We start from the raw sequence: 115,343 nt of genomic DNA on the forward strand, positions 1-115,343 counted from the left end.
CGCATGTGATTGGCGGCGCCCTCGTCGCCGAAGATCGAGGGCACGGCGGCGTGGACGGCAAACTCCGGGCCAGCGAAGGCGACGCGGAGCTGCGCCTCGGTGGCGCGCGCCTCGATGCTGCGGTGGGTCATCCGCGACAGGTTGGCGGTGACGATGTGGCAGCGCCCGTCCGCGGTGTCGGAAGCGGGCGCGACGGTGGCGGCATTGGCGGTCCACATGCTCGATGCCGACATCGCCTGTGCGAACAGGGCCGGGTCAGCGTCGTGGGCAGCCGCGCAGACCGCGTCGTCGTCCCCGGAGAAGCCGAGACTGCGGAGCCAGCCGGTCGCGGGACGCTCGGGCGGCACGAACAGGCCTTGCACCAGCCCGATGTCGAGGCAGGCGCGCATCTTGCCGAGGCCTTGCAGCGCGGCGGCGCGGGGCTGCGACACGCCCCCGGCATTGGCGGCGCTGGCGACGTTCCCAAGGCTGAGCCCGGCGTAATTGTGGGTCGGGCCGATCAGCCCGTCGAAGTTGATCTCGCGGATCACGCGTCGCGCAGCCCCGTCGCGATGTGAGCCTCGGCGACGTCCGCCTCCAGCGACGCGACCGGGAAGGCGACGTAATCCGCGGCATAGTAGGCGCTCGGGCGGTGGTTGCCGCTCAGGCCGACGCCGCCAAACGGGGCGTTCGAGGCGGCACCGTTGGTCGGGCGGTTCCAGTTGACGATGCCGGCGCGGGTGCCGGCCCAGAAGCGCTCGTACAGCGCCTCGTCGCCGCCGATCAGGCCTGCCGAAAGTCCGAAATTGGTCGCGTTGGCCTCGGCGAGCGCTGCGTCGAAGTCGGCGACGCGGATCAGCTGCAGCAGCGGCCCGAAGAACTCGGAGTCGGCACGGTTGGCGACGGCGGTGACGTCGACCAGCGCGGGCGTCAGAAACGGCCGCTCGTCCTGCCGCAGCATCGGGCGCAGCGACTCGCCGCCGCGCGCGACTAGGTCGGCGAACCCGGCCTGCAGGCGGTCCGCGGCGCGGCCGTCGATGACCGGGCCCATGAACGGCTGCGGGTCGTCGAACGGGCTGCCGACGATGATGCGGTCGATCAGCGCCGTGACGCGCTCGAGCAAGGGCTCGGCACCCGGCCCGACGATAAGGCGACGCGCGCAGGTGCAGCGCTGCCCCGCCGACAGATAGGCCGACTGCACGATCAGCGCGGCGGTGGCGTCCACGTCGTGCTCGCCCCAGATGACCAGCGGATTGTTGCCGCCCATCTCGAGCGCGAGGATGCGGCCCGGCGTCTCGGCGAACTGGCGCGCCAGCGCGGCGCCGGTCCCGGGCGAGCCGGTGAACAACAGCCCGTCGAGGCCCGGGTCGCCGGCGAGCGCGCGCCCGGTCTCGCCGCCGCCCTGCACCAGCTCGAGGACGCCGTGCGGCAGACCCGCCAGCGCCCAGCATTTGGCCATGAATTCGCCGACCGCCGGGGTCAGCTCGGACGGCTTGAAGACTACGGTGTTGCCGGCCAGCAGCGCCGGCACGATGTGGCCGTTGGGCAGGTGTGCGGGAAAGTTGTACGGCCCGAGCACGCCGAGCACGCCGTGCGGCTTGTGCCGGAGCGACTGGCGGATGCCTGCGACCTCGCCGCTGCGGTGGCCGGCGCGTTCGGCCTGCGCCTCGATCGAGATGTCGACCTTGGCGGCGACGCTGGCGACCTCGGTCTTGGTTTCCCAGAACGGCTTGCCGGTCTCGCGCGCGATCAACCGGGCGAAGGCGTCGGCGTGCTCGCGGACGACGGCCTGGAAGGTGCGGACGACGTCGATGCGCTGGGCCAGCGGCAGGCGCGCCCAGCCCGGGAAGGCAGCGCGGGCCGCGGCGACCGCGGCGGCGGGGTCGCCGGCGGGGCCGGACCAGACGGTCTCTCCGGTGCAGGGGTCGGTGGAAACGAGGTCAGAACCCGACATGCCGCACCTCGTCACCCAGTTTCACGCCCATAAGCTCGGCCTCGCCGCTCGGCAGCGTCAGTCCGTCCGCGGTGTCGGCGTGCCCGATCCAGGCGCGGAAGTCGCGCAGCCGCCCGATCGCAAGGAGCGCGCGGGTCAGTTCGTGCGGCCCCTTTGCCAGCGCTGTGACCGCGAGTGCCCGGCTGTCGCGGATCGTGCGGACCTGGTCGGTGCGTGCGGTCAGGGTCGGGCCGCCGTCGAAGATGTCGACATAGCCGTCGTAGCCGAAGCCCTCGGCCTCGAGCATGCGCAGCGCCGGGCGGCCGGTAGCGTGGCACTCGCCGATAACGGCGCGCGCCGCTTCGCTGAGCAGCGCGGTGTAGATCGGGTGCTTGGGCATCAGGTCGGCGATGAACTGGTTGCCGTGGAGCGCATTGAACGCGTCCGCCTGTTGGAAGCTCATTCCGAAGAACTTGGCGGCCAACCCATCCCAGAACGGCGAGCCGCCGTCGTCGCCGAGGACGCCGCGCAGCTCGGCCAGCAACTTCGCACCGAAGCGGGCGCGGTGCGCGGCGATGAACAGGTAGCGGCTGCGCGCCAGCAGGCGCCCGAGGCCGCCGGTGCGCAGGTCGGGGTGGAGGAACAGCCCGCCGACCTCGCTGGCACCGTCGTGGTCGGTGGTCAGGTTGAGCATCTGGATCGACAATGTACGTCCAAGCTCGCGCGACGATTGCTGCAGGATTCCGAGCTTGTACGAATAGAACGGCCATTCGACGCCGATGCGGCTGAAGACCAATGCGGTGCCGCCGACGCGCCCGGTCGAGGCCTGTTCGAGAACCAGCACGTAGACCTCGTTCGCCGGGGCCTCGATCGGCGTCGCGAAGGCGTGGTCGGAGCGCTCGAGGCGCACCGCCAGCGCATCCCGGTCCTGCGGCAACGACGTGAAGCCGCCACCCGTCATCATCGCCAGCTCGGTGAAGGCATCGAGGTCGGCGATGCCGGCGGGACGAACGCGCCAGCCCATCAGCGTACCCATCCGGTCTGGGCGAGGCGCATCAACAGGAGCGCCGAAAGCCGCGCCCGCTCGACAAGGCTGTCGGTGCACAGGAACTCATCCGCCGAGTGGATCGCGCCGCCGCGGGGGCCGAGCGTGTCGACCACCGCGAGGCCGGTCGCAGCGAGGTTGTTGCCGTCGCAGACCCCGCCGGTATCGCGCCACGCGAGGCTCAGCCCGACGTCGCGCCCGCAGTCGCGGACCAGCTCGAACAGGCGGAGCTGGTTGGCGTCGAGGGGTTTCGGTGGCCGCGCGAAGCTGCCGTCGAGGGTGATTTCAACCTCGTGCGCGGCGGCAACCTCGACCAGCAGGCGGTCGATCGCGGCGGTGATGGCGGTCTGCTCGGCGGGCGTCGTCGGCCGCACGTTGAAGCGCAGCACGGCGAGGTCGGGGACGATGTTGTTGGGACCGCCGCCGTCGATCTTCGCCGGGTTGACGTTGACGCCGGGGTGCTCGATCATCAATGCGGCGAGGCGCAGCGCGAGGTCGGCGGCGGCGAGCACGGCGTTGCGGCCGTTCTCGATCTCGCGCCCGGCGTGGGCGGCGCGGCCCCGGACCACCGCAGCGAAATTGCCGCTGCCCTTGCGGCCGCCCGCCAGCGTGCCGTCGGGGAGTGCCGGCTCGTAGGTCAGGCCGAGGTGGCAGCGTTTCGCAGCTTCGGCCAGTAATGCGGCCGAGCCGAGCGAAGACACTTCCTCGTCGCTGTTGATGACGATCTCCCACCCCAGCCGGTCGGCGAACGCGGAGCCCTCGAACGCCGCCAAGGCTGCCAGCATGACCGCGATGCCGCCCTTCATGTCGGCGGTGCCCGGGCCGTTGAGCGTCGTCACGTCGAGCCAGCGGCACGACTGGAACGGCGAGTCGACGGCGAACACGGTGTCCATGTGCCCGGTCAGCAGGACCCGCACGGGAGCCTCCGGGCGCTTGACGACGTGCAGGTTCCGGCCATGCGGCAGGGGCAACTTGCGCCCGTCCGCGGCCACCGCATCGACCGGCGTCGGATCGGCCAGCCGGGCCTCGCCACCGAGCGGAGCGACCGCCGTCAGCAGTTCCTGCGCCATCGCGGCAAGACCAGCCAGGTTGCGACTGCCGCTGTTGATCGGAGCCCACGCCTCGACGCGCGCAAGCATTTCGGAAGAAACGATCGTCGCAAGCGCGGCGGCTTCATCGGGGCGGAGACACGACATCGGGGCAGCCCTACAGGAGCCGCGACATTCCTGCTAGACGGGTGTCCAAGTCGTGCTGGGAATACCGGGTTTGGGAACGGGACACACGCTGCGAATACACTGCCAAGACGTGCGGCCCGTCCCCGGATACTTCTACCCGGTCCCTGCGGTCCGGCCTCTCCGCGAAGCGGCGGCCATCGCGTGGGACGGAGTCTATACGTTCGCAACCGCACAAAGGTTTCGAAGCTAAAACGAAATGCGGCGAACCGAGTGTGACGATTTGGTTAATTACGCATTGCGGCGCGTAGCCGATCGATCGCAAAAAGCTTGTCGTTGAGCATTGTCCAGTCGTCCGCCTCGGCGATCCGCGACCAGATCGCCTCGATCTCGCCGATCAGCAAACCGCACGGCGCTGCCTCGGCCCAATAGGCATGATCGGTCGAAACCGCGGGCGCGTAGGCGGTGACCTGTTCGACGAACGGCGTGAACGCAGGCAGCGCATAGCTCGCGTCGGCCTCGCTCGGCGCGCGCAACCGGCCGCCGCGCCAGTCGAACCAGAAGCGGTCGAGCGGCATCGCGGTGCCGCGCAGGCCCGCCACGATCGCCGCCGCCAGCGCGGTATCGCGGGCGTGGCCGAGCGGCTTGACCCCGAGCCGCTTGAGCAGCGCCGTCGTCAGCGCCGCCTCGTAGCGCGCCGAATACGCCTCGAGCGCCGAGCGCAGCGCCTCGGTCGGGGCGACCAGACGCAGCGCCAGCGCGAGCTGGAAGACGTTCCACTGCAGCGCCTCCGGCTGGCGCCCGAACGAATACAGGCCCTGATGGTCGAAATAGGCAGCGGTGAAATGCTCGTCCCAGGTCGGCGCGAAGCGGTAGGGGCCGTAGTCGAAGACCTCTCCGGTAATGTTGATGTTGTCGGTGTTGAGCACGCCGTGGACGAAGCCCGCCGCCATCATCTGCGCGGCCTGGCGGGCGGCGTTGGTGACCGCGTGGTCGATCAGGGCGGCGTAGGGATCGGCCGACGGTTCGAAATAGTGGCGCAGCACGTAGTCGACCAGCCGCGCCATGCCGCCCTCGTCCTGGATCGCCGCGAGCCGCTGGAAGCTGCCGTAGCGGACGTGGCTGTGGTTGAGCCGGACCATGACGGCGGAGCGCGTCGGCGAGGGCTCGTCACCGCGCTGGAGTTCCTCGCCGGTCTCGACCAGCGACAGGGTGCGCGACGTATCAAGCCCGAGCGCGCCGAGCTGTGCCGTCGCCAATACCTCGCGGACGCCACCCTTGAGGGTCAGGCGACCATCGCCGAAGCGGCTGTACGGCGTCTGGCCCGAACCCTTGGTGCCAAGGTCGAGCAGTCGGCCGCGCTCGTCGCGGCACTGCGCGAACAGGAAGCCGCGGCCGTCGCCGATCTCGGGATTGTAGTTCCGGAACTGGTGGCCGTGGTAGCGCAGCGCCAGCGGTTGCTCGAGGCTTCCGGGCATCGGCTCGAAGCGCCCGAAATGCTCGAGCCACGCCGCGTCCGTCAGCCCGTCGAGGCCGATCTCGGCAGCGGCACGGTCGTTGCGGAAGCGCAGCGTGTGATCCGGGAAGTCGACGGCCCGAACGGCGTCGTAGAAGTCCGGACCGAGTTCGAGGATAGCGCGCGACGGCTGCCAGTCGCTCACGAGCCGGTGGTGTACCCGCAGGCGGCGCGGACGAAGCGCACCGTCTCGGCGACGACCGCATCGCGCGCCGCATCGTCGGACGCGGTCAGGTACAGCTCGATCGCATCGCCGACGACGTGGTGCAGGAAGGATGCCGCCATCGGGACGTTGATGCCGGTGACGCCGCGGTGCGCCAGGCTGACCTCCATCTGGTGCTGGATCCAGACCGCGGTGGTGTCCTTCGACGCCTTGTAGAAGGGCTCGCCCTCGGGGTTCTTGACCACCGCGAGCACGCCGACCTCGCAGGCCGAGCCGGTGATCGATTCCCACATGTTGTTGTTGGCGCAGAATTCGAAGACGCGGGGGACGATGACGCCGGGTTCGAGATCCTCGAGGCGGTCCTCCTGCTGCATGGCGGCGATCATCGCCTCGCCGTAGCGGCGGCCGAGCTCGCCGAGCAGGTTCTGCTTCGACCCGAAGTGATAGAAGATGGAGCCTTCCGAGACATCCGCCTCGCGCGCGATGTCGGCGGTGCCGGTGGCGGCGAAGCCCTTCGTGCTGAACAGCATGTTCGCTGCGGCGAGGACCCGGCTGCGCGTTTCGGCGGGATCGTACCGGCGGCTGCGGGTATCGACCCGCGGCGGATTTGTATCCAGCGCACGTGTTGCCACTTTGGTTCTACTCACCTACCCCAAAGACCGGTCCTACGCCGGAACTGAGTCGCAGTCAAAATAAAGCGTACCAGTTTAACGGAATATGACCGGGGCGAGTTCCACGGGGAGATCGAGATGGCATCGCGCAACAGCCTGGCTACACGCAACGTCTGGCGCCTGAAACACCGGCCCGAGGGCGACATCGCCGACGGCGACCTGGTCTACGCAGCGGAGGACCTGCCGCCGATCGCCGAGGGCCAGTTCCTGCTGCGCGTCATCTATTTGTCGCTCGATCCGACCAACCGCATCTGGATGAGCGACGACGAGCAGTACATGCCCCCGGTCGAGATGGGCGCCCCGATGCGCGGCGGCATCGCCGGCGAGGTCGTCGAGAGCCGCAAGCCCGGCGTCGCGGTCGGCGACCGCTTCCTCGGCCTCGGCGAGTGGACCGACCTGGTCGTCACCGACGGCACCGGGCTGTCGCCGTTCCCGGCGATCCCCGGCATCGACTTCGCCCATCAGGTCGGCACCCTCGGGCTGGTCGGGCCGACCGCCTACTTCGGCCTCCTCGACATCGGCCAGCCCAAGCCGGGCGAGACACTGGTGGTGTCGTCGGCGGCGGGCGGCGTCGGGCAGATCGTCGGCCAGATCGGCAAGATCATGGGCTGCCGCGTCATCGGCATCGCCGGCGGCAAGGCCAAGTGCGACTACGTCGTGAATGAGCTCGGCTTCGACGCCTGCATCGACTATAAATCGCAGGACGTCGGCACCGAACTCGACCGCCTCGCGCCCGACGGCGTCGACATCAACTTCGAGCAGGTCGGCGGGCATATCATGGCAGCGGTCCTGCAGCGCATGAAGCTGTTCGGGCGGGTGCCGCTGTGCGGACTGATCTCGCAGTACAACGGCCACGAGGACGACCCCGCCAGCATCTGGACGATGATGCTGATGCGCCGGATCACTGTCCGCGGCTTCATCGTGCTCGACTTCGCGCACCGCTTCGGGGAGGCCGCGCAGGCGCTGGCGGGCTGGATGCTCGCGGGCAAGCTCAAGACTCGCCAGGACGTCCGCCCCGGCCTCGAGAACGCCGCCACCGTGGTCCGCGAACTCTACACCGGCGGCAACTTCGGCAAGCTGCTGATCGAGGTGTCGAAACCTTGAGCCGCCGCGACCTGCTGACCCGCGACGGCGAACGGCGGTTCCTGCAGATCACGATCGCGTTCCTGTGCCTGTCGCCGCTCGGCTTCGGGCTGATCGGCATGATCAAGGGGACCGCGGGCTTCGGCGGCCTCGCTACACCCGGGGTCGACAGTCACTTCCGCTACCTGTCGGGCCTCTTCTTCGGCATCGGCGTGATGGCGGTGACCTGCATCCCCCGCATTGAGGCGATGACCGAGCGCTTCCGCTGGGTGATCCTGTTCGTCGTCATCGGCGGGCTGGCGCGGCTGTTCGGGTTCGCGGTCGCGGGCCCACCCCACGGCGCGCAGTTCGACGCGGTGTTCGTCGAGCTGGTGGCGACGCCGCTGCTGGGCCTGTGGCAGCGGCGGGTGGCGCGCCGCTATCGCTGAGGGGGCAGCCCGCACGCCCAACCTGTCATCCCGGCGAACGCCGGGACCCAGCTACCGCGCGCGCACTGAACCTTCAGCGTGTGGCGCAACTGGGTCCCGGCGTTCGCCGGGATGACAACTTCGCTTGATGATGATCCGCATTGCGGCGGCACCGACGCGGATCAGGGGCGCGGTGGCCCCTCCTTCGCCTGCCGCTTCGCCTCGCCGTCGGCGATGCGCTTGATCGCATAGCCGCCGAGCGCGACGCCGATCATGCCCGCCGGCCCGAATCGCTTCAGCACGAACGGAATGACTGCAGCCACAGCCATGCCGAGCGGGCCGCCGCCGACGCCGCCAAGCTGGCGCCCGGCGGCGCGTCCCGCCGCCATGCCGAGTATCCTGGTCAACAACCCCATCGCCGCTCGCTCCTCGTACCGCTTCGCTTACAGCCTTAAACCTTGGCGCCGCGTTTGGCTCCGGCACACCGCCGAACGTGCATCGACACGCCGGCTCCTGTCGAGCAACTATGGCGCCGACGAGGGAGCGAGTATGGCGACACAGGTTGCGGCATCGCCGGGCATCGCGTGGCACGAACGGCTGCTCCCCGACCGGGCGCTTGCCGCCGCAGCCGCGGTGCTGCTGGCGTTCGTGGTCGCGGCGCTGCTGCGCGGGCGCGCCGACTGGCCGGGGGTGCCGAGGCTGGTATGGGCGCACCTCGCGACGATCATGCTGGCGCTGGCCTTGACGCCGGTGATGCTGCTGCGGCGCAAGGCGACGACCTCGCACCGGGTGCTCGGTTATGTCTGGGTGGTCGCGCTGTTCGGCACCGCGCTGCTCAGTTTCTGGATGCGCTATTCGAACAATGGCTCGTTCAGCTTCATTCACCTGATCTCGGTGTTCGTCGTCATCCAGGTGCCGCGGATCGTCGTGCGCGCCCGCCAGCACGCCGTCGTGAAGCATCGCCGCGCCGTCCGTGCGATGGTCATCGGGGCGCTGCTGATCGCGGGCTTCTTCACCTTCCCGTTCAACCGGCTGCTCGGCCACTGGCTGTTCACCGGGCCCACTCCCGGCGGCTATAGCCTTGTGCCCATAGCAGGGCACTGAGGTCGCCGTTGCGGACGTGCGCGTCCGCCGCCGCCGCCGCCTTGGGCTTGGCGTGGAAGGCGATGCCCAGTCCCGCCGCCTCCAGCATCGGGATGTCGTTCGCCCCGTCGCCGACCGCGAGACACGCCTCCAGTGGCACGTTCGCCGCGATCAGCTCCGCACGCTTGGTCGCGGCATCGACGACGGGCCGCGCGACGGTGCCGGTCAGCCTGCCGTCCGCAATCCCCAGCCGGTTGGCGACGACGCGCTCGAAGCCGATTTCCGCCCCGACCGGATCGGCGAAGGCCGTGAAGCCGCCCGACACGAGGATGGTCCGCGCACCCGCCGCCCGCATCGTCCTCACCAATGTCACCGCACCGGGCGTCAGCCGCACCCGCTCGGCCCGGCAGCGCTCGATCACGCTCGCATCCATGCCTTTCAGCAGCGCCACCCGCGCATCGAGCGCCGCGACGAAATCGAGTTCGCCGCGCATCGCCGCCTCGGTCACCGCCGCAACCTCGGCCTTGAGTCCGGCATAGTCCGCCAGCTCGTCGATGCACTCGCACTGGATCATCGTCGAATCCATGTCGGCAATCAGCAGCCGCTTGCGGCGCGGGCGATGGGCGTCCTGCACGACGACGTCGACGTGCGGCAGCGCCGCCTCCAGCACCGCGCGCGCATCCCCGGCCCGCAGGTCCTTGCAGCCGAGGTCGGCCGCCTCGCCGTCGTCGAGCCAGACCGGCGCACCGGGTTCGCCGCCGGGGCCGCGCAAGGCGTCGCTTGCCACGCGGAGGTCCGCCGCCGACAAGCCGGGCTCGATGAGCGTGACGAGCAGCATGAACTCTCCCGGGAAACGGCCTCTGATGGGAGGCGGGGCGGTCGCGGTTATCGCGGGCGCGACCGCGACCGGCAAGTCGGCGGTCGCGCTGGCACTGGCCGAGGCGCTGGCGGCGACGGGCGGCGGCACCATCATCAACGCCGACGCGAGCCAGCTCTACGCCGACCTCCGCATCCTGACGGCGCGCCCGAGCGATGCCGATCTCGCCCGCGCCCCGCACCGGCTCTACGGCGTCATCGACGGGGCGGAGGCGTGCTCGGCAGCAGCATGGGCGGTCCTGGCGCGCGCCGAGGTCGACGCCGCACTCGCGGCGGGCCGCCTGCCGATCCTCGTCGGCGGGACCGGGCTCTATCTCCGCACCCTGCTCGAGGGCATCGCCACGGTACCGCCGATCCCCACCGAGGTCCGCGACGCTGTGCGCGCCCTCGCTCCCGACGAGGCCCGCGCTGCACTTGAAGCCGAGGACCCCGCCGCCGCCGCGCGCCTCCACGCCGCCGATCGCCAGCGCACGCTGCGCGCTCTCGAGGTCGTCCGCGCCACCGGGCGCACGCTCGCTGAGTGGCAGGGTGCAGTGACCGGCGGGCTGGCTGCAACGCATCGCATCGTGCCGGTGATCGTCTCGCGCGACCGCGAAGAACTCTACCGACGTTGCGATGCGCGGGTCGATGCGATGCTCGCGAACGGAGCCGTCGCCGAGGTCGCCGCTCTCCTCGACCGTCGCCTGCCCTCAGACTCGCCGGTGCTGCGCGCCATCGGCGTCGGGCCGCTCGCCGAGCATCTGGCCGGCCGCGCCACCGTTGCCGAAGCGCGCGCCCGCATCGCGCTCGATACCCGTCGCTACGCCAAGCGGCAGTCGACGTGGTGGCGCAACCAAACTCCGGAGTGGCCGCAACGCGATGGCGGCTTAGGAGACATTAACGAAATAGTGTCGGAATTGTTTACAAATAACGAACTGATGCTGCCGTAACCCCTTGAAACCCCGTCTTGGCACAAACCTTGCTAAAGGGTTAATCGCGGGGCTGTCCCGTTGTGTTAGTTTGCATCGGGTCGGGTCATATGAACTACGTCAACCGGGTCGCCCTCGCGGCCCTGCTGGTCTCTGCCGCAATGCCGGCGGGTGCCGTTACCGGCAACGCGCGCGACGCGCTCAAATCGATGCAGGCACTGAACCTGATCGTCCTCCAGGATTACAACGCGTCGGCCGATGTCGAGGGCAAGACCTACGTCGGTGGCAATCTGAACGGCAACGCATCGCTCGGCATCGGCGCGTCGGCGAACCCCGGCCAGACCAACATCGACAACGGCTTCCACTCGACGATCGCGGTCGGCGGCTCGGTCAACGGCCAGATCAACCTCAACAATGGTGTCGGCGTCGGCAACAACTACGGCGCCTATGTCGCCGGCAGCATCAACGCGATCAACCTCAACGCCAGCGGCGCGACGATCCACGCCGGCAGCCTGTCGAACAACATCAACATCGGCAACAACAACAAGATTTACGTCGCCGGCGACGTCCACGGCATCAGCGCCGGGACCGGCAACACCATCCGCATCGGCGGCAATGCGACCAGCGGCAACTACAATTTCAACAGCGGCTCCAGCCTGGAGATCGTCGGCAGCATCGCCAACCTGGGCCTCGGCGCGGGCACGACCAACAAGGTCGGCGGCAGCGTCAGCAACGTCAACGGCACGAGCGGCGCAGCGCTGTACGTCCACGGCGGCATCAGCGGCAACGCCAACACCAACGGCGCGACCTTCGCCCAGAACTACGCCTTCAGCGCCGGCAATCCGGCCCCCGCCGCGCCGGTCGTCGCCTCGCTGAGCGCCACCACCGCGCAGATGACCGCCGACGTCGGCGCGCTGTCGGTATCGCTCGCCGCGCTGGCCAGCGGCGCGACGCTGAGCACCATCACCTACGGCTCGCAGGGCCCGACCTTCCACGCCGTCGACGGCGGCAACGGCTATGCGGTGTTCAACGTCAGCGAGGCGATCTTCGGCTACGGCGAGCTCAACTACGACTTCGCCAACGCGGCGCTGCCGGTGATCATCAACGTCATCAACTCGAACGCCGCGGTCCATGCCGCGATGACCGCGACCTACAACTGGAACCTGAACCCGGTCGGCGGCGCCAACGGCAGCGCCAGCCAGCAGGTGATCTGGAATTTCACCGACGCGAGCAACCTGAACCTCAACACCGCGGTCTACGGCTCGATCCTCGCGCCGCACGCGACGGTCGCCAACAACGGCCCGATCAACGGCTCGGTCGTCGCCAAGATCTTCAACCAGTCGGGCGAGGTCCACCTCGGCACCTATGCGCGCGACGTCCGCATCATTCCCGACGGTGCCGACGAGGTCCCGGAGCCTGCCGTGTGGGCACAGATGATCGTCGGCTTCGGCCTCGCCGGTGCCGTCCTGCGTCGCCGCCGTAATTATTCAGCTATCATAACCAATCCTTAACGATCGGCTGTTAGCGTCCCCTTAATTCGATAGGGGGAGCGTCATCATGAAGTGGGTCCGTTCGGTACTGGTCGCGGCTATGCTCGGCGGGGCCGCCGCACCTGCGGCTGCGATCGACAAGCTCGTCGTGTTCGGCGATTCGCTGGTCGATGCCGGCAACGCCTACCTCGGCACCGGTGGCCTGACCGCCCAGCCCGGCTACGGCTATTTCGACGGCCGCTATTCGAACGGGCCGGAGTGGACCGACATCATCCAGAAGCGGCTGACCGGCAATTATACCGTACCGTTCCTGCTCGGCGGCGAGAACTTCGCGGTCGGCGGCGCGCAGGCGGCGATGGACCGCCCCCTGCTCGGCTTCACCGTCCCCGGCCTCGCCAGTCAGCTCGGCCTGTTCGCACTGAGCGGCCAGTCGATCGACCCGAACGCACTGTATGTCCTGAATTTCGGCAATAACGACGTGTCTGCGCTGCTCGCCGGGCTGGCCGCTGCACCAAATGCGACTGCCGCCGACATCTTCAGGGCGCAATACACCGCGGCCTTCGTCGGCAATTATCTCGGCGCGATCAACTACCTCAACGCCGCCGGCGCGAACCACTTCCTGATCGGCGGCGTGCCGAACCCGGATCAGCCGGAGGGCGTCGCACTGGAAGCGGCGCTGCAGGCAGGCTTCACGACCCTCAACCTGAAGTCCGGCACCTCGTTCACCCAGATCGATTATTTCGGCTTCTTCAGCGCGCTGCGCAACGACCCGACCGCTTTCGGCCTGCCCGCCGATCTCGACACCAATCTCGCCCACGCCTGCGTCGACATCAGCGCACCGCAGTCGAACCCCAACCCCGATTGCAGCCACTATTTCAGCTTCGACGGCATCCATCCGACCGCGCCGATCCATGCCGCCCTGGCAAGCTACATCGGCAGCTTGCTGGCCGTCCCCGAGCCTGCGGTGTGGCTCCAGATGATCGCCGGATTTGGCCTCGTTGGTGTTGTGATCCGTCAGCGCAAAGCCGCCGTCGCGTAAGTTAATTGCCGCAACACGGCTTGACCCGGTAATATTCATGCCGTAGCTCGCCCCTCGTCGCAACGAGAGACGTGTTATGCCTACCCTGTTTACCGGAGCCGAAATCGTCGTCCAGGCGCTGAACGATCTCGGTGTCGAGATCGTCTTCGGCTATCCGGGCGGTGCCGTCCTGCCGATCTACGATGCGCTGTTCAAGCAGAACCGCATTCGCCACATCCTCGTGCGCCACGAGCAGGCGGCGGTCCACGCCGCCGAGGGCTACGCGCGCAGCACCGGCAAGCCCGGCGTCGTGCTGGTCACCAGCGGCCCCGGCGCAACGAACGCCGTCACCGGCATCACCGACGCGCTGATGGACTCGATCCCGCTGGTCGTGCTGACCGGCCAGGTCCCGACCCACCTGATCGGCTCCGACGCCTTCCAGGAGTGCGACACGGTCGGCATCACGCGCCACTGTTCCAAGCACAATTACCTGGTCAAGGACGTCACGCGCCTCGGCGACATCATCCACGAAGCCTTCTACATCGCCACCTCGGGCCGCCCCGGGCCGGTCGTCGTCGACCTGCCCAAGGACGTCCAGGTCGCCAGCGCGCGCTACGAGAAGCCCGGCGTCATCCGCCACAAGACCTACCAGCCGCAAGTCAAGGGCGACCTCGCCTCCATCGAAGCCGCGGTCGAGATGCTGGCGGCCGCCGAGCGCCCGATCCTGTACACCGGCGGCGGCATCATCAACTCCGGCCCGGGCGCGTCGCAGCTGCTGCGCGAGCTGGCGCGGATCACCGGCGCGCCGGTCACCTCGACCCTGATGGGCCTCGGCACCATGCCCGACCAGCACCCGCAGTTCCTCGGGATGCTCGGCATGCACGGCAGCTACCAGGCCAACCTGGCGATGAACCAGTGCGACCTGATGGTCTGCCTCGGCGCCCGCTTCGACGACCGCGTCACCGGTCGGCTCGACGCGTTCTCGCCGAACAGCCGAAAGATCCACGTCGATATCGACCGTTCGTCGATCAACAAGATCGTTCGCGTCGACCTCGGCATCGTGGGCGACGTCGGCCATGTGCTGGAGGACATGCTCAAGGTCTGGAAGGCGCGCGGCCACCGCGCCCAGGACCTCAAGGCGTGGTGGGCGAAGATCGAGGGCTGGCGCGCCAAGGACAGCTTCGGCTTCGAGCAGAAGGGTTCGGACATCCTGCCCCAGCACGCCGTCAAGCGGCTGTGGGAAGCGACCCATCACCTCAAGCCGATCATCACCACCGAAGTCGGCCAGCACCAGATGTGGGCGGCGCAGCACTTCGGCTTCGACCTGCCGAACAAGTGGCTGACCTCGGGCGGCCTCGGCACGATGGGCTACGGGCTCCCGGCGGCGATCGGCGCGCAGCTCGGCAACCCCGGCGCCCTGGTCATCGACATCGCCGGCGAGGCGAGCATCCAGATGAACATCCAGGAGCTCGGCACCGCAACGCAGTACCATTTGCCGGTCAATGTGTTCGTCTTGAACAACGAATACATGGGCATGGTCCGCCAGTGGCAGGAGCTCAACCACGGCAGTCGCTACTCCGAGAGCTACTCGGATTCTCTCCCCGACTTCGTCAAGCTGGCGGAGGCGTACGGCTGGACCGGCATCCGCATCGAGACGGCGGACCAGCTCGATGCCGGCATCGCGGCGATGCTCGCGGCTGATGGCCCGGTGTTCGTCGACTGCATGGTGTCGAAGACAGCGAACTGCTTCCCGATGATCCCGAGCGGTGCGAGCCACGTCGAGATGATGCTGCACGCGGGCGAGACGGTCGGCGAAGCGGACGAAGATTCGAAGGCTTTGGTTTGATGACGATGCACCCACTTCCCTCCCCCCGCTGGGGGGAGGGCGAAAGACGCGCTTGCGCGGCCCGGGGAGAGAGGACTTCGCTTCGGCGCGCCCCCTCCCCTCTCCCTGGTTGCCAAGCGGCAACCGGTCCCTCCCCCCAGCGGGTGGAGGGAGCATGAAATCCGCCCCCTCCGAACGCCACACACTGTCCATCCTCGTCGACAACGAGGCGGGTGTCCTGGCGCGCATCGTCGGGCTGTTCTCGGCGCGCGGCTACAACATCGAGAGCCTGACTGTCGCCGACGTGTCCAGTGATCACGCGGTCAGCCGGATCACCGTCGTCACCTCCGGACCACCCGCGGTGATCGAGCAGATCATGGCGCAGCTCGACCGGCTGGTGCCTGTCCACCGCGTCCTCGACCTGACCGCGCTCGGGCCGCACGTCGAGCGCGAGATGGCGCTGGTCAAGGTCGCCGGCACCGGCGACAAGCGCCTCGAGGCGCTGCGGCTGGCGGACATCTTCCGGGCCCGGGCGGTCGACACGACGACGAGCAGCTTCGTCTTCGAGATCAGCGGATCGACCGACAAGGTCCAGGGCTTCGTCGACCTGATGCGCGAGGTCGGCCTCGTCGAGGTCGCACGCACCGGCGTCGTCGCGATCGCGCGCGGCGCGGAGGCGGTGTGAGCGTGACCGACGCCGGCCGTTCGTGCTGTTGTGTCATTCCGGCGAACGCCGGAACCCAGCTACATCAAAAGCTCGAAATCTAGGGCGCCGGGGGCAACTGGGTTCCGACCTTCGCCGGAATGACAACTCTGAATGAGCCTTGACAAAAACAACCATATCGGTTATTATACCATCGGTAAAATTCCATCGACATTCACACATCGGACGAACTGGTAGGGCGAAAATAGCAAATAAGCGTCCCGGTCCTACCATTCGGCCCCCTACACCATCGACGACCAAGACATCTAAGGAAGCGAAATGAAGGTCTACTACGACGCCGACGCCGATATCGGCCTGATAAAGGCCAAGAAAGTCGCGATCGTCGGCTACGGCAGCCAGGGTCACGCCCATGCACAGAACCTCCGCGATTCGGGCGTCGCCGACGTCGCCGTCGCGCTCCGTCCCGGCTCCGCCACCGCCGCCAAGGCCGAGGGCGCTGGCTTCAAGGTAATGAGCAACGCCGAGGCCGCCGCCTGGGCCGACGTCGTCATGGTCCTCGCCCCCGACGAGCATCAGGCGGGCATCTACGCCGACGACCTCGCCGCCAATCTGAAGCCCGGCGCAGCGCTCGCCTTCGCCCACGGCCTGAACATCCACTTCCAGCTGATCGAGCCGCGCGCCGACATCGACGTCTTCATGATCGCACCGAAAGGCCCCGGCCACACCGTGCGGTCCGAGTACCAGCGCGGCGGCGGCGTGCCCTGCCTCGTCGCCATCCACCAGGATTCGAGCGGCAACGCGCATGACGTGGCGCTGAGCTATGCCTCGGCGATCGGTGGCGGCCGGTCGGGCATCATCGAGACGAGCTTCCGCGAGGAGTGCGAGACCGACCTGTTCGGCGAGCAGGCGGTCCTGTGCGGCGGCCTCACTCACCTGATCCAGGCGGGCTTCGAGACGCTGACCGAGGCCGGCTATGCGCCCGAGATGGCCTATTTCGAGTGCCTCCACGAAGTGAAGCTGATCGTCGACCTGATGTACGAGGGCGGCATCGCCAACATGCGCTACTCGATCTCGAACACCGCCGAATACGGTGACATCACCACCGGGCCGCGCATCATCACCGACGCCACCAAGGCCGAGATGAAGCGCGTCCTAGCGGACATCCAGGGCGGCCGGTTCGTGAAGAACTTCATCCTCGACAACCGCGCCGGCCAGCCGGAACTCAAGGCCGCCCGCAAGGCCGCCGCCGCCCACCCGATCGAGGAAGTCGGTGCCAAGCTGCGCGCGATGATGCCGTGGATCGCCAAGAACCAGCTCGTCGACAAGGCGAAGAACTAGGGGCCTGCGTCCGGGGGTGGCGCTCGCTACCCCCGGAAGTCCTCGAGCGCGCCGCCCCGGATACGCACCGATCGCATCGCGATCTGAACCTCGGTCAGGAACGCCAGCAGGCCGGCGATCAGCAGCACCATCACCAGGATGAACATCGGTGCGACGGCCGCCGACGCCCGCATCGGGATGACGTCGCCGACGAACAGGATCGCGACGACGACGCAGACCATCAGCGCCGAAAGCGTGCACAAGCCGATCGCCCAGTGCGCTGCCGCCATCCGCTTGCCGAGGATGCCGAGCTCGCGCAAGGCCCGCTCGCGGGTCACGGGATCGAAGGCGGCGAGTTCGGCCTCGAGCTTGCGAGCCCGGTCGATGACCCGGCCCAGCCGGTTGGTCAGGACGTTGAGAATCGAGGCGATGCCGGTGAGCAGGAACACCGGCGCCACCGCAAGCTGGATGTTGTGCGCAATGGCATCGATGGCGACCGCGGGCATGGCAGCATCACTGGGGCACCACGGTCGCCGGCGCAACCGTCAGGCGGCGACGACGCTCCGCCGGCGCTTGCGGAAGACGGTGCCGACGAGCCCGAAGCCGACGACCAGCAGCGCCCAGCTGGCGGGCTCCGGCACTTCGCCACCGAACGCGCCCGCCTCGCTGGCCGGGCCGAGGCGGCTCAGTATCGCTGGGTCGGACGCGGGAGCGGTGCCCGGTGCGTTCGTGAACACGGTGTCGGCCAGCGCCAGATCGGCCTTCGCGGCGTCGAAGCCACCGGGGACCAGCAGGCCCGGCGAGAGCGAGGCGCGCACGAACGGCGCGACGCTGTTGTTCGCGATGCGGTTGTTGGAGCCACCGATGATGCTCATCCGGGCCGACCATTGCGCTCCGGGCTGGGTGCTGATGACGTTGCCGGTAAAGATGCTGTCGACGCACTGGTAGCACGCGATCGCCTGGGTGTAGGTGATGTCGGCCTGGTTGTTGAGTATGTAGATTCGCAGGCCGCCGCCCTGCGCATGGTCGAACAGCGAGAAGCCTTGCGTATTGCCGACCGCGGTGTTGCCCCGGATGGTGATATCGGAGGTCGGGGGCTGGCCCGGGATACTCCACAACTGGACGCAGTCCGGATGCGCACCTGCCGAGATCACGGTGCCGGAGCAACTGTTGCCGGTGACGCTGATCCGGTGACTGGCGGCAATGTCGAAGCCGTCGCTGGTCGATGCGAGCGACTTGTTGTTCGAAAGCGTGCCGCCGGTCACCGATGTGAGGGATATACCCGAGCGCAGGCCGGTAAAGGTGCCGCCAGTCACCGTCACACTGGTCGTGCGGGAGAAATCGATGCCGTGCGAACTGGTGCGATTGCCGACGACGACCGGCGACGTAAAAGTGATGCGGCCGCCCCCTAGTACGTTGACACCATTGACCGCGGCTGTTGCACTGCCAAAATGTCCCCCCAGTACCGTCAGGCCGGTAACACTGTATATCTTCAGAGTGTTCGTGAAGACTGCAGCCTTTGCATCCAGAATAACCGGCTTGGTGAATGATCTATTTTGTAGCACCGCCCCCGGGATGTTTCCGGTCAAGACGATTGTGTCTCCCGATTTCACAATCGCAAAGACCGCTTTGAGTGTCGATGCTGTTGCGGAATAGGTACGTGCTTCGGCAGACCAACTAGAGAACAACAGGCACGCGCCCAGCGCGCGCCTAGACAGGCGACTCATCAAAACCCTTTCATCGGCGGTATTCACCACCGTTTCCCTAAGATGACGATCGTCCAAACCAGCGTCGACACGCTGACTTTCAGAATTCCAGAACCCCCCGGCCGCTGATCTGCTTATACTTGGGCGTTATTAAGTTACAATTTCGACAGCAGCGCAACGACCTCGGTTTTCACTCCATTCGCCGCGATGACCGGAACTAAGGTGGCTGGACAAGCGCCACCCATTTCCTTTAGTGTCCTGATCATGACCCGAGTGAGCCCCGCGACGACGCTGCGACTTACGCGCCCCTAGGCGCGGTCGGCCGGTGTAGACCGGCGTCGCGTCGAGGGGGACCAGCCGCCCAGCCCGCGACCGACACTCGAAAGTCAGACCAATGACAGACCCCATGCCTATCTCCGCCGTGACGCCGAGCCGCGCGTTCGACACCGGCCACATCCGCATCTTCGACACGACGCTTCGCGACGGCGAGCAATCGCCCGGGTGCTCGATGAACCTCGAGGAGAAGCTGCGCGTCGCCGCCCAGCTCGAAGCGCTCGGCGTCGATGTAATCGAGGCCGGTTTCGCGATCGCCAGCGACGGCGACTTCGAAGCGGTTACCGAAGTCTCCAAGCAGTGCGAGCGCGCCATCGTCGCGTCACTGGCTCGCGCCGCGATTGGCGACATCGACCGCGCCTGGGCTGCCGTCCGCCATGCCCGCCAGCCGCGCATCCATACCTTCCTCGCGACCTCGCCGCTGCACATGCGGGTCAAGCTCGGCAAGACCCCCGAGGAGGTCATCGAATTGATCCGCACGTCGGTCAGTCATGCGCGTAACCTGTGCGATGACGTCGAGTGGTCGGCGGAGGACGCGACCCGCTCCGACCCCGACTTCCTGTGCCGCGCCGTCGAGGTCGCGATCCGCGCCGGTGCGACGACGATCAACCTGCCCGACACCGTGGGCTATGCGACGCCCGAGACCTACGGGGCGATATTCCGCAACGTGATGGGTCGCGTGCCCGACGCGGACAAGGCGATCTTCTCGACCCATTGCCACAACGACCTCGGCCTCGCCGTCGCCAACACGCTGGCGGCGATCATGGCCGGCGCGCGCCAGTGCGAGGCCACCGTCAACGGCATCGGCGAGCGCGCCGGCAACGCCGCGGTCGAGGAGATCGCAATGGCGATCCACGTCCGCCACGACGTGATCCCGGTCCGCACCGGCATCGTCGCCACCGAGATCACGCGGGCCAGCCGGCTGGTCAGCGGCATCACCGGCATGGCGGTCCAGCCCAACAAGGCGATCGTCGGCGCCAACGCCTTCGCGCACGAGAGCGGCATCCACCAGGATGGCATGCTCAAGGACTCGAGCACCTACGAGATCATGACCCCGGACAGCGTTGGCCAGGGCGCAACCAACCTCGTGCTCGGCAAGCATTCTGGGCGCGCCGCCTTCCGCCAGAAGCTCGGCGAGCTGGGCTACGACCTCAGCGACAACGAGTTCGGCGACGCCTTCAAGCGCTTCAAGGACCTGGCGGACGCCAAGAAGACCATCTGGGACGAGGACATCGTCGCGCTGGTCGACGACGAAGTCCTGCGCGGCCACGACCGCATCCAGGTCGTCGAAGTCGAGATCCACTGCGGCACCGGCCCCGCCCGCGCCATCGTCACACTCGACATCGACGGCGTCGAGGCAACCGCGGCGGTGCGCGGCAACGGCCCGGTCGACGCGCTGTTCAACGCGGTTCGCAAGCTCGTCCCCCACGACAACACCACGCTCCAGCTGTACCAGGTCCATGCCGTGACCCAGGGCACCGACGCGCAGGCCGAGGTCTCGGTGATGCTGGCCGAAGACGGCCGCACCGTGCGCGGCACCGGTGCCCACAACGACACACTTGTCGCCAGCGTCCGCGCCTACGTCAACGCGCTGAACAAGCTGGCGGTCAAGCGCGGCCGGTCGGCGCTCGGTGAGCTTCGCGCGACGGCTTAGCACAACCGGGCAAACACGCGAGAGTTGTCAGAGTTGAGACCCTCGCGTGTTTTTCGGGTTCGGCCGGCTTGCTAGCCCTGTGACGACTTAACAATGACTTGTGTTGATTTATTCAGATCGGCGATGAGAAAGAGCGCACGCCAGTGATCTCGCCGGGACCGCAGTGTACCAAAGGGGTGATGTGTAGGACAGCTGGCGATAGCTGTGCTGCGCGCCGTCAGGCCGGCTTGAACGCGATACCCAGTCGGTCGGCCACCACCTCCAGGCGCTTGTCGTTGGTCCATAGAGTGCCCGACGCGGTCAGGAGGACCGAGGCAATAAGGTGCGCATCGACGTAACCGACGCCGATGCCGTGCAGCGGCGCACTTTCGATCAGGCTCATGACCTCGCGCTGCTCGGCCACCGGAGCCGGTGGCATAAGATGCATTTCGGCGAGCAGGGCGGCGCGGTGCGGCAGGTTACCGAGCGACAGTCCGCCCTGCACAAAGGGATGCATCGTGGTTTTGCGATCAGCCGGCAACGCCTTCAGGAGGCCGCCGCCGCGACCAAAAAAGTCGGCCCAGATCATAGTGTCGACAGGGATCACTCAGGGTTGAAATAGCGTTTACGCGGCCCGGGCTCGAAAACCGGGCATCGTCCCGCCAAGCTGCGCAAGCCGCCTGCCAGCTTCGCGCTCGACGAGTTCGCGGACCGCACACTGAATCAGCGTCGACCGTTCGACGATACCGGTATAGCGCGCTGCCGTCGCCATCATGTCGTCGTCGAGGGTTTACCGTAGTCCGCATCACACGTCTCCACACTGCACGCATCACACGTCTCCACACTGCACGATAGATAGCGTCAACTGATGCTCATATTCATGCCTCAGCGTCGCCCGAACAGCTTCTCGAGGTCGCCCTTGGCCAGTTTCACCCACGTCGGGCGGCCGTGGTTGCACTGGCCGGAGTGCGGCGTGACCTCCATCTCGCGGAGCAGCGCGTTCATCTCGGCAACGCTCAGCGTTCGCCCGGCCCGCACGCTGCCGTGGCACGCCATCGTCGCGGCGACGGCGTCGAGCTTCTCCTTGAGGCCGAGCGCACTGCCCCAACTGGCGAGGTCGTCGGCGAGGTCGCGGATCAGGCCCTGGACGTCGGTGGTGCCGAGCAGCGCGGGCACGGCGCGCACCAGGATCGCGGTGCGCCCGAACAGCTCGACCTCGAGGCCGAGCTCGGCGAACTCGGCGGCGCGCTCGGCGACGGCGCCGGCGGCCGTCTCGTCGAGCTCGACGACCTCGGGGAGCAGCAGCGCCTGGGACTGGACACCGCCGTTCGCCAGCGCGCGGTTGAGGCGCTCGAGAGTCAGGCGCTCGTGGGCCGCATGCTGGTCGACGAGGACAAGGCCGTCCTCGGCTTCGGCGACGATGTAGGTCGCGGCGATCTGCGCGCGGGCGACGCCCATCGGGAAGCTGTTGAGGGGCGCGGGGGCTTCGGTGCGGGCGAAGGGGGCGGCGGTGTCGGCGAACATGCCGCCCGCATAAGTCCCATCCCTAACCCTTCCCGTACCGGAAAGGGAATCCGTATGTGGGGAGTACTCCCCCCAAGCGGGTCCCCCTCCCGGTACGGGAGGGGTTAGGGGTGGGCCTTCTTCTGTCCGAAACGCCCCGAGCGCGAATGCCGCCCCTGTCGTCGACGCCCGGTGCCCCGCCGCATCCAGCGCCCGCCGTAACCCGCCAACGATCATGCCGCGCACCAGCCCGGCATCGCGGAACCGCACCTCGGTCTTCGCCGGGTGGACGTTGACGTCGACGAAGTCGCCGGGGACGTCGAGGAACAGCGCCACCACCGGGTGCCGGTCGCGCGCTAGCAGGTCCATGTAAGCCCCGCGCACCGCGCCGACGAGCAGGCGGTCGCGCACCGGACGGCCGTTGACGAACAGGAACTGGTGGTCGGCGACGCCGCGGTTGTAGGTCGGCAACCCCGCCAGCCCGCCGAGCCTCAGCCCCTCGCGGTCGAGATCGAGCGGCACCGCATTATCGGCGAAATCGAGCCCGAGCAGCGCCGCTAGTCGCGCCGGCAACCCGGCATCGCCGGCCTCCCCGGCTTCCGCGGCCAGCAGGCGCCGGCCATCGTGGCGCAGCTCGAACGCCACCTCGGGGCGCGCCATCGCGAGGCGGCGGACGACGTCGAGGCAGGCACCAAGTTCGGACCTTTCGGTCTTCAGGAACTTGGCGCGGGCGGGCACGCGGGCGAACAGCCCCTCGACGGTGACGCGGGTCCCGACGGCGAGCGCGGCGGGGCCGTCGGCGGTCGTCGTGCCGTTATCGATGGTCACCGCCCAGCCCTCGTGACCCGCCGGGCGGCTGGCGATGGTCAGCCGCGCGACGCTGGCGATCGACGGCAGCGCCTCGCCGCGAAAGCCGAGCGTCACGATCGCTGCCAAGTCGTCGCCGGGCAGCTTGGAGGTCGCGTGGCGCTGCACCGCGAGCCGGATCTCGTCGGGCGGCATGCCGTGGCCGTCGTCGGTGACCGACAGATGCGCGATGCCGCCGGCACTCAACTCGATGACAACGCGGCGCGCACCGGCGTCGAGCGCGTTCTCGACCAGCTCCTTCAGCGCCGCCGCCGGGCGCTCGACGACCTCGCCCGCCGCGATCTGGTTGACGAGGTGGTCCGGCAGTCGGCGGATCGGCATGGCGGGGACTTAGCGCGTTCCGTCGCGGACCGCACCCCCAACAGTGGTGCACCGCACCCCCGCTCCTGCTATCGTCCTTGCAAATGCGCAGCTTGCGCGCATACACGCCTTGATCCCGCCGCACCCTCCGTCCCCCAGGTCAGCCCTACCCCATGTCCATTTTCAGCCGGATGTTCTCGTTCCTCAGCCAGGACATGGCGATCGACCTCGGAACCGCCAATACGCTGGTCTACGTCCGGGGCCGCGGTATCGTCCTCAACGAGCCGTCGGTGGTCGCGATCGAAACGATCAAGGGCCACCGCACGGTCAAGGCCGTCGGCAACGACGCCAAGCTGATGATGGGCAAGACGCCGGGCAACGTGGAGACCATCCGGCCCTTGCGCGACGGCGTCATCGCCGACATCGACGTCGCCGAGCAGATGATCAAATACTTCATCGGCAAGGTCCACACCTCCAAGTTCCCGCGCTTCCCGGAGATCGTCATCTGCGTGCCGTCGGGCAGCACCTCGGTCGAGAAGCGCGCCATCCGCGACGCCGCCAACAACGCCGGCGCGAGCGCGGTGTACCTGATCGAGGAGCCGATGGCGGCGGCGATCGGCGCGGGCATGCCGGTGACCGAGCCGATCGGATCGATGGTCGTCGACATCGGCGGCGGCACCACCGAAGTCGCGGTGCTCAGCCTGCGCGGCCTTGCCTACACCACCAGCGTCCGCGTCGGCGGCGACAAGATGGACGAGGCGATCGTCAACTACGTGCGGCGCAACCACAATCTGCTGATCGGCGAGACCACCGCCGAGCGCATCAAGAAGGACATCGGCACCGCGATGCCGCCCGCCGACGGTATCGGGCGGACGCTCGAGATCAAGGGCCGCGACCTAATGAACGGCGTGCCCAAGGAAATCACCATCAACCAGGCGCAGATCGCCGACGCGCTGTCGGAGCCGGTCAGCTCGATCGTCGAGGGCGTCCGGCTGGCGCTGGAGAACACCCAGCCCGAACTCGCTGCCGACATCGTCGACCAGGGAATCGTCCTGACCGGCGGCGGCGCGCTGCTGCATGCGCTCGACGAGGTGATCCGGCAGGCCACCGGGCTGCCGGTCACCGTCGCCGACGATCCGTTGACTTGCGTCGCTCTCGGCACGGGCCGCGCGCTCGAAGACCCGATGTATCGCGGCGTCCTGACCACCGCATAGGCCGCACAGCAGGAGCCCGGGGCGTTGGACTGGTCGCCCCCTTCACGACGATCGGCCAGCCGGCGCGAGCAGAACCTCGCGCTGATCGGTGCCGTCGTGTCCGGCGCGGTTGTCGCCTTCGGGCTGTTGCTGCTGCTCGTCGGGCGGGTCAATCCGGAACAGGGCAGCCGACTGCGCGGCGCGGCGCTCGACGTCGTCACCCCGATCTGGAGCGTCGTCCGGGCCCCGTTCGACGGTCTCGCGCGGCTGAACGGCGATGCAGCGGACTATTTCGACGCGGTCGATAAGTCTCGTGCGCTCGCCGCCGAACTCCAGGCCAATCGCGCCCCGGCCCAGCGCGCCGCTGCCTTGATCATCGAGAACCGCCAGTTGCGCGCGTTGCTCAGGGTCGTCGAGCCACGCATCGCCCTCGTCGTCACGGCGCGACTGGCGGGCGCGTCGAGCGGCGGCGCGATCCGCTCGGCGGTGATCTCGGCCGGCACCAACGACGGGGTCCGGGCCGGGCAGCCGGTGCGCGCCGCCACCGGCCTGATCGGGCGGACGCTGGAGACCGGCAGCCATGCGGCGCGCGTGCTCCTGCTCACCGACCCCGCCAGCCGCGTGCCGGTGGTCATCGAGCGCACCGGCGAACCGGCGCTGGCGACCGGCGCCAACGTGCCGATGCTCGAAGTCCGGGACCGCGTCGGTTCGGAGGTCCCGCTGCGCCTCGGCGACCGGCTCGTGACCTCGGGCGACGGCGGCATCTTCCCGCCCGGCATCCCCGTCGCGGTCGTCGTCCGGGTCGCCGAGCCACCGCTCGCCCGGCCGCTCGCAGACCCCCACGGCATCGGCCTGATCAGCGTCGAGACGGCCTATCTGCCGGTCCCGCCACCCCCTGCCGACGCAGCGGCGGTCCCGGTCCCGCGCGAGGCCGGAGGCGGTCGCGTCAAGCCAGCGACACCGACCACCGGAGCAGTCGCGGCCGTGGTCGGTGCGGGCAAGCCGGCGAGCGCCACACCCAAGCCCGTGGTCCCCGCATCGAAGCCCGCGGCAGCGCCCGCCGCTGCCGCTCGCGCCTCCGCGGCACCACGGTGAACAGCGTCTATCGCCTGCGGACTCCCGCCGACCGGCTGCGCTGGCTGGTCGCGTCGTGGCGCGGGCTGGTGCCGGCGACGAGCATCCTGTTCCTGCTGTTCCTGATGACCGCGCCGATCATCCTGCCGTGGCCGGCGCTGCCCGAACTTGGACTGCTCGGCGTGTTCGTCTGGGCGACGTTCCAGCCCGGGCTGATGCCGCCGTGGCTGGCGTTCGTGCTCGGCCTCGTCGCCGACCTTTTGTTCGGGCTGCCGTTCGGCGTCGAGGCGACATTGTTCGCACTGACCGCCCTGTTCGTGCGCATCTTCGAGAGCCGCTTCGGGCGTCACCGCTTCGGCTTCGACTGGATGATCCTCGCGCTCATCACCGTCGTCAACGCCGGGCTTGGCTGCCTGCTGCTCGGCTTCGCCGGTGTCGAGACGCCGCTTCGCCCGCTGATGATCCAGGCTGCGACGACGACCGCGACCTACCCTCTCGTCGTGCTGTTCTGCGCCCGCCTGCAGCGCCGGTGGCTGCGATGACGCCCGCGACCCACCGGGCCGTTTCGCAGCCGTGAGCGGCGGGATAAGCAGCGCGAGCGCCGCGAACGATCCGCTGTTCACCCGGCGCGCGATGTTGATCGGCGGCGGCATGGCGGCGGTCGGCGGCACACTACTCGCGCGGATGACCTATCTCGCGGTCTTCGAGGGCGAGAAGTACCGGCTCGCGTCGGAGGACAACCGGGTTTCGCTGCGGCTGATCCCGCCGCGCCGCGGCTGGATCGTCGACCGCGCCGGGTTGCCGCTTGCCTCGAACGCCCCCGACTACCGCGTCGAGCTGATTCCCGAGCAGGTCACCGACCTCGACGCGACCCTCCGCGCCGTCGGGCAGGTGCTGTCGCTGAGCCCGGAGGAACTCGCCCGTATCCACGCCGAGGTCGCGCGCCAGCCGAAATACATGCCCGTGGAACTTGCGCACGGCCTTGCCTGGCGCGACTTCGCGACGCTCAACATCCGCCTGCCCGACCTGCCCGGGTTGGTGCCGGTGGCGGGCTTCAGCCGCACCTATCCCGGCGGCGAGGCCTTCGCGCACCTGCTCGGCTACGTCGGCTCACCGACCCCCGCCCAGTATCAGGTCGAGCACGACCCGCTGCTGATCTTCCCCGGCTTCAAGCTCGGCAAGGACGGCATCGAGCGCACCCAGGACGCACCGCTCCGGGGTATCGCCGGTGCCCGCCGGGTCGAGGTCAACGCGCGCGGCCGCGTCATCCGCGACCTCGACACCCGCAGCGACACGCCCGGCAAGACCGTGCGCCTGACCATCGACAAGGGACTGCAGGCCTATGCAGCGCGGCGCATCGGCGACGATTCCGCGAGCGTCGTCGTCATGGACTGCCAGACCGGCGATGTGCTTTGCATGGTGTCGATGCCGGCCTACGACCCCAACGTCTTCTCGACCCGCGTGCCTGCCGACCTGTGGAAGGCGCTGCAGGCGAGCGACCACCACCCGCTGCTCAACAAGAGCGCACAGGGGCTGTACCCGCCCGGCTCGACCTTCAAGATGATGACGTCGCTGGCGATCCTCGGCTCCGGGATATCGCCCGATGCGACCTGCAACTGCGGCGGGACGTACCGTCTCGGCAATGCAATCTGGCACTGCTGGTCGCGGCGCGGTCACGGTACCACCAATCTGCGCAACGGCCTCCCCCGCAGCTGCGACGTCTATTTCTACACCTTCGGTCGGGCTGCGGGTATCGAGGCGATCGCCACGATGGCGCGCAAGTTCGGACTTGGCGAAAAGTTCGACCTGCCGCTCGCGGCGCAGTCCGCCGGACTCGTGCCCGACAGCGCGTGGAAGGAGCGCCGCTACAAAAAGCCGTGGGGCATCGGCGAAACGCTCAACACCTCGATCGGCCAGGGCTATCTCGCGCTCAGCCCGCTGCAACTGGCCGTAATGGCGTCGCGGCTCGCCTCGGGTCGGGTGATCGTGCCGCGTCTGCTGGCCGACGAGCCGAAGGTGCCGATCCCGCTCCTCGACATTCCGCCTGAGCATCTCGCCATCGTCCGCCACGGCATGGACGACGTCGTCAACGGCCCCGGCGGCACGGCGCACTCGGCCAAGCTGCAGGTCGAGGGCGTCGGCATGGCCGGCAAGACCGGCTCCGCCCAGGTCCGCCGCATCAGCATGGCCGACCGCAAGGCTGGCCGCGCCAACACCAAGTTCCAGCCGTGGAAATACCGCGACCACGGCTTGTTCGTAGCGTTCACCCCGATCGAGGCGCCGCGCTACGCGATCAGCGTCGTCATCGAGCACGGCGCCCACGGTGCCGCCGCTGCGGTCATCGCCCGCGACGTCCTGACCTACCTGCTCGAGCCCGAGCGCGCCTACCAGGTGCTGGGCGTCATCGAAGCCGACGTCGCCAAGCGCAAGGCCGCCGCCGAGAAAGCCGCTACGGCCGCCGATGCGGAGGCGATCGTCACCGCACCCCAAACCGCCGTCGCCGGCGAAGCGACCCCGGACTGACCCGCGATGCTCAACGGCCTCTGGACCCTCCGCCTGCGCCAGATTCCCTGGGGCATCGTCCTCGTCATCATGGCGCTCGGCTGTTTCGGGCTGGTCGTGCTGTTCTCGGCGGCTGGCGGCCACCTCGACCCATGGGCGTCGCGGCAGGGCATCCGCTTCGGCGTGCTGCTGGTCGGCATGCTGGTGCTGGCGCAGGTGCCGTCCGAGTTCTGGCTGCGCTACGCCTATGTGCTCTACGGCGCGGTGCTACTCGGACTGGTCGGTGTCGAGGTACTCGGCGCGGTTCGCGGCGGCGGGCAGCGCTGGCTCGACCTCGGCATCATCCAGCTCCAGCCATCGGAATTTATGAAGCTGGCGATCATCCTCGCCCTCGCCCGCTTTTACCACTTCGTGCCGCGCGCCTTCGCGACCAGCCTGACCGGCCTGTGGCCACCGCTGCTGATGATCGCGGTGCCCGGCGCTCTGGTCATGCTCCAGCCCGACCTCGGCACCGCGCTGTCGATCGGCTTCGGCGGGGTCGCGGTGATGTTCCTCGCAGGTGTACGGATCTGGCTGTTCCTCAGCGCCGGCGGCGCAATTCTGGCGGCGCTCCCGGTCGCCTGGACGATGCTCCACGACTATCAGCGCAAGCGCGTGCTGATCTTCATGGACCCGGCCAGTGACCCGCTCGGCGCCGGCTACCACATCACCCAGTCGAAGATCGCCATCGGCAGCGGCGGCCTGACCGGCAAAGGCTTCCTCGAGGGCACCCAGAGCCACCTCGACTACCTGCCCGAACTCCACACCGACTTCGTCTTCGCCACCATGGCCGAGGAGTGGGGCGTGCTCGGTGGCCTCGCGATCATCGCGGGCTTCGGCATCATCCTGGCGTGGGCGGTCGGCGTCGCGCTGCGCACCCCGACCCAGTTCGGCCGTCTGGCCGCGATGGGGCTGGCCTGCACATTGTTCTTCTACCTCGCGATCAACATGATGATGGTGATGGGTCTCGCCCCCGTCGTCGGCATCCCGCTGCCGCTGATCAGCTTCGGCGGCTCGGCGATGATGACGGTGCTGATCCTGCTCGGCATCGTCATGGGCATCGCCCGCGCTGGCCGTACCGAGCGCCTGTGATCTGCGCCCGTGTCTTGCGGCTGTGCACAGCTTTCTCGCTGCCCGCCCGCACAAGCGCTTGTGTTCCCCCCCCACCCTTGCTAACAGCCCGCCTCCGCTTCGGCGCGGACGTATAGCTCAGTTGGTAGAGCAGCTGACTCTTAATCAGCGGGTCCCAGGTTCGAACCCTGGTGCGTCCACCATTTCTTTTCAATGACTGAGACGGCGCGGCTGCTGTCGGTTGCGGACTGCCAGTGTGAGCTGGCAATCACCGGCAAGCACGCTCGGCCGCTCAAGCCACGCGGCTGATCGGCGCCACTTGGTGGGGGCCGGTCAAGGCTTGGTCGTTTCTCTGAACCGGACGCGTGCTCATCTCGGTCCTACGGCTAGTTTCGGGCGCTCCAATGTGCCGGCTGAATGGCACTGAGTGGTGCTAACGTTCCGACCGCTTTCAGGTAGCGTCTCGGCCCAACCGGACGATGTTGCGCCCGTGTCGGACACAAACGTTACCGCGCCCTCATCAGCCAAAGCAGGCCGCAAGCGGGATCACAGCTCGTCGACAGAGCCCAGATTAACAGTTAGAAAGCGCAGGACCTTGGGCCATGCGTCCGCGCGGGCGGCCTGGTTGCCTGCCGCTGTTCCACCAAGCGCTCCCAGCGAAGCGTAACCGGGCGATGTGGCGAGCAGTGGGGGGCCGAACACGGCGTGGCCCGCATCGGAATAGGCGAGGACCGTGGCCCTCCCCCCCATCGCCCGTGCGACCATCTCCGACATCGAACACGACGGCCAGAGCGCATCGGACCGACCGCAAACGAGCATGACCCTAGCCTTGATGTGCGCCACCGGAATGGCTGCACCGGGATGCGATGCTAATGTATTCAAGCCTGCCTCATACGCCCCGAGCATTGTCGTAGCGCCGTCGCCGTAGCTGAGATGCTCGAGCGGCCTGCCATTAAGCGACCACGAGGACTGCACCTTTTGACCACTAAAATCGATGCCCTGCCAGGCGACCGCCGAGGGTGCGCCGACGATGACGGCGCGGACATCTGGATTGTGTGAAGCAATAAGCAGCGCGGCTTCGGCACCCTTCGACGCCCCCATAATCCCGATCCGGTCAGCCTTTACGCTGGGTTGCCGACGCAGCCACGACAAGGCTTTATCAAAATAGTCGAGAGGAACCATGTCCAGTTGGGGTGGCAGGCCCGGCACGCCAAAATACGCAAGCTGCAGGACTGCATAGCCATGGGCCGCCAGGTCCGAGGCTTGTCGTGCCGTCCCCGGACCTAAGCCACCCTCTGAACCTCCCAGCAGAAGGATCGCGGCATGTTTTCGCGCGCCTGTGCCAGGGTACCAGTTCGCCACCAATCCGTGATCCGTCAGGCGCGACCCGCCGGGCCCCGGCGCCGCAACCACAATCGGAGGCATGACTAGACTCGGCTGGACACTGTTGCTCGGCTGCGCAAGGCCTGACGCGGAAAGCAGCGCTGCCAAAATCAGCGGCCGCAGAAGTCGATTGAACATACCCCTCATCTCCGGTCCGTCGACGAAGATCGAACGTCCGCCTTGAGGTTAGGCCTGTCAAACCCGGATCTTCCGCTATCGGGAGGCCTGCCGACCGGGAGCCTCATGACAGCGACGACGACCCATAATCCGCCCCGCGTCGACACCTACGCTCGTGCGAAAACCCGCCGTTCGTTCATCTTTGTCGAGCGACCGCTCCGGAGGTGCCGTGGTGCCCGGAAACGGTCCTGCGTGGCTACATCAGGGCGTTGTGAGTAGGCTCGTAACCGGACGACAGCCTGTAAACTGACACCTTTGATTTATCGAGAGCGCGAGCATGCCAGCGAGTCGTGATAAAAACCTGCCGCCTTCCTACCCTCCCCCGATATCGCGCTGGCTGGGCCCGGCGATACTCGCTGCCGCGTTGTTAAATGGAACCGGACCCGCGGCGAGCGAGGATAGCGAATGAAACGGATATGGCGGTTAGCGGCGTTGGCCGGCGGATTGATCGCGGCACCGGCGCTCACGCAGCAAGCGACGGTATCAGAAGGCAAATTGCGTGGCATCGCGGTCGCCGGACACGCGCCGGTTACTGCCTTTCTGGGCATTCCCTACGCCGCGCCGCCGGTGGGGCGACTGCGCTGGATGCCTCCGCAGTCTGCCGCGCGGTGGAGAGGTGTTCGCGCCGCCGAGGGGTTTGGTGCGCGCTGCATGCAGCAGCCGCTCTTTGACGACATGATGTTCCGCTCGCCGGCACCGAGCGAGGACTGCCTGATGCTGAATGTCTGGACACCCGCCGGCGCGCCCAAGGGGGCGAAACTGCCGGTGCTGTTTTACATTCATGGCGGCGACGCGATTGCGGGCGACGGATCAGAGAAGCGCTACGACGGCGCGAGCATGGCGCGGCGTGGCATGGTGGTGGTGACGGTCAACTATCGGCTCGGCGTGTTTGGCTTCCTGGCGACACCCGAGCTGGCGGCCGAGTCACCACGGCACGCGGCCGGAAATTACGGGCTGCTGGATCAGGCCGCGGCGCTCGATTGGGTGCGGCACAATGTCGAGGCGTTCGGGGGCGATCCGAGCCGGATCACGATCGGCGGCGAAAGCGCGGGATCGATGTCGGTCAGCGTGCTGATGACCTCGCCGTTGACGCGTGCGCACTTTGCCCATGCGATTGGCGAGAGCGGCGGCGTGCTGCCGCCGACCTTCCATCCGAGGCCGCTGGCCGAGGCCGCGCAGGCCGGCGCTGCGTTCGCGCAAGCCGCGGGCGCGCCGACGCTGGCAGCGCTGCGCGCTATGCCGGCCGAACATCTGCTGGCGGCACAGGGACAGCAGAATTTTCATGCCGACTTCATCGTGGACGGCCTGTTCCTGACCGAAACACCTGCCGCGAGCTATGCCGCCGGACGCGCTGCCAAGGTGCCGCTGCTGGTCGGATCGAATTCGCAGGAAGGTGACTGGAATTCGATCCTGGGCGATGCCGTGCCGACGGTGTCGAATTACCGCGCGGCGCTGGAGCGGCTGTTCCCGGGCCGGGGCGCGGCGCTGTTCGCATTGTATCCGGCGGCGAGCGATGCCGATGTGCCCACGACGGCGATGCGGCTGGCGAGCGACCGTTTCCTGGGCGCCTCGACGTGGCAGTGGTTTGACCTGCACCGGCGTAGTGGCGAGCCGACTTACTATTACTATTATGCCCGCGTCCGTCCGGCCGCGCTGCCGCCGCTGGCCGAGGAAACACCCGTGCCACTCGGCGCGGTGCACAGCGCGGAAATCGAGTATGCGCTCGGTAATCTCGATGTGAACCCGCTCTACGCCTGGACAAGCGAGGACCGCGCCATCTCGAGCACGATGCAGGGCTATTTCGCAGCCTTCGTGAAGGCGGGTGATCCCAATGCCGCCGGGCTGCGTCGCTGGAACGCCGCGCCGTCGAGCAGCAACGCGGTAACGCGGCAGGTGATCGACGTGAATACGCACAACGAGCCGTTCGGCTTTCAAAAGAGCTATCCGCAGGCGGTGACGCTGCTGGATGGTTTGCGGTAGGGCCTCCCGAACTCCTCGAAACATCCTGGATAACGAACAGGCCAGGGCGAGGTTCGGACAGCGGCCGGGCGAGTGATCAGTGCCATACGGCTGGCCCGTTCCGAGCTTCGACAGCATGGTAGCGGAACTGCAGCTGCTTGAAGCCCTGCCCCGCATGGCCGACTCGGTTCAAAGCTGCATCAGGCTGTTCGTCGGCTTGGTGAACGTCAGCGACGCTACCCGATCACGACCAACGCTACCCCGAACAGCAAACAGCCTCGCGCAACCAGCAATGCCTCGAACCCCGGACGCTTCCGCCCGTCGCTGAAGGAGGTCGAGTTGAGCGCGACCGCGTTAGCAAGATGCTTGTCCTCGACCAGTTGCGCGACGGAGACCTGCCGCACCGGCGCGTCGAACGCCGTCGGGTGCCGAATGCGAAGGCAAAGACATAGACGTGCCACAACCGGACGATGCCGGTGACGGTGAGAACCCCGAGCGTCAGACTGAACGCTTTGGCGTCAGTGGAGCGGTGACGCCAAACCCGGCAACTAGTTGCCAGCGAAGCGGTTCAAAAGGCCGGCGTAAAGAGCGGCACCGACAGCCGGCTCATGACGAGGCTCGACGATCTCGTAAGGCGCCTGCTGCCTGAGATGGAGCAGGAATGCGGCGCGGACCGCCTGCTGCCTGGTCAGGACCCCGCCGGACCACGATAGCAGAACAGTCTCGTCTGGCGCAAAATCGAGTTGCCTTCGTAGAGCCTGCGCCATCTGCGCAAGGTGCCACCCGGCCATGTCCAGTATCGCTGTAGCGGACGGATCGCCATCTTCGGCAGCTTGTGAGACGATCGGGGCAAGGCCGGCGATCTCATCACGGGTCATTCCGTTCTGACCCATGATCAGGGCGCAGATGTCGAGGTCCGCTCGCAGGTCGAGTGATTTGCTGAAGCCTGCCTTGAGCGCGCCTGTAGGAAGTCGGCCGTCGCTCATCCTGGTGAACGCGTTCAAGCCCTGAACGGCGATCCAATAGGCGGAGCCTTCGTCGCTGAAGATCTCACCCCAGCCGCCGACACGCGCCTTGCGGCCATCTCGCTCGCCGTAACCGATCGACCCGGTGCCGGCGACGAGGTTGATGCCGTCGGCGCAACCCAGCGACCCGGCCCAGCCGCAGACCATGTCGTTGTCGCAGCGGTAGCGGTCATGATCCAGGATGCGCCCGCAGGCAGCGTCGAGTTGCGGGTCGATCGCAGCGTCTTCGCCGAAGGCGGGCAAGCCGAAGAAACTGTAGTCCAGATCCTGGGGCGAGATCGACAGCTGGCTGCAGACAGCGGCGACGCCTTGGGCAAGCCGTGCAACGGCTTCGTCGAGGCCAACCTGAAGGTGGTAAGTGGTGCCGGTGACGGTGCGGGCGATAGTGCGACCGGATTGGTCGATGCATACGAACTCGGTCTTGGTGCCGCCGCCGTCGACCCCGAGGAAGATCGTCATGGATTGGGCATATGGATATGGACACCCTGGACGACCCGATTGACGGTGCCGCTGGCGTTGGGCTGGTCGGGTGTGCGCCCGAGGTGGAGGGCGTAGTAGAGGCCAAATAGCTGGGCTGGCACGATAAACGGGAAGAGCAGATCGACGTCGGAGACTGCGGCGGCGCCTGGCACCACCAGTTCGGCGCCGCCGGTCGGCTGGGTCGTAACCGCGATCACGGTGCCGCGGCGGGCGTCGGTGCGGAGCTCCTCGATTATGTCGAGATCATAGAGGCGGGTCAGCGGATCGTTGGAGACGAACACCATGATCAGGGTTCCGGGGGTCACGATAGTCTTGGGACCGTGGCGAAAGCCGAGCGAGCTGTCGAACATCGTGGGCACCGCGCCATCTGTCAGTTCGAGCAGCTTGAGCGCAGCTTCGCGCGCCAGACCCTGGAATATCCCGCTGCCGAGATAGACGACGCGCTCGAAACCACGTGCCGCCAGCCCGGCGACCACATCCTCCGACTGCGCCAGCACCGCAGCGACGGCGTCGGCGATCGCCTCGACCCGGTCGTGCATCGCGCCGATCCCGGTGAAGATCGACAGCGCTGCCAGCATCATCGCGCTGAAGCTGGAGGTCATGGCGAAGGCGCGGTCGTGTGTCTCCTCCGGCAGGACCACGATATGGCTGTTGCCCGACGCGCGGCGGGACAATGCGCCCTCGGCGTTGCAGGTGATCAGCAGGTGATAGACGGCCGCCCCGGACTTGTCGGCCAGCTCCACCGCCGCGATGCTCTCCGGACTGTTGCCCGAGCGCCCGAACGATACCATCAGCGTCGGTCGCGTGGCGCTGAGATAGAGGTGCGGCGCGCCGACGATATCGGTCGTCGCGACGGCCTCGACCGGGCGGCCGAGCGATGCCGTCAGCCACGGCGCCAGGCATTCGCCGATGAAGGCCGAGGTTCCCGCGCCGCACAGCATGATCCGCAGGTCCGGCATCGCGAGCAACGGAGCGACGAACGCCTCGATCGCTGTCCGCTCCGCCTCGAGCACGGCCCGGGTGGCGCGCAGCGTCGCTGGCTGCTGCAGGATTTCCCTGCGGGTCCAGCTGTCCGGCTGCGTGTCCGAGCTCTCGGCCGCGACAAGGGTCTCAGTCATCGGGGTTGCAAGCTCCATGATAGGCATCGAGCGTCGCGCCGATGTGGGCGACGATCAGGTCGACGGGATCCAGGGTCGCAGTGCCGGCTCGCACGGCGGCATAAGTGATCGGCAGATACTGGCTGAGCAGCGGCAGCGGCGGCGCCTGCTTGCGCAGGTTGTCGAAAAGCCGCGCCTGTGCCGCCGCGATCTCGGCGTCGGGCCAGTAATAGCGGATGCGGTCGCTCAGGCTGTACTGCAGCTGCAGGTCGAGCGCCGCGCCGGTGTCGTGATAATAGCGCTGCCAGTTGCCGGGCGCGGCTTTCATGCAGGCAATCGCGACATCCCGGAGGCCGGCGCGCTGGCCAGCCTCGACGGTCTCGGCCTCGATCGCGTCGAGCGCCCATAAAGCCTCGCGCAGGGCGAAAGTTACGCCCGGGCCCACTTTCAGGATGGCGAAGTGATCGCGGACCAGTTCGCTCAGCGCCGTCGCAGTCTGGTAGTCGGTGGAGTGCGCCTCGAAGACGATATGCTCGACCGGCTCGATCGCCGCGACCAGCGCGGTAGCGGCCGCTGGATCATAGTCGACGACCTTCATGTGATCGAACTCGACGCCGGGCTGGACGACGGCGGCGATGACGCGGTGCCAGGCGCTGTGCAGCCCCGCCTCGGCGAACAGCGTGCGGTGCATGTCGAGCGTCGCCAACACGGCCTCGGGCGATGTGACCGCCAGCGCGTCGAGGTCCTCGGCGGCACCGCCCGGCACCGGGACCTCGGTACCGATGACATAGACTGGGGCATCGGCGGGATCGCCGGCATAGGCGTCCTCGGCGGCCCGGCACAGGCGCGCAGCGCGCTCGGCGATAGTCCGCTCCGGCAGCGGCGTCGGGTCGTCGGCGCAGCTCATCGAGCAGTCGAGGTGAATCTTTGAAAAGCCGGCACGGACATAGTCGGCAACCATGATCGCGGCGTTCTGCATTGCCTGTTCGGCCGGCAGGCCCGTCCAAGCATTGGGTCCGAGATGATCGCCGCCCAAGGCCAGTCGATCGAGCGGAAAACCCAGGCGGCCGGCGATGGCTTCGACGAAGACGCGAAAATCGGCGGGGACCATGCCGGTGTAGCCGCCGTCCTGGTTGACCTGGTTCGAGGTCGCCTCGATCAGCACCAGCGGCGCATCGTTGCGCAGCGCATGCGCGAAGGTCGCTTCGATCACCAGTGGATGCGCCGAGCAGACCGACGTCAGGCCGATCCGCTCGCCACGCTTGTGACGGGCCACGAGATTCTGAATTAGCTCCATCACGCTACCCTAGCACCGACCGTCAATGAAACAAAACGAAACTGCTGTTGCTTGTCAGGTTTCGCTGGTGACGTCCGCATCCTCTGCGTCGGGCGCGATCGCCAGCAGCAGCGAAGCCGCCAGCGCCAGTACGATCCCAATCGACTTGAGCGAGCTTGGTACGACGCCCAGCGCGACCATCGAGATGATCGCCGTGGCCAGCGGCGCGCCGGCGTTGGTCAATGGCGCGACGATGATCGCCTTGCCGTAGCGAAAGGCGAACACCAGGGTCAGCGCTCCGATAGCGTTCAGCACCTGGATGCCTGCCGCGAGCAATGGACCGTCGAGACCGTAGTTGATCGGCCGGCTGAAGTCGGTCATCGCCCAGGCGATCGGGATCAGCGCCAGCCCCGTCACCGTCATGTAGAAAAAGATGCTCTCGCCGGACATGACGTTGTTGGCCGACTTCATGAAATAGGCCTGCAGCCCCCAGCAGGCCATGACAACCAACGCCATCCATAGCCAACCGCCGCCCTGCCCGTCCCCGCCCGGCGCGAAGTCGAACGTCGGCAGCGCCAGCAATGCCAGCAAGATACCGAGTGCGCCGAGCTTGCCGGTCCGCTCGCCGATCAGCAGGAACGACAGTGCGATGGTGACCACCGGCGACAGCGAGATCACCGGGAAGATCAGATAGGCCGGCCCGCGCGTTACCGCATAGAACAGCACCATCTGCCCGCCCGCGCCGAGCAGGCCGACGGTCAGGCCATAGGCAATGGCGCGGCGATCGGTGTCGAGCTTCCAGCCCGCCTGCGACAGCACCACCAGCGCCGGCGGAATCATCGTCAGCGCCCAGACGCAATAGACCAGGGTCTCAGGGAAATGATGCTGCGGCGACAGGCCCGAATAGGCGCCCCAGATGCCCCACAGCACCACCGTCGCCAGCGCGTTCCACAGCCAGGCCCGGCCGGTCGCAGACGGACTGATGCTCATGCGGAAATCGTCTCCTGAACGGGTGACGCCTCGACGATCAGGAAGTGTTCGAAGCTGACGGGGATGCTGGCGGCAGGGCCGGAGACGATCCCGAGCGGCTGGCCGGTGAAGCTGTCGGTCAACCTATGCCGGCCGGGCGGCAGGCCGCGCAAAACCACCGGCCCCGACCATTTATCCGCGTAAAAGGCATAGTGCATGCTGGTCCCGGCGCGGATCGCATGGCCCTCCGGCTTGTCGAAGCCGATGTCGTAGAGATGCCCCTGATACTCGCCCTTGGGGAGCATCTTGGCGCGGTACAGCGCAATCCACTTGCGCCACAGCGCCTCGCGCTCGGGGTTGAGCGCGATGCCGCCGGGGGGCAGCGGATCGGTGGTATCGACGGGGTCGTTCGGCCAGGTGAACTTGGTCGAGAGGATCGCGCCGATGCCGTAGTGCGTGGCGAAGTCATTGTGCCGGTCGCTGAGCTCGACATGGTCGCCGGCGAAAGGCGCCGACGGCCCCATCATCGCCTTGAAGCTCTTGCCCTTCGAACGGATTTGCCACGACGAGGTCGGATCGGACGCCGGCGTGTGGTTCATCCCGGCGATGTTGTGGAAGGCGAAGCTGTCGCCGCACGGGCAGATCTCCATCACCGCGTTCGGGTTGATCGACATCGCCTCCTGGTACAGCGCCTTCCAGAAATCCTGCAGCTTCTCATAGGATTCCTCGGGCCGCGCGTGATTGTGCGCAGGGTTGTAGCAGGGCGCGACGCCGTTGAGGTGCTGGCCGTCGAGCTTCAATCCTTCATAGCCCCAGTCGCTCAGGATGCGTCGGACCTGGCCGCGGAAATAATCGACCGTCGGCGCATAAGCGGGGCACAGGGTGAAGGCATTCCAGAAGCTGACGTTCTGTGCCGCGCCGTTGCGGTCGAGCAGCAGCATGTCGGAATGGTCGCGCAGCAGGTCGGTGCCCGGGTCGGCGGCCAGCGGTGCGAGCCACAGGCGGGGACGCATTCCGGCTGCCTTGATCTGGTCGGCGAAGGCCTTCATGTCGGCGTCGCCGCGCGGGAACTTGGTGCGGTTGAGCTTCCAGTCCCCTTCCGACGTCTGCCAGCCATCGTCGAGCACTGCCCATTCGAGGCCGATCGCCTTGGCTTTGGTCATCGCAGTCAGCACCTCGGCCTTGGTGAAGTCGCGGCCATAGCCCCAGGCGCACCACACCGGCGCGTAGCTGGTGTCGGGGATCGCCGGTGCCGCGATCCCGCGCTCGGCCATCAGGCGGCGATAGGCGTCGAGCGGGCGAAAATGATCGCCCTCGTGCGCCATCAGGAAGACTGGGGGCAGCGCGAGGGTTGCGCCGGGTGTGAGCAAGGTCGGAGTGTCGCCGACGATCGAGACGCGTGTGCCACCGGGCTGGCCCGAAACCGGCAGCGAGACGAGGCGCGGCACGGTGTCGATGTGGCCGACTGCAAGCCCGACATCGCGGCGCCAGACGACCGCAACCGGGGTGCCCCCGCCGTAATCGGAGGCGTTCATGCCCATGAAGTTGCGCTGGCCGAAGCCGGGCTCGACCTTCTGCACCCAGTCGCGGCGGTCGGGGTAGGAGGCGCCGGAGAAGCTCCACGCCCCATCTGGATGGGGCAGCAGATCATGGGTCGCTGCTTGCCAGCCAGTGACGGCGAGCGGTGACTTGCCGGTGTTGCGATAGCGGACCTCGATCAGCGCGAGGCCCGGATAGTGGTCGAGGAAGGTGACGGAAACAAGCTTCTCGAGCTTGCCGGCAGTACCGCGCAGATGGTGGACACGGCCGGGTCCGTGCGCGCCGGCGACGGTCTCGCTGGTCTGCTCGGCCAGGGCGAACCGATCGATGGCGCGGTTGTCCTGGAGGCCGATTGCTTCGCCGGGTTCCATCGCAGTGAGGACCTTGCCCTTGTACGAAATGCGCGAATGGAGGTCGGAGTCGAACTCGATGGTCAGGACGCCGTCGCCGACATTGGCCGCGGCCTTGCTGGTCAGGGCGCGGGCAAGCGCGGGCTGACCGGCGGCGATTGCGGCTCCGGCGCCTGACAGGCCAGCGATCGCGCTGCGCCGGGATAGTGTGAACTCTGACACGATCGGCTTCCTCGAAGGACGGATGGCTTACCACGACCAAGGGCGCAGGCTTCGGCGAGTTGCGCCCGATCATTATGACTTGCGTAAAGCTGAACGCAACATAAGATTATTTCGTTACGTTTCCTTTGGAGATTTTCATGCGGCCGCGCCGGGCTTTGATGCCATTGACCACAATCCTGGCGCTGACCGGCGCCGCTGCCAAGCCCGCGACGTATGGCGAGGCTGATTTCGCCCGGGTGCCCAAGCTCGACGCGCATGTCCACGCCAATCGCGACGCACCCGATTTCCTGCAGATCGCGCGCAAGGATGGCTTCGAGTTGCTGTCGATCAACGTCGACTACCCCGACTTCCCGCCGCTCCCGAAGCAGGCGGAGATCGCGTACAAGATGCACGCCGCGGACCCGAAGCACTTCCACTTCGCGACGACGTTCTCGATGGACGGCTTCGGCACGCGGGGCTGGACCGCACAGGCGCAGCGCCTCGTCGACGACGGCTTTGCGCATGGCGCGGTTGCTGTAAAAGTGTGGAAAAACATCGGCATGATCGCCAAGGATGCAGCGGGCAAGCGCGTCTTCCTCGACGATCCGCGCTTCGATCCGATCATGGCGCACATCCAGGCGCGCGGGGTTCCGCTGATCGCGCACCAGGGCGAGCCCAAGAACTGCTGGCTGCCGCTCGACCAGATGACGACCGACAACGACCGCAGCTATTTCACCGAGCATCCCGAGTATTACATGTTCAAGCACCCGGAGGAGCCGAGCTACGAGGCACTGATGGCGGCGCGCGACCGCTTCGTGGCGCGGCACCCCAAGCTGGCGTTCGACGGCGCGCACATGGCGAGCCTCGAGTGGAGTGTCGACGAACTGGCCAAGTTCCTCGACCGCTACCCCAATGCGGTGGTCGATCTCGCCGCGCGGATGAGCCAGGTGCAGGTCCAGTCGAACGCCGACCACGCCAAGGTCCGCGCTTTCTTCGTAAAGTACCAGGACCAGCTGATGTACGGCACCGACCTGACCGACAGCCCACCTGACCCCAAGGCGCGGGCGCAGAACCCGCCGACGACGGGCAATTTTGGCAAGGAGGCGGACGATACGTGGCGCTCTGACTGGCGCTATTTGGCGACGCCGCTGTCGCAACCGGTCGCGGCAATCAAGGCCAAGGCACCGGGGCTGGCCCTACCGCGCTCGGTAATCGACAAGATCTATTACTTGAACGCGCGCAGGATCTTCCACCTCAAGGGCTAGGCGCCACTCAGGTCTTGTGGACCTGGAAGCCGAGCCGCTCGGAGGCTGAGCGGATGGTGTCGGGGACCGCGTCGTCGGTAACGAGGTGGTGGATCTTGTCGAGATTGATGATGCGGTGCAGGCAGACCCGCCCGAACTTGGAGACGTCGGTCACCGCGATTACCTGCCGCGCCGCCTCGACCATCTTGCGGTTGAGCATTGCCTCGGGCTCGTAATGGGTAGTGATGCCGAACTCGACGTCGAAGCCGTCGACCCCCAGGAACAGCTTGTCGACGCGCAGGTCCTCCAGCGCCGCGACGGTCTGCGCGCCGTAGAAAGCACGGTTCTTGCGGCGCAACATGCCGCCCAGCATGACGATGTTGAGACGCTCCCTGGTTGCCAGCACCGACAGGATGTCGAGGTCGTTGGTCAGGACCGTGATGTCCTCGTCGTCGGGCAGAAACGTCGCGATCTGCAGCGTCGTGGTGCCGGAATCGAGCACGATCGACTCTCCCGGCCGGACCATCGAGGCTGCTAGCCGGCCAATGCGGATCTTCTCGTCGGCGTGGCTGGAGCGCTTTGCCTCGACCGGCGGCTCGGCTGTGACGTTGACCGCGTCAGCACTGATACCGCCGCCATAGGATCGCTCCATGACGCCCTTGGTCGCCAGGAAACGCAGGTCCTTGCGAATGGTCTGCACCGAAACACTGAAACGCTCGGAAAGAGGTGCGACCTGGACGCTGCCGCGTTCACGCACCATCGTGCTGATCCGCTGCCGTCGTTCACTGGTGTCCCGAACCATCGCGTTATTCCCGTGCCCGCCGCCGTGATGCAACGGAATAGCATCAATCAAAGCGTTGCTTCGTTATATTCACATTCCGGATCAGCGCCGGAAGCTTGCGCTGCTCCACGCGATCATCGGCGGCCGGCCCTCCCCGCTGCCCTTGTCGGCGACCAGCTCAACGATGCGCGCGGCCCTGATGTCGATGTTGAACTGGCGCGACGGGACCTTGCTCGAAGCCGAGGCGGTCAGCACCAGCTTGCGGTCGGCATAGACGCGAAATCGGACCGGTTGACCGTTGCCGACTACCCGGGGGGTCGCGACAAACCGGCGGAACTGGCCGTCGGTGCGAATCTCGAGCCGCGAGTTGGCGTAGAGACCAATGCCCCGACCGAAGGCTTGGCCTTTCGTTCCCAAGGACTTCCCGTCCGGGGTGACGCCGAGACGGGCGGGAAAACTGCCCATCGGCAGGGCGGTGGCGGGTGTCAGGCCGTCGGCGGCGACGTGGATCCTGCCCGGCATCTCGTCGAGGAACGTCGCTGCGGGATCGGCGGGGGTGCCCTTCAACCGGAGCAGTACCGAGCCATGTGCGGGAAGCCTGATCCGGATATTATCGGCCGCCGTTATCCCGCCACGCCGGGCCCAGAGGTCGCGCACCGCAGCCCGACTTCCGGGCGCAAAGCCAAGTTGCGCCCATGAGACGACTGCCTCAGCCGACGCTGTGCCGCGGTTGACGAAGGCCACGGCACGGGTGCCCGCGCCCGCCAGCGTGCGGACTATGACCATGGTTTCCCCACTGCGATAGGGCACGCCCTGATTGCCCGCTGGGTCCTGATCGACGGCGATCACTTCGGGGTTGCCGATGATGTCGAGCAGCGCCGGCGGTGACTGGCGCAGGTCGTAGCCAAGCAGCAGCGGCGAGGCCATGATCGCCCATAAAGTGAAATGGGATTGCGCCTCGACCAGGTGTTTCTCGTCGAAGTCGCCATGGCCGATCGCCAGCATGTCCGGGTCGTTCCAATGTCCCGGACCAGCGTAGAGCGCACCGTCGATGACGCTGTCGACGTTGACGAGCATGCTGGCCCAGGTGAACTCGATGTCAGGGCTAGTCCGCCACAGATTGCCCCGCGCCGGTCCCCAGAGCGGGGAAAGCGCCTCCCCCCAGGCACAGATCGAAAGTATCGCGTCCTTCCCGCCCCAGCGATGGACGGCGTTACCGAGCGTGGCATAGAGGTTCTCGACCGCCCCTGGATCGGACTTCGGGATATCGCCGCGCACGATCAGCGGCGCAAACGCCTGGTAGGAGCCCGACCGCACCGGCGCGACCTCGGGCGTGTAGTCGGCGACCCCGCAAGCATCGATCTTGACGTAGTCGAACCGCCAGTCGGCGAACATCATCCGTATGTCCTGCTCGGCATGGCCAAAGCTGCCGACCTGGCGCTCAGGAATCGTGCCAACCGGCAGGTTGGGGCTCTCCGCATCCCAGCGCTGGGCACACGTGTTGCGACCGATGTCGGTGTACAGGCCGGCTTTCAATCCAAGACCGTGGATGAAGTCGGTGAACGGCTTCAGCGATCCGGTCGGACTGCCTGCGACTGCCGCCGAGGGGAACATGCTGCCCCGAATGCGAAGCCGTCCGTCGGGCAGCCGCTGTAAGGCCCAGCCGTCGTCGACGTTGATGAAGCGATAGCCTTTTCGCGCGAGGCCGGTATCGACGATGGCTTTCGCCACACCCCGGATCTTGGCTTCGTCGACGTTCGTACGAAAGGCATTCCACGGATTCCAGCCCATCGGCGGCGTCGCCGCTACGGTGGACGAATAGACCGAGAAACGCCCGGTCGGTGTCAATGGATCGATCTGTGCCTGCGCCGGAACGACCGACAACGCCGCGACGATCGCCACGAGCGGGCAACACGAGTTGTGATACGACCATCGGCGAGTATCGCGCATCGATGGCATGATCACTTGGCTCCCGTTACAGATCATCAGGTCTTGCGGCAGAGATTGGAGATGGATGCCGAAGGCCGGCAAAGTCTCCAACATCCGCGGGCCGAACTCTGGGCGCGAGATCAGCTTGGCACGACGCCTGCGATCACGTTAGGCGTGCTAAATCCGAAAGCAAAACGAAACCAGCGAACGTTGAGCTGTCGGTTGCTTGACCAGGCAGGCGCTCTCGAGGTTCAACCCGCTTGTCGGCCTTGCCGCGGGGCCGCTACCCTCTACGGCAGCGCCACGAACCCGCCGAACTGTGCCTCTTTAGCAAGGCTCACGAGTAAAGGCAGCGTTTCGTTTTAAAGCGTTTGACAATTTAAATATGGCCACGTTAGAAATGCGCAACAAATCGCTCGTATGCCGTAGGGTGGCTACAGAGTGGAACCGTCCGAGAGTTCTAAAGGGAGTTAGCACCATGGTCGATGCGAAACATTGGCGGAAACTCATCCGCTCCGGCATCAGCGTGACCGCCCTCCTGGCCGGTTCCGGCGTCCTGGCCCAGACCGCGGTTTCGCCGACCGAACAACCCAATCCCGGCACGCCGGTCCAGTCCGGCCCCGGCCAGAGCGGCGACCCGTCCGATCTCGCAGTTACCGACCCTGACGAGATCGTCGTCCGCGGTGTCCGCGGCAGCCTGTTGCGTTCGATCGACACCAAGCGCGACGCATCGACCATCGTCGACGCGATCTCGGCCGAAGAACTCGGCAAGTTTCCCAACCGCAACGTCGCCGAAGCGCTGTCGAACATCCCCGGCGTCACGGTCGGCCGCGACGGTCGCGGTGAAGGCCGCAGCGTCACCGTCCGCGGCCTCGGCGAAGACTTCGCCCTGACCACGCTCAACGGCCGCATCCTGCCGACCGACGGGCCCGACCGCTCCTTCGCCTTCGACGTACTGCCGTCCGAAGTCATCTCCGGCGCCGAGATCCAGAAGGCCGCGCAGGCAACTCAGCTCGAAGGCAGCATCGGCGGCAACATCGACCTTCGCACCGCGCGCCCCTTCGACCATATGGGCAACCACGCCGCCGGGTCGATCGAGGGCCAGTACAACGAGTTCGCCAAGAAGGGCGGCTTCAAGGCCTCGGGCGTCGTCAGCACAACCTTCGCCGACGGCACCATGGGTATCCTGGTGTCCGGAACCTACAACAAGTACAAGTCGCGGACCGACAATCTCGGCGAATACTCGAGCACCGACACGTTCGATATCGCCACCGACCCGAGCGGTCAGCGCAGCATTGTCCAGGTGCCAAGCGGCGGTGTCATCGTTCCCTATTTCTACAGCACCGGCTATGTCGAGACCGAGCGCCAGCGCTGGGGCGGTTCCGCGGCCTATCAGTGGAAGCCTTCCGATCGCTTCGAATTCCGCCTAGACGGCATCTACAGCAACTACACCGACATCGAACACAATCACCGCATCGCCGTCGGCCTGACGCCGCTCGCCGACGACGGCAGCGTGCGGTGGGATCTCAACAACATCACGGTCGATTCCAACAAGGTCGTAACCAACTATACGGTTCAGCCGGCGACCATCGATATCGTCAACACCGACGAGCCGCGCAAGTCGATCACCTATCAGATCGGCGGCCATATCGACTGGGAGCCGGTGGACCGGCTCAGCGTCGCGGCCGACGCATCGTACGGCAAGGCGACAAACGACACCGGTGGCCAGAACCGCTTTGTCGTCGCGGGCATCCCGGGCTCCAAGGCCGTGATCTCGACCCGCGCTGGTGGCTTGCCCGACTTGGTGCTGACCATCCCGAACGCCGATGGAACGGTCACCGACCGGCCCCTGTCCTCGGCTACCGATGCCGACGTCCGTGCGCACTATATCGGCATCCAGGGCGAGAACATCTCTGACAAGAGCATCCAGGCCAAGCTTGACCTGAAATACGATCTCGACCTCGGCTTCCTTAAGTCGTTCAGCTTTGGCGGCGCCTTTTCGGATCGCCGTAAGGACGTCGAGACTATCGACAATCAGTATACCACCGCCGAGAACTTCGCCGGCTATCCGTTTCCATTATCCGCAGTCGGCGGTGGCGTGCTGCAGCAGCCGAAATACACCAACATCCTGCCGAACCTGACGGGCAATTTTCCACGCGCCGTCCCGACGTTCGACATCGATACCTACCTGGCGTCACTGTCGAAGGCCGAGAACAATCCCAATATCCTGAATCCCAATACCGGCCTGCCCTACCCCACCGGCTACGCGACCCAACAGGTCGTTCCCGATCAGCTGGCTTCCTACCTGATCAAGGAACGGACGTGGAACGCCTATGGCCAGGTCAACTTCCAAGGTGAGAAGTGGCGGGGCGACATCGGCCTGCGCTACGTCAACACGACGGTCGACTCGCTCGGCTACGGCGCTTCGGTCGCCAGCTATGTCGTCGTCGGCGCGGGTACGGCGAACGTCCAGTTCAATCCGATCGAGCCGATCGTCGGCGGCGGCAGCTATTCCCGCCTGCTGCCATCGGCCAACTTCGCTTACGACCTCGCCGATGGGCTGCGGGTCCGTCTTGCCGCCTCGCAGGCGATCTCGCGGCCGACCTTCGGCCAGCTTTCCTCGGCCAAGGACTATTCGGCAGCCCAGTCCAATACGCCGGTCGTCAGCGATGCGGGCAATCCGAACCTGAAGCCGGTTTCGGCCGACCAGGGTGACATCTCGCTGGAATACTACCCGAACAAGAGCCTCGCACTCACCGCGGCGGTTTTCTACAAGCACCTGACCAACTTCGTGACGACACGGGCAGTGCCGTTCACCTTGACGCCAACCAACCAAGTTCCCGGCGCCCCGGCCAGCTTCCCGTTCACCGAAGTACAGTTCGTCAACGGCGATAGTGCCAAGGTCTATGGCCTCGAGGTCGGCGGCCAGTATTTCCTGAAGAACGGCTTCGGCATCCAGGTCAACGCCACCTACAACCACTCGCGGGCGGTGCGCGAAGGCGCGCCGACCACCGACTTGCAGGACGCCGTGCCGTTCTCGGCGAATGCCAAGATCTTCTACGAGGCCCACGGCATCGATGCCTCGGTGTCGTACCAGTACCAGTCGCGTTTCGTGTCGTCACTGGCCAGTTACATCGACAGTCTGGCGATCAAGCAGTCGCCGTATCACGAGCTCGCGGCGAGCATCTCCTATGATATCCTGCCGTCGTTGACTGTCTATGCTCAGGGGTCGAACCTGCTCGACTCCGCGACCAAGCGCTACTCCACCTATAGCAACGTCCCGGCGTTCTACGAATATACGGGGCGTGCGCTATTCTTCGGGGTCCGCGCAAGGCTTTAGCGGCGCCCCAGTTGCTTATGGCAAACATAGCCGAGGGCGCAGCCCGGTAAGCGTTGTCGGCTGCGTTCTCGTGGCAACCGATGAAGACGCTGCCGGGCTGCTGAGAACAGCGACCACCGGGCCTCAAGCTGGTCTCGGCCAATCCCGTCGTGCGCAGCTGCCGCATGATCAAGACGCCGGCTGAGGTCGCGCTGATGACGAAGGCGACCGAGGTGACGATCGCCGCCTATCGCTGGGTCTGGGCGCGCATCAGGGTCGGAATGGTGCCATACGAAGTCAGCGCCCCGCAGACCAGGTCGATGATACCGTCCGCGCTTACTACGAGAAGCAGGGGTTCGGCCCGCGATATCATCTTCCCGACGTCACGCGCCGCACGGTCATGGCATCGGGCTTGATGGACACGAGCCGGTCAACCTCGTCCATAACGAGACGACGCCGCTGCAGCCCGGCAAGTGCTTTTCGGACGAGCCTTGGCTCTACCTGCCCGGCAGGCTCGGCGTGGGGCTGGAGGATTGCTCCACATGACCGAAAGCAGCCCGCCCTGGTTTTCGACCCCGCCAGCTTCGCTAGAGAAGCCGGTCTAAGCCGGAGGCTGGTGTACGCCGGTGATCGTCGATCGCAGTATGGCGCCTTCGGCCATTAGGACCCAAACCCGGTCCTCCAGCGATCCGCGGCCGCTTCTCGAAGCTGACGCTGGTTCATCTCGCCTGTACGGCTGGTTTGAAGCGCTGCATGCATCGGCTGTGTGCGCGCTGTGCCAGACCCCATCCGCTCGGGGCTGGGACCGAAAGAGCTATGATGGCAGGAGCTCAACGGCACGAAAGTTGTCGATCAGCGTATCGAACAGAGCGATGTCCGACCGGCTTCTGGCCATAAGCTGCGCTCCGGAGACAGCCGCGAAAATAGCGCGCGCCCGATCCTTGCTTTTCGCGGGACCGACAATGCTCGCCTCGACCAGGCGCCGATCGAGCCACGCCACATTGACATCTGCGAAAGCTTGAACTTCCGTCTTCACCAACTCCGGAATGTCGTCATATTCAGCGGACATGAAGCTGCCCAGGCAAAGCCGATTCTCGCGCTCCAGGGACCGGCGGAAACTATCGGGATATCTACGCAGGGCCGCTTTCGGACCAGATGTTTCCGCCAGCAGGGCGTCGAGATCAGCGACGCTGGTTTCCCAGTAGCGTCTTGCTACTGCCGCACCGAGGTCAGCTTTGCTCGGGAAGTGGTGGTAGATGCTCGCCGCCTTGATGCCGACGTTAGCGGCGAGATCGCGGAAGTTCAGACCGCCATATCCGTGCGCTTGTACGCTGTTCCGTGCTGCCAGCAAGATCGCCTCACTCGTGCTCATAGCCGAACCCTCATATACCTAATTCGATCCCCTACCATCTGTTAGGTAGAGCTTGACCGCCCGAAATGAAAGGCTCATCTGCAACCTACCAAGTGTTAGGTAGGAGAGTCGATCATGGCCAACGACATCACCTTTTACGACGCGACGAAGCTGGCCGAGTTAGTGCGCACCAAGGACATTTCCCCAGTCGAAATAGTCCAAGCCCATCTGGATCGAATTGCGGATGCAGATCCCAGGATCAACGCGATCGTCACTGTCGCCGAGGGTGTTCTCAAAGCCGCAAAGGTGGCCGAAGCGGCAGTGCTGGCGGGTGAAGAGCTCGGCCCGCTGCACGGTGTCCCGTTCACAGCGAAGGACTCGATCGACACGGCCGGCGTGCTGACCCAGCGTGGCTCTCCGATCTTCAAGGGCCGTCGCCCCGATGTCGACGCGACCAGCGTAGCGCGCCTGAAGAAGGCTGGCGGCATCCTGCTCGCGAAGACGAACCTTCCGGAATTTTCCTACTGGATCGAGAGTGATAATTTGCTCTCCGGTCGCTCGAACAACCCTTGGGATCTGACCCGCACGCCGGGCGGTTCGAGCGGAGGTGAATCAGCCGCGATCGCCGCTGGCATGTCTCCACTCGGGCTTGGCACCGATCTTGCCATTTCCGTGCGCGGCCCGGCGGCCCAGACGGGCATCACGTCGATGAAGGCGACCCATGGCCGCGTCCCCATGACCGGCATCTGGCCGCGTGCGCCGCGTCGCTTCTGGCATGTCGGGCCGATGGCCCGCTCGGTGAGGGATATCGCTCTCGCTTTCTCTCAATTGGTCGGGCCGGACGGCAAGGATGCGTTTGCAACCAGTACCGTCCCGTTCGACGCCGGCATCGGCCGCCAACCTTCCCGCCCCCTCCGGGTGGGTTGGATGGTCGGACCCGGGTTCGGACCGGTCGATCCCGAGGTCGCGGCGACTGTGAAAGCGGCGGCGGACGCACTCGCGAACATCGGCGTGCACGAGCAAGGAAGGGTTGCCGATCAGCGTGCAGATCACCGGCAGCTGGCAGGCGGAATCGACGATCCTCCATGTCGCATCGCTGCTGGAGGGCGTCAGCCAGGTCCGCGACCTTCGTCCCACGCTGTAGCAGCCGGTCTGCTCTGGACTGCTGTTTGCAGGTCCAAGGCGGCGCGTCGGCGTGATTGAGTATCTGGAGAAGAACATGGGTATCGCCATACGCCTCGAAAAACCGGGGGACCGGAGGTCCTTCAGGTGCAGTCGATCAAGACAATCGAGCCCGGTGCTGGCGAAGTCTGGATCGAGCCGGAAGCGATCGGCGTCAACTATCTGGATGTCACCCAGCGCAACGGCGCCGTCCCGATCCCGCTGCCCGGCGGTCTTGGCCTGGCAGGCGCGGGCCGAGTGGCCGCCATCGGATCCGGCGTCGCTCTACCGATTTCAAGATTCGGACGTCCGTTTCGGTATCAACGCAGCTTCAGCTGGCCGCTAAACGACCGACCGCTTATGGGCGACGAACGGTAAGAAGCGGGCTGTATGCACGCTCACTCGACGGTTGTTGCAGTTCCCGCAAGCAGACATCCGTTCAGGTCGTCGGGCGAACGGATTCGACGCCCGGGACATATAACCCAACGGCAAGGCCCCGGTGGCTGACAGGGCACGGCTGCTCGACACATGTCGCAGGCGCTAGCTAATCAGGACGACGCCGCCCGGCAGATGATGCAGGCGCAGCGCGAGCAGTTGCTGGAGCTGGTTAAGGGCCGCTTCGAGCTGGTCGGTATAAAACACGCCGCTGACCGGTCGTTGCGACAAGGCCGCGTCCGTCAGCAGGATCGGGGTCGCGCGGTACCGATTGATCTGCGCGACGACCTCGGCCAGCGGCGTCGCCTCGAACGCCAGATAGCCCTGTCGCCAGCCGACGGCTCGGGCCGACACGACCGCCGCGCGCGCGCTACGGCCATCGGCGGTCAAGGTGAGCTGTTGGTCCGGCCTCACCGCCGAGGTGACCCCGTCGTGCCGGCACAGGACCCCACCGGAGATACAGGTTACGCGCACATCAGCCCCCAGAAACTGCACGTCGAACGCGGCTCGGGTCGCCAGCAGTCGGGCGCGCCCGGCGGTCACGCCGAACGGCGTGGCCCGGTCGATCGCTACGAAGGCCTCGCCGTCGATCAGACCGAGCGTGCCTCCCGCGTCGTGCAGCGACACGCTGGTCCGCGTGTTCAATTCGATGTTGACGCCGACGCCTGGAGCAAAGGCCAGGCGCTCGCCGACGCCGGTGCGGCGATCGGCCATCAGTTCGGCGTAGGATGGCCAGAGGCCGAGCGGCGGTCGCGCCATGCCAAACGCGATGCCGCCGGCGACCATGGCACCGCCTGCCGCGAGCACGCCGCGGCGGTCGACAACAGGGGCTCGCTTGAGGGCGCGCGCCACCGGGCGCATCCCCGCCAGTTGCCGAAAGGCCAGGTCGTGCGTCGGATCTGCGGTGCGCCACGCTTCAAGCGCTTCGGCATCGGCTTCGGTAGCGTCGCCCGACGACAGGTTCACCAGCCAGTCGATAGCCTCGACGACCGCGGCATCGAGGTCGCCGTCAGGCGGTCGCGCCGGCGGTGCAGCGCTGGTCATCTGGTGCCTGGCGTCGGCTGCGGCATTGGTATCGGGATCCCTGTCACTTCCTAGATACTCTGAGAGTCCCAATCGCGAAGCGATCATTCCCGGCCATGCCGCGCGCGACGTGAATTAGCGCCTGACGCAAATCACTTTGTACCGTCCGTATCGTAACTCCGTACCGGTCAGCGAGTTCGGCATGAGTGGCGTCGCCGGTAAAACTTTCTAGGAAAATCTCGCGCTGACGCCGAGTCAGGCCATGCAAGGTCCGGCGCAGATGAGCGATTTCGTTGCGGGCGATGGCGATACGCTCCGGCCCCGGCGCGTCGTCGGCGATCGACAGAAGATCATCGATGTCGCCAGTACCGAGCACGCGACGCTGGGCGGCACCGAGTTTCGAGGCGTTGTTCAGCGCGGCTCGAAAAAGATAAGCCTGCTGATTGTCGACCGGTGCCAAGGCCGGGCCATCCTGCAGCCGCAACCAGGTCTCGTGCAGTGCCTCGCCCGCCAGATCGATCGAACCGAGCCGCGCGGTCAGCCGTTTGCGCAGCTGATCGTATCCGTCGACCAGCGTATTGCGCAGGACCGCCCGCACCGTCGGGCGTTCGGCCCCGGCCGGTGCAGCGTCGGGCTCGTCGTCGGCGGGTGCGGCAGCGTTCAACCGAAGCTGCCGAGGCTGCCGGTCGTGACGTCGAAGCGCATCGGCTGTTCGAGCTCCGGTGGTGGCGGCGTGGACAGCTGCCGCCCGGTGAGCGCCTCGGGCAGGTCGTCGACTGGCGCTGTATCAGCGCTTTTCCGAATGACGTCGACGTGCTCGATGCGTCCCGCAGGGTCGATCCCGATGGCGATGCGGAGCTGCACACTGCGGCGACTGAACGCCGGATCGGTATTCAACATGGTTCGAATTTCGCCCTGTGCGCGCCGCGCATAGTCGAGAGCAGCATGCCGGACCGGGGTGCCGATCGTCAGCGGCGCGCGGACCTCGGCCAGATCGAGCCGCAGCGAAGGCAGCCGGCCCGGCAAGGTCGTCGGGGGCGGTGCGCTGCCGCCCGGATAGACAATGGCGGAGGCCGGACCCGTGAAGCGTGCGTCGAGGCCGGTCCCGGCAAGCAGCGCCCGCAGCGCGATCTGCACGGTATAGCGACCCCGGATCGCGACCGACCGCCGACGCACGGCCAACTCGCTTTCGTAGGCGATGCTGACCCGCGCCTTCCTGGCGAAATTCGCCAGCGCCAGATTGAGCGGCTGGGCAGCGATATCGAAGGAGTACTCGACGATCGGCGCGCTGGCCTGCGCTGCGACCGGCGATACGCCCGGCGCGATCTGGCTAGCGAGCAGCACCGCGCCGGCCGCCACGACGCCCCAGCCCCGGTCGTTCGTGGACACGTGGACTGCCATCAACCGAGGTTGAACGCCACCGGCAGGCTGATATCGATCCTGGCCGGCCAGTCGACCGGTAGCCGCGGCAACGGCTGCGCCCGCGCCACGGCGTCCAGCGCCTCGCGATCGATGGCGACGGCACCGGAGCTCGATTCGATCCACGGCTCCGTCACCCGTCCCTCACGATCGAGGACGAAGTGCAGCACCACAACGCCCTGATCGCCGGCATGTTGGGCCGCAACGGGATAGATCCGGTAATGGGCAAGATGCGCCTGCAGCAGGAGGCGAAAGGCGGCGGTCTCGGCGCTTGGGATGTCGGCAATCTCGCGCACGGTCGGGGTGACCGCTGTCACGATTGTGCCACGATCGCCGATCGTGCCGGGAGCCGAGTGGTCGCTGGTCGCGGTCTGCAGCGGCGCGGCGGATGCGACCTGCAGACGCTCGCGAGACTGCGTTTTCTCCACCACAGGGTCGAGGGCTGCGGCGGCCGCGGTTTCGCCAGGCGTCTGCTCCACGATGGGCAGCAGCGCGAAGACCTTGAGCGAACCGGCGGCGGCCGGGTGGCTGACGATCGGTTGGGAGCGCTCGATGGCGGTCAGCAGCGCATAACCGAGCGCCAGATGTGCCGACACCGACAGGAAGAGCACAGCGAGCCGGGACGGGTCCCACTGGCTAATCATGGTCCCACTGTCCGATCACTAAAGAAGGGCTTGGTAGAGGGCGTTTGTCACATATTGATGACGTAGGCCGAGATTCCGTCTCGCGGCGGCCGCCGAACCGCCGGCCGAAAATAAGTGCTTCGCATTTCTGCCCGGCGCGGATCCTTCAAACGAGGGGGATCGAGCATGTTTGCCGGACGATCGACTTTGCATGGGAACGCGCCTTCCGACCGGGTCGGCGCGATGGGGTGTTGATGATTCATAGAATAAGCCTGCTCGCGCCGGTCGCTCGCGCCGTCTTGCTGGTGACGGCCGGGCTGGCAGCGCCGGTGCTTGCGCAGTCAGCGGCGCCGGTGCCGCCGGCGCCGCCGGCTGCGGTTGCGGCAGCGACGTTCGACGTGTTGGCGATTGCTGTGAGTGGCAACACGGTGTTGCCCCCGGCGGAGGTCGAGGCGCTGGTCTATCCATCGATGGGTCCGGGCAAGACCGCGACGGACATCGAGGTAGCGCGCGCGGCGTTGCAGGCGGCGTTCGAGAAGCGCGGCTATGCGACGGTATCGGTGATAATTCCCGAGCAGTCGGTGGACAGCGGCACCATCCAGCTCGAGGTGCAGGCGCAGGCGATCGGCACCGTGACCGTGGCCGGGGGCAAGCGGACGACCGCGGACTGGGTGCTGAAGCGGGCGCCCTCGCTGGCGGCGGGGACGGTGCCCGACTTCACCGCGGTGCAGCGCGATATCGTCGGGTTGAACCGCTCGGCGGACCGCAAGGTCAGCCCGGCGGTCACGGCGGGCGTGGCGCCGGGCACGGTCGACGTGGTGCTGAACGTCGCGGACAAATTGCCCCTGCACGGCACCCTTGAGGTCAACAACTTCAGCTCGGTAGCGACCAGTGACCTGCGGGTCGCGGCGTCGCTGCGCTACGACGACCTATGGGGGCGCGGCGACAGCATCTCCGTCTCGGCGCAGACCGCGCCGCGCCGTTCCAAGGACGGCACCGTGGTGTCGGGCAATTACCTGGCGCGGGTCGGCGGCATCCAGCTGATGGCCTACGGGGTCTATTCGGACAGCGATATCGCGGTCGTCGGCGGCACCAGCGTCATCGGCCGAGGCACCATCTTCGGCGGCCGTGCCATCGTGCCGCTGAGCCAGAGCGCGGGCTTCTACCAGAGCCTGACCGCGGGCCTCGACTGGAAGAAATTCAAGGAAGACGTCCGGCTCGGCGCCGACCGCGATTCCGCGCCGATCGAGTATTTCCCGGTGACGGTCGGCTGGCGCGGCGACTGGACCGGCGACCGGGTGCAGTCGAACGCCGGCCTGACGACGGTCTTCGGCGTGCGCGGGGCCGGCGACGATGCGGTGCGGTTCGACTACAAGCGCTACGGCGCCAAGCCCAATTTCTTCATCGTCAAGGCTGAACTCGGGCAGACCCGGACGCTGGGCGACTTCGAGGTCTACGCCCACGCCGGCGCGCAATGGTCTCCCGACCCGCTGATCTCCAACGAGGGCTTTTCGCTCGGCGGCATGGAAAGCGTGCGCGGGCTGTACGAGTCCGAGGCACTCGGCGACTGGGGGATCGCGGCGCAGTCCGAGCTTCGCCTGCCCGAGCTGTCGTCGCTGTTCGGGACCGCGGGCGGCGCCGGCAAGCCGGTCGGGTCGCTGCGGGTCGTGCTGTTCGCCGACGGCGGTACGGCGGGCATCCACCGGCCACTCGCCGGGCAGGAGCGGCGCTGGACACTTGGCTCCACCGGGGTCGGCGTCCGCTTCAAGGTCTTCAACTATCTCAACGGCGCCGGCGACTTCGGCACGCCGCTGGTCGACGGCCCGGACTCCCGGTCCGGCTCGCTTTTTGCTCGATTCCGTATCTGGGGGGAATTTTAAATGTCTTTGTCCGAACGCCTTAAGCGGGGCCTCCTGACGGGGGCGCTGGCCGCCACGACGGCGCTGAGTTTTGCCGCGCCCGCACACGCCTGGTGGCAGGGCGACTATGCCTATCGCACCCGGATCAACCTCGATGCAACGGCGGCCGGCGTCGCCACCGAGGTCGTGCGCGCGCCGATCCTCGTCCGGCTGCACCAGGGCAACTTCAGCTTCGCGGACGTGAAGCCGGACGGCTCCGACCTGCGCTTCGTCGGCGGTGACGACCGCACGCCGCTCAAGTTCAGCATCGAGCGCTGGGACCCACAGGCGCAGCAGGCGCTGGTCTGGGTCGACGTGACCGCGATCAAGTCCGGCGCGCGGTCGGCGATCTATGCCTATTACGGCAACAAGACCGCCAAGCCCGGCCAGGACCCGGCCGGGACCTTCAACGGCTACCGCGCGGTCTATCACTTCGACGGCAGCGAGTTGCACGACGCGACCGTCAACAACGTCGCCGCCGGCGGTGGTGCGGGGACCACGCCCGGGCTGATCGGCCAGGGGCTGAAGCTCGATGGCACGACCCCGGCGACGATCGCCGCTGCTGCCTTCCCGGGCGGTCCGCTCGGCGTTTCGCTGTGGGTCAAGCCAGGAGCCGCCGCCGGCCACCTGCTCGACGTGCCGGGCAGCGCCGCGCTGGTGCTGGAGGGCGGCCGCCTGTTCCTCGAGGCGAACGGAAAGCGCAGCGCCGGGGCACCGCTCCCGGCCGGCACCTGGGCGCATGTCGCGCTGTCGAACGACGGCGCGAAGACCCTGCTCTATGTCAACGGCCAGCCCGCCGGCGAGGTCGCGGGCGCATTGCCGGCCGCGACCGGACCCGCCGCCATCGGCACCGGCTTCACCGGGACCGTCGACGAACTGCGGGTCTCGGCCGGTGCGCTGTCACAAGGCGCCACTCAGCTCGCCACCGCCAGCGAGGGGCAGACGTCGAAGCTTCTGAGCTTCGACACCGCCGAGCAGACTGAAGGCCCGGGCCACAACTACTTCGGCATCCTGTTCGCGGCGCTGACCCCCGATGCGTGGGTGGTCATCGGCATCCTCGGCATCATGCTGGCGATCGCGGTCTGGGTGATGATCACCAAGGGCCTGCTGGTCGGCCGCGTCGGGGCCGCCAACGACGACTTCCTCGACGCCTACCAGCGCCAGGCCAAGCGCAGCACCGGCCATGACGGCCTGCCGGCGTTCGACCCCGGCGCCGGGGCGGCGAGCTCCACGCTCGGCCGCCTCTACCAGATCGGCCGGCGCGAACTCGCCGACCGCCTTGCGGAGGGCCGCGCGTCGGACTCGCGCTTCGCGATCCGGGCGCAGTCGATCGCGGCAATCCGCTCGGCACTCGATGCTGCGCAGGTCCGCGAGAGCCAGCGCATCAACAAGCAGATGGTGCTGCTGACCATCGCCATCTCGGGCGGGCCGTTCATCGGGCTGCTCGGCACGGTGCTCGGCGTGATGATCACCTTCGCCAGCGTCGCGGCGGCGGGCGAGGTCAACATCAATGCGATCGCGCCGGGCATTGCCGCCGCGCTGCTGGCGACGGTGGCCGGCCTGGCGGTCGCGATCCCCGCGCTGTTCGGCTACAACTACCTGCTCAGCCGGGTCGAGGAGATCACCGCGGAAAACCAGATCTTCGTCGACGAGCTGGAAAAGCGCATCGCCGAGACGTGGCAGGACATCGCCGCCACTCCCGCCATGCTCGCCGCCGAGTAAGCGTCGATGCAGATCCAGGGCAAGAAGCCGTACAACGAGATCAACATCACGCCGCTGGTCGACCTGACCTTCGTGTTGCTGATCATCTTCATCCTGCTGACCACGGCGGCGGTCCAGGGCATCAAGGTCGATCTGCCCTCGGCATCGTCGACGCAGGCCCTTAACCAACCCAAGTCGCGGGTCATCGCGGTCGCTGACGACGGCACCGTGTCGATCGACGCGATCCCGGTGTCGATGGCGGAGCTGGAGCTGCAGTTGCGCTCCAGCATCGCCGCGACGCCCGACCTCGCGGTGATCCTGCGCGGTGATCGCAGCGTCCAGTACGACCAGGTCATGGCGGTGCTCGACCTGTGCTCGAAGGTCGGCGTGCCCAGCCTCGGCATGGCCGCGACCCGCCCGCCGACCACTTCGTCGACGCCGGGAGCCTGAGTCATGGCGCTCGCAGCCCCGGCCCCGACATATGACGCGGCGGCGTTCGACGCGGCGTTCGCGCAAACCCCGGTGCGGACCCGGCGAGGCCGTCGCCCGCCCATGGGGCTGCTGGTCGCGGCGGCACTGGTCGTGGTGGTCGCGCTGATGCTGTGGCGCGGCGATGCCGTCAGCCTGCGTCCCGGCGAGCAGAAGACCGTCAAGGTCGTGCTGCCGCCACCGCCGCCACCGCCACCACCCGAGGTCAAGCCGGTCGAGAAGCCCCCTGAGCCAAAGCCGATGCCGCTCGAGACGCCAGTCACCGACGTGCCGCCACCACCGACCCCGCAGGCCGAGCCGGTCGCGGGCGACAGCGCCCTGAGCGCACGCGAAGGGGCGGGTCCGAGCAACTACGGCCTCGCGGTCGGCGACGGCGGGGGCACCCGCATCGGCATCAAGGCCGGCAGCGGCGACAACGGGTTCGCGAATTATGCCGCCGCCGTGCTCACCGACATCCGACGGGCGACGCAAGCCGACCCGGCACTGGCGCGGGGCCGCTACCGGGTCATGCTGGCGGTTACGGTCGACAGCGATGGGCGCATCACCACTGTGCACCTGCTCGGCAGCACCGGCAGTGCGAAGCGCGACGCCGAGATCGAGCGCCGCCTGGCCGGGCTGCAACTGTCGCAACGCCCCCCAGCCGGCCTGCCGGTGATGCGGATCGAACTCAACGCCGCCTGACCGCCCGTCACCTTCATTCGCGCGGACCATCGTCCTCCAAGGCCCGCCATCATCTTTCCAGGGAACTCATCATGTCGCGTCACCGCCTGAAACTGCTGCTGCTCGCCGGGTCTGTCCTGGTCGCCGCTGCCCCCGCCGCCGCCCAGCAGGTCGACTCCAACACATTGCTCGAGGTCATGGTGCGCAAGGGCGTCGTCACCCGCGTCGAGGCCGATGCGATGATCGCCGAGGCCAAGGCGAAGGGGGCCGCCGCCGCCCCGGTCGCTACCGCCGCCGCCGTGCCCGCCGGTACGCAGGTCATCCCCTACATCCCGCAGGTCGTGCGCGACCAGTTGAAGGCAGAGCTGCGCACCGAACTTGCCGACCAGGCCAGCACCGAGGGCTGGGCCAAGCCGGGCGAGGTCGCCGAATGGACCAAGCGCATCACCATCTCGGGCGACATCCGCGTCCGCGGCGAGGGCGTCCGGTTCGACAAGCCCAAATTTACCAACGGCCTGCAGACCGGCGGCAACTACGCCGACTTTCCCAACTTCGGCGCGATCAACAGCGGTTCGGCGTTCAACCAGAATGTCGGCGCGGCCGGTTACGCCAACCCGCCCTACCTGAACACCACCGAGAACCGCGACCGCGCCCGCATCCGCGCGCGGCTGGGCATCGCGGCGCGCGTCGACGACCATGTCGTCGCCGAAGTCCGCATCGCGACCGGCTCCGACCGTTCGCCGGTGTCCACCAACCAGACGCTCGGCAGCAACGGCGAGTTCGGTAAATACTCGATCTGGCTCGACCGTGCCGACATCCGCCTGACCCCGGTCAAGGGCGTCGAGGCCGTGCTCGGCCGCTTCGCCAACCCGTTCTGGACGTCGGAGCTACTGTTCGACGACGATCTCAACTTCGACGGCGTCGCAACCTCGATCAACTATCCGGTTACCGACCACGTCGGGGTGTTCGCCAACGCCGGTGCGTTCCCGATCTTCAACACCGACTTCAACTTCGGCTCCAACGACGCTGGCTCGTTCGCGTCGAAGGACAAGTATCTCGTCGCCGGCCAGATCGGCATCGTCGTCACCCCGTTCGAGGCAGTCAGCCTGAAGCTCGCCGGCGGCTACTTCCGCTTCGAGAAGGTCCAGGGCGAGCTGTCGTCCCCGTGCCCGTTCAACCAGGACGTCTGCGATACTGACGCGATGCGGCCGGCATTCCAGCAGTTCGGTAACTCGCTCAAGCCCCTGCGCAATATCGTCGCCGACCCCTCGGCCGCCCCGGGCACCAGCGCCGACCGCCAATATTACGGGCTGGCTTCGAAGTTCCAGATCCTCGACGTCCATGCCGCGCTCGACCTCGGCTTCTTCGCCGCCGCGCCGGTCCGGCTCGAGGGCGACTACGTCAAAAACCTCGGCTTCGACCGCGCCGGCATCGCCGCGACTGCGATCAACCCGTCGAGCTTCGGCCCGGGCACGACGGTCGGCACGGTGACCAAGCCTGGCGCCTTTGCCGGTGGCGACATCGGCTGGCAGGCCAATTTGATCGTCGGACAGCCCGAGCTGACCAAGCGTGGCGACTGGAAGCTGCTCGCCGGCTACCGCCACATCGAATCCGACGCGGTCCTCGATGCGTTCGCCGACAGCGACTTCCACTTCGGCGGGACCAACGCCAAGGGCTATATCCTCGGCGGCTGGTACGCCTTCGCCAAAGGCACCTCGATCGGCGCGCGCTGGCTGTCGTCGGACGCGATCGCCGGGCCGACCTATTCGAACGACGTCCTCCAGATCGACCTGACGACCAAGTTCTGATGCTCCGAACTGTCTATTTTGTCGGCGTGGCGTTCGTCCTGGCGGTCGTCATGGCCGCGACCATCGCCGTGCCCTCGGCGGCGGGGCCGGTGATCGGCGGCGGCCCGATGACGCCGTGCATCGTGGTCGACATCGCCGGTACGCGCGCCGGCAGCGTCGACTGCGCCGCCGCGCGCCTCGGCGCCGCCGCCCGCACCGCGCAAGACCGCGCCGGCAGCACCGGCATCGCGGTACCGGACGCAAGATCGCCCGGCGTCGTCACCGGGGTCGCCAGCCAGACCGCGACGCGCCAGCGCATTGGCAAAACCTTCGGCACCGGCGTCCGCCCGCAGCGGCCGCCGACGCCCGTCTACACCAACCCTATCGGCAGCCGGCCATGACGCGCCGCCCCACCCCCCGGAGACCCTCGATGATCCGCATCCCGCTGCACCGCCGCACCCTGCTCGCCGGAGCCTCGGTCGCCGCGCTGGTGCTGGCCGGACCGGCCGCCGCCGAGCCGTTCGGCCGCCGCACCGCGGTCGACCCCGCCGCACAGGCCGCCCGCGCCGCCGAGACGGCCGCCACCCGCAACGTCGCCGCCACCGCCGCCGCCACCCGCACGCGCGCCGCGTTCGCGGCCGCCGCCCAGGCCCGCCAGCTCATGGACGGGGTCCAGGCCGCCGCCCGCGTCGCCGCGCTCGCCGGGAAGAGCCTCGTCCCCAACGGCCTCGGCGCCGGCGGCCTGCAGGTCGCGGCCGGCGTCGGCGTCGATCCGACCCTATGGGTCAACGCCGCCGCCCCCACCCAGACCACCACCGGCGGGCGCACCGCCGTCACCGTCACCCAGACCGCCAGCAAGGCGATCCTGACCTGGGACAGCTTCAACGTCGGCCGCGAAACCGACCTGACCTTCAACCAAGCCGGGCATACCGACTGGGTCGCCCTCAACCGCATCACCGGCGTCACCGCCGACCCGTCCAAAATCCTCGGCACCATCAAAGCCGACGGCGCCGTCTACATCATCAACCAGAACGGCATCATCTTCGGCGGCGCCTCACAGGTGAACGTCCGAAGCCTGATCGCGTCGAGCCTCGATATCCACGGCGGTACGATCGAAACGACGCAGCCCAACGACGCCGGCGGCAATCCGATCAGTGACGCGCTGTGGCAGCAGGCGAAGATCGCAGCGCGGGATGCGCGGTTCATCGCGGGGCTGGCGGCCCCGACCGCGACGCCGACGTTCAGCGACTATGTCCAGAATGACTATTCTGCGACGCCGCCGGAGGTTCCGACCACGGACCAGGTGGTTGTGGAGCGCGGGGCGCGGATCGCGGTGGCGCCGCTCGGGCAGGCGATCCTGCTGGGTCATGACGTCGTCAATGCCGGGACGATCACCGCGCCCGACGGCCAGGTGCTGCTGTCCGCCGGTGGGAGTATCATCCTCCAGCGCGGCGTCGACCGGACACAGGTCGATGGCAACAGTGCCGACGGGCAGGTTCGCGGCTATGTCACGGCGGTGCGGGGGTACGGCAAGGCACGCAACGACGGCGTGGCGGAAGCGACGCGCGGCAACGTCTCGCTCCATGCCGACGAGGTCGAGCAGAACGGCGTGATCGCGGTCACCACGGCGATCGACCGCGCCGGCTCGATCATCCTCGACACCTCGGTCAGCCCGCTGAACGGCAATACCGCCGTGAACGTCGGCTATGCCTACAACTACGGCACTGTCAGCATCGGCGCGGGCAGCTCGATGTCGATCCTGCCGGACGCGAGCGGGGCGACCGCGGTCGGCAATACCTTCAAACCATCGACGGTCGAGATCTTTGGCACCAACATCAGCTTCGGCGAGGGCGCGACCTTGTACGCGCCGGGCGCGAAGGCGTTCATCTACGCGCCCGCCAACGCCCTGGCGGGGCGTTTCTACCTTGGCGCCGGGGCGACCATCGACTTGTCGGGGCTTGGCGATGTCACCGCTCCGATGAGCCAGAACCAGATCGCGGCAGAACTGCGCGCCAACGAGTTGCGCGACAACCCGGTGCTGCGCGACAGCGCCTTGCGCGGGCAGTCGGTGTTCTTCGACGCGCGCCTCGGCAGCAAGCTGACGAACGGCACCGGCGTCGCCGATCTCAGCGGCTGGTACGACCTGATCCCGCGCACCGTCAGCCAGTTCATGACCGGCGGCGGCTCGCTGACGCTGCAACAGTCGGAGATCGTCACGCGCGCCGGGTCGGTCATCGACCTGTCGGGCGGCAGCGTCCATTATGCCGACGGCATGGTCCGGCGGACGCGGCTGATCGACGGCTCAGGGAAACTGGTGCCGATCGAGTTCGCCGACACTGCGACCACTTACGTCGGCATCGAGGGCGACGCCATCACCAGCCATGTGCGCTGGGGCATCACCGAGCGCTTCACCAGCGACTTCACCCGCGGCCTGAGCCAATGGCAGGCCGGCTACGACGAGGGCCATTCGGCCGGGAGCCTGAGCGTGCTGACGCCGGGCCCGGGGTTCGACAAAGCGCGCATCTTCGACGGGACCGTCCGCGCCGATACGGTAACGGGCCAGTACCAGGTCGCCGCCCCGGCGGGATCGACCGTCACCGACGCGACCAAGGTCTGGCAGGAGCGCCCGGCACTCGCGACGCTCAACTTTTCCAGCGTCGACGGTTTCGGTCGCGCCCCGCTAGGTGGAAACATCACGATCGCGGCGGGCGGCCCGCGGCTGGACAGCAGCTCCACCGCCGACACCGTGTTGTTCGATACCGAGAACGGCAATGCGTCGCTGGTGAACGGCATCGTCGCCGCCGATCACATCCTGCCGGCCAACTGGTTCGACGGCAAGACCTTCGGGACGGTGGCGCTGCGCGCCGGTGTCGAGAATTATTATACCTACGAAACGTCGAACAACCTCAACTTCACGCCGGTGGCCGGGCATCCGCTGATCGGCGGCGTCCTGACGATCGGTGCCGGCGTCACCGTCAACCTTGGCGACTACGGCAAGTTCGAGTTCCTCGGCCGGCAGGCCGAGATCGACGGCACCATCGTCGCGGCCGGCGGATCGGTGAAGCTGCAGACCGTCGAGACCGTGATGTACGACTCCTACACAGCGATCCCGGGGGAGCAACTCGTGCCCGGTGACGTTCTCGGCACGCACCTCGGCGCGACCGGCGTCATCGACGTCGCGGGCCGCTGGACGAACAATCTGCAGGAGAACCTCGACGGCGAGCCGCTGACGCAGGCCGTGATCAACGGCGGCTCGGTGACGATCGTCGCGCACGACCTGCTCCTCGACGCCGGCTGGCGGATCGACGTCAGCGGCGGCGCGCAGCTGACGACCGGAGGCGGCTCGCCGATTCTCGGCAACGGCGGCGCGATCCTCCTCGACAACAGCCAGGGCGGGCAGGCAACGCGGACCGCCGAACCGAGCGGGCGCATCGTTCTCGACGGCGCGCTGGTCGGCTACGCACCGGGCCGGGGCGGCAGCCTGACCGTCGATACCAACCAGTCGGTCTACATCGGCGGCGCGGCGATCCTGCCGTCGGGTGTACTCGGCGCCGGCAACGCGGCCGCGGTCAAGCTGCTGCTCAGCGCTGATGCCGTCCTACCGGCTGGGGCGACCTTGCCCTTCCCAGTCAATTACAGTGCCGCCGTCGTGCCCGCCGGGGCGGCGTTCGCGCAGGACACGGGCCTGTACCTCCCGAATGGCCCGCTGCCGCCGCTGGCCGCCGACTGGACCGTGCCGGGCACCGATTTCTACATCCAGGACGACGCCGGAAACACGTATTTCTCCGGCTCGGTGGTTCCCGCCGGCACCGTCATCCCGTTCCTGAACGGCACCTTCACGGCGGGTTCGACGCTGCCCGCCGACGTTTTTCCGAACGGCATCGCCTTTCCGTCCGCGGTCGGCCTTCTGCAGCCGGCCGGCGTCCTCATGACCCCGTTCACGCTGCCGAAGGGGCTGGCGATCGCCGCCGGGACGGTGTTCGGTGTCGATGTCGGGATCGTCGCGCCCAAGACCTATGCCGCAGATTTCTTCACCAAGGGCGGTTTCGCAAGCTACGAACTGGCCGGTTCACAGGGCGTGACGCTGACAGCGGGCACCATCCTCGCGCCGACCATCGATACGCTGACGCTGGGCGCCGTGTCCGGGCTGGCGACAGGCGCCCGTCTCGGCGACCTTGTCTTGGTTGCCGGCTCGGGGGTGACGCTGGTCAACTCCGCGAGCCTGCCCGAGGCGCGCCGCCCGGCGATGGACCTCGTCCTGTCCACCGTCGCGACGAGCATCGACGGCAGCTCGCTGTTCAGCCGGATCAACGGCGACTTCGGCCGTGTCGATCGGGGCGGGACGCGCAGCCCCGGCAGCGTGACGGTCGAGACCGGGGCGGCGATCAAGATGAGCGCCGGCTCGCGCGTCTTCCTCGACAGCGTCACCGGCATCGCGGTCGACGGGACGATCGACGCGGCGGGCGGGATCATCCGGATCGGCGGTCTCGGCAGTTCCGACTATGGTAGCCCCGGCACGCAGATCAGCATCGGCGACAACGCCCGGCTGACGGCGCGCGGCTATCAGGAGGCGCTGCTGGCCGGCGGCATCACCACCCGCACCGTGAAGGGCGGCGGCCAGATCCTGATCGGCGGGACGAGCAGCGCCACGGACAGCATCGGCGAAAACCAGGTCCGCGCCGTCGCGATCGGCGCGGGCGCGGTGCTTGACGTCTCGGGCATCCACGGCACCAACGACCTGATCGCCGGTATCTCGGCCGGCATCGACAGCGGTCGGACCGACGCGCCGAAGGTGGCGGTGGCGGTTGCCGTCGACGGCGACGCCGGGACGATCCTCGTCCATGGCACCACCGGCATCATCGCCGGGTCGCTGCAACTCGCGGCGGGCGGCGCAACCGGCCGCGCCGGGACGCTGAGCATCGGCCAGGCCAGCCCAACAGCACCGCTGATCGTCCGCCAGTCCACCCCGGCAGGACTGGAGCCGGTCACCCTGGCCAGCGACATCGCACAGGACGGGCTGACGCTGGTCGCGGACTCCATCCACGGTGTCGGGCAACTGACGCTGGCAACAGGCCACGGCTATTCCCTCACCCATATGCAGGGCATCCTGTTCGACGGCTCGGTGACGCTTTCGGCGCAGCGCGGGATCACGCTGGAGGCCGACCGGATCCAGCGGACGATCGATGCCGAAGGCGCGCCGAGCGTGGTAACGCTGTCGGCTCCGTATGTGCGCTTCAAGGGGAACGACGCCGTCGGGCCAACTTACGGCGACCCGGTCTATGCAACCGACCTCAACGGCTCGCTGACGGTGCGCGCCAATCTGATCGACCTCAGCGGCGCGATGCAGTTCGACTGCAGCGCCAGCAATTGCGACGTGCCCGGCAATGGCGGCTTCGGCACCTTGCTGTTCCAGTCGGCGGGCGACGTGCGGCTGATCGCCGGCGGCGGCCTCGACCCGAATTCGCAGCAACCGCTGCGAACGGGCCTGACCAGCGGCGGCGACATCATCTTCGACGCGGCGCAGGTCTATGTGACCAACGGTATCAGTTCCCCCTACAATGGCGGCCAGCTCGAGCGCGGCGACGCCGACCCGGGCTTTCTGGTGCAGGCCGGGCAGCGGATCGTCGTGCGCTCGAACGGCGCGGCGGCCCCGATCCCGCTCAACTTCGGCGAGCGGCTGACGCTGCGCGCGCCGGTCATCGAACAGAGCGGCGTCCTGCGCGCGCCCGCCGGGCAGATCCGGCTGGAGGCCTCCGACCGCCTGACGCTGGCGCCCGGCAGCCTGACCTCGGTCTCGCTCGGCGGGCTGACCGTGCCGTTCGGCGGCGGGGGGTTTGAGGGTTACGGCCGGGTCGACTGGGCGCCGACCCGTGCGGTGGCGCTGACCGGCGGGACCGTCGATGCGCAGGCCGGTTCGCGGGTCGAGGTCACCGGCGGCGGCGACCTGCTCGGCTGGTCGTTCGTTGCCGGCACCGGCGGGACCACGGACATATTGGCGAACAAATCGGCGGACGGCTATTTCGCCATCCTGCCGAGCCTCGGCGACCGCCCCGCACCGCAGCATCCTGTGGCGAACAGCGGCGGCCTGGAATCGACCTCCAACGCGCTCAGCGATCCCCGGCTCAGCGTCGGCGACACCATCTGGCTTGGCGACTCCGCCGGGGTGAAGGCGGGCTATTACATCCTGCTGCCGGCTTATTACGCACTGCTCGACGGCGCGCTGCTGGTGCGGCCGAAGGGGGCGACCGCTTATGCCTCGCCGTTCGAGACGGTGACGCACGCCGACGGATCGCACGTCACCGCCGGCTATACCGCCGTGTCGGGGACCGCAATTCGCGGCCCGTGGTCGGCGTTCGAGGTCCTCGATAGCAAGACGTGGCGCCAGTACAGCGACTTCACGTCGGTCTCGTTCAACGCGCAAAAATCCGCCGCCGCGACACTGGCGGGCATCACCTTGCGGACGCTGGCCGATGCGGGCGGCGTCCAGGTAACGGCACAGGACAGCCTCAACCTGGCGGGCAGCATGGACTTTTCGGCGGCCAAGGGCCTGATCGGGACGCTCGACATCGCCAGCGACCGGATCGCGGTCACCAACGGCACCGCGCCCGAGGGCTATCTGCGCGTCGATGCAAAGCAGATTGAGGCGCTGGGCGCCGGCAGCGTGCTGATCGGCGGCACCGGGCCGAGCAACAGCTTCGCCGCGTTCGACTACAGCACCTACACGCCGTTCGGGATCCGGCAGGGCGTCGCGCTGACCACCGTCGCGACCGACGTGCTGGTCACCGCCGGCACGACGCTTAAGCTGGGCGAACTGCTGCTCATCGCCAGCGATTCGGTGACCATCGACGACGGCGCGGTGCTGAGTGCGACGGGCAAGCCGGGCGACCCGAGCAAGCTGCTGGTCGCCGGTGACGGCGCGCTGGTCCGCCTGACGGGGGGCGACCGCGTCGCCATCGTGCGGACGGGTGCGGCCGGGCAAACGGGCAGCCTGCGGATCGGCGAGAATGCGCGGCTGACCACGGCGGGTGCGCTGTCGCTCGATGCCAGTATCGGTTTCGACCTTGCGGGCACGGCGCTGCTCGACGTGGCGCGGCTCGACCTGGCGTCGGACCGCATCAACCTCGGCGACGTGCCGGCGGGTGAAAGCGGCACGACCATCGGCCTCGATACCGTGCGGCGTCTCGCCGCTTCGGCCGACCTGTCGCTGCATGGTCGCCAGTCGATCGACCTGTACGGCGACCTCACGCTCGGCGCGCGCGATGGCGGTGGCAAGGCGTTGCTGGCGGCGCTGACGCTCGATACCGCACTGCTGCAGGGCCACGCCGAAGACGGCGCGGGCGCGGCATTGACGGTCGGCGTGCTGACCCTGACGAACAGCAATGTCGCCGGAGCCGAGGCGATAGCCGGCACGGCGGCGCTGGCGCTCGATGTCGATACGCTGGTGCTCGGGCCGGGCTCGACCGGGGTCGGCGGCTATGCGGGCATCATCGGCCGGGTCGGCGAGATCCTCACCAAGGGTACGGGTAGTTTGAACGTCGGCGGCGACCTGACGCTGGCCACCGGCCGGGTCACTGCCGGGACCGCGTCGAAGTTCGAACTGGCGACCAGCGGTGCGCTGACCTTGGCGCACGGTGACGTACCGGTCGCTGCCGCAGGTCCCACGTTGGGCGGCAGCCTGACGCTGACCGGAGCGGAGCTGACGCTGGGCACTGCGATCGTCGCGAACGCGGGCACGGTCATGCTCGGCGCCGCGGGTGATATCGCGCTGCTCGACGGGGCGCGCATCGACGTCTCGGGCCGCGCCGTCGACTTCCGCGACACGGTGAAATACGCGCCCGGCGGCATTGTGCGCCTGACTGCGACAGGCGCGGTCGCGCTCGCGGCTGGGTCGCTGGTCGACGTCTCCGGGGCGGTACGCGGCGGGAGCGCCGGCATCGTCGAAATCCGGGCGGCCGGGGACGCGACACTGGGCGGCGACCTCAGCGCCACGTCGGCGGCCGGCTATGCGGGCGGCGAGTTCCTGCTGGCGGCGAACCACACCGACTTCGGGGCGTTGAACTCCCGCCTGAACACCAGCGGCTTCGATGCCGCGCGCGACATCACCTTGCGCCAGGACATCGTCCTCGACGCCGGCAGCAGCATCGTCGCGCACCGCGTCGCGCTGCATTCGGAGGGTGGCACCGTGCAGATCGGCGGGGCCATCGACGCGCGCGGCAACGCGGCCGACGCCGACGGCGGCGTCGTCCTGCTAAGCGGCGCTGCGGTGGAGCTGACCGGCACCATCGACGCCAGCGCCGGGTCCGCCGTTGCGGGCGGCTATGACCCGTCGAGCGGCACCGTGGAGCTTGCCGGCAACTCGGTCACGCTGGGCAACGGCTCGGCCATCATGCTCGGCGGCGGACGCCAGGGCGGCGGGCGCCTCATGGTCCGCGCCGACCGCATCGGCACCGGCGTCAACGCGACGCTGGGTGGCACCACGACCGGCGCGCGCGAGCAGACGCTGGTCGGCATGGCGGACTATGCCACCGACACCGTCGATGCCGATGTGGCCATGACCGCCATCGATGCCGCCAACGGCTGGCTGGCGACCGTCAGCCAGACCGCCGGCTGGACCACCGGTGCGGGTATCGCATTCACCAGCGCCGGCGACCTGTCGGTGAATTCGGCCATCGACCTCGCAGTGGTGAACGGTGCGGGCTATCTCGGGCTCAAGGCCGCCGGCGACATCCTCGTCGACGCCAGCATCAGCGACGGCTTCTCCAGCGCCGGGCGGGACGCCACCCTCGAGGCGGGCCGGTCATTCAGCTATGGCTTCGACGCCGGGCGCGACGTGGTGATCGGGGCGGACCGCCTCGTTCGCACCGGTACCGGCGACATCCGCGTCGCCGCCGTCCGCGACCTCGTGCTGACTACCAACGGCTCGGTGATCTACACCGCCGGCAGCGCGACCCCGACGACGACGGGCTTCGACCACAGCGGCTTCGGCCCCGTGGCAGTCGACGGCGGCCGCGTTCTCGGCGAGTTTCCGACGCTGGGCGGCAACGTCTCGCTCGCCGCCGGGCGCGACATCTCCGCGCCGATCGTCACCCAAAGCGCCTCGGCGTGGCTGTACCGCTACGGCAACTCCGCCTGGGATGGCACTCCCGACCACACTGCGGTCCTCGAGCAGACCAGCTGGTCGATCGTCTATGGCAACTTCCAGTCGGGCGTCGCGGCGTTCGGCGGCGGCAACGTCCGGGTCCGCGCCGGGCGCGACATCTGGGACCTCGGCGTCGCGCTGCCGACCACCGGCTACCTGACCACCGGCGTCGGCAATCACGCGCAGGCGAGCGACCTTGTCGTCCGCGGCGGCGGCGACCTCGATGTACGAGCGGCAGGCGACCTCAACGGCGGCTTCTTCGTCCTCGGTCGCGGCCATGCCGAGCTGACCGCGGGCGGCAACGTCGGCCAGGGCAAGCTGACGAACGTCGTCATCGGCAACGTCTTCGACTCGAACCAGACGGAAAACCGTGGCCTGTACCCCATCATCGGCCTGATGGACGCCGACGTCAGGGTCACGGCGGGCGGCAGCGCGACGGTGGAGGGCGTCTACGACCTCACCAACGTCGCCCAGACCTGCGGCAACTTCGGCGCGACTTGCGGCGGCATCGTCTTCAAGTGGGCCGACGGCAACGACTACGGCTTCCCCGAAGGCGCTACGGTGGCGCCGGTTTATCAGTCGCACTGCATCGAAGCACCGGTCATGTGCGTCGTCACAGGTTCGCCGGACGTGGGGTCGGCGTTCCGGGGCTATAGCGGCCGCGCCGGGCTCGACCTGATCGCCATCGGCGGCGCCGCCGGCTACCTGAACAACGGCTATGCCGGGACCTCGGTCAGTCTGATGAATCCCGATGTCGCCTTGCAGATTCGCCCGCAGCGGCCGCCCAATGGCGCGAGCGCGCCGCTCAGCCTGGCCTATACCGCTCAAGTGTCGCCGGGAACACTGCGCCTCGCGGCACTGTCGGGGAGCATCACGCTGACGCCGCTGCCGATGAACGACAACGGGCTGCAACTGGCATCCGCGCCGTTCGGCACGCTTGCACTGCTGGCGTCGGGTGACATCAACATCAACTACGGCAGCCAGCAACTGATCCAGCTGCAGGACACCGGTACCGCCTATCTGCGCGACGCCTTCGCCCCGGCGAAGACCGACGGCGTCTCGACGATCGACATCGTCGGCAATGTCGCAAGCGATCCCTACGCGACGGTCGGCAACAACGGCTATCGTGGCTATACGATGCTCCACGCAGGCGACCCTGAACCCGTCCGTATTATCTCGGTCAACGGCTCGCTGGCCGGCAATGCCAGCTACGGCGCAATCGACTGGCGCCTGGTTACGCCAAAGCCGATCCAGATCTATGCCGGGCTCGACATCCGCTATGCCATCCTGCAGCCGCAGAACAACAGCGCCAGCGACATCAGCAGCATCGTCGCGGGCCGTGACATCGTCCAGCGCAACGGCCAGTTCGGCGTCTCCATTCTCGGCGAGGGGCTGCTGTGGGTCGAGGCCGGCCGCAACTACACCACTGAAGGCTACGGCTCGATTATCAGCGCCGGCAACGGCACGGCCTCCTCGCTCGGCGGCGGTACCGGCGTCAGCAACATCGCGCTGCCCGACCGGGGTGCCGACGTCACCCTGATCGCCGGCACCGCGCAAGGGTCGGACTATGCAGGCTTTTCGAAGCTCTATCTCGACCCCGCCAACCTCGCCAACCCGGCGGTGCCGCTGTCCAACCCGGCCAACGCCGGCAAGGTCGTTCACACCTACGAGAAGGAACTCGACCTCTACCTCGCCAAGCTGGGGGTAACCGGGGTGACGCCGGTAAACCGGCTGGCACTGTTCGCGGCCCTGCCGTCCGAGCGTCGCGGTACCTTCCTCAACAGCGTGCTGACCAGCGAGCTGCAGCAGACCGGCATCGACTACAACACGCCGGGCGGCCAGCGTTTCCAGCAATATACCCGGGGCTACAGCGCGCTGGGTAGCCTGTATCCGGCGACCACCAAGCTGACCGGCACCGTCAACCCGGCGGGTGGCGACATCCTGCTGTACGGCGGTACGGTCGAAAGCCGGTCGGGCGGCTCGATCCAGGTGATCGCACCTTATGGCCGCGTCGAGGTCGGCAATCCCTCGCTGTCCCTGCCGCCCAACAGCAACACCCAGACCGGCGTCATCACGCGGCGCGGCGGCGATATCGGATTGATTGCAAACGGGTCGGTCGGCCTCGACCTGTCGCGGGTCTTCACGCTGCAGGGCGGCGACATCCTGATGTGGACGTCGTTCGGCGACATCACTGCCGGCGCCGGCGCCAAGACCTCGGTGACCAACGTGCCGCTCGCCTTCCGGCAGGACCAGTTCGGCGAGGTCGCGCTCGACGCGTTCGGCCTGTCGACCGGAGCCGGTATCGGTGTGCTCGACTCGCTGCAGGGGAATGACCCGGACCGCAAGAAAAGCCGCCTCGACCTTCTTGCCTTCTTCGGCGAAGTCAATGCGGGCGACGCCGGCATCCGGGTCATCGGCGACCTCAACATCGCCGCACTGCGGGTCGTCAACGCCGCCAACATCCAGGTCTCGGGCGACGCTACCGGCATCCCGACGATCGCGGCTGTCAACATCGGCGCGCTGACCTCGGCCTCGACCGCCGCCAGCGCGGTCTCGATTGCCGCGACGCAGCTCGCCGAGCGTAGCCGCCCGCAGCCCGTCTTTGACCTGCCGACGATCGTCAATGTTCGATTCGTCGGCTTCGGAGATGAATGATCGACGAGCAGGACAACGTAGGAGCGAACGACGCCGGCCTATCCCCTTCGGCTATTCTTGGGGCATGCGGGTGGGTGGCTCCGGTGCGGGCAGCCAACCACGTCCGCGATAGGACCGACCGGTGCAAGGCGCCCTAGCTTAGTTGTCCTGGGGTAAGACTGCCTGACATTGCGAACTGTCTCGAGCCGGCGGCTGCGCTGCTGCCCGCCGCATGCAGCAATGTCGACCCAATGCTGGACATTCGCCCTTTCCGGCTCGGCGTCCAGCTCCGGACAATCGTCCAATTTTTCCATCAATCATCCGGGCGGTCGCATCGACGTGTGCAAAGAGGCAATGAGGACGTTGCGGTCCGGAAGCTTCCGCGCCTGAATCAGGGGTAGCAGCCGCTAAACTGCAACCCAACGTCCTTGGATGCCGCGCTCCGGACGGGCGCCGAGCGCTTCCCGCAAATTGCCTGCTGGAACGCTCCAATCATCGCCTCGTTCAGGGAAGCTTCGAGGACAGTGAATGAACCTGCTCAACATCCTGATTGCCCAGCTCGAGGCGATGCTCGCCGCAGCGATCCGTATCCTGCCTCAGCTCGGCATTGCGTTGGTGATCCTCACCGCCACATGGTTCGCAGCGCGGTTTGCGGGTCGTATCGCCGATCGCCTGCTTAAGCGCACCGAGGTTCGCGGCACGCTGATCAATCTCGCTGAGACCTTGGTCAGCGTGACGATCTGGATCGTTGGATCGATGGTTGCCAGTTCGATCGTGCTGCCAGGCGTCACGCCGGCGAACCTGCTCGCGGTCGTTGGTCTGGGGTCGGTCGCGGTCGGTTTCGCGTTCAAGGATATCTTCGAGAACTTCCTCGCAGGTGTGCTGATCATGCTGCGCTGGAAGATGCGGATCGGCGATATCATCGAATGCGAGCATGTCGGCGGCAAGGTCGAGTTGATCACCCTCCGCGAGACCTATCTGCGCCATCTGAGCAATGAGCTGGTGCTGGTGCCAAACGCTTTCCTGTTCAAGAATCCGGTCAAGATCCTCACCGACCAGCCGCTGCGCCGGCATCAGGTCGAGATCGGCGTCGGCTACGGAGTCGATCTGGACGACGCCCATACCGTCATCGAAGCGGCGGTGCGGTCGGCCGCCGGGGTTGATCAGGCGAAACGCATCGACGTGTTTGCGAAGGCGTTCGGTGACAGCTCGATCGAACTGCTCGTACGCTGGTGGGCGGGATCGACGCCGTACGAGGCGCACGCCAGCCGCGATGCCGTCGTGCGTGCGATCAAGCGTGCTCTCGATGAGGCCGGTATGGAAATACCCTATCCCTATAGAGTCTTCAGCTTCAACCAGCCGCTGCCAATTCAAACTGTCGATCGTCACGGCATCGACAGCAAGGCAGTGTCGCGGCTGGCCGAGGACGACGACGGCCTCTAGCTCACGACGCCCATAGACCGACCATCGCTGCGGCGCAGACCAGCAACAGGAAAGCGTTGACCGCAATGAGCAGCCACTTCGGCAGCCGCACGGTGTCGACCGGCCACGTCCCCGAGCGCAGGTCGCGCCAAACCGCAGCGATGAGGCAAAAGCCCGCAAAAGCGATCAGGATCGTGCCAGTCAGGCCGATCAGCCAGACCGGCACAAGGTGGGCGAGCAGTGCGCGTGCGCCGATGCCCGACGCGAGTGCGGCGAGCGCCGTGCGGACCCACGCAGCATAGGTCCGCTCGGCGGCAAGCACGGTACGATCTCCCGCGAGGTCGGTCCGGCGATCGGCGCTGTCGGTCTGCTGGACCGCGCTATCCTCCAGAACCTCGGCGCTATCGGCCAGCCGTTCGTGCGCCTTGGCCGCTTTGTCGACAGGGTTGGTCATGATGTCATCGGCCAGAAATACGCGATCAGGGGCACGCCCAGGACGATGACGATAATCGACAGCGGCAGGCCGAGCCGCCAGTAATCGCCGAAGCGGTAACCGCCAGGACCCATCACCAGCGTATTGCACTGGTGGCCGATCGGCGTCAGAAAATCGCACCCGGCTCCGGTCGCCACCGCCATCAGGAACGGGTCGGGGTTGAGATGCAGGCTGGTCGCGACGCCGACGCTGATCGGGCCGAGCACGAGCACGGTCGGTGCGTTGTGGAGAAACGGCGAGCACGCCATCGCGGTTACCATCAACGCGCCAAGCACCAGCAGCGGAGCGGCACCTTGCAGCCCGTTTGCCAATGTGTTTGCAACAAGCTCGGTGCCGCCGAGACGGCGAACCGCTTCGCTCAGCGGTGTCAGGGCCCCGATCAGGATAAGCACCTCTGGCTCGAGCGAGGCATAGGCCTCACGCATCGACAGCGATCCCGCGACGATCATCAACACCGCCGCGCCGAAGAATGCCGGAGCAACTGGCATCAGCTTGGTCGCGATCAGGCCGATCGCGACCGCGAGGATGATGACCGGCACCAGACGACGACGCCGGCCGCCGAGCGCCACCGTTCGTTCGGCGAGCGGCAGCAGGTCGAGTTGGTCGAGCACCGCCGGCAGCGCGGTCTCGCCTGCCTGAAGAATCAGCATGTCGCCGGCCCGAAGCTTGATGTCGCGCAGCCGCTCGACGATCCGCTCGCCGGCGCGGCCAACGCCGAGCAGTTTGACGCCGAACCGGTCCTGCAGCGCCGTCCGCGCCGCCGACTGGCCGACCAGCAGTGAGCCCGGCTGGATCACCGCCTCGATCGACCGCACTTCCTCGTGCGCGTCGGCGGTTTCGATCACCGCCGCTTCACGGACCGCCTTGAGCGGCATCCGCGCGTACAGCCGGCTCAGCGCGGCATCGTCGCCTTCAAGCACGAGGATCATGGCCGGGCCGAACGGGCTATCGTCCGACGCCGGTGCGCGCTTGCCGTCCGCCGCGATCAGCGCGACGACGGTGACGCCGTCGCGGGCGGCATCGAGCTCGGCGATGGTACGCGGCGTCTCGGGCCAGTCGTCAGGAACGAGTGCCTCGGTCGCATAGGCCTTGGCGGCAGTCGTCTCGCCGAGCGTCGTCTTGGGAGTCCGGTCGCGCGGCAGCAGCCGCCATGCAAAGCTGACCACGACAAGCCCGACTGCGGTGAGGCACAGGCCGACCGGCGCGAAATCGAAGAACTGGAAGGGTTTGCCGACGGTCTCGGCGCGGACCTGGCTGACGATGATGTTGGTCGAGGTGCCCGCCAGCGTCACAAGGCCGCCGAGCAAAGACATGAATGCCATCGGCATCAGCAGCGCCGACGCCGAGCTGTTCGGCTCGCGACCGAGCCGGATCGCAGTCGGCATCAGGATCGCCAGCGCGCCGACGTTCTTGGTCAGCATCGACAGCAGCGCGGTTGCGCCGGCCAGCGCCGGGACCTGTCGCTGGACCGTGTCGAGGCGCGGTAGCAGCGGCGCGATCGCCAGCTCGACGATGCCCGATCGCGCGACCGCGGCGCTGATCACCAGCGCGGCGGCGATGATGATGACAACGTCGCTGGTGAAGCCGCTGAAGGCTTCCTTGAACGGCACGATGCCGGTGACCATCCCAACGAGCAGCGCCACGAGAGCGACGACATCGAACCGGAACCGGCCGGACGCGAAGCCGACCACCGCGCCGCCAATGATGGCAAAAGACAGAGCTTGCGCGCCGGTCATGAAGGGAAACGTCGCGTCGAACTGTTCATCAGACCGTGATGCACGGAGGGAAGCGAGTTGAAAAGTGCGGCACGATTGCCTCGTGCAGGATCGCTGCAGCCTCTACACAGGGGGCCTCCCAGGTTACAGCCTAGCTGGGGCTTGTCGGTGGCCGCGTGAAGGTGAACCGACTTCTGCAACTGCCAGTGCATGTCGGCGCCGCAAGACACCGCTGATGCTGTCCGCTGCCGAACCCGCGAAGCCGAAGGGAGGGCCGAAATGCGATGGGGGCAACGCCCCCTTTGATACCACGAGCGACTGCAGGACGAGCGTGGGATCGATCATGGCTATGTTCAGGCGATGCCGCCCGGGCGTCTCCGCCCGCAAAACAAAACGCATCGTGCGGGCATTGTCGCGGGTGTTCGCGGCATGCGCCGAACCCAGGAAATCCTGCTCGGCGCGCTTGTCAGGGGTGAAGACCGCCTGCGTACTCGGCACGGCATCGTCGAGCCACGCAGCAACCGCGAGTTGGCGAGAGGGATCAACCTGCAGTGTCGGCCCGGTGACCAGATCGAAGCAATAGTCACCGGCCTCGGCCAGGAACACAAGATATTCAAGCCGGGGTGCCACGCGTGGATCGGCAAACGACGCGGCCGTGACGGGTGCCGGTGTCATCGCAGCCGCCACCCGGCCGTAATCGGGAACTGCCTCCCACCGCGCCGTATCTGCCGGCACGTTTCGCGAATACCCGTCCGTGGGTATGGCAAAGGATCCTGACAAGCTACCGTATGCGCCACGGGCCGCAGCCTCCTGTGCCGACGTAGCCCGGATCGCGACCAGTTTTACCCGCACTATATGGTCCGCATCGTTGACGACGACATAGGTTTCGGACGTGCCGGCGGGTGCACGCTCCCAAAGAACATCGATCCAATAGCGGTAGTCGGCTCCGCCCGAACCGAAGGCTTCGTCCTGCCTTATGCGAACCCATGGCTGGTCGCAGCCGACGCTCGCCGAGACCTGCCGCAGGCCTCGTGCAAAGACCTCGATGTAGGTCGAGCGAGCGTTGAGGCTATCCATCGTCGGCAGCGCGGGCGGCAGGTAATATCCCGGCCAGCCCTGGGTTGCGCCGTCGATGGAGACCCCGAAGCTGGCATCGTCGGGCACCTCGATACGGGTGACCGGGGGCATGATGTCGCGTTCGGGCGGATACCAGTCGAAATAGCCGATGTGGCTCTGGTCCATCAGGTGGTTCCATTTACCCTCGGCCAGCGTATGATTGTAGTAATCGCGGAGTTCGGCATCGCGGCGGAAGCGGCGGGCAACTTCCACGGCCTCGGCATTGGTGCTGGCCCGAGCCTGCTCGGCGAAACGCTGGTTGCGGGCGGCAGCGATATACATGTGCGTGAGGTTGGCGCAGGCGAGTACCGGATACAGCACGTACTGATAGAAGGCGTTGCGCTGGCTTGGTTCGAGCTTGGCGTTGAGTGCGTCGGCGCGGGTAACCAACTCCTCCCAGGCTGCCCACACCCGCTCGGCCTCGCGGAAGTTGGCCAGACTGTAGACGGCGGGAGTGAGCTGCTCGGGTTTGCGCCAGGCATTGTATTTTGCATAGCGCGCCGCGAGGAACGCGACTTCGTCGGCGTGTTCGGTTCCGAACTCACGCTCCGCCCAGGCGCGGGTCCAGCCGGCCACGGTCTGCTTCGCAACCGCCGACGGGTTCCACGCCATGGCGATAAAGAATTCGATCGGAAGTTCGAGCGGCTTCATGTCGCCGACGTTCGCTATCCAGATCTGGTTGGCACCGTATTCATGCGCCAGGTTCATCTGTTCCTGAATTTTGGGCAGCGGATTACTGTTGATCCATTGGTATGAGAACGGGCCACCATGCATGTCCATGTGAAAATAGATTCCGAACCCACCGTGGCGGGCGGCGCGCTCGGCAGCAGTCGGAAGCCGGCGGAGGTTACCGACATTGTCATCGGTGAACATCAGTGTGACGTCTTCCGGTAGCTTCAGTCCGCCTTCGTAGTATTTGAGAACTTCGGTGAACAACACCCAGACCTGCGGCACCTGATCGATCGGCTTGCCCAGCGTGGTGGTCAGGATCGAGCGCTGGTCAGCGATAATGTTCTCCAGCAGCCGGATGTCGGACTGCAGCCCGCCTGTCCCGGCGAGGGCGACGTCGCCGTCGCCCCGCATGCCGACGGTGACCACGACCTCCTTGTCGCGACTGCGTTCGATGCCCTCCCGGAAAAATCCGCGGATCGCATCGCGGTTCGTCACGTAATTCCATTCGCCATTACCGAGATGGTCCTTTCGATCGGTCCACTCCTTGTGCGCGCGCATCATCGGCTCGTGGTGCGACGTGCCCATGACGATGCCATATTCGTCGGCGAGCACGGCATTCGCGGGATCGTCCTCGGCAAAGGCGTTGTTCCACATCGCCGGCCACAGGTAGTTCGCGCGCAGCCGCAGCAGGAGCTCGAACAGCTTGGTGTAGAACTTCGAGTTCATCCCGCCGAACTTTTCGGCAGTCCAGCCCGACAGGCACGGAGCCTCGTCGTTCAGGAAGATGCCCCGGTACTTCACCGCAGGCGAGCCCTGCACATAGTCGCCATAGCGCACGCGGATTTGACGACGGCGTACGACCGGTACGTCGGCCCACCAGTACCACGGGGAAACCCCGATGCGTTGAGACAGGTCGTAGATGCCGTAGATCGCGCCACGCTTGTCGCTGCCGACGATCACCAGTGCCTCGGCAACGCCCGGCAGCGGGTTGCGCATGATCGTGATCGTGTAGGCTTCCCATTTACCCTTGATCGCGCCGACGTCGAGCTTGCCGCGCGCCACAAGCTGATCGATCACAGCGCTGTTGCCGAGCGAGCCGACGATGATCACCTGGGTCGGCAGGCGCGTGCGGTCGTCCAGCACGGCCGCATCGATGCCCGCCACCCGGCCGATATCGGCAGCGAGATCTGCAGCCGCGCGGCGTACTCCTGCCAGATCGGCTGGATCGACCAGGATCGGGGCAATGCGGCCGCTTCCGTCCGCGATGTCGAACCCCGGCGCGCGACGGTCGAACCGCACGGCGGCGGCGAGCGATGATGGGAATATGCCGCTCGCAATCATCCCCGCTACTAGCTCGCGTCGCGTCGGCATCGGGTCATTCCTCTTTACTGGCCATGCACCGCGACAACCGCGATCGAAAGTGGCGGCAGCTCGAAGGTGAGGCGGCCATGCGCCACGACCGAGCGGCACCCGAAGTACCCGGTGCCGGCTCGCTCCGACGTCGATACCGCGCGATTAGAAACTGCCCCGTAATCCGACGAGGAACTGCCGGCCTGGCTTATACTGGGTGAACGTCGCGTTGTTGAACTGGAAGTAGGACCTCAATGTTTCGTTGGTGAAGTTGGCGACATTGACCGTCAACTGTGGTGCGTTCGGCAGGTTGAACAGTTTGTCTAGGTCGAATGCCGACGAGAAGTCGAACTGCTTATAGCTATCGTTGAATAGCGCGGCGGCAGTGGTGCCGTTCTGGTTTGCGCCGCTGCTCTGCGAGCCTTTTCTGAACGTTGTCGAAACCCGAAGCATGATGCCGTTCTTCTCATAATAAGCCGTCACATTGTAGGTATAAGGTGCGACGCCATAGGCCTGGGCGGGGCCATCGCTGGTCTGGTCGACTATAGTGGCGTTGGCGTTGAAGCCGAAGCCGGTGACGCCGATATGCCGTGTAATGAAGTCCAGCGGCTGCACCCATTGCAACTCCAATCCGTTGATCTTCAGCCGGTTGGGCACATTGACCTGCGAGGTAACCTGAACCTGTGCCGCGTTGGGCCCGCCACGCAGATTAATCGCGATTTGCTGCGTCGGGTTCAGCGTGTCGTAGGTGATGCCGTACTGAGCCAAGTCCGTAAACGGCACAGTATCGACGAATTGGTTGGTGAACCCGACGATCGACTTGCGGAAGGCGTTGAAGCTGATGACGCCTTCCTGTCCGGTGTAATACTCGAACCCGAGATCGATGTTGTCGGAAATATAGGGCTTCAACGCCGGATTACCGATGCTCGCCTGGTCGGCAGACGGTGCGCCGAACGACACACCGGGCAACTGCGCCGATGGGTCAGGACGGGTCATTGTCTTTGAGTAGGCAGCGCGAGCGACCGCGTGGTCGCCGACGTTGTAGGCAAGATTCGCTGTCGGCAGCCATTCGCTATAGGTATTTTTGGTTGAGACCTCGCCCACGATGTTGGGATAGCGGCTGCCGTCGGGCAGGCTGGCACCGCCGGCGGGAGTATTACGAGGGTCGGGAAGCGAGACTCGGCCGGCGATCGTCTGCTCAGTATTCACATAACGCACGCCGAGGCTGAAGCGAAGATCGTTATCGCCGATGTTCTGAACGCCACTGACCAATCCGAAACCTGATTTGACCACCTCGCGGATCAGGCCGCCGCTTGCGCCGGTGTTGGCCCCGCCCGTATCCGGCTCGTCGGCATGGAACTGGGCATAGTTCGTGGCGGCCGCGAGCTTGTCGAAGTCGACCGTGACAAATCCGGCGGGACCAGGACGCAGGTAGCCGGGCAATGCGCTGTTCGGGATAAGCGAGCCACCATAGGTTACCGGCCCCGTCTGGCCCGCCGTGTAGCCGGTGCCATACCCCGGATAGCTGGGGTAACCGGCGGGTGCGGCCCCAGGTGAATTCAAGCCCGAGCAGGGCGGCTGGGTGTTCGGGGACGGCAGGGTGACGCTCGGATTATTGCCGCAGACGGCGTTCTGCCATGCTTGGCTGTTGTCATAACCGCGGATGCGCCGCGACACGTCGTCGTAGGCACCACCGACCTTGATGTTGAACGCGCTCTCACCCCAGGTTGCGTCGCCGCGAACGCCCTTGCTGGTGTATTGACGACGCTCGTCGGCGATGCTCAACCGGTCTTGTGCGTACCATCCGAAGCTGTTCGGATCGTTCAGATCGAGCGCGCTCTTGATCGTCGGTACGCCGCCGTCGTTGGCATATTCAACGGTATTGCCGACCCCCAGCGGCGTGGTCGCGCCGACTGTCGGGCTCTCTCGGTGAAACTTGCTGCGTTCGTAATTGCCCTGCAGCGAGACCTTGAGCTTGTCGGTGATCTGGTATTCGACGCCAGGGTTGACGTTCCACAGCGTGGTCGTCTCGATGTAGGGCCGGAATTCATCGAAGAACTGAACATTCGCGAACGTGCCCGATTTGATCGTGCAACCGGCGTTGCAATCCGATTTGTCAAACGTCAGGTTGAGCGGGATGGCCGAGCCGTTGCGTACCGTCCAGGCCATATCCTCGCGGATCAAGTTATTGTGCTTGTAGCCATACAAACCGTCGACGTAAAAATGCAGTTCTTCGGTCGGGCGCCATTCCAGACTGAGGATCGCGTTGAGACGATCGCGCGATCCATATTCCGCCGACGGCCGGCCCAGGCGTGGCAGCAAGCCGTTGTCGATCTGCTGGATGGTCGCGCCGGGGTTGTGCGCGAGCAGGAATGCCTGATCGATCACGGTGCCCGCGACCAGGCCGCCACCGGCGCCGACCGGCACGGTCCCGGGGATAGTCCAGTTGCCGCCACCGGTCGTATTGCATCCGGTCGCTGCGCCGCACTGCGCCGCCGACAACGCGGGATTGGTATAACCGATGGTCTCGAAACCACGCGTATCGGTATAGAACCGCTGGCCCGACACACCCGCGAGGATGCCGATGGTGTCGTTCCGCCAGCTGCCGATCAAGGAGCCACGTACGCCGACCTTGTCGGCCTTACCTAGCTTCGAACCCTGGACATTGTAGGCAAGATAGGACTTGGCGCGGTCCAACGGTCGCGCCGAGCGAATATCGATGTTACCGGCGGCGCCGCCTTCCAGAAGTTCGGCCGAATAACTCTTGTTTACCGTTAATTTAGTGAAGAGATCGGTCGGGAAAAAGCTCAGGTCAACTGAGCGGTCAGTCCCTTGCGCGTCGGTCGCACCGGATGAAGCGACCGCAATGGGCGCTCCGTTCAACGTGACATTGGTAAAGTTCGATCCCAAGCCGCGAATAGCGACATTCGTCCCTTCGCCGGTGATGTCACGGGTAATCGTGATGCCCGGAATACGGTTAAACGACTCCGCGATGTTCGTGTCAGGGAACTTGCCGATGTCTTCGGCAAAGATCGAGTCGCTGAAATTCGTCGATTCGCGTTTGGCGATGGTCGATTTCGCCAAACTGCTTCGATAGCCGGTCACCACAATATCGCTGGCCGTTTCGGGCGGCGGTGGCGTCAGGACATCCGGAGTGCCCGCCGACCGTGGTTCTGAAAGAGACTGCCCGGTTGCATCGACAGGCGCATTTTGTGCCGCCAGCGGCATCGCCAAGAGACCAGAAATGTAGTTGCGCCAAGCAGCGCGAACCGTAGTGAACGAACACAAGAAACCTGCGATGTCACCGGAAACCTCCCCTTGATGGCACCGTATCGGCGCTCTTCTATGCCCGACCCTGTCGTGGTAGCGATAACATGTCAAGCCACTTATTAAGGGAGTCATGCTATTGGCCAGACAGTTGGGCTCTAGGATTTCCTTGGTCATGAATGCGTGTTCTGCATGGCGACGATAGGTCATCCCGCCGCACAGATTGCCGGGGATCAGACCCACTACAAATGTCATCATACAGGACAGTAGCCGCAATGATGGCTGCAATAATATGCCGGACGCACGGAAGCACCTGAACCCGCGAAACCATTCTTTCACAAAGACTTGTTATGTCTATCGCGGAACTCCCAACACGGATCGCGGGACGCTCAATAGGGGGATCAGGAGTCGTTGCAACTCTGACGCCGTTATCGACTTTGATCAGTTCCCGTTACCCGCTGCACGCTAACCGAATGGTCGCAAAATGCGACTCGAGCGATCATTTTCGTCCCTGGTTAGGTGGCTAAAGGGCGATACCAAGCACGACCCCGCTGGTTTTTCGGGACTAAGTCAAACTTCTATCGGCGCTTCCCAAGAACATCTGGCGGCGGGCGCTGAGCTTGGCATCGAATTGCGCGCCCTCCTCGACTTCGGTAGCGACGATCAGCGCGTGCAGGACTTTGTCCAGATGCGACCGCATCGCATCACGCGCACGGTCGGGGTTTCGTGCCAGCATAGCGTTGAGGATCGCGAGATGCTCGTCGAGGCGCGGACCAACCCCGGCGCGATGCGCCTTTTTCGACAGCGACTTTTCCTGGAGGGAATGAAGGCGCGCTTCCCACAAGCCTTCGACAGCACCGCTGATGGCACTGTTGCGAGTCATGCGGGCGATATGCAGATGGAATTGATGATCGACCGCCTCGGCTTTCGTCAGGTCGGTACCCGCGCTCTCCATCTCGTCGTAAAGGCGCTTGAGCTTCGCCAGATCGTCCTCTTCCGCGCGCTGGGCGGCGATCGCGCACGCTTCGCCCTCTATCGCACGCCGTGCCTCAAGCAGTTCGAAGGGGCCGACACCGACCGGTGCGAATTTTCCGTCATGGGGTGTGCGGGCGATCACGTACACACCCGAGCCCATACGGATGTCCACCAGACCATCGACTTCAAGCGCGATAAGCGCCTCGCGAATGGTCGGGCGAGACACCGCAAACTGCTCGGATAATTCTCGTTCGGACGGCAGACGGCTGCTAATCGGATATTGATCGGACGCAATTTTTCCGGCGATCAGTCGAGCGATCTGGGCGTACAGGCGCCCCGCTTTTAATCTCGGCATATCTTCCATCCTGGCCACTGTTCGTTGGCGAACTGTGACATGTCGACCCATTCCGCATTATCTTTTGGTTGGCAAGGCCTTGAGCCGTCGGTCCGCTTGCACGTCACATGCCAGCTCATTGGACTGACACTGTTCTATTTTTTGGTTTGACAAGACTGATCGGCACCGATGGGTGCCCCGGGCTGATCGCTAGTACATTGTTGCCACCGCCGCCCTCGTCCCTTTCGTGCTCCAGACCATCATAGTCGATGGACCAGTCAGACGGGGGAAGATCAGTTTCGCGGCTCAGAACTGACTCTGATGTAAGATTCGCAGGCTCGGGGGCAATTTTACAGAGAGTCTCAGATTTAAGGTCGCTCCAACAGTCTGGGCAATTGTCTAACGAGTCTGGCGGGCCGTGGCGCCGGTCGCGCAATAACAAGCGCGTCCGTTGCCGGGCGCCCGCCGCTCTGTCCAAGCCGTGCGCACAAACCCCCACCGCCGAGACCCAATGTCTTAATCGCTCGGCGCGTCGTAGCTTGGCCGCGAAACTGCTGCCGAAGGTCGCAGGGCGGAGCCATGACTTGGCGAGGACAGGGAACTTTCCATTTCTCCAGGGACTGCGTGGCATAGCCGCGATGATGGTGCTGTTGCACCACGCTTCGGAGGGCCGGCATCTCGACGCGTTGCTGGCCAACACCCCGGCCCCAATCAAGCTGCTGGTCTTCGATGGCGGCTGGGTCGGCGTGCCGATCTTCTTCGCACTCAGCGGCTTCGTCATCGCGCACAGCCTCGCCCACAAGATCGTCGATGGCCGCTTTTTGATGCGCTTCATTGTGCGCCGGTCGCTCCGCCTCGATCCGCCCTACTGGGCTTCGATTCTGCTGCTCCTGGCCTTTTCATGGCTGTCGGCGCGTGTCATGCACGATGTCTGGACATTCCCGGGTTGGTTCCAGTTGCTCTCGCACGCAACCTATACCCAGCTCATGACCGGCGTGCCGCAACTCGGCGGCGTCTACTGGACGCTGACTTACGAAATTCAATTCTACCTCGTACTGGTCGTATCGGCATTCGTTGCTTACCGGCTCGCCCCAAGCCTCGGCCAAGGCGTCTCCAATGCAGTCGTTTCGACCGTACTGTTCGCCATCGCCGTCGCTTGGGGCACCGGCGCGATTACTTGGCTGCCGTTTCACGGCCTGTTCGTCACCCTGTGGGCATCGTTCTTTGCCGGCGTGCTGGCCTATCGCGCCTACACGAGTTGGAAACTATCGGCGATATTCCTGCCGTTCGTGATCCTGATGATGGTCGCCGGGGCGCCGTCGATCCGCTTCAGCGCCCTCACCGCGCTGGTGCTCTGGGCGGCGGGCATTTCCGGCTTCCTGATGATCGGGTTGAGGTCGGCCTGGCTGCAATGGCTCGGTGCCGTATCCTACAGCCTGTACCTGACCCATAATCCGGTGTCGGGGGCAGCGTTTTTCATCGCTAGGCGCTTGCTGCCCGGTGGTGCCGCCGGAGAAGCGGCCCAACTGGGGCTGGTCATCGCGACGTGCCTCGCCGCCGCGACGGTGATGCGGCTGCTCGTCGAAGCGCCGTCGCAAAATTGGGCCAAGACGTTCGGGGAGAATCGCCGGGCACCTGCGGCCGGCAGCGAAACGGGCAGTCCGCTACCGCGCCGCCCGCTTCCGTCGGTCGCAAACGGGGCTTTGGAGAGCCTCCGGCGGCCGGGCCGTAGGCCGGGGGCCCCATAAAGAAGATCTTCGCAGTCAAAGCCGTATGGCTGGCAAAACGCGATCAATTGGGGTCAGGGTCGGTGGCCCCACCCGCCGGAAGCCTTGCCTCAACTCGATACAATCGACTCGAGTAGACTTCGAACAACCCAGCCGCCCATGCCGCCGCCAACGTGGGACCACTCAGCACGATCGGCTCTCACTGTAATTGAGGGTAGTCGGATGATCGGCGTATCCAAGCCCGACAGGGTCGCTAAACAGATCAATCAGCTTCGAGGTACGTCGCTTTCACCCACATGCCGTCATTCAGCGTTGCAAGACCGCTCCTCGACACTGGGCACGAGTTTATGTCGGTTGAGGAACGGTCGCTCCACTGGAACCCGTATCAACATCAGTGTCTTAACTCCGGCCCTACCCGCAGCCCTGCCCGGTCCCGCGCCGCCCTCCGTCGAGGCAGCGGATTCTATCGCGACCACATCCCCGGCGAGCATTTCGCGCATTGCACCGCTTTTCCCCGGTTACCCTTTCCGATGACAGATTGCAGCGAGGAGCACGAGATGAGCCTCAAAGGTGAACTCAAGGAAGCGGCCGGCTTCGCCAAGGAAGAGGCCAACGGGCACGGCAAGACGCCGAAGAGCCGGAGGAAGGCCAGGAAGGTCGCAACCTGCGGAGCGAGAGTCGGATCGAAGAAGGTAAGGCACCGAAGACCACTCCCAGCGCGCCGGGAGCGGGCGGTCGCCGAGAGCGTGGCATTTCGAGTGTTGAAGTCAGCGAAAGATCGCAATATCAGCGGACATGGATTTGTCGCGTACTCTTAACTCTCAGGAAACGTTACGGTCATCGATTGGGAATGTACTATTACGTACGCTCAATCAAGAGGATTTAGCGCTACTTGAGCCTGAACTTGAAGCGGTTTCGCTAGAGTTTCGCGAGCGTCTCGTGGACCCAGCCAGACCGCTGGCTTACATCTGGTTCCCTGAGACGGCGGTGGTGTCGATCGTCGCAGCTACCTCAACAGGGCGCCGGTCCGAGATCGCCCTGACGGGTCGCGAGGGCGTCGTTGAACTCGGTTCAGTCAGTGGTGCTGAGTTCTCACCTCTCGAAGCCTGCGTCCAGATCGCGGGTACGGGTTGGCGCTTGCCGGTGCCGGCATTGCGCGCGGCAATGATCCGAAGCGCGGGTCTCCAGACTACTCTACTACGCTACAGCCAATTTTTTGTTATTCAGGTCTCCCACACGGCGGTGGTCAACGCAGCCCACACGATCCATCAGCGGCTGGCACGTTGGCTGCTGATGACGCTCGATCGTATTGAGGGCGACACAATTATGATGACCCATCAGCTTCTCTCGATGATCCTCGGCGTCCGCCGCGCGGGCGTGACAAATACGGTCCAGAAGCTCGAAAGTATCGGAGCGATCCAAGCGCGGCGCGGCACCGTTATCGTCACTGACCGCATGAGACTGGAGCTTATAGCAGCCGATGCATATGGGCAGCCGGAGATTGAGTATAAGCGCCTCTTCGGTGCCGACTTTCGCCGAAATATGTCCGCGACCAGTACGGATGGTCACTAAAAACCCAAGCATAGTCCGATATTACAAAACATCTTAAAGTAAGCATGGTTACCGCGCTCTTATTACGTGACTGGAAATATCGCCACCAGGCGCTGAAATTTGGGCTCGGTCTTCGAGTAGCTCGAACTGGCGATATGCAATAGCAGCGCTCGATCGCGGATCGACTGGCCGCGGCGGGGTCTGATGGCGGCCTGCGCTGCTGCAGCTGCAAAACGGCCCCTAGATTGCGTTGCCTTTCCATTTTTCAGGACGACCGGGCCCCGATTGGCGCAGCGCTGTCAGCAGGATATCTACCGGTGGAAATGTAATAGCTTTGAGATCGCCTGGTCTCGAGCGTCCGAACGCATCACGAGTGTCTGCTACGACCACACACCGTTGCCTGACCAGGATATGTCGCGACGTCGGCACGGCGATCGCCGGACGGGGCATAGGCCCAGACGGACTCGCGACCAAGAACGGCAATCCCGGGCATGGAGTCGGGCATCGCAAACGTCGATCGTTCGGGTCGTTTCGAGATAGCACTCGAGAACGTCGCCGCCGATCCGGTCATCGGCGAGGCATACCGAAACGGTCGTCTCGACCCCATGCTTAGCCCTTTAACGCACCGACCTCGCGTCGGCCCATCAAAGCAGAATCCGATCGTCGCTCGGGAATCCGCGCTCCTCGAGCATTTCCTTCGCCCCGATCCCGCAGGGGCAAATGTGTTTTGGAAGGGTCATGCGGTAGAGCGTTGCTCGGTGTCCTGTGTCACGCCAGATCTCTAATGGCCTTTTGCCAGCCGCCTGAAGCGCTTCACGCTGCTCGTCGTCCCAAACCTTGGGCGGCAGAGCGGTTCAGAACGGCTGCGGGTCCCGCGGTGCTCAGAGACATATTACGATCTCGTACGACATCTCATCTTCGCCACGCTCGCCTCCGCAATCATTAGCATCGACTACGCTGACGACCGCACAATCAGATAAATTGCGGATCTACCTGAGGTTTGAACCCCGATGGATGCCGACACCCACTCGAGATCGCCCGACGGACGATAGCGTGCGACGACGCCGCCAGGCATTCCATAATGCTGTCTATCCCTGTCAATCAGCCCTGTCGCGGGACCTTTGTTTCCCTTGGGCCAAATCGCAAATCAATGCGGGGCAAGATTCTTTTTAAGTAGCTGACTTTGGCTCGGGCGAAAGCTCATCCGCTTGAGCTTGGCGCGGTCCGGTCCGATGCGGAATCCCGGTACTCATTTGCTCATACTCGGTGTGGCGCGGGCCGACGATAACGACGCCGCTGTCGGTTATGACGTACTCGCGGATGTCCTTGCTGTGGTTGCTGCCTCTCATCTTGATTATGACCATTATTTTGCGCATTTGCCCGTCGATCTCGACGTAGCGCAAACGGATGATGTCGTCGGTGAGGAATGAGACGGCGTACGGGCTGAACTGAAAGGCAGTGAATGTGTCCTCGATTTCCACCGTGCTCAGGATGGTGATACCAGCTCCGGTCAGGACAGTGATCATCCGATAGAACGATTCGCGAAACTCTGATCGGAAGCCCGGGGCCAAGGCCGTTTCAAATCCGACCAAGGAGTCGATTACCAAGCGCTTGGCGCCGGTTCGCTTAATCGCATCGACGATCTCTTGCATCGCCTCGTCCACTGAGAGATCAAGGGGACGCAGATACAGTATCTCCAGGCGTCCATCATTCTGAGCAGTTCTGAGCTTGAGGCCAAAGGCATCGGCGCGGTCGATATAGCTGTTCGGGCGCTCTTCGAAGATTACCATTACTCCGCTTTCGCCGCAATTCAGCCCCTCGGCTATGAACTGGCTTGCCATGGCCGATTTGCCGGTACCGGATGGCCCGGCGATCAGAATGCTGTCGCCCGAAAAAACGCCGCCACCGAGCATCTTATCGAGTTCATCAACGCCAAACGCGAGACGCCTTCGTTCGAAGGGGGTCGCAATAATGCGATCAACTCCCAGAGTGCGGGCAAAAGTTTGAAGCCCGTCACTGCTGATTCGCATCGTGTGGACACCCGGGATCGTCGCTTGGCCCCGAAGTTTTACGACATCCAGTTTGCGCACAACGGAATTGCGATCAGTGACCTGGGACAGCCAGATTATCCCGTCTACCATGGCAAAGACTGGTTCGTCGCGAATCTCGTCCTTTCCATATTCTCCAATTAGCAATGCCGTGCAGCCGAGGCTGACAAAGAACTGTCCGAGCCGATAGAGAAACGACTGCACCTTTTCATGTGCCGTCTCGCCGACGTGCTGCCGTGCGAGAATCCGAAAAGAGTCCAGTACGATGAGACCCGCATTTGCTGAGGTCGCTTGTTCAAAGATCTTGGCGAGAACGACATCTAGGTCGCTCTCGCTCAGAACGTCTGAAAGGTTGACGAACCTGACCGTTACTCCGACCTTGGATTGGTCGAAAAAGGAGAACTGCTGTTGATAGCGAAGCAGCTTGATCAGCGGCTCACCGACCATCGAAAAGTATACCGCCGGCCGCTCTCGGGTGCCATTGGCAAAAGCAATCTGCTGAGCCAAGGTCGACTTTCCAGATCCCGGTGTACCGGCGATTAGGTTCAACGAGAACTCGGGCAGACCACCACCAAGGATGTCATCGAGCCCTTTTACCCCAGTCGGGAGCTGAGCGATGCTCACCGCCTGGTGCTTGGGGCCTTCCGTTTCTTGCAAGGGCGCATCTTTTCGTGTTTGATCGTTACTCATCACTCGGCAACACCCAGACTAGGCTCTCCACAGGGGCGGTCGGCCACGTGTCGCGTACAACTGCATCAGTCATCACTGGACCGATAAATCGCACGAGTAGGTTAAGGATATGGGTGAGGATCAGTGCCGACGCGCTTCGAAATTCTGCGCAGGAAACTTTGGCATAGGCTGCGTCAAGCCCGACGAACGCACCATCTCTGCCTAAAGACACCTCGCGCAACCATGGTGTCTCGCACTGTGCGTGGGATAGAGCGTTTGAAATGAGCATGGCGTAGCCGCCGGAACCGATCAGCTCGACCAAGCTCGGCCTGAGAATCGCAAAATTAAATGCCGCGTTCTCATCGCGCCCTGGTCGGCGAACTTCTTGAAGCGGGCCTGTGAGGTGTTCTGCCAACTTTAGTGTGTTCGGTGTACTAGCCATCGGACCCATTCCGGCAGATGCCGCTTACGTCGCGCAAAATGAACCCTGGAGTTTGATAGGCCACCATGGTGCGTTTACGTACACAACGGGAATTAAGACTTTGGTCCAGATCGGCAGGAAATTCTGCTTCGTTGCGAATCTGCAACGGGGCATTTTTATCCCCAGATCCCATAGGGTCACGGTAGGTCAACGACGATCGTCCGATCCAAGGGATAGTATGGCTACTATAAAATACTCCATTGCTTTGCTGCAACGAAGTCTATCCGTTAACTCTTCATTATATCTTAGGAGCGATAACGTGCCAAGTTGGGCGTGGAAATCTCGTGTCTAACAAGTCGCCCGCGCCGGCAGCCCCCAGCGCGGGCGACTTTTCGCTCGATACACTGCCCACCCTTTGCGCTGAATTATCATCGCGCACATTTCGGCAAGGAGCTGCCCAGCAGGGCGGCAGGAATCAGCCGTATGATGTTATTGTCTGGAAGTCGACACGCTGCGGCGATCTGCATCGCAGTAATTTTCGACAATGGACCGGAAGTCAACTTAGCTCAGCACAAATTATCGTTAACGAGCAACCACTTTTCCGTGCACGATTCTCTAAAGAGCCCAAAGCCGGAATCAACTATGAATGACTGTCTGGGACCAGACCTCTGAGCCCGGTCGTTAACGAGATCAACTTTGCCGAGGGTGGGTTCATCACCCCCGGCAACGCAGCCTTCTGTATCGGTAAGTTACACCAAGATTGCAAACGTTTACCGACAACTTAGTTCCTTTGATTAATGGCTTGAAGTTATCTTTTGTGACTGGGTACGCTCGACAGTTTGTCGCTGTTCGTGCTCTAGCTGATCCCATTGCGCTGCTGTCATGCACGATTTAGCAACTTGGAGCCGGCTGCCGGTAACTTCGCTGGTTCGGCAAATCAGTCGATTAGGGTCGTTTGGCATGTCTTTGGCCCGCGTTCTGGCGTCGGCGGAAGCGATAGCGCCAAGCGCTAAAGCCATAACGAGAGGCAACGTAAGCAGGCTTTTTTTCATCATAACACTCCGGGACAAGGCTCTGCTCTTTTGACGGAGACGTCGGTGACGAGCCTTGGTCGGGCTGCCGGTCCTTCACGAAAGATGGATGGCCGCGACGCTCCAGAGCCGATCGAGGATGGTGGAAGCTGCCGGGCCGCTAAAAGTCCGACGCGCGACATTTTTTGGATTGCACCAAGTTGAGCACGGCACGGTGGCTCGAGAGCAGTTCTGAGCCAAAAGGGCTGACGCTAAAATGCGGGTTTCAGCTTTAAGGTCAACCGCACGGTGGTTGCGCCACGCTGATCGGTGGAGGACACGCTGATAGGTGGAGGAGATGCATGGGCGTGACCAGCGAGTCTGATCTCGGACGGTTCGCTGCAGCGCACACTGGCAGCTATCGAACAGCGCTCGCCGAGATAAGCCGCGGCCGCAAGCGCAGCCACTGGATGTGCTTCATCGTCCCGCAGATCGCAGGGCTTGGTTTGAGCCCGATGGCACAGCGCTACGCAATCCAATCCATCGAGGAGGCGCGTGCCTATGTTACTCATCCGGTTCTCGGTTCGCGACTAAGGGCCTGCGTCGAGGCGCTTCGGAACCTCGGTCCGATAACCGCGGCGACGGTGTTTGGCGAGGTGGATGCGATGAAGCTGCGATCGTCGCTGACGCTCTTCCGCGCAGTGGGCCGGCCAACGCGCATCGCCGCTGTATGGGAGAAAGCATGAACGATTTACACGACCCGCGTCTTAGCTCACCGGCAGTCTTCCGCAACCGCCTGGCGATCCTCGAGGTGTTGCAGGCGGCTCTGCCGCCTTCAGGATCGGTGCTCGAGATCGCCAGCGGCAGCGGCGAACACATTACCTACTTCGCCGGGCGACTGCCTGCCCTCAACTGGCAGCCCTCGGACCCGTCTCCCGCGGCACGCGCCTCGATTGCCGCGTGGACGGCGGGGGCGCGCCTGGCCAACGTAGGACCACCGCTCGATCTCGATGCCAGCGCGCGACCCTGGCCAGTCAGCACCGTCGACGCGATCCTCGCCATCAACATGATTCACATCAGCCCGTGGGCGGCAACCCAGGGTCTGCTGCAGGAGGCTGGCCGACTGCTAGCATCGGGCGGGCTGCTCTACCTCTACGGCCCGTTCCTCCAGGCCGGCGTGCCACTGGCACCGAGCAACGTGGCGTTCGACGCCGACTTGCGGGATCGCAACCTCGCATGGGGCTTGCGCGATCTCGCCGATATCGCCGCCGAAGCCGCCCTATCCGGCCTAGTGCTCGAAACCGTGCTGCCGATGCCAGCGAACAACCTGTCGGTGATCGTGCGCCGCACATGACACGCGCGGCGGGTGGGTCCGGGGCACGAGTGGAGGCCGACATCGAAAGCACGAGCGTCGTCAAGTTTCAGGAGACTGCGCTCTACCCGCCGGTGAAGACGTTCCTCGAAGCCCAAGGGTTCGCCGTCAAAGGCGAGATTTGCGGCTGCGACGTCGTCGCGGTACGGGACGGCGAGCCAAAGCTCGTTGTCATCACCGAGCTCAAGCTGTCCTTCACGCTAGAACTGGTGCTGCAGGCCGTCGACCGCCTGCGTGCGGCGGACCAGGTTTACCTTGCCGTGGCGGGTTCGCGGCGCGGGCGCGACCAGGACAGCCGCGTGCACCGCCTGTGCCGCCTGCTCGGCGTCGGACTGCTCACGGTCGACATCCGGCGTGGCGCGGTCACCGTCGTCGTCGAGCCCCTGCCCTATCGCCCGCGCGCCAACCTTCCGCTGCGCCGGCGATTGCTTAAGGAGCATGCCAGTCGGCACGGTGACCCGACCCGCGGCGGTTCGACCCGGCAGCCGATCATGACCGCTTACCGCCAGCGAGCCATTGCCTGCGCCGAGGCCTTGCAAGCCAGCCCCGCTACGGCCACGCGACCTGAAAGCGCTCGCCGAGGATTCCGGGGCGATCTTCCGCCGCAACGTCTATGGCTGGTTCGATCGCATCAAACCCGGCATCTACGGCCTGTCGGCACTTGGAATACGATCGGTCCCGCCGCCCATGAATTTGGTCGCAGACGAACCGCATCACGGCGACGCGCCAACTTCAGACCCGGAACTTGCGGAGCATCCGGGGCGCTTGGCTTTAGAACCGTTGCACAGCCTAAAATTCGGGGTGAACATCATGACAGAAGCAACCTGGGGCGGCGAAGCCCTGACCCCGGAGATCGACTGGCGGATGAGCGCCTCGCTCGAAAACGTTCATCGCGGCGACACCGATCTTGCCGAAGTGACCAGTCTGCGCGGCGCTGTTCGCGCCTGGCAGCAACTCGACCCGGAGCATCAGGCAGCGGCGACACTGACACCCGAACACGCAATCCAGATCGACGGCGTGTTGACCAACGCGTTCAATGGCGCGGCGATCGCGGCGCTTGTCGAGCAGCTTCGATCCGGGGCAGTCGAAGATACAGACGGCCCAGCAGCTGCCTGACCGGCTTCCAGAGATGAGAGAGACCCTCATGGTACGACCGAGCGTCAGGTTTCAAGTCGACGGCGGTTTGTGGGTCGAGGAGCGTCAGAGCGTCGGCTTTACGGGCGAGACCGATCTCGGCCCCGTCGAATTCCTGATCACCGCCGAAGCGCTGGCCCAACTGCTCAATCCGGCCTTCGATGCGCTCGACCGGGAAACGGCGCTCGAAACCTTCATCGAGTTCGAAGCTGACATCCACCTCATTTCCCAGCGGGAGTTCGTCAAGCGCCTCGGCGGTGAACCGCCGATCCTGATCACCGCTGCCGACCTGGACGGATGATGACCGGCCTCCCCGAGCTGCCACCGGCGGCTTTTGCCAAGCAGGACAGCGGCAACGACCTCGACTTCTACGCCCCGCCGCGCCTGGTTACCCACATCGACGAGGCCGCGACGGCGGCACTAACGGACTATTATGCCCGCATCATTGCGCCAGGCGCGGTGGTGCTCGACCTGATGTCAAGCTGGGTGAGCCACCTCCCCACGGATTTGCCGACCAGCGAAGTTATCGGTCACGGCATGAACGCGACGGAGCTCGCGGCCAATCCGCGCCTCGACCGCTGGTTCATTCAGGACCTCAACCGCGAGCCGGTCCTGCCGTTGCCGACGTCATCCGTCGACGCGGTCCTGTGCTGCGTCGGGGTGCAGTATCTACAGCGGCCGCTCGAGGTTCTTGCCGACGTTGCGCGGGTCCTACGCCCAGGCGGCCGGTTCATCGCCAGCTATTCGAACCGTTGTTTTCCGATGAAAGCTGTCCGGATTTGGCTGTCGCTCGACATGGCGGGACAAGCCGGTCTGATCCGCACCTATCTCGAACGCACAGGCTTTACCGCGATCGAAGCGCTTGTGCTGTCCGACGGCGCGGCGGGCGACCCGCTGATCGTCGTCAACGGGTCGACACCAGACACTTAACAATCCCAAGAGTGCGGCTGGTTTCGAGCTCCTATGAACACCCGGCTTGTCCGACCGCCCAGCATGATACTTGCGGCGAGCGCCGGTTGGGGCCCGCCGGCCATTCGACGATACGTGACGGTGGAAGCGCCCCGCACCAAATCGGGTGGGGAAAGAGCAGCGCGGGCACCTCCGATTTCCGGATATCCCAAGCTCGCGAGCTGACGAGGATGTTGAGGTGTCCGTCGTTGACGCACCGGCCTCGCGATACGATGTGGAACCTGTCACTGCGAACGTCACGGCACTCTGCGGTCCCTCGCTAAGGGAAAATCGCGCGGAGCGGGTAGCCTACCGCCGGCCCGTGCTTCATTTCACGCGAGAAAGCTCGATATTATCGTCTTGATTGTGTACCGGGCGTCGAAGGCGGACCCCCACCGCTCGTTCTGCCCAAGCGTTTGAACTGATTTGATAAAATAAGCTAGTAGATCGGCATGGCTGACGTTTCTGTGTCGGCGGTGATCACATTTGGACATTCACAGCTTAGTGTCGTTGACGCAACATAAGGTATTGAGCACCGACCTGGCGCGAATGGTGGCAGTGGGCTCATGAGCTATCGGGGAGCAGCCTCCATGAGAATGGGTTTTTTGACAACGGTCGCGATTATGCTCGCCTTACCCACAGCGGCCGCGCGGTCGAATCCTCCCGGCCACATCACCGGGCTTGGCGGCGTGTTCGTGACGAGCAAGGACCCGAAAGCACTCGCTGCCTGGTACCGCGAGGTGCTCGGCATCCACCTCGAGCCTTGGGGAGGCGCGATATTGCGCTACGATGCCTCGGGACATCCGCCTATGGCGCTTTGGAACGCGATGCCACGGAACAGCGAAGAGATAACGCCGTCGCATCGCGAGTTCATGATCAATTTCGCGGTCGACGACCTTGACGCCTTTCTTGTGCGGCTAAAAAGCAAGGGTGTGACAATCCTAAAAAGCGAACAGGACGATACCGGCAAGTTTGCCGCCGTCCTCGACCCTGATGGAACTAAGATCGAGCTCTGGCAGCCGGCTATGAAGTGACCCAGTCACAGACGCTTACGGCCAGATCAGCGCCTCCTCAAAGCGGACATTTGTTCGCCTTGCTTCTACGGCTACTAGCAGCAGCCGAGAAGCCCAAATTGGCCGTCGTGAAAATCGACAAGCGACCTCGGTATCGCCGCGACGAAAAGGGTCGGGTGAGATCGGAAAGAGCTAGTAAAATGACCGCGCAGCCCGCTGAGCCTCATTCCGGTAACCGTACGATTGTTTCATCCAAGCTTGCGACCGGTATCCCCAACTTGGTCACGATCATACGATTGCGCGCCGATTGGCCGTTGGATCGCAGATACAGAAATTGCTGTGCATGAAGCCCGTTTTTCATGTCGAAGATCAGATGAAGTTGATTACCCTCGACAGTCCCCGTAACCATTCCTCGCGCATCGCTGAGTGTCCCTGAATAGCGGGCCGGCGAAACGCGATACAGGTGCCACGTCCGCCGCGTAGGCTTACCGTCTCCTTTGCGGACGATCTGATCGAGGTCGATCGAGCCGTCGGAGGCGACGACCCCGTGCCCTTCGACCAGCGTCGGATTTCGATGCTGCAGAACGACCGCGAGGCTGCCGCGGCCCTCGGTATGTCCAGCGAAAAAAACGATGGGATCAAAACCAGGAGCCGGCGCCTGCTCGAGGAAGACGTGATCGGACGGGACGCAGGCCGCGACCAAAATGGCAGCGGCAAACGCACCTCCGTACCGAAGCGAGAGACTAGTTGAGCGTCCCCCTTTGCGGGCTGGGTCTGAGCGAGCAACGGTGCCGAGGTGAGGAGGTATCGAGCCGAAAAAAATCACGTAGCGCATCGAACGGCCTTTCTGGTGTAGAGCCGTCCTTGGCAAACGGGTCGTGCAGAGATGGTTCGAGCGCTGAACGTGCAGCCGGCGGCAGGGTTGTTTAAATTCGCGTTCAGCTTTCCCGGCCGGGCCCGACGAGCGACACCGCGCTGCCGATTTTGGCGAACTGCAGCCGGAAGCCATGCAAGTCCGCGATTGCCTTCACCAGGCTGAGGCCAAGCCCGGCACCCTCGCAATCGTGGCCGCCACGATAAAAGCGCTGGGTGACCAGCGAGCGCTCGGCAACCGGCACGCCAGCGCCGTCGTCGGTGACGGTGATGACCACAGAGCCATCCTGCTCCCGCAGCGAAAGAACTACGCGTCCATCTGGCGGGCCAAATTTCATCGCATTGTCGACCAGGTTCGAAACTGCTTCCATCAACAGGCTGGCGTCGCCTTCGACCAGCTTGACGGGCTCGATATCGCAACGAAGGTCGATGCCGCGATCCTCGGCCGTCGGGCGGTGCAGGTCGCAGGCGTCTTCTACCAGTTGCGCCAGATCAACGCGCTCAAAACGGCTGCGGCGGGCATGATCCTCGAGCTCGCGGATCCTCAGCAACGCTGCAACGATGCCGAGCAGCTGATCGATTTCTGCCAGCGCCGCATCGCCGGCAGCGGCGAACGCTGCCACATCGCCGGCCTCGCGCAGGCTGCGCTCGATGCGGGCGCGGAGCCGGGTCAGCGGCGTGCGCAACTGGTGGGCGATGTCGTCGCCGACGCCGCGGACATCGCCGACCAGCGCCTGCAGCCGGTCAAGCATCGCGTTGATGTGCGCGCACAGCACACCAAAGCTGTCGGGATGCGATGCCACCGCAAGCCGCTGGTCGAGGTCCCCCGCAACGATCTGCTGGGTCAGCAGGCGCACGGCGTCGACCTGCCTCGCGGCCCGGCGCCCGGCGACCAGCCCGGCACCAACCGCGAGAAGCATGCCGGGGATCAGGCCCAGCATCAGCGAACGCTCGACGACACGCAGCGCTTCCTCGGCATTGTCGAGGTCGAAACCCGTAAGCAACCGGGTACCGCCCGGCATCGCACACACCGCGAGACGCGCGACGTCGTTGTCCTTCCCGGGCAGTTCGGTCGGCTGTACCGTGGCCACCATCGACGCCCCGCTTGTTGTCACAGCTGGAAGCCCCGCGACGTTGCCTTCGATCAGCGCGCCGTTTGCTCCGAACAAGCCGATGAAGCGATCGCGGTGGATGTCGCGCGTCAGCATCGCGCGGACCTGGGCCTGCCGCGCCGCCGCCGGCAGCGCGGCAAGCGTCCGGCAATCGACTGCGAAGCTGCGCTCCATGGCGCGCTGATTGCTCCCGGCGGCGAGGAGCCAGAACAGCACGGCGATGATTGCCGACTGCGCAACCAGCAGCGCAGCAATCGCGCCGCCCCAGCGCCAGGTCGCTCGGGCCTTGGGGTCAGCCAATGACACTGAAGACGTAACCCTGCCCGCGCACGTTGCGGATCAATTGCGGCTCGCCCTCGCCGTCGATTTTTCGGCGCAGTCTGCCGATGTGAACGTCGATAACATTGCTGTTCGGCTCGAAAGTATAGCCCCAGACGTCGCGCAACAGCATCGAGCGTGTCACGATCCGGTCGGGGCGCCGCACCAGATATTCGAGCAGCTTCAGTTCTCTGGGAAGCAGTTCGAGCGGTCGGCCCGAACGCGCCGCGGTGCCGGCAAGGAGATCAAGATCGAGTGGACCGGCAATAAGCCTGGTGTCACGCGTCTCGTTTGGCCGGCGCAGCAGCGCCTCGACCCGAGCCACCAGTTCGACCAGCGCGAACGGCTTGGGTAGGTAGTCGTCGCCGCCGGCGCGCAAGCCACGGACGCGGTCGTCGAGGCTGCCAAGCGCACTCAGCACGAGCGCTGGCGTCCGCCGGCCATCGCCGCGCAGTCGCTCGATCAGGTCGAGGCCTTCACCGTCGGGGAGCTGTCGGTCGACGATCAGCAGGTCGATGGTGTCGTCCTGCGCGGCCGCGAAGCCTTCGGCTGCCAAGCCGCGATGGGTCACGCCGTACCCGTTGGCTGCCAGCTCGAGCGTGATCTCATGCGCGGTTCCGGCATCGTCCTCGATAAGCAGGATGTGCGTCACTGCGTCTTGTTCGCAGTCCGCATCGGCCACCGTCAACTGAATAACAGTTCAGACTCTGAACTAGGATTTAGTCGACCGTGGAGGACTGCGGTCGCTAGCAGGCTGGCTGAACTTCCAGGAGACAAATTCATGCGGACCGCCGCTTTGGCCCTCCGCGTCGGCGTAAGGATGATCTGTGTCGGAGGACTGGCGATCGCACTGGCACCTGCCGTCGCAGCGCCTGTCGACATGCAGGCGGCCGTCAGCATCGACCAACTCGTCGACGATATCATCGCCAACAATGCCGAGCGGCAGTTCTACGAGCGCGAGTTGTCGGCGGCGCGGGTTGGACGTCGGGCGGCGGGTCGGCTCGTCGATCCCGAACTGATCGTCGAGTTCGGCGAGAAGACGACGAGCGGCGCGACGACCGGCAGCGACGGCAGTGGCGGCGGACGGACCCTCGGACCGGGGCCCGCCTATCAGGTGTCGATCGTCCAGCCACTCGAGTTCAACGGCCGCATCGCGCTGCGCCGGGCGATCGCCGAGCGCCAGATCGATCTCGCTACGCTTGGCTATCAGCAATATACCGCAACTCTGGCAGCACGTGCTCGAACGCTCGCATACACCCTGTTCACAGCGACGACGAAGGCGGACGGAGCAAGCGCGGTAGCGGCACGGATCGAAGCTGTCGCGGCGGTAACTGTCCAGCGCGATATCGCGGGACCCTCACCGCTTATCGGTGCCCGCATCCTCGAAGCCGGAGCCCTGACCGCCCGTCGGCAGGCCGAGACGGCGATCGCTGACTATAATGCGGCGCTCTACGAGTTGAACCAGCTGAGGGGTACGCCGTTCGCGTCGCGGATACGGCTGATCACGCCGCCGATTGCCCTGCCACCGCTACCGAGCCAGGCGGTGTTGCTCGAACGGGCGCACACCGGCAATTTCGAAATCCGCAGCCTGCAGGCAGAACTTGATCAGCAGGGCTTGAAGACTTCGCTAGCCCGGCGCTCGCGAGTGGGCTCGGTCAACGTCGGACCCTATTACAGGCAGGAAACGGCGGGCACGACCGACCGCTTCGCCGGTATCCATGTCACCGTGCCGCTACCCCTGTGGAACCGTCAGGCCGGCGATGTCGCCGTCGAGGAGGGGCGGGTCGCGCAGGCCGAATCGGCGCTGTTCAGCCAGATCCGCACGGTCGAACGCAGCCTGTTCGATCAGGCGGCAATCTATCGCGCGCGGACCGCCAGCCTTGCCCGCCTGCCCGCCGAAAGCGCCACCCGCTTCCGCGAGATGGCTGACCTTGCCGAGCGCAGCTACCGCCTCGGCGCGGTAAGTGCGAGCATCTATCTCGACGCCCAGCGCCAGTATCTCGACGCTACGACGGCGATCGTCGATACCCGCCGCGAGGCGCTCGCCGCCGGTCTGCAGGTCGATCTCCTCACCGGCAATATCGCCGGCGATCCGCGGTGATCGTCGCACTGGTCGATTGGGCGACCCGCGCCCGCGGCGTCGTGCTGCTGTTCACAGCGCTGCTGATCGCCGCCGGTGGCTATGCGCTCTACACGCTGCCGCTCGATGCGGTGCCGGACATCACGGGCATTCAGGTCCAGGTCAACACGCCGGTCGCGGCGCTGGCACCGGAGGAGGTCGAGCAGCGCGTTACCGTGCCGATGGAGCGGCTGATGGCGGGCGTGCCGGGCATGACGGACATGCGCTCGATCACCAAGGCCGGCCTATCGCAACTGACGATGACCTTCGAGGACGGCACCGACTATCTGCGGGCTCGCCAGTTGGTCGGTGAGCGGCTGACCCAGCTAACGGGGTTGCCGCCGGACTCCCAGCCGACGCTGGCACCGATCTCGACCGGGCTTGGCGAGATCATGTATTACACACTCGACTATGCCCCCGGCGCCAAGCGGCCGCCGGACCCGGCGCAGGCGCTTATGGAGCTGTACGAGACCCAGGAATACGGGGTCAAGCCGATGCTCCGCGCAATCCAGGGCGTTGCCGAGGTCAACAGCAACGGCGGGCGGGAAGCGCAGTTTCTGGTCGAGCCGCGCCCCGAGCGGCTGCGCGATGCCGGGATCACGTTCGGCGAGCTTGCCGACATGATCGCCGAGAATGTCGAGAACAGCGGCGGCGGCTCGATCACCCAGGGCGCCGAACGGCTGACGGTGCGGACTACCGGGCGCGTCACCAGCGTCGCCGAGATTCGCGCCCTGCCGGTCAAGTTTGCAGCCGGAATCCTGCCGCTGACCGTTGGCGATCTTGCCGAGGTGACCATCGGTTCGCGCATTCGGACCGGCGCGGCGACCACCAACGGACACGAGATCGTGCTGGGTACGGTGATGATGCTGATCGGCGAGAACAGCCACACCGTCGCCAAGCGTGTCGCCGAGGCTTTGCCCGCAGTCCGCAAGTCGCTGCCCAAGGGTATGACGCTGACCGTCCAGTACAGTCGTGCCGACCTTGTCGACGAGACGATCAGCACAGTGCAGAAGAACCTCAGTGAAGGTGCGATCCTGGTTTGTGTCGTCCTGCTGTTCGCACTCGGCAACTGGCGCGCGGCGCTGCTGGTTGCGGTCGTCATCCCGACCGCGTTCCTGGTCGCCATCGGCGGGATGCGCATCGGCGGTGTCTCGGGCAATCTGATGAGCCTTGGCGCCCTCGACTTCGGCATGGTCGTCGACGGAGCGATCGTCATCGTCGAGAACGCGCTGCGGATGATGACCCGACGTCGCGCCGAAAAAGGCGACGATCTCGACCCCGAGGAACGCCGCGTTGCAGTCGTCGACGCCGCCAGGCAGGTGGTCGGGCCGATGGTGTTCGGCGTCGTCATCATCACCCTGGTCTATGTGCCGGTGCTGTCGCTCACCGAGGTCGAGGGCAAGACCTTTCACCCGATGGCGATCTCGGTGATGCTGGCGCTGGCCGGTGCGTTGGCGATGGCGCTGACGCTGGTGCCGATGCTGACGGCATGGTTCCTTCGCCCCGGCGGCAAGGCCGGCGACAAGGAACGCGACAGCTGGATCATGCGCCACGCCGCGCGCGCCTACCGGCCGGCGCTGGACTTCGCTCTCGGCCATAGCTGGGTCGTCGTTCTGGTCGCGGTAGCGCTGCTGGCCGGTGCGGGGATCCTCGGCAGCCGGCTCGGCGGCGAGTTTACGCCCAAGCTCGACGAGGGGTCGATCACGACCATGGTCTACAAACCGGTCGGCATGAGCCTCCCGGCATCGCTGGCGATCGAAAAGACGACCGAGCGGACGATCCTGCAACGCTTTCCGCAGGTCACCCATGTGTTCTCGCGGATTGGCACCAGCGAGGTCGCAACCGATCCGATGCCACCGAACGAGAACGACCTCTACATCTTCTACAAGCCCGTCGCCGATTGGCCGAAGGGCGACGGCCAGCCGGTCGACAAACCGGGGCTGATCAAGGCGATCGAGAAAACGCTGAAAGACAAGGTAGCGGATCAGACCTACGAGTTCGCCCAACCGATCGAGATGCGCTTCAACGAGATGCTGGAGGGCACGCGTTCGGACGTCTCGGTCAAGATTTTCGGCGAGGATTACGACCAGCTCGAAAAGCTGACGGCTGCCGTTGGAAAGGCGATCAAGGCAACCCCGGGCGCCGGCAATATCGAGCCCGAGAGCAACGGCCGCGTCAAGACGCTGGTGGTCCACATCGATCACGCCATGCTCGCGCGCTATAACCTCAAGCTTGCCGAGGTGAACAAGGCGATTAGCGCAGCGATCGCCGGCCAGACCAGCGGCGCGATCATGGAAGACGGGCACCGCCACGAGGTCGTGGTCCGCATGACCGAGGCGAACCGTGCCGACTTTGCCGCGATCGAGGCGTTGCCGCTGCGCGTCGGCACCGATGGCATCATCCCGCTCGGCCGCGTCGCGAAGCTGGAAGTGACCAGGACCGTCGAACCGATCCTTCGCGACGATGCCCACCGCCGCGCCGCGCTGATGGTCAGCCTGGGCGACCGTGACGTCGAGGGCTTCGTCCGCGAGGCGCAGCAGCGCGTTGCCAAGGCCGTCAAGATGCCGCCGGGCTATACCGTCAAGTTCGGCGGCCAGTTCCGCAGCCTCGAGACCGCTCGCGCCCGCCTGTCGATCGTCGTGCCGGCGACGCTCGTCGTGATCTTCATCCTGATCAACTTTGCGCTGGGCAGCCTGCGCCAGGCGGCAATCGTGTTCTCCGGTATCCCGCTGGCGATCACCGGTGGCGTGTTCGCGCTGACGCTGCGTGGCATGCCGTTCAGCATTACTGCCGCAATCGGGTTCATCGCGCTGATGGGCGTCGCCATGCTCAACGGGCTCGTCATGCTGACCCACATCAACGACCTTCGCGGCAACGGCGAAAGTCTCGACGACGCCGTCCATCACGGCTCGCTCGACCGATTACGGCCGGTGCTGGCGACCGCGCTGGTGGCGAGCCTCGGCTTCATCCCGATGGCGATCGCGACGGGACCCGGTGCCGAGGTGCAACGCCCGCTGGCGACGGTCGTCATTGGCGGCATTATTACTTCGACGCTGCTGACGCTCGTCCTACTGCCGGCGCTATACCGCTGGGTGGAAGGCCGCCGACCGTTGGAGAGCCGTACTGACGATGCCATGGTGGACACTGATGAGAGCACGGCGACCCAATTGGCGTCAGCGCGATGCTGACTACTCACTACTTTCGTCGAAATCCGGACAAAATATTATCCGGCCGTGCCGCTGCTGCGCCACAGTGATTACGACGCCTGAATTATGGACGGATTTGTAAGAGCAACATGAACTTGTACAGGTTGCGGCGACGTCTTTCCTCGTTGGTCGCGATCACGGTCGGATATTTGGCACGAAGGCCGGCTCCCGCGCCGGCGCCTCACGACCGACACGCGGCGAGCCGATCCCCTAGTTGGGGGGGTGGCTATTTCAACCGGGGGTCTGTGTGTTTCCGATGTCGACGGAAGATCATTGTCGAGTCCCGACCTGGAAAGATCGCATGCAGATCGTCAAAACTCTCGCTTTGCTAACTTCGTCGGGATTGATTATCGCCGCCGTTCCGACACCGGATCGCCCGCGGACAAACCCGCAATCGGTCGCATCGGTGCGGAACCCAGCTGCCGGCCCGATTTCCCTCGACGATCTGGCATTCTCGCGCTCGATTGCCTCGGCGGCGTGGAGCGCTGACGGCAAACAGGTGTACGTTTCGACAAATCTTACCGGTCGCTTCAATCTATGGCGTGTCGATGCAGCCGGCAGTTGGCCCGTCCAGATAACCCAGTCGGACGATCGCCAGGGTGACATCGCGGTGTCGCCGGACGGCCGTACGACCTACTTCACGCAGGACAAGGGCGGCGACGAACAATACGATATCTATGCGGTGGCGACCGGGGGAAGCGCGGTCAACCTGACCAACACGCCCGAGGTACGCGAGGAGGGCGTGCTGCCGTCACCCGACGGCCGCCTGATCGCCACCTCGACCAAGCGCCGCACCGACGCCCAGGTCAATCTCGCCGTGATTGACGTCGCGACGCGGCAGGTGCGGACCCTGACCGATGAAGCCGATCCGCAGTGGCGCTGGCAGGCGGTCGCGTGGATCGACCGCGGCCGCGCGCTCATCGCCAATCGCGGCAACGCGGACTCGACAGCGAGTGAGATCTGGCGGATCGACACCGTGACCGGGAAGGCAACGCCGCTGGCCCGCAAGGATGCGACCCTCTACATCGCGGAGGACGCGACCGCGGACGGGGGCGTGATCGCGGTCAGCAGCAACGACCGCAGCGGGCAGCTTCATGCCGGGCTCTATCGCTCAGTTAGCGGCAAATGGCAGTGGCTGAAGCCGACGCCGTGGGAACAGAGCGCACGGACGCTGTCACGGGACGGCCGGCGCGTGATCACCCAGACCAACATCGACGGCCGGTCGGTACTCGGACTGGTCGACGTCGCTTCGCTCGTGGAACGCGAGTTGCCGCTGCCGCCTGGTTTGAATGCGGTGGCGGCGCAGCCGGGCTTTTCGCCGGACTCGCGGCGCCTGCTAGTCACGCATTCCGGTGCCGACGCGCCGAGCGACCTGTATGTCGTGGATGTGGCAACGCAGAAGGCGGCACCGCTGACGCAGCTCTCAATGGCCAGCCTGGTGACGGCGAACCTGCCGAAATCGATGATCGCAACCTACAGCAGCTTCGACGGAACGCCGGTCAGCGCGATCGTAACGATGCCGTTCAACCTGAAGCGCGACGGTCGCAACCCCGCCGTGGTTATTCCGCATGGCGGTCCGACCGGTCAGACGCAGGACGGCTTTAGCCCTACCGCTACCGCCCTCGCATCGCGCGGCTATGTCGTGATCCAGCCCAACCCGCGCGGCTCAACCGGCTATGGCACGGCGTTCCAGAAAGCCAATTTCAAAGACCTCGGCGGCGGCGACCTTAAGGACGAGATCGCCGCCAAGGACTTCCTTGTCGCAACGGGCTACGTCGATCCGCGAAGGGTGGGCATCACGGGCGGCTCGTACGGCGGCTTCATGACGCTGATGGCGATCGGCCGGACCCCCGATGCGTTCGCCGCCGCGGTGCAGATGTACGGGATCATTAATTGGCGGACGATGTGGGCGCATGAGGACGCGCTGCTGCAGGCCTACCAGCGTTCGCTGATCGGCGACCCGGCGGTCGACGGCGCGGTCTACGACGCGGCCTCGCCGCTGACCTACCTGCAAGCCGCCAAGGCACCACTGCTGTCGCTGCAGGGCGACAACGACATCCGCGTGCCCCGTGGCCAAGCGCAGGAAGTCGCCGATCTGCTCAAGGCCAAGGGCAATGTCGTCGAGACGGTCTTCTATCCCGGCGAGGGTCACGGCTTTGCCAAGCGGGAGACCCAGGTCGACGCACTGCGGCGGACGGTGGCCTGGTTCGACCGCTATCTCGCTCCGGCGGGCAAATGAGGCGCACAGCTATGTCGACGACCAGGATCTTCCGCGGGCTGTCAGTCGCCGCGTTGCTTGCCGCCGCGCCGGCGTCGGCAGCGACCTACACGCTGGAGGCGACCCCCTCGACGGTCGCCTGGGGCAACTACGACGCCGCCGCCAAGCCGGTGCTGCGCATCCGCTCGGGCGATACGGTCGTCTTTCATACGCTGCTGACCAATAGCCCGACCGGCCTCGAGAAAGCGGGAGTGGCTCCCGCCGACGTAGAGCCGGCGCTGCGGAAGGTCTTCGACGAGGTCAAGGACCGCGGCCCCGGCGGGCATATCCTGACCGGCCCGGTGTACATCGAGGGCGCCGAGCCGGGCGACACGCTCGAAATCCGCATTCGCAAGATCGAGCTGGCGATCCCCTACGCCTACAACGCCTTCCGCTACGGTGCCGGCTTCCTGACCGACGATTTCCCCTATGCGCGAATGAAGATCGTGCCGCTCGACCGCAAGGCAATGGTCGCCGAATTCGGGCCGGGCGTGCGTATCCCGCTACGACCCTTCTTCGGCAGCATGGGGGTCGCGCCGCCACCGGCCTTCGGTCGCTACGACAGCGCGCCGCCGACGATCATCGGCGGTAACATGGACGACAAGGCGCTGGTCGCCGGCACGACGCTGTTCCTGCCGGTGCACGCCAGCGGCGCGTTGTTCGAGATCGGCGACGGTCACGCCGCGCAGGGCAACGGCGAGGTCGATATCACCGCGCTCGAGACCTCGCTGGTCGGCACGCTCGAGTTCGTCCTGCACAAGGGCGAGGCATCGTCGTATCCGCGAGCCGAGACACCCACCCATTATATCGCGATGGGGTTCGACGACGATCTCAGCAACGCCACCCGCAAGGCGCTGCGCAACATGATCGACTTCCTCGTCGCGCGGAAACATTTGAGCCGCGACGACGCTTACATGCTGATCAGCGTTGCCGGCGATGTCGAAGTCACCGAGCTCGTCGACCACAACAAGGGTGTCCATGTGATGCTGCCCAAAGCGGTGTTCACGCGGCCGTAAACCCTCCGATCCGGGAGAGTAGAATGCGCAAGATTGCCCTGTACTTCGGCAGTGTCGTCCTGCTGGCGCTGGCTGGCGGTGCCGCGGCGCAACCGCCAACGGACCGGACTACTCGCCTGCTTGGCGAACTGGCGGATGCGCCGGGCACATCGGGGTTCGAGGAGGCGGTGCGGGCGATCATGGTTCGCGAACTGAAGCCGTTGAGCGACGATCTGCGCTACGACGGGGTCGGCTCGGTCATCGCCCGCCATGGCAGTTCGGGACCGAAAGTCATGCTCGATGCGCACATGGACGAGCTTGGTGGCGTCGTCCGCCGGGTCACGCCGACCGGTTTCCTGTCGATGCAGATGCTCGGCGGCTGGCTCGATCAGGCGCTTCCCGACCAGCGCTGGGTGATCATCGGCAGCAAGGGCCCGGTCAAGGCAGTGACCGGCATCCGGGACATCCATGTGGTTCCCGCGGACGAGCGGACCAAGGTCTTTCCGCGGGACAGCCTGTATCTCGACGTCGGTGCACGGAACGCCGCGGACGTCGCCGCGCTCGGGATCGGCCCGGGCGACCCGGTCGTCCCGGATGCGCCCTTCGAAGTGCTGGCGGGCGGCAAGCGCTATCTCGGCAAGGCTTGGGACGACCGCGTCGGGTGCGCGGTCGTCATCGAAGCGCTGCGTCGACTGCGCGCCAGCGGCCATCCCAACCAGCTGTTCGTCGCGGCCACCGTGCAGGAGGAAGTCGGATTGCGCGGTGCCCGCACCGCCGCCGATTTGATCAAACCCGACATCGGCATTGCCATCGAGGGCGGCATCACCGGCGACAGCCCCGGCCGCAGTCCGGAAGAGACTCAGGCGGTGCTCGGCGATGGTCCCGGCATCTTCCTGTACGATTCAAGTACGCTGCCCAACCGCAGGTTCGTCGCGCTGGTTCGAGACACTGCCGGCAAGAGCGGGATCCCGCTCCAGCTCGATCTGGTCCAGGGCTATGGTGACGATTCCGCAGCAATCCAGGCGACCATGGGCGGCGTGCCGACCGTCAACCTCGTCGTGCCGGCGCGCTATACCCACGCCCACAACGGCGTTATCGACCGCGCCGACTTCGATCGCATGGTCGATCTCGTCGTCGCCCTGGTCGCCCGGCTCGATGCTTCGACCGTCGCCCGCCTGCGCGACTTCGCTCCTTGAGATGGCCAACATGAATCGGTGGATGCCGACCTTTCGCATCGTCTTGGCTGCGGCCGTCTTGCCGGTGCTGGCGTTCGCGCCGCCGACGATCGCGGATGGCGACACGCGCGCCTGGTGGGCGACCACCGCCGCACTGTCGACCGATGCAATGGCCGGGCGAGACACGGGTTCGCCCGGTTACGACCGCGCGGCGGACTATGTCACCGCACAGTTCAAGGCTGCAGGACTCCAGCCCGCCGGTAATAACGGCAGCTATCGCCAGAACGTGCCGCTTCACGAGGTCCGGGTCGATCCAGCGGGAACACACTTCAGTGTCGCTCATGCGGACGGCAGCGAGACGCCGCTCCGTTTCCTTCACCAGATCTCGGTAAGAGCCAACGCGGCGCTGCCGGCCGTCATCGAGGCTCCACTCAGCTTTCGGGGCTACTGCTCGCGCAGCGAGATGGGGACCGACCTCCGCGGCAAGATCGCCGTGTGCTTCGGGGGGCGCCGGTCCGCCGTTCCCGGTGCCGCCGAGCGTGCTGCCGCTGCGGCGGCTGCGGGTGCTGTCGGACTGATCGCAGTCGACGATCCCGGCTTTACGATCGAGCCGACGCGGTGGCCCGATGCCTATGCCCGGACAGTGACGTTCCGCGGCGACCCTGCTCCTGCCGACAAGGTCATCGTCATGCGGCTGGCTGCGGCCGCGCTGGAGAGCGTCATCGCTGGCTCGGGGCACGACGCAGCGGAGTTGCTGGCGGGCGGTGCGGCGTCACGGGCGCTACCGTTGTTCGACATTCCCGCTCGCCTCCGGGCCAGCTTCCGCACCACACTCCGCGACATCGCGTCGGACAACGTCCTCGGCATCCTACCCGGGACCGACCCGAAGTTGCACCGCGAGGTCATCGTCGTTTCCGCACATCTCGACGGCTATGGCTCCGGCGAAGCGGTCGATAGCGACACAATGTACAATGGCGCGTTCGACGACGCCGCCTATGTCGCGACGCTGATCCGGCTGGCCGAGCGGCGGCACGGTAAGGGCTTCCGCCGCAGCGTGCTGTTCGCGGCCTTCACCGGCGAGGAGAAGGGGCTGCTCGGGGCGACGTGGTTCACAAGGCATCCGACGCGGCCACGCAAGCACCTCGCCGCCGACATCAATCTCGACCAGTTGCGCCCGCTCTTCCCGTTGCGCATCCTCACCGTGCATGCGCTGGCAGACACGACACTAGGCGCGACCGTTGCTGCAGTGGCGGCGGCGATGCACATCGAGACCCGCGCCGACCGCGAGCCTGAGCGGAACCTGCTGCAGCGCGCCGATCACTGGCCATTCCTCAAGATCGGCGTGCCAGCGACCGGCTTCATCTTCGGCTATGATGCGGGGACGGAAGCCGAACGGCGCTACCGCGAGTGGTACGCGGTTCGCTATCATCGGCCCCAAGACGACATGACCCAGCCGATCGACTTTCAGGCGGCAGCAGACTTCAACATGTTCTTTTATCGATTGACGGCTACTGTCGCGGACGCAGCCGCGCGCCCCGTCTTCATCAACGGCAGCAAGCTCCAAGACTCGGCTACTGCACGCTGATGCCGGAACGATCAGGTCCGAATAGTCACACTCAGTCCGAATACGACTTCTGTTACAGTTTTGTGGTTTCTTGCACTTACAAGCCTAACGGGAATCCGGTTCAGTGCCTTTGGCTGAACAGCGTCTGACGCGTCAAAGCGTGCAGCACTGTCGTCGTTGCACGAGGATGTCGAGTGACAACAGAGATTTGTGCGATGCCATACGAAGCCTCAAGCTTGCTCGACGGTGCTCGCGCTTTTGGCTTCGACAAGTGCCTGTATGTCGTCGAGGTGCTGGACGGCGAAACCGACCATCCGCTCGAGGCGATCGGCAGCGGGCTGACGGCCGAGTACATGAGCGGATACTTCAAGCGCATGCCACAGGATCCGCTACGCCGCATGGTTGCCCGCGGCGAAATCCCGGTCGGTAATACCCCGATCGCCTACGAGAACACCGGCTCGGCCTTGTCGATCGCGCTCGATCGCCGGCTGTCATCGAGCGATACGTCGTTGCTGCGCTGGTGCCTGTCGCAGGGAATTCGCACCGGGATCGGCTTCCGGATCCGCATGTCGCAGGGGCGTCACGCATCGCTCAATTTCTACAGTAGCGCGAGCCATGGACAGGGCAACCTCGATGCGGCGATGCAGGCCCTGTTCCTGATCGGCCATCAGATCCATGCCCGGCTCGAGCCGCAGGTACCGCAAGGCTGCGGCGACCTGTTGTCACGTCGTGAAGTCGAATGCCTCGACTGGATCGCGCGCGGTTTGGGCAACCGCCAGATTGCCGACACGCTCGGACTGTCGCCCGAGACTGTGAAGGATCACGTCAGCAGCCTGTTTCAGAAACTGTGCGTCAACTCCCGCGCACAAGCCGTCAGCCGCGGGCATGTCCTGTCGTACCTTGGCTGACGTTTCAACGCTTACCCCCATTTGGGGGGATGGGGCCGTTCAGTAAGCTACCATAAGCTGAACCCATCACATCGGCCGACCAAAGAGCCGACGAAACAGTACGTTATGGTGCGTATTGGGGCACTTCCGCGTACCTATAATCAGTCTCAATTGTCGAACGCATAATAGCTCCGGCACATGAGAGCTTGCGGCCCTGGGGTGGATTGTCGGCTGTTCGATCAAGGCAGTTATAACTGACAAGGGGTATTCGGATGAGACATCTTCGGTCACATTGGGAGCTGTTGGGAACTGCAGCGATAGCATCGCTCATGATCTTCGGGCAGCCTGCAGCGGCTCAGGTCGAGACTGCCGCCGCCGACTCCGCGCCCTCAACCGATAGCGCCGGAGCGAAATCGGAAGATATCATCGTCACCGGCTCGCGCATTCCCCGTGCCGGCTTCGACACTTTGCAGCCGGCACAGTCGGTCAGCGGCCAGACGCTCGCGGATCGCTCATTCCTCAATGCCGCCGACGCGCTCAACGAGTTGTCCGCATTCGGCACGCCCGGATCGAACAATACCGGTCAGCAGTCGGGGGCGAATGTCGGCCAGCAGTTCGTCAACCTCTACGGGCTCGGGGCGCAGCGGACGCTGGTACTGGTCAACGGTCGGCGCTTCGTCTCCGGTAACGCACCGACTCCGCCCGGAACCTTCGGCGGTGCGCCCGCCGGGCAGGAAGTCGACCTGAACACGATACCGTCCGGGCTGATCGACCATATCGAGGTATTATCGGTCGGCGGCGCGCCAATCTACGGCGCCGACGCTATCGCCGGCACTGTCAACGTCATCCTGAAGGACAAGTTCGAAGGGTTCGAGGTCGGCGGTCAGTACGGGATCTCGCGCGAGGGCGATGGCCGATCGTACCTCGGTCGGATCCTTGCGGGCGGGAACTTCGCCGATGGCCGTGGCAACGTCACCGCGACCGTGGAATATTCGCATCAGGACGGCCTGACTTATCTCGACCGTCCCAAGACGCTACCCTACGCGACCTTCCAGCCGTCGGATGCCTGCACCGCCCTCGGCTTCGGCGCGTGTTATGTCGCCAACGCGACGGTGCCGAGCATCTTTCCCGGCGGTATTCCCGCACTCAACGCCGGCTTGGCCAACGCTGGCAGCCCGAACTATCCCAATGCCATCCACAACGCCGCCGGTCAGGTGGTGGCATTCGCCCGCGACGGCACGCTGCAGCCTGTCAACCTCGGCATCCAGAACAACGGCCTGGTGTTCGGTTCGGGCGGCGACGGCGACAATCTCGCCGGCCAGTCGCAGTTCGTTGCGCCGATCAGACGCATCCTGTTCGACACGATCGGGCATTACGACGTAACCGACCACGTCCGCGCTTACTTCGAGACGCAGTTCTCGCACCAGGATGCGACTCTCTTAGCCGCCCAGCCGGCGTACCAGTCGGCGTTCTTTGCCAGTCAGAAGGGTGCCGCACCGATCCAGTTCGACCTCAGCAATCCCTATCTGACCGACCAGGCGAGGGCGACGCTTGCCGCCGCCGGCGCAGACACCTTTTACCTCTCGCGCGCCAATCTCGACCTGGCGCCGCAAAGCTTTTCCAACAACATAACCACCTACCGCGCGGTAGCCGGCCTCAAGGGCGACTTCCAGCTGCTCACCCGCAAGGTCAACTGGGACGCATCATTCAACTATGGCCGATCGGAGGGCCATGAAACCTACTACGATATCAACGAAGCCAATTTTCTGAATGCTGTCGATGTCGTCAAGGATCCGGCGAGCGGCAACATCGTCTGCCGCGTCACGCTGACCCCGCCGGCGGTGCCGGCCGGCGGCACCCAGCCGACCTCGGTCACTGCCTGCCAGCCGCTAAATCTGTTCGGCGCCGGTGCCCCGAGCGCCGCGGCGCGGGCCTTTGTCACTGCGCAGGATCAATCGATCTCGATCTTGACCCAGCGGGACGCGCAGATTAACGTCAACACCTCACCGTTCGACGTTTGGGCCGGTCCGGTCCAGGTTGCGGGTGGTTTCGAATACCGCCGGGAGACCGGGAGCTTCCAGGTCGACGCCTTCGCTGCCGCCGGGCTCGGTCGCGCTCCACCATCGAGCAGCGTTGCAGGCCGCTACCATTCCAAGGAGGTCTACGGCGAGGTCAACATTCCGATCGTCTCCGCCGACATGGGCTGGCGCTTCATCCACTCGATGGAGCTCGACGGCTCGTTCCGCCGCATCGACAACAACCTGTCCGGCAAGGTCAACGTCTACACGCTCGGCGGCAAGATATCGCCGATCAGTGATATCGAATTCCGCGGCAACTTCACGCACTCGGTGCGCGCACCGTCGATCGGCGAGTTGTTCCTGCCGACGACAAATACCCAGTCGTTCGCGCAGGATCCGTGCGATCCCAACTACATCTCGGGCATGGCCAACCGCGCTACGAATTGCGCGGCTGTGTTTGCGGCGCTCGGCGTGCCGCTGTCGACCTTCAAGTCGCAGGTCGTCAATGCCTCGGTACTGGGGACCACCGGGGGCAACCAGGACCTGCTCAACGAACGCGCCAATGCCTGGACCGCCGGTTTCGTCGCCCGGCCAAGCTTCATCCCGCGGCTGTCGCTGGCCATCGACTGGATCCACATTGGGCTGAAGGACCCGATCACCAGCCTGACGCTGACCCAGGTGATGGACGCGTGCTACGACGCCTCGGGATTCCCCAACAGCTTCTGCAACCTGTTCCAGCGCAACGGTGCCGGCCAAGTGACCGGCTTCAGCACGCCGCTGGTCAATGCCGGCGCGCAGAACTTCGCCGGCGCGCAGGCCGACCTCAGCTATAACTTCGACGTTGGGAGCGTGCCGTTGATCTCGCATCTCGGCCTGAGAGAGGGCGGTGACTACGGTAACCTGACCTTGGACCTCAATGCCTTCTACACCCAGAAGCACAATTACGAGATCCTCGGCATCACCACGCCGACGCTGGGCAACATCGGCGATCCGAAGTTCCGGATCAATGTCTCCGGACGCTACCGCAATGGGCCGCTCATGCTCTACCTTCAGGCCCGCCACATCAGCAGCGGCCAGCAGGACGTGACCCTGAAGCCGACGTCACAACAGATCCTCGGGGTCGGCAGCTATTGGGTGTGGAACAGCGCGGTCGCCTTCGACCTGAACGAGCGGATTACCACGCAACTGGTCGTCAACAACCTGTTTAGCCAGAAGCCGCCGCCCTACGCGATTAGCCTGAATGCCGGCGCGTCGCTCGGCAGCTACGATTATTTCGGCCAGTCGTTCACCTTCTCGGTCAAAGTCAAACTCTAGGCTTGCGCGCCCACCGGATCAAACAACGGAGGTCGGCATGGCCCACAAGTCTATACTAGTCGCGCTGGCCTTGGCGATCGCAACGACCGAGTTCGGCAGTGTTGCAACGACGGCCGGTCAAACGCCGCTGCAGCCACAGGACCTGTTCGGCTTGAGCCTCGCATCGACCCCGCAGGTCCGGCCCGACTCAAGCCTCATCGCCTATGTCCGCAAGAGCAACGACGTCATGACCGACATGGCGCACAATTCGGTGTGGCTGGTCGATCCAAAGACCCGCTTCCAGTTTCAGGTCAGCAGTGGCGCCGCCGACAGCACGCAACCAAAATGGTCCGCGAATGGTGACCGGCTGGCCTATGTCCGTGCCACGAAAGGCACGGCTGCGGACATCCTCATCTACAAGCCTTCCGACCAGACGACGACGCTCGTCGCCCGGGTCGAACGATCGCCCGGCCACCTTGCGTGGTCACCCGATGGCCGCAGCATCGCCTTTATCATGACAGAGCCGCATCCGGACGACGTACTCGGTGCGCCCCTCGTCAAGCCGCCGGGTGCAAATTGGGCCGAGCCGCTGCTAGTGGTCGGCAATGTCGCCTATCGCTCTGACGGGGTCGGCGCGCTCAAGCCCGGCAACGCCCATGTCTTTGTCGTCGCCACCGCCGGTACTGCCAACACCACCGCCGGGGCACCACGTCAGCTGACGACAGGCAAGTACGACGACGATGGCCCGCTGGCCTGGACCCCCGACGGCACGGCATTGGTCTTCACCAGCAAGCGCGGAACCGACTGGCAGCGCGACCCGCTGCGCAACAGCCTCTTCCGGGTGCAGGTCGCCGATGGCGCGATGACCCGGCTGTCGACGGTCGAGGGGCCCTATGCCTCGCCGAGCTTCTCGTTCGACGGGCGTCACCTCGCCTATACGGGGTTCACCGACCGCTACCGCGGCTATGAAAATCGCCGTTTGTTCGTCGCCGATGCCGACGGCGGACACCCGCGGATGCTGGCCGGCGATCTCGACCGCAGCCTCGAAGATCCGGTCTGGTCGGCCGACGACCGCAGCATCTACGCCAAATACACCGATCGCGGCGTGACCAAGGTCGCGCGCATCGACGTCGCCTCCGGCAAGCGCGTCGAGGTCGCCACCGGGCTCGGCGGTGACGGCTTCGACCTGCCCTATAGCGGCGGCGACTTCTCGGTCGGTCACGACGGCACGCTGGCGTTCACCAGCAGCACCTCCGACCGCCCCCCCGAACTCAGCATCGTCCGCAAGGGGCGGGCAACGCAACTAACGCGGCTGAACGCGGCGCTGCTCGACCGGCGCAGTCTCGGCCGCGTCGAGGCACTCGCGGTCAAGTCGTCGTTCGACGGCGCGCCGGTCGACGCCTGGCTGGTCCTGCCCCCGGCTTTCGATCCGGCGCGTAAATACCCGATGATTCTCGAGATCCATGGCGGTCCCTACGCCAGCTACGGGCCGGGCTTTGCCACCGACGGACAACTCTACGCAGCAGCGGGCTATGTCGTCGTCTACGCCAACCCGCGCGGCTCGACCTCTTACGGCGACGCCTTCGCCAACGGTATCGAGCACAGCTACCCCGGCACCGACTACGACGACCTGATGAGCACGGTAGACGCGGTAGTGGCGAAAGGCATTGTCGATCCGGCGCGGCTGTTCGTCACCGGTGGCTCGGGTGGCGGCGTGCTGACCGCGTGGATCGTCGGCAAGACCCACCGCTTCCGTGCCGCAGTCGCGCAGAAACCAGTGATCAACTGGTCGAGCGAGGTGCTGACTTCTGACATCTATCCGTGGATGGCGAAATACTGGTTCGGCAAGATGCCCTGGGAGGACCCGCAGAAATACTGGGCGCTGTCACCGCTGTCGCTGGTCGGCAACATCACGACGCCGACGCTTGTCGTCGTCGGCGACCAGGATATCCGGACTCCGGTCCCGGAGTCGGAGCAGCTCTACGGCGCGCTGCAATTGCGCGGCGTTCCGACCGGATTGGTCAAGGTGCCGGGTGCGTTCCACGACATGGCGGCAAGGCCCAGCCACGCAGCGGCGAAAGCCAGCGCGGTGCTGGCTTGGTTCGCCCGCTACGATGTCGGTGCGGCAACTCCAACACAGGTCACCGCTCGATGATCAGGCAGCTTTTGATGTCCCTCGCGCTGCTGACCGCCGCCGTCCCCGCCCATGCCGAGGACGGCGTCCGGCGAGCGTTCGTCGTCAAGGACTTCAAGCTCGAGAACGGCACCGTGCTCCCCGAGGCCAGGGTGATGTATGCGACCTACGGCACGTTGAACAAGGCGCGCGACAATGCCGTGTTGCTGCCTTCCCACTACATGGCCGACGCGCATGGCTACGAGTGGTTGATCGGTCCCGACAAGGCGCTCGATCCGGCGAAATACTTTCTCGTGACCACCGAGTTGTTCGGCAACGGCAAGTCGTCCTCGCCGAGCAACACCCCGCCACCGTTCCACGGTCCGAACTTTCCGGTGACGACGATCCGCGACAATGTTGCCGTGGTTCACCGTCTGCTCGGCGAGACGTTTCGGATCGCCCACCTGCGCGCCGTCGTAGGCTTTTCGATGGGCGGGCAGCAGGCGTTCCAGTGGGCGGTCAGCTACCCCGACTTCGCCGACCGGATCGTTGTCACCTCGGCCACCGCCAAGACCTATCCGCACGGCGTCGTCCGGCTCGAAAGCCAGATCATCGCGCTGACCACCGACCCGGCCTTCGCCGGGGGCGACTATACCACCCAGCCCAAGCGAGGGCTGGAGGCGTTCGGTGCGGTGTGGGCGGCGTGGCTGTTTTCGCAGGAGTGGTGGCGCGATGAATTGTGGCGCGCCGGCTCCC

General features: G+C 65.7%; 83 protein-coding genes, 1 tRNA gene and 2 pseudogenes (2 of these 86 running past the window's edge). 49 read left to right on the forward strand and 37 right to left on the reverse strand.

Annotated features, from left to right (window positions below):
• The 6 genes from KX816_13415 to KX816_13440 form a co-directional block, all read right to left on the reverse strand.
• Window positions 1-530, reverse strand: the start of a protein-coding gene (locus tag KX816_13415) for an N-succinylarginine dihydrolase (protein QXQ05259.1). It extends 745 nt beyond the left edge of the window; only the first 530 of its 1,275 coding nucleotides appear in the window; the start codon lies at window positions 528-530; its stop codon lies beyond the left edge, outside the window.
• Window positions 527-1,933, reverse strand: a complete 1,407-nt coding sequence (gene astD, locus KX816_13420; protein QXQ05260.1) for a succinylglutamate-semialdehyde dehydrogenase — start codon at window positions 1,931-1,933, stop codon at window positions 527-529. The genes KX816_13415 and astD overlap by 4 nt, the downstream gene beginning before the upstream one ends.
• The gene (locus KX816_13425) at window positions 1,920-2,936 is read right to left on the reverse strand and encodes an arginine N-succinyltransferase (GenBank protein QXQ05261.1); all 1,017 of its coding nucleotides are present in this window, start codon (window positions 2,934-2,936) and stop codon (window positions 1,920-1,922) included. Before KX816_13425 ends, astD begins: the two co-directional genes overlap by 14 nt.
• Window positions 2,936-4,153, reverse strand: coding sequence for a hydrolase (locus tag KX816_13430; protein ID QXQ05262.1), 1,218 nt, complete (start codon window positions 4,151-4,153; stop codon window positions 2,936-2,938). Before KX816_13430 ends, KX816_13425 begins: the two co-directional genes overlap by 1 nt.
• Before the next feature lie 263 nt (window positions 4,154-4,416).
• Entirely contained in the window at window positions 4,417-5,790 is a 1,374-nt protein-coding gene (locus KX816_13435; protein ID QXQ05263.1) for a YdiU family protein, read from the reverse strand.
• The gene (locus KX816_13440; protein QXQ05264.1) at window positions 5,787-6,440 is read right to left on the reverse strand and encodes a TetR/AcrR family transcriptional regulator; all 654 of its coding nucleotides are present in this window, start codon (window positions 6,438-6,440) and stop codon (window positions 5,787-5,789) included. Before KX816_13440 ends, KX816_13435 begins: the two co-directional genes overlap by 4 nt.
• A gap of 117 nt (window positions 6,441-6,557) precedes the next feature.
• Between KX816_13440 and KX816_13445 the strand changes: the two genes are divergently transcribed.
• The gene (locus tag KX816_13445; GenBank protein ID QXQ05265.1) at window positions 6,558-7,583 is read left to right on the forward strand and encodes an NADP-dependent oxidoreductase; all 1,026 of its coding nucleotides are present in this window, start codon (window positions 6,558-6,560) and stop codon (window positions 7,581-7,583) included.
• A complete protein-coding gene (locus KX816_13450) occupies window positions 7,580-7,990 on the forward strand; it encodes a DUF4345 domain-containing protein (GenBank protein QXQ05266.1) in 411 nt (136 codons plus the stop codon). Before KX816_13445 ends, KX816_13450 begins: the two co-directional genes overlap by 4 nt.
• Before the next feature lie 161 nt (window positions 7,991-8,151).
• On the opposite strand, the gene KX816_13455 is transcribed toward KX816_13450, so the two are convergent.
• Complete coding sequence (locus KX816_13455) at window positions 8,152-8,385, reverse strand: hypothetical protein (GenBank protein QXQ05267.1); 234 nt, start codon at window positions 8,383-8,385, stop codon at window positions 8,152-8,154.
• A gap of 133 nt (window positions 8,386-8,518) precedes the next feature.
• Between KX816_13455 and KX816_13460 the strand changes: the two genes are divergently transcribed.
• Window positions 8,519-9,073, forward strand: coding sequence for a hypothetical protein (locus KX816_13460; protein QXQ05268.1), 555 nt, complete (start codon window positions 8,519-8,521; stop codon window positions 9,071-9,073).
• On the opposite strand, the gene serB is transcribed toward KX816_13460, so the two are convergent.
• Window positions 9,021-9,890 carry a phosphoserine phosphatase SerB gene (gene serB / locus KX816_13465; GenBank protein QXQ05269.1) on the reverse strand — a complete coding sequence of 290 codons (870 nt, stop codon included), beginning with the start codon at window positions 9,888-9,890 and terminating at the stop codon, window positions 9,021-9,023. The two genes, KX816_13460 and serB, sit on opposite strands and share 53 nt — an antisense overlap.
• Between serB and miaA the strand changes: the two genes are divergently transcribed.
• From miaA to ilvC, 6 genes are all read left to right on the forward strand, one after another.
• On the forward strand, window positions 9,889-10,857 hold the full coding sequence (gene miaA, locus KX816_13470) for a tRNA (adenosine(37)-N6)-dimethylallyltransferase MiaA (GenBank protein QXQ05270.1): 969 nt from the start codon (window positions 9,889-9,891) through the stop codon (window positions 10,855-10,857). The genes serB and miaA overlap by 2 nt on opposite strands.
• 89 nt (window positions 10,858-10,946) lie before the next feature.
• Window positions 10,947-12,347 (forward strand): choice-of-anchor A family protein, encoded by a 1,401-nt coding sequence (locus KX816_13475; GenBank protein QXQ08567.1) that lies wholly within the window; start codon window positions 10,947-10,949, stop codon window positions 12,345-12,347.
• Between the two features lie 46 nt (window positions 12,348-12,393).
• Window positions 12,394-13,365: a PEPxxWA-CTERM sorting domain-containing protein gene (locus tag KX816_13480; GenBank protein QXQ08568.1), complete on the forward strand. Its 972-nt coding sequence runs from the start codon at window positions 12,394-12,396 to the stop codon at window positions 13,363-13,365.
• A gap of 76 nt (window positions 13,366-13,441) precedes the next feature.
• Complete coding sequence (locus KX816_13485; protein ID QXQ05271.1) at window positions 13,442-15,190, forward strand: acetolactate synthase 3 large subunit; 1,749 nt, start codon at window positions 13,442-13,444, stop codon at window positions 15,188-15,190.
• A gap of 154 nt (window positions 15,191-15,344) precedes the next feature.
• Window positions 15,345-15,854: an acetolactate synthase small subunit gene (ilvN, locus tag KX816_13490; protein QXQ05272.1), complete on the forward strand. Its 510-nt coding sequence runs from the start codon at window positions 15,345-15,347 to the stop codon at window positions 15,852-15,854.
• A 297-nt stretch (window positions 15,855-16,151) separates the two neighbouring features.
• Window positions 16,152-17,171 (forward strand): ketol-acid reductoisomerase, encoded by a 1,020-nt coding sequence (gene ilvC, locus KX816_13495; GenBank protein ID QXQ05273.1) that lies wholly within the window; start codon window positions 16,152-16,154, stop codon window positions 17,169-17,171.
• Between the two features lie 26 nt (window positions 17,172-17,197).
• On the opposite strand, the gene KX816_13500 is transcribed toward ilvC, so the two are convergent.
• Window positions 17,198-17,656: a DUF2721 domain-containing protein gene (locus KX816_13500; protein ID QXQ05274.1), complete on the reverse strand. Its 459-nt coding sequence runs from the start codon at window positions 17,654-17,656 to the stop codon at window positions 17,198-17,200.
• Between the two features lie 39 nt (window positions 17,657-17,695).
• Entirely contained in the window at window positions 17,696-18,904 is a 1,209-nt protein-coding gene (locus KX816_13505; GenBank protein QXQ05275.1) for a PEPxxWA-CTERM sorting domain-containing protein, read from the reverse strand.
• Window positions 18,905-19,262: 358 nt separating this feature from the next.
• Between KX816_13505 and KX816_13510 the strand changes: the two genes are divergently transcribed.
• Window positions 19,263-20,843, forward strand: coding sequence for a 2-isopropylmalate synthase (locus KX816_13510; GenBank protein ID QXQ05276.1), 1,581 nt, complete (start codon window positions 19,263-19,265; stop codon window positions 20,841-20,843).
• Between the two features lie 217 nt (window positions 20,844-21,060).
• Here KX816_13510 and KX816_13515 read toward each other — a convergent pair whose 3' ends face one another.
• The 3 genes from KX816_13515 to mutL form a co-directional block, all read right to left on the reverse strand.
• Window positions 21,061-21,429: a VapC toxin family PIN domain ribonuclease gene (locus tag KX816_13515; protein ID QXQ05277.1), complete on the reverse strand. Its 369-nt coding sequence runs from the start codon at window positions 21,427-21,429 to the stop codon at window positions 21,061-21,063.
• An 18-nt stretch (window positions 21,430-21,447) separates the two neighbouring features.
• Window positions 21,448-21,597 (reverse strand): hypothetical protein, encoded by a 150-nt coding sequence (locus tag KX816_13520; protein ID QXQ05278.1) that lies wholly within the window; start codon window positions 21,595-21,597, stop codon window positions 21,448-21,450.
• A gap of 110 nt (window positions 21,598-21,707) precedes the next feature.
• Window positions 21,708-23,513, reverse strand: a complete 1,806-nt coding sequence (mutL, locus tag KX816_13525; GenBank protein QXQ05279.1) for a DNA mismatch repair endonuclease MutL — start codon at window positions 23,511-23,513, stop codon at window positions 21,708-21,710.
• A 170-nt stretch (window positions 23,514-23,683) separates the two neighbouring features.
• Here mutL and KX816_13530 point away from each other — a divergent pair, with 170 nt between their 5' ends.
• The 6 genes from KX816_13530 to KX816_13555 all read left to right on the forward strand — a co-directional run bounded on the left by KX816_13530 (window position 23,684) and on the right by KX816_13555 (window position 29,574).
• A complete protein-coding gene (locus KX816_13530; protein QXQ08569.1) occupies window positions 23,684-24,706 on the forward strand; it encodes a rod shape-determining protein in 1,023 nt (340 codons plus the stop codon).
• Window positions 24,707-24,730: 24 nt separating this feature from the next.
• Window positions 24,731-25,780, forward strand: a complete 1,050-nt coding sequence (locus KX816_13535) for a rod shape-determining protein MreC (GenBank protein ID QXQ05280.1) — start codon at window positions 24,731-24,733, stop codon at window positions 25,778-25,780.
• Entirely contained in the window at window positions 25,777-26,301 is a 525-nt protein-coding gene (gene mreD, locus KX816_13540) for a rod shape-determining protein MreD (protein ID QXQ05281.1), read from the forward strand. The genes KX816_13535 and mreD overlap by 4 nt, the downstream gene beginning before the upstream one ends.
• A gap of 31 nt (window positions 26,302-26,332) precedes the next feature.
• Window positions 26,333-28,282 carry a penicillin-binding protein 2 gene (gene mrdA / locus KX816_13545; protein QXQ05282.1) on the forward strand — a complete coding sequence of 650 codons (1,950 nt, stop codon included), beginning with the start codon at window positions 26,333-26,335 and terminating at the stop codon, window positions 28,280-28,282.
• A 6-nt stretch (window positions 28,283-28,288) separates the two neighbouring features.
• Window positions 28,289-29,392: a rod shape-determining protein RodA gene (rodA, locus tag KX816_13550; protein QXQ05283.1), complete on the forward strand. Its 1,104-nt coding sequence runs from the start codon at window positions 28,289-28,291 to the stop codon at window positions 29,390-29,392.
• A 106-nt stretch (window positions 29,393-29,498) separates the two neighbouring features.
• Window positions 29,499-29,574, forward strand: a tRNA-Lys gene (locus KX816_13555).
• 343 nt (window positions 29,575-29,917) lie between these two features.
• On the opposite strand, the gene KX816_13560 is transcribed toward KX816_13555, so the two are convergent.
• Entirely contained in the window at window positions 29,918-30,892 is a 975-nt protein-coding gene (locus tag KX816_13560) for a hypothetical protein (protein ID QXQ05284.1), read from the reverse strand.
• Between the two features lie 444 nt (window positions 30,893-31,336).
• Here KX816_13560 and KX816_13565 point away from each other — a divergent pair, with 444 nt between their 5' ends.
• Window positions 31,337-32,911, forward strand: a complete 1,575-nt coding sequence (locus tag KX816_13565) for a carboxylesterase family protein (protein QXQ05285.1) — start codon at window positions 31,337-31,339, stop codon at window positions 32,909-32,911.
• A 215-nt stretch (window positions 32,912-33,126) separates the two neighbouring features.
• Here KX816_13565 and KX816_13570 read toward each other — a convergent pair whose 3' ends face one another.
• From KX816_13570 to KX816_13595, 6 genes are all read right to left on the reverse strand, one after another.
• Window positions 33,127-33,294: a hypothetical protein gene (locus tag KX816_13570; protein ID QXQ05286.1), complete on the reverse strand. Its 168-nt coding sequence runs from the start codon at window positions 33,292-33,294 to the stop codon at window positions 33,127-33,129.
• Between the two features lie 144 nt (window positions 33,295-33,438).
• Complete coding sequence (locus KX816_13575; protein QXQ05287.1) at window positions 33,439-34,374, reverse strand: N-acetylglucosamine kinase; 936 nt, start codon at window positions 34,372-34,374, stop codon at window positions 33,439-33,441.
• Window positions 34,371-35,513 carry an SIS domain-containing protein gene (locus tag KX816_13580; GenBank protein QXQ05288.1) on the reverse strand — a complete coding sequence of 381 codons (1,143 nt, stop codon included), beginning with the start codon at window positions 35,511-35,513 and terminating at the stop codon, window positions 34,371-34,373. The genes KX816_13575 and KX816_13580 overlap by 4 nt, the downstream gene beginning before the upstream one ends.
• Window positions 35,506-36,789, reverse strand: coding sequence for a D-tagatose-bisphosphate aldolase, class II, non-catalytic subunit (locus KX816_13585; protein ID QXQ05289.1), 1,284 nt, complete (start codon window positions 36,787-36,789; stop codon window positions 35,506-35,508). Before KX816_13585 ends, KX816_13580 begins: the two co-directional genes overlap by 8 nt.
• 54 nt (window positions 36,790-36,843) lie before the next feature.
• Window positions 36,844-37,758, reverse strand: coding sequence for a DMT family transporter (locus KX816_13590; GenBank protein ID QXQ05290.1), 915 nt, complete (start codon window positions 37,756-37,758; stop codon window positions 36,844-36,846).
• A complete protein-coding gene (locus KX816_13595; protein ID QXQ08570.1) occupies window positions 37,755-39,647 on the reverse strand; it encodes an alpha-galactosidase in 1,893 nt (630 codons plus the stop codon). Before KX816_13595 ends, KX816_13590 begins: the two co-directional genes overlap by 4 nt.
• Window positions 39,648-39,985: 338 nt before the next feature.
• Between KX816_13595 and KX816_13600 the strand changes: the two genes are divergently transcribed.
• Window positions 39,986-41,092, forward strand: a complete 1,107-nt coding sequence (locus tag KX816_13600; protein ID QXQ05291.1) for an amidohydrolase — start codon at window positions 39,986-39,988, stop codon at window positions 41,090-41,092.
• A gap of 7 nt (window positions 41,093-41,099) precedes the next feature.
• Here the strand turns inward: KX816_13600 and KX816_13605 are convergent, their stop codons facing one another.
• Both KX816_13605 and KX816_13610 read right to left on the reverse strand, forming a co-directional pair.
• Window positions 41,100-41,873 carry a DeoR/GlpR family DNA-binding transcription regulator gene (locus KX816_13605; protein QXQ05292.1) on the reverse strand — a complete coding sequence of 258 codons (774 nt, stop codon included), beginning with the start codon at window positions 41,871-41,873 and terminating at the stop codon, window positions 41,100-41,102.
• A gap of 81 nt (window positions 41,874-41,954) precedes the next feature.
• Complete coding sequence (locus KX816_13610; protein ID QXQ05293.1) at window positions 41,955-43,754, reverse strand: NPCBM/NEW2 domain-containing protein; 1,800 nt, start codon at window positions 43,752-43,754, stop codon at window positions 41,955-41,957.
• A 505-nt stretch (window positions 43,755-44,259) separates the two neighbouring features.
• On the opposite strand from KX816_13610, the gene KX816_13615 reads away from it, so the two are divergent.
• Both KX816_13615 and KX816_13620 read left to right on the forward strand, forming a co-directional pair.
• Window positions 44,260-47,121, forward strand: coding sequence for a TonB-dependent receptor (locus tag KX816_13615; protein QXQ05294.1), 2,862 nt, complete (start codon window positions 44,260-44,262; stop codon window positions 47,119-47,121).
• 164 nt (window positions 47,122-47,285) lie between these two features.
• Window positions 47,286-47,705, forward strand: a pseudogene (locus tag KX816_13620) (M24 family metallopeptidase).
• A gap of 209 nt (window positions 47,706-47,914) precedes the next feature.
• On the opposite strand, the gene KX816_13625 reads toward KX816_13620, so the two are convergent.
• The gene (locus KX816_13625; protein ID QXQ05295.1) at window positions 47,915-48,472 is read right to left on the reverse strand and encodes a TetR/AcrR family transcriptional regulator; all 558 of its coding nucleotides are present in this window, start codon (window positions 48,470-48,472) and stop codon (window positions 47,915-47,917) included.
• Between the two features lie 114 nt (window positions 48,473-48,586).
• Here KX816_13625 and KX816_13630 point away from each other — a divergent pair, with 114 nt between their 5' ends.
• A complete protein-coding gene (locus KX816_13630; protein ID QXQ05296.1) occupies window positions 48,587-49,654 on the forward strand; it encodes an amidase in 1,068 nt (355 codons plus the stop codon).
• 66 nt (window positions 49,655-49,720) lie between these two features.
• A complete protein-coding gene (locus KX816_13635) occupies window positions 49,721-49,990 on the forward strand; it encodes a hypothetical protein (GenBank protein ID QXQ05297.1) in 270 nt (89 codons plus the stop codon).
• Between the two features lie 162 nt (window positions 49,991-50,152).
• Here KX816_13635 and KX816_13640 read toward each other — a convergent pair whose 3' ends face one another.
• The 4 genes from KX816_13640 to KX816_13655 form a co-directional block, all read right to left on the reverse strand.
• Window positions 50,153-51,013, reverse strand: a complete 861-nt coding sequence (locus KX816_13640) for a DUF4880 domain-containing protein (protein QXQ05298.1) — start codon at window positions 51,011-51,013, stop codon at window positions 50,153-50,155.
• Window positions 51,014-51,134: 121 nt separating this feature from the next.
• Complete coding sequence (locus KX816_13645; protein ID QXQ08571.1) at window positions 51,135-51,668, reverse strand: sigma-70 family RNA polymerase sigma factor; 534 nt, start codon at window positions 51,666-51,668, stop codon at window positions 51,135-51,137.
• Between the two features lie 62 nt (window positions 51,669-51,730).
• Window positions 51,731-52,471 (reverse strand): STN domain-containing protein, encoded by a 741-nt coding sequence (locus tag KX816_13650; protein QXQ05299.1) that lies wholly within the window; start codon window positions 52,469-52,471, stop codon window positions 51,731-51,733.
• A complete protein-coding gene (locus KX816_13655; GenBank protein QXQ05300.1) occupies window positions 52,471-53,133 on the reverse strand; it encodes an energy transducer TonB in 663 nt (220 codons plus the stop codon). The genes KX816_13650 and KX816_13655 overlap by 1 nt, the downstream gene beginning before the upstream one ends.
• Before the next feature lie 233 nt (window positions 53,134-53,366).
• Here KX816_13655 and KX816_13660 point away from each other — a divergent pair, with 233 nt between their 5' ends.
• The 8 genes from KX816_13660 (at window position 53,367) to KX816_13695 (ending at window position 72,863) form a co-directional block, all read left to right on the forward strand.
• Entirely contained in the window at window positions 53,367-54,992 is a 1,626-nt protein-coding gene (locus KX816_13660) for a ShlB/FhaC/HecB family hemolysin secretion/activation protein (protein ID QXQ05301.1), read from the forward strand.
• Complete coding sequence (locus KX816_13665; protein QXQ05302.1) at window positions 54,993-56,732, forward strand: DUF2341 domain-containing protein; 1,740 nt, start codon at window positions 54,993-54,995, stop codon at window positions 56,730-56,732.
• 6 nt (window positions 56,733-56,738) lie between these two features.
• Window positions 56,739-57,161: a biopolymer transporter ExbD gene (locus KX816_13670; GenBank protein QXQ05303.1), complete on the forward strand. Its 423-nt coding sequence runs from the start codon at window positions 56,739-56,741 to the stop codon at window positions 57,159-57,161.
• A 3-nt stretch (window positions 57,162-57,164) separates the two neighbouring features.
• Window positions 57,165-57,881, forward strand: a complete 717-nt coding sequence (locus KX816_13675) for a TonB C-terminal domain-containing protein (protein QXQ05304.1) — start codon at window positions 57,165-57,167, stop codon at window positions 57,879-57,881.
• 71 nt (window positions 57,882-57,952) lie between these two features.
• A complete protein-coding gene (locus KX816_13680; protein QXQ05305.1) occupies window positions 57,953-59,668 on the forward strand; it encodes a putative porin in 1,716 nt (571 codons plus the stop codon).
• A complete protein-coding gene (locus tag KX816_13685) occupies window positions 59,668-60,048 on the forward strand; it encodes a hypothetical protein (protein ID QXQ05306.1) in 381 nt (126 codons plus the stop codon). Before KX816_13680 ends, KX816_13685 begins: the two co-directional genes overlap by 1 nt.
• A 29-nt stretch (window positions 60,049-60,077) precedes the next feature.
• The gene (locus tag KX816_13690) at window positions 60,078-71,441 is read left to right on the forward strand and encodes a filamentous hemagglutinin family protein (protein ID QXQ05307.1); all 11,364 of its coding nucleotides are present in this window, start codon (window positions 60,078-60,080) and stop codon (window positions 71,439-71,441) included.
• A gap of 507 nt (window positions 71,442-71,948) precedes the next feature.
• Window positions 71,949-72,863 carry a mechanosensitive ion channel gene (locus tag KX816_13695; protein QXQ05308.1) on the forward strand — a complete coding sequence of 305 codons (915 nt, stop codon included), beginning with the start codon at window positions 71,949-71,951 and terminating at the stop codon, window positions 72,861-72,863.
• A gap of 1 nt (window position 72,864) precedes the next feature.
• Here the strand turns inward: KX816_13695 and KX816_13700 are convergent, their stop codons facing one another.
• The 5 genes from KX816_13700 to KX816_13720 all read right to left on the reverse strand — a co-directional run bounded on the left by KX816_13700 (window position 72,865) and on the right by KX816_13720 (window position 82,785).
• Complete coding sequence (locus KX816_13700; protein ID QXQ05309.1) at window positions 72,865-73,296, reverse strand: DUF202 domain-containing protein; 432 nt, start codon at window positions 73,294-73,296, stop codon at window positions 72,865-72,867.
• Window positions 73,293-75,071 carry an SLC13 family permease gene (locus KX816_13705; protein ID QXQ05310.1) on the reverse strand — a complete coding sequence of 593 codons (1,779 nt, stop codon included), beginning with the start codon at window positions 75,069-75,071 and terminating at the stop codon, window positions 73,293-73,295. Before KX816_13705 ends, KX816_13700 begins: the two co-directional genes overlap by 4 nt.
• A 123-nt stretch (window positions 75,072-75,194) precedes the next feature.
• Window positions 75,195-78,209: a glycosyl hydrolase 115 family protein gene (locus KX816_13710; protein QXQ05311.1), complete on the reverse strand. Its 3,015-nt coding sequence runs from the start codon at window positions 78,207-78,209 to the stop codon at window positions 75,195-75,197.
• A gap of 144 nt (window positions 78,210-78,353) precedes the next feature.
• Window positions 78,354-81,416, reverse strand: coding sequence for a TonB-dependent receptor (locus tag KX816_13715; protein QXQ08572.1), 3,063 nt, complete (start codon window positions 81,414-81,416; stop codon window positions 78,354-78,356).
• 604 nt (window positions 81,417-82,020) lie between these two features.
• A complete protein-coding gene (locus KX816_13720; GenBank protein ID QXQ08573.1) occupies window positions 82,021-82,785 on the reverse strand; it encodes a FadR family transcriptional regulator in 765 nt (254 codons plus the stop codon).
• A 617-nt stretch (window positions 82,786-83,402) separates the two neighbouring features.
• Here KX816_13720 and KX816_13725 point away from each other — a divergent pair.
• A complete protein-coding gene (locus KX816_13725) occupies window positions 83,403-84,512 on the forward strand; it encodes an acyltransferase (protein QXQ05312.1) in 1,110 nt (369 codons plus the stop codon).
• A 774-nt stretch (window positions 84,513-85,286) separates the two neighbouring features.
• Window positions 85,287-86,063, forward strand: coding sequence for a Crp/Fnr family transcriptional regulator (locus KX816_13730; protein ID QXQ05313.1), 777 nt, complete (start codon window positions 85,287-85,289; stop codon window positions 86,061-86,063).
• Window positions 86,064-87,211: 1,148 nt separating this feature from the next.
• On the opposite strand, the gene KX816_13735 is transcribed toward KX816_13730, so the two are convergent.
• Window positions 87,212-88,780, reverse strand: a complete 1,569-nt coding sequence (locus KX816_13735; protein QXQ08574.1) for an AAA family ATPase — start codon at window positions 88,778-88,780, stop codon at window positions 87,212-87,214.
• Window positions 88,773-89,174 carry a hypothetical protein gene (locus KX816_13740; protein ID QXQ05314.1) on the reverse strand — a complete coding sequence of 134 codons (402 nt, stop codon included), beginning with the start codon at window positions 89,172-89,174 and terminating at the stop codon, window positions 88,773-88,775. Before KX816_13740 ends, KX816_13735 begins: the two co-directional genes overlap by 8 nt.
• 1,378 nt (window positions 89,175-90,552) lie before the next feature.
• Here KX816_13740 and KX816_13745 point away from each other — a divergent pair.
• From KX816_13745 to KX816_13775, 7 genes and pseudogenes are all read left to right on the forward strand, one after another.
• Complete coding sequence (locus tag KX816_13745; GenBank protein ID QXQ05315.1) at window positions 90,553-90,936, forward strand: DUF1810 domain-containing protein; 384 nt, start codon at window positions 90,553-90,555, stop codon at window positions 90,934-90,936.
• Window positions 90,933-91,544 (forward strand): DUF938 domain-containing protein, encoded by a 612-nt coding sequence (locus tag KX816_13750; protein ID QXQ05316.1) that lies wholly within the window; start codon window positions 90,933-90,935, stop codon window positions 91,542-91,544. Before KX816_13745 ends, KX816_13750 begins: the two co-directional genes overlap by 4 nt.
• A pseudogene (locus tag KX816_13755) lies at window positions 91,427-92,113 on the forward strand (hypothetical protein). Before KX816_13750 ends, KX816_13755 begins: the two are co-directional and overlap by 118 nt.
• Complete coding sequence (locus KX816_13760) at window positions 92,079-92,678, forward strand: DUF2161 domain-containing phosphodiesterase (protein QXQ05317.1); 600 nt, start codon at window positions 92,079-92,081, stop codon at window positions 92,676-92,678. The pseudogene KX816_13755 and the gene KX816_13760 overlap by 35 nt, the downstream one beginning before the upstream one ends.
• Before the next feature lie 67 nt (window positions 92,679-92,745).
• Window positions 92,746-92,997, forward strand: a complete 252-nt coding sequence (locus tag KX816_13765) for a DUF1488 family protein (GenBank protein ID QXQ05318.1) — start codon at window positions 92,746-92,748, stop codon at window positions 92,995-92,997.
• Window positions 92,997-93,626, forward strand: a complete 630-nt coding sequence (locus tag KX816_13770) for a class I SAM-dependent methyltransferase (protein QXQ08575.1) — start codon at window positions 92,997-92,999, stop codon at window positions 93,624-93,626. Before KX816_13765 ends, KX816_13770 begins: the two co-directional genes overlap by 1 nt.
• 614 nt (window positions 93,627-94,240) lie before the next feature.
• Complete coding sequence (locus tag KX816_13775; GenBank protein QXQ08576.1) at window positions 94,241-94,678, forward strand: VOC family protein; 438 nt, start codon at window positions 94,241-94,243, stop codon at window positions 94,676-94,678.
• Between the two features lie 202 nt (window positions 94,679-94,880).
• Here the strand turns inward: KX816_13775 and KX816_13780 are convergent, their stop codons facing one another.
• From KX816_13780 to KX816_13790, 3 genes are all read right to left on the reverse strand, one after another.
• Entirely contained in the window at window positions 94,881-95,492 is a 612-nt protein-coding gene (locus KX816_13780) for a DUF3833 domain-containing protein (protein QXQ05319.1), read from the reverse strand.
• Between the two features lie 103 nt (window positions 95,493-95,595).
• Window positions 95,596-96,948, reverse strand: coding sequence for a HAMP domain-containing histidine kinase (locus KX816_13785; protein QXQ05320.1), 1,353 nt, complete (start codon window positions 96,946-96,948; stop codon window positions 95,596-95,598).
• On the reverse strand, window positions 96,935-97,612 hold the full coding sequence (locus tag KX816_13790; GenBank protein QXQ05321.1) for a response regulator transcription factor: 678 nt from the start codon (window positions 97,610-97,612) through the stop codon (window positions 96,935-96,937). The genes KX816_13785 and KX816_13790 overlap by 14 nt, the downstream gene beginning before the upstream one ends.
• A 228-nt stretch (window positions 97,613-97,840) precedes the next feature.
• Here KX816_13790 and KX816_13795 point away from each other — a divergent pair, with 228 nt between their 5' ends.
• From KX816_13795 to KX816_13840, 10 genes are all read left to right on the forward strand, one after another.
• Complete coding sequence (locus KX816_13795) at window positions 97,841-99,061, forward strand: TolC family protein (GenBank protein ID QXQ08577.1); 1,221 nt, start codon at window positions 97,841-97,843, stop codon at window positions 99,059-99,061.
• Window positions 99,058-102,267, forward strand: a complete 3,210-nt coding sequence (locus KX816_13800) for a CusA/CzcA family heavy metal efflux RND transporter (GenBank protein ID QXQ05322.1) — start codon at window positions 99,058-99,060, stop codon at window positions 102,265-102,267. Before KX816_13795 ends, KX816_13800 begins: the two co-directional genes overlap by 4 nt.
• 319 nt (window positions 102,268-102,586) lie before the next feature.
• Window positions 102,587-104,524: a S9 family peptidase gene (locus KX816_13805; GenBank protein ID QXQ05323.1), complete on the forward strand. Its 1,938-nt coding sequence runs from the start codon at window positions 102,587-102,589 to the stop codon at window positions 104,522-104,524.
• Window positions 104,525-104,535: 11 nt separating this feature from the next.
• Complete coding sequence (locus KX816_13810) at window positions 104,536-105,558, forward strand: acetamidase/formamidase family protein (protein QXQ05324.1); 1,023 nt, start codon at window positions 104,536-104,538, stop codon at window positions 105,556-105,558.
• A gap of 23 nt (window positions 105,559-105,581) precedes the next feature.
• Window positions 105,582-106,733 (forward strand): M42 family metallopeptidase, encoded by a 1,152-nt coding sequence (locus KX816_13815; protein QXQ05325.1) that lies wholly within the window; start codon window positions 105,582-105,584, stop codon window positions 106,731-106,733.
• Between the two features lie 22 nt (window positions 106,734-106,755).
• Window positions 106,756-108,297, forward strand: coding sequence for a M28 family peptidase (locus tag KX816_13820; GenBank protein QXQ08578.1), 1,542 nt, complete (start codon window positions 106,756-106,758; stop codon window positions 108,295-108,297).
• A 194-nt stretch (window positions 108,298-108,491) separates the two neighbouring features.
• Window positions 108,492-109,184, forward strand: coding sequence for a LuxR C-terminal-related transcriptional regulator (locus tag KX816_13825; GenBank protein ID QXQ05326.1), 693 nt, complete (start codon window positions 108,492-108,494; stop codon window positions 109,182-109,184).
• Window positions 109,185-109,492: 308 nt separating this feature from the next.
• A complete protein-coding gene (locus tag KX816_13830) occupies window positions 109,493-112,495 on the forward strand; it encodes a TonB-dependent receptor (GenBank protein ID QXQ05327.1) in 3,003 nt (1,000 codons plus the stop codon).
• Between the two features lie 37 nt (window positions 112,496-112,532).
• Window positions 112,533-114,629 (forward strand): S9 family peptidase, encoded by a 2,097-nt coding sequence (locus KX816_13835; protein QXQ05328.1) that lies wholly within the window; start codon window positions 112,533-112,535, stop codon window positions 114,627-114,629.
• Window positions 114,626-115,343, forward strand: partial view of an alpha/beta fold hydrolase gene (locus tag KX816_13840; protein QXQ05329.1) — the 5' portion only. 368 nt of this gene lie beyond the right edge of the window; the window shows 718 of its 1,086 coding nt (coding positions 1-718); its start codon is at window positions 114,626-114,628; the stop codon falls past the right edge of the window. The genes KX816_13835 and KX816_13840 overlap by 4 nt, the downstream gene beginning before the upstream one ends.

It is taken from the genome of Sphingosinicellaceae bacterium (genome assembly GCA_019285715.1).
Lineage (GTDB): Bacteria > Pseudomonadota > Alphaproteobacteria > Sphingomonadales > Sphingomonadaceae > Glacieibacterium.

Excerpts from the sequence above, each read along its gene's own strand:
- astD (QXQ05260.1), bottom strand. The coding sequence starts at position 1,933 with ATGTCGGGTTCTGACCTCGTTTCCACCGACCCCTGCACCGGAGAGACC.
- KX816_13425 (QXQ05261.1), bottom strand. The coding sequence starts at position 2,936 with ATGGGCTGGCGCGTTCGTCCCGCCGGCATCGCCGACCTCGATGCCTTC.
- KX816_13430 (QXQ05262.1), bottom strand. The coding sequence starts at position 4,153 with ATGTCGTGTCTCCGCCCCGATGAAGCCGCCGCGCTTGCGACGATCGTT.
- KX816_13445 (QXQ05265.1), top strand. The coding sequence starts at position 6,558 with ATGGCATCGCGCAACAGCCTGGCTACACGCAACGTCTGGCGCCTGAAA.
- KX816_13455 (QXQ05267.1), bottom strand. The coding sequence starts at position 8,385 with ATGGGGTTGTTGACCAGGATACTCGGCATGGCGGCGGGACGCGCCGCC.
- KX816_13460 (QXQ05268.1), top strand. The coding sequence starts at position 8,519 with ATGGCGACACAGGTTGCGGCATCGCCGGGCATCGCGTGGCACGAACGG.
- miaA (QXQ05270.1), top strand. The coding sequence starts at position 9,889 with ATGAACTCTCCCGGGAAACGGCCTCTGATGGGAGGCGGGGCGGTCGCG.
- serB (QXQ05269.1), bottom strand. The coding sequence starts at position 9,890 with ATGCTGCTCGTCACGCTCATCGAGCCCGGCTTGTCGGCGGCGGACCTC.
- KX816_13475 (QXQ08567.1), top strand. The coding sequence starts at position 10,947 with ATGAACTACGTCAACCGGGTCGCCCTCGCGGCCCTGCTGGTCTCTGCC.
- KX816_13480 (QXQ08568.1), top strand. The coding sequence starts at position 12,394 with ATGAAGTGGGTCCGTTCGGTACTGGTCGCGGCTATGCTCGGCGGGGCC.
- KX816_13485 (QXQ05271.1), top strand. The coding sequence starts at position 13,442 with ATGCCTACCCTGTTTACCGGAGCCGAAATCGTCGTCCAGGCGCTGAAC.
- ilvN (QXQ05272.1), top strand. The coding sequence starts at position 15,345 with ATGAAATCCGCCCCCTCCGAACGCCACACACTGTCCATCCTCGTCGAC.
- ilvC (QXQ05273.1), top strand. The coding sequence starts at position 16,152 with ATGAAGGTCTACTACGACGCCGACGCCGATATCGGCCTGATAAAGGCC.
- KX816_13500 (QXQ05274.1), bottom strand. The coding sequence starts at position 17,656 with ATGCCCGCGGTCGCCATCGATGCCATTGCGCACAACATCCAGCTTGCG.
- KX816_13510 (QXQ05276.1), top strand. The coding sequence starts at position 19,263 with ATGCCTATCTCCGCCGTGACGCCGAGCCGCGCGTTCGACACCGGCCAC.
- KX816_13520 (QXQ05278.1), bottom strand. The coding sequence starts at position 21,597 with ATGATGGCGACGGCAGCGCGCTATACCGGTATCGTCGAACGGTCGACG.
- mutL (QXQ05279.1), bottom strand. The coding sequence starts at position 23,513 with ATGCCGATCCGCCGACTGCCGGACCACCTCGTCAACCAGATCGCGGCG.
- KX816_13530 (QXQ08569.1), top strand. The coding sequence starts at position 23,684 with ATGTTCTCGTTCCTCAGCCAGGACATGGCGATCGACCTCGGAACCGCC.
- rodA (QXQ05283.1), top strand. The coding sequence starts at position 28,289 with ATGCTCAACGGCCTCTGGACCCTCCGCCTGCGCCAGATTCCCTGGGGC.
- KX816_13560 (QXQ05284.1), bottom strand. The coding sequence starts at position 30,892 with ATGTTCAATCGACTTCTGCGGCCGCTGATTTTGGCAGCGCTGCTTTCC.
- KX816_13565 (QXQ05285.1), top strand. The coding sequence starts at position 31,337 with ATGAAACGGATATGGCGGTTAGCGGCGTTGGCCGGCGGATTGATCGCG.
- KX816_13575 (QXQ05287.1), bottom strand. The coding sequence starts at position 34,374 with ATGACGATCTTCCTCGGGGTCGACGGCGGCGGCACCAAGACCGAGTTC.
- KX816_13580 (QXQ05288.1), bottom strand. The coding sequence starts at position 35,513 with ATGACTGAGACCCTTGTCGCGGCCGAGAGCTCGGACACGCAGCCGGAC.
- KX816_13585 (QXQ05289.1), bottom strand. The coding sequence starts at position 36,789 with ATGGAGCTAATTCAGAATCTCGTGGCCCGTCACAAGCGTGGCGAGCGG.
- KX816_13590 (QXQ05290.1), bottom strand. The coding sequence starts at position 37,758 with ATGAGCATCAGTCCGTCTGCGACCGGCCGGGCCTGGCTGTGGAACGCG.
- KX816_13595 (QXQ08570.1), bottom strand. The coding sequence starts at position 39,647 with ATGGAACCCGGCGAAGCAATCGGCCTCCAGGACAACCGCGCCATCGAT.
- KX816_13600 (QXQ05291.1), top strand. The coding sequence starts at position 39,986 with ATGCGGCCGCGCCGGGCTTTGATGCCATTGACCACAATCCTGGCGCTG.
- KX816_13605 (QXQ05292.1), bottom strand. The coding sequence starts at position 41,873 with ATGGTTCGGGACACCAGTGAACGACGGCAGCGGATCAGCACGATGGTG.
- KX816_13615 (QXQ05294.1), top strand. The coding sequence starts at position 44,260 with ATGGTCGATGCGAAACATTGGCGGAAACTCATCCGCTCCGGCATCAGC.
- KX816_13625 (QXQ05295.1), bottom strand. The coding sequence starts at position 48,472 with ATGAGCACGAGTGAGGCGATCTTGCTGGCAGCACGGAACAGCGTACAA.
- KX816_13630 (QXQ05296.1), top strand. The coding sequence starts at position 48,587 with ATGGCCAACGACATCACCTTTTACGACGCGACGAAGCTGGCCGAGTTA.
- KX816_13650 (QXQ05299.1), bottom strand. The coding sequence starts at position 52,471 with ATGGCAGTCCACGTGTCCACGAACGACCGGGGCTGGGGCGTCGTGGCG.
- KX816_13655 (QXQ05300.1), bottom strand. The coding sequence starts at position 53,133 with ATGATTAGCCAGTGGGACCCGTCCCGGCTCGCTGTGCTCTTCCTGTCG.
- KX816_13660 (QXQ05301.1), top strand. The coding sequence starts at position 53,367 with ATGATTCATAGAATAAGCCTGCTCGCGCCGGTCGCTCGCGCCGTCTTG.
- KX816_13665 (QXQ05302.1), top strand. The coding sequence starts at position 54,993 with ATGTCTTTGTCCGAACGCCTTAAGCGGGGCCTCCTGACGGGGGCGCTG.
- KX816_13670 (QXQ05303.1), top strand. The coding sequence starts at position 56,739 with ATGCAGATCCAGGGCAAGAAGCCGTACAACGAGATCAACATCACGCCG.
- KX816_13675 (QXQ05304.1), top strand. The coding sequence starts at position 57,165 with ATGGCGCTCGCAGCCCCGGCCCCGACATATGACGCGGCGGCGTTCGAC.
- KX816_13680 (QXQ05305.1), top strand. The coding sequence starts at position 57,953 with ATGTCGCGTCACCGCCTGAAACTGCTGCTGCTCGCCGGGTCTGTCCTG.
- KX816_13685 (QXQ05306.1), top strand. The coding sequence starts at position 59,668 with ATGCTCCGAACTGTCTATTTTGTCGGCGTGGCGTTCGTCCTGGCGGTC.
- KX816_13690 (QXQ05307.1), top strand. The coding sequence starts at position 60,078 with ATGATCCGCATCCCGCTGCACCGCCGCACCCTGCTCGCCGGAGCCTCG.
- KX816_13695 (QXQ05308.1), top strand. The coding sequence starts at position 71,949 with ATGAACCTGCTCAACATCCTGATTGCCCAGCTCGAGGCGATGCTCGCC.
- KX816_13700 (QXQ05309.1), bottom strand. The coding sequence starts at position 73,296 with ATGACCAACCCTGTCGACAAAGCGGCCAAGGCGCACGAACGGCTGGCC.
- KX816_13705 (QXQ05310.1), bottom strand. The coding sequence starts at position 75,071 with ATGACCGGCGCGCAAGCTCTGTCTTTTGCCATCATTGGCGGCGCGGTG.
- KX816_13710 (QXQ05311.1), bottom strand. The coding sequence starts at position 78,209 with ATGCCGACGCGACGCGAGCTAGTAGCGGGGATGATTGCGAGCGGCATA.
- KX816_13715 (QXQ08572.1), bottom strand. The coding sequence starts at position 81,416 with ATGCCGCTGGCGGCACAAAATGCGCCTGTCGATGCAACCGGGCAGTCT.
- KX816_13720 (QXQ08573.1), bottom strand. The coding sequence starts at position 82,785 with ATGCCGAGATTAAAAGCGGGGCGCCTGTACGCCCAGATCGCTCGACTG.
- KX816_13725 (QXQ05312.1), top strand. The coding sequence starts at position 83,403 with ATGATGGTGCTGTTGCACCACGCTTCGGAGGGCCGGCATCTCGACGCG.
- KX816_13730 (QXQ05313.1), top strand. The coding sequence starts at position 85,287 with ATGGATTTGTCGCGTACTCTTAACTCTCAGGAAACGTTACGGTCATCG.
- KX816_13735 (QXQ08574.1), bottom strand. The coding sequence starts at position 88,780 with ATGAGTAACGATCAAACACGAAAAGATGCGCCCTTGCAAGAAACGGAA.
- KX816_13745 (QXQ05315.1), top strand. The coding sequence starts at position 90,553 with ATGGGCGTGACCAGCGAGTCTGATCTCGGACGGTTCGCTGCAGCGCAC.
- KX816_13750 (QXQ05316.1), top strand. The coding sequence starts at position 90,933 with ATGAACGATTTACACGACCCGCGTCTTAGCTCACCGGCAGTCTTCCGC.
- KX816_13770 (QXQ08575.1), top strand. The coding sequence starts at position 92,997 with ATGACCGGCCTCCCCGAGCTGCCACCGGCGGCTTTTGCCAAGCAGGAC.
- KX816_13775 (QXQ08576.1), top strand. The coding sequence starts at position 94,241 with ATGGGTTTTTTGACAACGGTCGCGATTATGCTCGCCTTACCCACAGCG.
- KX816_13780 (QXQ05319.1), bottom strand. The coding sequence starts at position 95,492 with ATGCGCTACGTGATTTTTTTCGGCTCGATACCTCCTCACCTCGGCACC.
- KX816_13795 (QXQ08577.1), top strand. The coding sequence starts at position 97,841 with ATGCAGGCGGCCGTCAGCATCGACCAACTCGTCGACGATATCATCGCC.
- KX816_13805 (QXQ05323.1), top strand. The coding sequence starts at position 102,587 with ATGCAGATCGTCAAAACTCTCGCTTTGCTAACTTCGTCGGGATTGATT.
- KX816_13810 (QXQ05324.1), top strand. The coding sequence starts at position 104,536 with ATGTCGACGACCAGGATCTTCCGCGGGCTGTCAGTCGCCGCGTTGCTT.
- KX816_13815 (QXQ05325.1), top strand. The coding sequence starts at position 105,582 with ATGCGCAAGATTGCCCTGTACTTCGGCAGTGTCGTCCTGCTGGCGCTG.
- KX816_13820 (QXQ08578.1), top strand. The coding sequence starts at position 106,756 with ATGCCGACCTTTCGCATCGTCTTGGCTGCGGCCGTCTTGCCGGTGCTG.
- KX816_13825 (QXQ05326.1), top strand. The coding sequence starts at position 108,492 with ATGCCATACGAAGCCTCAAGCTTGCTCGACGGTGCTCGCGCTTTTGGC.
- KX816_13830 (QXQ05327.1), top strand. The coding sequence starts at position 109,493 with ATGATCTTCGGGCAGCCTGCAGCGGCTCAGGTCGAGACTGCCGCCGCC.
- KX816_13835 (QXQ05328.1), top strand. The coding sequence starts at position 112,533 with ATGGCCCACAAGTCTATACTAGTCGCGCTGGCCTTGGCGATCGCAACG.